This window comes from Streptomyces sp. NBC_00637, assembly GCF_045161545.1.
Classification (GTDB): domain Bacteria; phylum Actinomycetota; class Actinomycetes; order Streptomycetales; family Streptomycetaceae; genus Streptomyces.
Genome location: NZ_CP109046.1, coordinates 8,419,114 through 8,534,456, shown reverse-complemented (window position 1 = coordinate 8,534,456; position 115,343 = coordinate 8,419,114). Strand labels below are relative to the sequence as shown.

Below are 115,343 nucleotides of genomic sequence, written 5' to 3'. Positions count from 1 at the left end.
CATCACCATCCACCGTTTGGGCACCGCCTCCTGAGCCGGTCCCCACGCCGTCCGCCGGCCCGCCTTCGCCTCCGGGGGGCGGGGCGAGGGCGGGCCGGCGTGTCGGTGTGTCCGCGGCAGGGGGTCAGCTCGCGGAGCGGACCCGGTCGTGTGCCGCGGAGGTCATCCGGTAGTAGGTGGCGAGTTTGTAGTACTCCTCGCCGGGTGACAGCGCGCCCGCGTAGACGAGTACCCGCTCGCCCTCGTAGGCGTAGGGCGCGTTTCGGGCGAATTCCCCGAGCCTGGGCTCGATATGGGCGGGCAGGGCCTGGGGGTCCGTGGTCCTCGTGGAGAAGCTGATCCGCTCGATCTTCGAGGAGTCCCAGCCGAAGGTGGGGTACAGCGCCGACGAGGTAGCGATGAAGTCGAGCAGGTGTCCGCTCGGTTCCGGCAGCCCGAAGGCGTGCAGCATCGGCAGGACGGCCTCGCGCCGGACGGACTCGGCGGGCAGTCCGTTGAAGTACACGTTCCACGTCCGGTGCGCGTAGTCGATCGCGATGGCCGACACCTTGCCGTCCAGGCCGTGGTCGGTGAAGGAGTGCAGGTGTGCGGACAGGCCGGGCGGCATGGAGGGCAGGGCGGCGAGTTCGGCCAGAGAGCGCAGGTCGCCGAGCGGGAAGAAGGCGTAGGTCTTGTTGAAGCCGGCGCCGAGGCCGTAGTCGACGCCGTAGCCCTGGACGGGCAGCCGCGCGTGCAGGTCGGAGAAGAGGGTGCGCACGGGGTGGTCGGTTTCTTCGACGAGGCCGTGTGCCAGGGCGATCTCGTAGGGGTCGCCGGCGCTCGCGGGCAGGGTGAAGTCGAAGGAGAGGTCCGCGATCCGGCCGCCCTTGGTCACCATGTTGAAGACGACGGGGTCGGTGAGCACGTCCTGGAAGGCGGTCAGCACCGGCCGCATCCGGTCGCGGGAGCCGGCCATGTCCAGCAGCCCGGCCGCTTTCGCGGCGGCCGCGTACAGGCGTTCCGTATCAGCTTTTCCGGACATCGGTCCCCCAGGTGTCGATATGGCACGTCTGCTCGCCGCTCGTGGGGCAGAGCATGGGCCGGGGGGCTTGGCCGGGGCTGAACGGCGAGTTGGCGCCGACTTGGCGGCCTGCCGGGGCGGCGGGCGCGGGCCGGGTGGGACGGGGGGATCAGCTGCGCCGTTCGGCGGGGCCGGGGGTGGGTCGGGTGTTCCTCGTCTTCGGTCAGCCTGCTGCGGCAGCGGGGCCGGCCGAGGAGTCGGGCGGTGAGTCGGGCGGTGAGTCGGGCGGTGAGTCGGGCGGGTGCTGGGTGCCCGGGCCGGGCGGGGTGGGCAGTCGGTGGGCCATGAAGGGGCCGGTGGTGATGAACTCCCGGAATTTCAGGGCGGCTTCGGACAGGTAGGCGTCGCGGCGCCAGACGAGGGTGAGGATCCGGTGGCAGGCCGGGGCCTCCAGGTGCACCCAGGCCACCGGGACACGTGTCCCGGTGCCGGCCTCGCGGGACATCGCCGGGATCAGACCGATGCCGAGGCCGGCGCTGATCAGGATCTGGCTCGCGCCCGGCTCGTCGCCCTCGCAGGACAGCAGGGGGGTGAGTCCCTCGGCCGCGAACAGGCGGTCCAGGAGGGCGCGTTGCCAGTGGCCCTTGCGGGTGGTGACGAAGGGCTCGTCGGCGAGTTCGGGGATCGTCACGCTCTCGCGCCCGTCCAGGCGGTGGCCGCGCGGTACGGCGAGCAGCACCTCTTCGCGGACGAGTTCGGCCGATTCCAGGTGCGGGCCGCTCAGCGGCTGTGAGGCGACACAGAAGTCGACTTCGCCGACGCGCAGTTGGCGGTGCATCTCCTCGGCGTTGGACTGGTAGAGCCGTACGTCGGCGCGGGGTTGGACGGTGCGGAAGCCGCCCAGGACGGTGGTGATGGTCAGCAGGGTCTCGCAGGCGATGGCGAGCCGGCCGAGCCCCAGGTCGCCCGCCTCGCGTACGGATCTGATGCCGTCGTCCAGCTCGCTGAGGGTGCGGTCGACGTGGCGCAGGAACTTCGCCCCGTACTCGTTGAGTCTGATGCCGCGCCCGCGCCGCTCGAACAGGGGGGAGCCGAGTTCGGCCTCCAGGCGCGCGATGGTGCGGCTGAGCGAGGGCTGGGCGATGCCCAGTTCCTCCGCGGCGCGGCTGATGTGCTCGAAACGGGCGACGGTCTGGAAGTAACGCAACTGCAGCAGATCCACGCTCCACCTTCACTCATGCCCGGCGGGTCATCATCACATGGCAGAACCGGTCTTGGAACTGCATGAGTGTTTGTCTCTACGGTCTCGGTCAGGGGGTCACCGCACGGGTGGCGGGCCGTGGTGCCCGGTGTCCGTACGTGCGCAGCGGGGCTCCGCGTATCCGTCCTGCAAGGAAGGTCCCGCCGTGAGCGCTGTGGATCTGGCCCGGCTCCAGTTCGCGGCCACCACCGGTATCCACTGGCTGTTCGTGATCCTCACCATGGGGCTCGTGCCGCTCGTGGCGTTGCTGCACACCCGGGCCGCGTACACCCGCGACCCCGCCGAGAAGGTGGTGCGCGAGCGCGTGACCCGCTTCTGGGGTCAGCTGTACGTCATCAACTACGCGGTCGGCATCGTCACGGGTCTGGTCATGGAGTTCCAGTTCGGGCTCAGCTGGAGCGGGCTGAGCAGGTTCGCGGGCAACGTCTTCGGCGCCCCGCTGGCGCTGGAGACCCTCGTCGCCTTCTTCGCCGAGTCCACCTTTCTCGGCATGTGGATCTTCGGCTGGGGCCGGCTGCGCCGCGGTGTGCACGTCACGCTGATCTGGCTGGTCGCGCTGACCGCCTACGCCTCGGGTTACTGGATCCTCGTCGCCAACGGCTTCATGCAGCATCCCGTCGGCTACGAAGTCCGCGACGGGGTCGCCTACTTGACCGACTTCGGGGCGCTGCTGACCAATTCCGGCGCGCTGATGGCCTTCGCTCACCTCACGCTGGCCGCGCTCACCACCGGCGGTGTCTTCCTGCTCGGCGTCAGCGCGTGGCACCTGGCCCGGGGCACCGAGGAGAGCGCGCTGCTGCGCGGTTCGCTGCGGCTGGGCGCGTGGGTGGCGATGCTCTCCTCGTTCTTCGTCATCGTCGTCGGCGAGATGCAAAGGCCGGTCATCGAACGGACCCAGCCGATGAAGCACGCCGTGCTGGAGGGCTCCGGCGTCGCCGAGGCGCGGCGCCGGCTGGCCGAGCAGTACGGGCCCGGCGACTACGTGCCGCCCCAGGGGTGGATCCATCTGTCGATGAACGCGATGACGGTCATCGGCAACGCCGTCTCCACCCTCACCCTGGTCGCCGTCGTCCTGCTGTGGAAGGACCGGCTGGTGCGCCGGCGTGCGCCGGCCTATGTGATGACCGCGATGATCCCGTTCACCTTCGTCGCCTCCGTCGGCGGCTGGGTGGTGCGGGAGATGGGACGTCAGCCCTGGCTGGTGTACGGCGAGTTGACGGTCGAGGACGCCGTCTCACGGGTCGGCAGGACCTCGCTGGCCGTCTCGTGCGCCCTGTTCGTGACGATCCTGCTGGCCCTGGCGGTGACGAACTGGACCCTGATCGCGCGCTTCGCCGTGCGCGGCCCGCGGGCCGCGCAGCTCGGCGTGAGCGAGCCGCTGCCCGACGGCCCGCCGGAGGAGCCCGCGGGCGGCGCCGGCGACCGGCGGTCCGCCCCGGCCTACTGAACCGCTTTTCGAACGACGGGAGTTGATCGACGTGAGTCTGGAGACGGCCTGGCTGGCCCTGCTCGGTCTGCTGCTCGCCGGGTACTTCGTGCTCGGCGGTTACGACTACGGCGCGCAGATGCTGCACCCCTTCCTCGGCGGCCGCGAGGAGCGGGAGGCCGAACCCGGCGGCCGCGACGCCGCGCTGGAGGCCATCGCGCCGTTCTTCCTCGGCAACGAGGTCTGGCTGGTCGCCTTCGCGGGTGTGCTGTTCGGGGCCTTTCCGCATCTGGAGGGCACCCTGCTGCCCGGCCTGTACCCGCTGATCGTGGCGATCGTCGCCGCTGTGGTCCTGGGCAACGCCGCCGTGCAGCTGCGCCGGCGTGCCCGCGGCGGGCGCGGGCGGGCGGTGTGGGACGTGCTGATCGTGACCGGTGGCGCGGTGCCCGCCGTGGGCTGGGGGCTCGTGGTGGGCCTGCTGCTGCACGGGGTACCCCGCCGCGCCGACGGAAGCTTCCACATCGGTGCCGGCGAGGTGTTCGCGCCGTTCGTCCTGGCCTGCGGTGCCGCCACGGTGCTGCTGTTCGCGGCGCACGGCGCGGGTTTCGTCGCCCTGCGCAGCGCGCCCGGGCCGGCCGGGCGGGCGCGGCGGGCGGGCGCCACGCTGATCGCCGCGAGCGGGGCGGCCGCCGCGGTGGCGCTGGTGCTCACCCTGTCCGGCGCGGGCGCCTCGATGACCAACCGTGCGGCCGCGGCGGCCGTCGCCGTGGTACTGGCCGCCGCGTTCGGTGCCGCCTGGTGGTTCTTGCGCGCCGGGCACCACGCCCGGGCGTTCGCGGCCACCGGTGTGGCGAGCGCGCTGCCCGTGGCGCTGGTGGGCGCGGGCCACTACCCCTACCTGCTGATCAGCTCGGCGGGCCGCGGCCTGGACATCGAGCACGCCGCCGCGGACGACGCCACGCTGAGGATCCTCGGCGTGTTCGGCGTCCTCGTCGTCCCCACGATCCTCGCCTACCAGGCATGGAGCTGGTGGGCCTTCAGGGGGCGCACGGGACGCCGTCACACCGGCTACTTCTGAGCGGCGCGACCGCCGCCGCCGGCGCACTCGGCGTGCGGCGCGGCCCTCTTGCGCAGGGGGCGCACATGCGAAAGGACGGCCCTGGGGACCAGGGCCGTCGGTCGTGCGGGGGCGGGCGGTGGGTGGGGTGGACCGGTGGGTCAGGCGGTCTTCGTCGCGGACAGCACCGCCTCCACGGTGAGGGCGTGCGGGGGCAGATTGGCCGGGTCGTCGGTGATCGCCTTGGTGACCTGGAAGCCGGCTTCCTCGAGCCACTTCCGCCACGTCGAGAGCTTCTGCGGGCCGCCCTGTCCCATGGTGCAGCCGATGAAGAAGCTGGGGTAGAAGTCGACGGTGTAGTTGTCGGTGTCGGTGAGGTCCTCGGGGAACACCGGAACCAGCACGTGGACCTGTGCGCCGGCTTCGAGGGAGTCGTGGACGCCTTGGAGGATCCGCAGCACGTCGCTCTTGTCGAACATGGGCAGGAAGTGCTTGATCAGTACGACGTCGAAGCCCTTGGGGACTTCCTCGAAGACGTCACCGCCGATGAACGCGCACTGGTCCTGGACGCCGTGGGCGCGGAAGTTGTCCAGGCTCTCCTTCTCCTTCTCGGGCAGGTCGAAGTTGGTCACCCGCAGGCCGGGCGAGCCCTTCAGCCGGAGGGTGTTGACAGCTCCCAGGCCGGTGTTCCCGGCGAGGTCGAGGACGTTGGCGCCGGCCGGGATGTCGACGTTGGCGAAGAACCAGGGGTCGACGTGGGCGGTGACGGTGTTCATCAACGTGGCCCACGGCTTGCGCAGTTCGGGCAGCTCGCCCAGCGCGCCGTAGAGGTCACCGTCGTAGCCGTACAGTTCCTTCAGGCCGGCGACCGTGCCGGTGCGCACGCTCTCGGTGAGGTAGAACAGCTGCCGCAGCGTGACCGCCTTGATCATGTTCAGGTCGGCGAGCGCCTGCTCGAGCAGTGTGTCGGAGACGCCCGCGAGGCCGTCCAGGCGGTAGCCGCCGCCGGCCTCGTCGTGGGCGACGAAGCCCTCCTTGACCGGCAGCAGCAGGAGCTGTTCGACGGCGTCCGGCCTGACGCCGGCCCTCTCGCCCAGCTCGGCCGCCGTCAGGCCCGGCCTGTCGCGCAGCGCGTCGATGATGCCCAGCTCGAAGCACGACAGCAAGGTCATGAAGCGGGAGGGTCCGACCATGTAGTCGCGAAACCGGCGGAGTGTCGCTTCCGGTGTCATTGCAGCTGACCTCTTTTCCGTAGCGGGGGTGGCGCGGGTCGTGGCCGTGCCGCCGGGGGCGCCGGGGCAGGTGCGGGGGGCCGGGGTCCGGGGTCCGGGGGTCTGTGGTGTGCTCGTCACGCGTCTGCCGGGCGGAGCTCGATGCAGCGGGCCGCGTCGGCGCCGTACGTCCGGGCGATGCGGGCGGTCAGGTCCGCCGGGAGCAGCTGGTACTCCTGGGTGCCGACCGTCTCCAGCGCGGTGGCGGCCAGCGCGCAGCCCAGGCGGGCGGCCTGCTGCGGCGGCCACTGCCGGGCGAGGCCGGCGAGGAAACCGGACCGGAAGGCGTCGCCCGCGCCGGTGGGGTCGGCGATCTTGTCGGTGGGCACGGCCGGGACGGTCAGCCGGTCGGCGCCGCGGCGGGTCAGCACCACTCCGTCCGCGCCCCGCGTGGTGATCCAGGTGCCGACCCGGCCGAGGACTTCGTCCTCGCTCCAGCCGGTGCGCTTCATCAGCAGGGCGGCCTCGTACGCGTTGGTGAACAGCCACCTCGCCCCCTCGACCAGCCGGCGGGCCTGTGCGCGGCCGAGGCGGGCGAGTTGCTGGGAGGGGTCGGCCGCCACGGGGATGCCGAGGCGGTGGGCGGTGGCGGTGTGGCGCAGCATGGCCGCCGGGTCGTCGGCGCCGACCAGGACCAGGCGCAGGCCGCCGGTGCGGCCGGCGATCTCGGCCAGGTCGATGCGGGGGGCCTCGGCCATGGCGCCGGCGTAGAAGGTGGCGATCTGGTGGTGGTCCTGGTCGGTGGTGCAGACGAAACGCGCGGTGTGCAGGGTGTCGCTGACCCGCACCGCGGACGTGTCGACGCCGTTCGCCCGCAGCCAGGCGCCGTAGTCGGCGAAGTCCGCGCCCGCCGCGCCGACCAGGACCGGGTCGAGTCCCAGCAGGCCGAGGCCGAAGGCGATGTTGGCGGCGACGCCGCCGCGGCGCACTTCGAGCCGGTCGGTGAGGAAGGACAGGGAGATCCGCTCCAGCTGCCCGGCGATCAGCTGCTCGGCGAAGCGGCCGGGGAACACCATCAGATGGTCGGTGGCTATCGATCCGGTCACGGCGATACGCACGAGAAGTGCTCCTTGTGCCTGGGGTCGGGGCGGTCCGGGCGGCGGCCGGGGGAAGGGCCGGGGTGGCGGGAAGAGGGGGCGCCGCCGTGTCGGGGTTCTCGGCCGGTGGCGGTCAGTTCGCGCCGGCCGCCCTGCGCAGGGCGTCGACGCGGTCGGTGCGCTCCCAGGTGAAGTCGGGCAGCTCCCGGCCGAAGTGGCCGTAGGCGGCGGTCGGGGCGTAGATCGGGCGCAGCAGGTCGAGGTCGCGGATGATCGCGGCCGGGCGCAGGTCGAAGACGTCGGTGATGGCGGCTTCGATCCGCTCGACGGCGACGGTGTGGGTGGCGAAGGTCTCCACGAACAGGCCGACCGGTTCGGCCTTGCCGATCGCGTACGCCACCTGCACCTCGCAGCGGGAGGCGAGGCCGGCGGCGACGACGTTCTTGGCGACCCAGCGCATCGCGTAGGCCGCGCTGCGGTCGACCTTGGAGGGGTCCTTGCCGGAGAAGGCGCCGCCGCCGTGGCGGGCCATGCCGCCGTAGGTGTCGATGATGATCTTGCGGCCGGTCAGGCCGGCGTCACCCATCGGACCGCCGATCTCGAAGCGTCCGGTCGGGTTGACCAGGAGGCGGTGGTCCCCGGTCTCCAGTTTGATGCCGTCGTCGGCGAGCCGGTCGAGGACGGGTTCGACGACGTGGCGGCGGATGTCGGGGGTGAGCAGGGAGTCCAGGTCGATGTCGCTCGCGTGCTGCGAGGAGACGACGACCGTGTCGAGACGGACGGCCTTGTCGCCGTCGTACTCGATGGTGACCTGGGTCTTGCCGTCCGGGCGCAGGTAGGCGACCGTGCCGTCCTTGCGGACCTCGGTCAGGCGGCGCGCGAGGCGGTGGGCCACTTCGATCGGCAGCGGCATCAAGGTGGGCGTCTCGTCGCTCGCGTAGCCGAACATCAGGCCCTGGTCGCCCGCGCCCTGCCGGTCCAGTTCGTCCGCTGCCGCGGCTGCGGCCGGCCGGACGCGGGACTCGTAGGCGGTGTCGACGCCCTGGGCGATGTCGGGGGACTGCGCGCCGATGGACACCGAGACGCCGCAGGAGGCGCCGTCGAAGCCCTTGGCCGAGGAGTCGTAGCCGATCTCGAGGATCTTCTCCCGTACCAGCGAGGCGATGTCGGCGTAGGCGGAGGTGGTCACCTCGCCCGCGATGTGCACCTGACCGGTGGTGATGAGGGTTTCGACCGCGACGCGGGAGGCGGGGTCCTGGCGCAGCAGGGCGTCCAGGACGGTGTCGCTGATCTGGTCGGCGATCTTGTCGGGATGTCCCTCGGTCACGGACTCCGAGGTGAACAGGCGGCGGGACATGGCGCTCCAGGGGGCGGTGGGTGGGCGGACAGGGGCGGCGAACGCGGACGCGGCCGGCCGGGCGGCGGGCCGGCCCGGCTCGCCCCTCGCGGCCGGCCGAGGGGCGGCGCCCGGCCGGCCGCGTCCGCCAGGTCGTGTCCGCCGCGAGCCAGGCGGGACTTCGCGGAGACGGCCTAGGGGTTCGCCAGCCGGTCCTTGAGCCGGGCGGCGAGCGCGAGGCGCTGCACCTTCAGCGTGGCGGTGCGCGGCAGTTCGGCCTCGGGGATCTGGATGGGGTCGGCCAGCTGCGGGAAGCCGGCCACGGCGGCGCGCCAGCGGGCGGGGTCCAGCGGCTCGTCGCCGTGGGTGCAGACCACCGGGACCGCTTCGGCGTGGGGGCCCTGGACGACGACCAGCTCGCTCAGTTCGTGCAGTTCGGCCAGGACGGTGTCCTCGACCTCGAGGGAGCTGCGCACGCCGGGGATCATGTCGACCTCGCGGTCGAGCATGTGCAGGCAGCCGAACCTGGTGAAGTAGCCGACGTCGCCGGTACCCCACCACGGGCCGTCGCGGTTGTCGTCGTAGCGGTCCTGCTCGGCGAAGTAGGTCTTGGCCAGGCCCGGCCAGGCGACCTCGATGCGGCCGGGGTGGTGCGCGGTGGGCCGCTTGCCGTCGCGGCTGACGACGCGGACCTTCGCCGATCCCAGGGGCATCTGCCAGCCGACGCAGCGGCCGTTGGCCTTGTGGGCGGTGCGGGGGAAGTAGGCGCGTCCGACGGCGGGTCCGACCTCGCTCTGCCCGTAGATCTGGAAGAACAGCGCGCCGCGCCGCCGGGAGGACTTCAGCAGCCGGCTCATCGTCGCGGGGTGGATCGCGTCGAAGGTGCTGCTGAAGTACTTCACCGAGGCGAAGGGCCGGCGGGGGTCGTCGGCCAGTGTCTCCCACGCCATCAGCGCGTTGGGCAGCGCCTCGACGAGTCCGGGCCGGTTCTCGAGGAACACCTCGGCGACCGCGTCCGGGTCCGACTCGTTCACGAGCACCACCGGCATCTCCTTGAGGAGGGCCAGGGCCATCGCCGCGACGTTGCGGGAGTGCACGAAGGGGATGGCGATCGCGGCGGTCTCCTTCTTCCGCATGAGCGACAGCAGGCGCCACTGCGGCCTGAGGCGGATGCCCTGGGTGCGGGGGGTGTGCACGACCAGCTTGGGCAGTCCGGTGGTGCCGGAGGTGTGGGTGATCACGGCGGCCTCGTCGAGGGGCCGCACCACCGGCCGCACCCGCGGCGCGCCGGCGAGGGCGCCGAGCGACACCGCGTCCGCCCGCTCGCCGCAGACGATGAGCACCCGCCGGGTCAGTCGCGCGACCGGTACCTCGGCCAGCACGTCGAGCTTGTGTGTGTCGGTGAGCAGGTTGGGCCGGTCGATGCGTTCGAGCAGGGCGCCCACCGTCCTGGCGTCCAGGCCGGGCGAGAGCATCACCGGCACCGCGCCGATCCGGGAAGCGGCGCAGGCCAGCATCCACACATCGGCGTTGGCCCTCTTGTGGAGCACGATGTGCTCGTCGGGCCGTACACCCGCCGCCCACAGCCGGGCCGCGAGGTCGTCCACGAGGTCGGCGAGGTGGGCCGTCGTCAGGTGCCGGCCGGCTTCGGGCAGGACGTCCAGATCGTGGTCGAGGGTGATCGGCGTGGACGCGTTGACGGCCGCGGCCATGGCCGGCAGCAGGCCGATGTGAAGACCGCGCTTCTGTATCGATTGATAGGCCACAGAGCCCTTCATCGGGTCTGTCTCCTTTACGGTGGGCGATGGGTGTTCGGGCTGTTCGCCGGCTCGGTGCGGGATGCCGGGACGCGCACGGCGGACCCCGCCCGGGGGGCGGGTCGAGGTCCGTCTGTCGCGGGCCGAGGGGTTTGCGCACGCGGGCGGGTGCGGTGGCCGGCCGGTGGGGACGGTGCGGGCCGCGCGGCGTGTCGGTGGCGCGCGGGCACCGCGTCGGTGGCGCGCGGGCACCGCGCTCGTATCGTGCGCGGGCGCCGCGCTCGTGTCGTGCGGGGTGCGCTCGCTTTGGAGGGTTGTCAGGCCGCGCGGCCGGCTTTGAGCGCCGCCGCCGTCTCGGTGACACGGCGGGCCTGGTGGCGGGCCGCCTGGAGCACCGTCTCGGTGGGGCCGCCGGCGCTGCCGCCGACGCCGGTGACGTGCGAGGTGCCGTACGGGTTGCCCGTGCGGAACTGGACCGGGTCGGTGTAGCCCGGCGGGACGATGATGGCGCCCCAGTGGTAGAAGGTGTTGCTCAGCGCCAGGATGGTGGACTCCTGGCCGCCGTGGGCGGTGCCGGTGGCGGTGAACGCAGAGACGACCTTGTCGGCCAGGGCGCCGGCCTGCCACAGGCCGCCCGTGGTGTCGATGAAGGCCTTGAGCTGGCTGCACACGTTGCCGAAGCGGGTGGGGGTGCCGAACAGCAGCGCGTCCGCCCAGCTCAGGTCGTCCAGGGCGGCCTCCTCGATGTCGGCGGTGTCCTGGAGGTGGCGGGCCCAGGCCGGGACGGATTCGACCGCCTCCGGCGGGGCCAGCTCGCGGACCTTGCGCACGCGTACGCTCGCGCCGGCCCGGTGCGCGCCCTCGGCCGCGGCCAGCGCCATGGTGTGCAGGTTTCCGGTGGCGCTGTAGTAGATGACGCAGACGTTCACGGATGCCATGGGGGTTTCCTCGCTACCGGGCGACGACCAGGGTGGCGGGCTCGGCGGTGTGGAACGAGACGTCCTCGAAGCCGGCCTTGAGGAGCCAGTCGCGGTAGTCGCCGCGCCGCCAGGTGCTGCCCTGCCGGGTCTTGAGCAGCATCTCCGAGGCGAAGATGAGGGGGAAGGCCGGGCCGCCGCGGTCGTCGTCGACGACGTAGTCGTTGACGACCAGGGTGCCGCCGGGTTTGAGGGCCTGGCGCAGTCTGGTGAAGACCTCGATGTTGCTCTCCGGGCCCTCCTGGTGGGCGATGTGGGAGTAGACGGCGACGTCGTACCGCGCGGTGCCGAAGTCGGTGGTGTGGAAGTCGCCGTCGAGGGTGGTGAAGCGGTCTCCGACGCCGCGTTCGTCCAGCAGCCGGCGGGCGATCTCGTTGATGGGCGCCCAGTCGAGCTGCACGGCGCGGGCGGCGGGGTTGGCCTGAAGCCAGATGCCCGAGTAGATGCCCGAGCCGCCGCCCACGTCGAGGATGGAGATCTCGCCGGCGCCGGCGAGGCCGAGGACCTCGGCGGCGATCGAGGCGGCGGGCACCGACTGCGCGGCGATGGCCGTGACGATGCCTTCCCAGTGCGGGTTGTTGGCGACCTCGACCACCACGTCCTTGACCGGTCCGCCGACGCGGACCACTTCGGCCAGGTCGCTCAGGGCGCTCATGTGCGTGAGCTTGAGCCGGGCGAAGGGGGCCAGGGAGACGGGGGTGTCGTCGACCAGGTAGGCGGACGTCTCGGGGGTGTTGCGGTAGCGGCCCCCGTCGAGTTCGACCAGGCCGACGCTGACGAGCCCGTCGAGGAGGGTCTGGGCGCCCCGCTCGGAGATGGCGGCGCGCCCGGCGATCTCGGCGGCCGAGCCGGCGCCGTCGTCGAGGTGGGTGAAGAGCGAGTGGGTGGCGGCCGCGGCGAGGACCGCGGTGGCCCAGTAGCCGTTGATCAGCCGCATGATGCCGACGGGCGAGGGGCGGTCGTTCGTCATGCTGTTCCTCCGAGGACCCGGGTGGTGGCGTGGGTGCGTACCGCGCCGCGCAGGGCGTCCACGACCCGTTCGACCTGGTGCGGTGCGAGTTCCGCGTGCATGGGGACGGCGAGCTGGCGTGCGAAGAGGTCCGCCGAGACCGGGCACTTCTGCTGTGCCTCGAACACCGGCTGCACGTGGGCGGCGAACGTGCCGTGTCCGCAGCCGATGCCCTGGCCGCGCAGTTCGGCGGCGACCGCGGCGCGGTCCACGCCCGCGTCCAGCGTCACCATGTAGGTCTGCCAGGCGTGGGTGCGGTCCCGCGGGACGGACGGGACCGTCAGGAGCTCCTCGCCGGCCAGGAGTTCGCCGTACTGCGCGGCGATGGCGCTGCGGCGTTCGAGGAGTTCACCGATCCGGCCGAGCTGCACGCGCAGGATCGCCGCGGCGATGTCGGAGAGCTTGAAGTTGTAGCCGATGCCGGTGAACGTCGGGATGGGCAGGCCGACGACGTTGCCCATGTCGAAGATGCTGCCGATGCCGAAGGAGGAGCGCAGCCGCGCGTCCTTGCCGATGCGCGGGTCGCGGGCGAGGAGCGCGCCGCCCTCCCCGCTGGAGGCGCCCTTGCGTCCGTGGAAGGACAGACAGCCCACCTCGGCGAGCGCGCCGGCCTGGCGGCCCTGGTAGGTCGCGCCGACCGCGCAGGCGGCGTCCTCGACGAGGAACAGGCCGTGGCGGTCGGCGATCGCCTGCAGTTCGGTGTAGTCGGCGGGCATGCCGACCGTGTCCACCGCGACGATCCCGACGGTGCGCGCGGTGACCAGGTCGGCCACCGCCTGCGGGTCGATGGTGTAGGTGTCGGGGCGTACGTCGGCGAAGACGGGGGTGGCGCCGACGTAGAGCGCGGCCTGTGCGGGCGCGGGGAACCCGTAGTCGGCGACGATCACCTCGTCGCCCGGCCCGACGCCGAGCGCGAGCATGGCCAGGTGCAGCGCGGCGCCGCAGTTGCTGACCGCGACGGCGTCGCCGACGCCGTACCTCTCGGCCAGTTCGGTCTCCAGCGCCTTGCCCTGGGGGCCCTGGCCGGCGGGCCAGCCGGAGGCGAACACCTCGGCGACGGCGGCCAGTTCGCGTTCGCCCAGACTCGCGTGGACCAGCGATATCGGTTCCATCGAGGTCACCTCCCCCTCTGCTGCGCGTGTGTGTGCCGGCCGGCGGCGGGGACGGCGGTGGCGGGTGGTTCGTAGCGCAGCGGGGTGAGCTGGCTGACGTCGTAGCGCCGGCGCATCTCCGCCACGGCCGCGGGGTCCACCGCGCCGCCGCGCGACCAGATCTGCGCGATCTCCTCGAAGTAGTCCTCGTGATCGGGCGAGGGGAAGCTCTGGAAGAGCATCTTCACCGGCTTGTCCGTGGCGTTGCGGAACGCGTGCGGGGTGCCGGGCGGCACGAACATGCAGCTGCCCTCCCCCGCGCGGACGACGCGGTCGCCCGTGGCGGACTCCCAGTGGTGCCAGGTGTCCTTGGTGCGCTCGGTCGGCTCGAAGCACAGCAGGTCCAGCTCGCCTTCCAGGACGTAGAAGAACTCCTGGCCTCGTTCGTGCACATGGGCCCCGACATCGAAGCCGGGCGGGACGACCACCTCGAACACCGACAGGGCGGATCCCATCTCCTTCGTGGCCTTGAACGTCACCTCCTGCGCCGGGGTGATCAGCTTGCGCCCGGCACCCGCCGGGAGGATGAGGTCGGTCATGGGCTTCGCTTCCTTCGTCCGTGCACGGGGCTCAGGCCACGGTCTGGGGGACGTCGGCGGCCCAGGTGCCGAGCGCCATCTCGGCGGTGATGCCGGGGCCGAAACCCGCGATCAGACCGGTGGCGCCGGGGGTCGGGGTGTCCTCCTCGAACAGCCGGCGGGCGGCTTCGAGTACGACGGCGCTGGCGATGTTCCCGTACTCGCTCAGGGTCGACCAGCTGTGCCGGAACACGTCGCGGTCGACGTCGAGGAACTTGGCGAGGTCGTCGAGGATGCGCGGTCCGCCGGCGTGGATGATGTAGAAGTCGAGCTTGCCGGCGTCCCAGCTGTGGTCCTTGGCCAGCTCGCGCAGGACCGGGGCGAGCGGCTCCATCGTGCCGGGCACGCGGCGGTCCAGCTGGAAGTGGAAGCCCGTGTCCTTGACGGCGTAGGAGATCCAGTCCTCGGTGTCGGGGATGAGGTAGGAGGCGTTGCGCTCCAGCTCGATGCCGGTGCCGCCGGCGCCGCGTACGACGGCGGCGGCGACCGCGTCACCGAACAGGCCGTCGGACAGCAGCGAGCCGATGTCGTCGGCCTCGGGCTGGTAGCACAGGGAGCACAGCTCGCAGGAGACGATCAGGACGTTGCTGCCGGGGTGGGCCACGCAGAAGTCGTGGGCCCGGTTGATCGCCGCTCCGCCCGCCGCGCAGCCCAGCTGGGAGATGGGTATCTGCCGGGTGTCCGAGCGGAAGCCCATCTTGTTGATCAGCCAGGCCGTCAGCGACGGCATCAGGAAGCCGGTGCACGACACGTAGATGATCGCGTCGATGTAGGGGGCCGTCAGCTCGGCGTTGGCCAGGGCCTCCTCGATGACCTGGGGGGTGCGCTTCTTCGACTCGATCTCGTAGATGCGGTTGCGCTCTTCGAAGCCCGGGTGGCGGAGCGTCTGCTCGATGGGCTGGACGATGTGCCGCTTCTTCACGCCGGTGTTGCGGATCAGGCGGAGGGCCAAGGGAAGCTGCGGCTTGCCGGCATGCGCTTTTTCCGCAAATTCCAGAGTCTCTTCCACCGTGATGACATATTCCGGCGCGCTCATCGCCGGTTTGCATAGCCTGGGCATATCCGGAATCCACTTCTCTTGGAGTCTCGACAGCAAGGGCAGTAGGACGTCGAGCTGACGAAGGGTCACCATCGCTGGCCGGTCGGCGCGTTGACGCGCGGCCGGGGCGGGTGGCACCGGGCCGCGCCGCCCTCCTCGGCGGTACGGCCGGCTGGCGGGGCGGCCGGTTGGCGGGCTGCGGGGTCGGCCGGTTGCCGGTTGGCGGATCGGCACGGAAGGCGGCCGCGACGGCGGACGGCGTGACGGGCCCGGTGAATGGTCCGGGCCCGAGGACGGTCCGGCCCCCGGCTCCCACCGGGCTCCCCCGGCGGCGCCCTTGCGGGACTGCCGGGACGGCGAGGTACGCGGGGCCGGGCGGGGCCGGGCGGGGCCCGCGGTGAACCGTCGGACCGGCGGGTGGTGGGGCCGCCCGCACACACGGGCCGGCGAGGGCGGGGCTGTCCGCGTCTCACGGCCGGCCTCGGCAGCACCGCTCACGCCCCACGCGACGCACACACACGGCGCGTTCGCGCTCCACGTGGCCGGCGGCGGGTCCGTCACCCTGCCCGGCCCGGCCGGTCCGACGTACGCCGGGACCGTGCCGACGGCCTTCGGGCCGAAGGCGGCCGTTCGACGGGATCCGCCGGAAGCTGCCCGGATGTGCCGGGAGTTGACGGGGCCCGCCGGGGTTTCTCCGGCTTCACCGGATCCCAGAGCGCCCCGGTCTCGCCTGCGCGAACCGGCGGACAGCGCTCAACCCATGGCCTCGCGGCTGTTTTTGGGCAGGGGATAGATGCCGGAATCGTGACACAGGCAGCGGACCCCCGCCAAGCGCTTCCCCAAGTGACCCAAGTCACAGGCCTGGTGGGCCGTTTTCCGCCCGGCACGGCGAAGTACCCGGCGCACGCGGGCCGGGGCGCCCCGCCCGGGCGACCGCCCGCCAGGGGCCGGTCCGGACGCACGGCCCCGCCGGGCGCCCCGCACGCCCACCTGTGGTGCGAAGCCCCCAACCGGCCTGCTCCGGTGGCCTCTTCACCGGCGGGCGGGCGGCCGGGGGCGGGCACGGCCCTGGTAGCGTGCCGCGAGGCCTACCGTCTCGGCGCCGTGACGGTAGGCGCCGGCCGGCCGTTCACGGGGAGCCGGTCAGGACCCGGCCGCCCCGGGTCCGCCCTGCCGGGCGCGGCACCCGGGAAGGACGCCGGGCCCGCCCGGGCACGTCCCGTTGCCGGTCCCCCGTCTGTCACATTCGCCGGCTTTGGTCTGTCAGACACGCGAGGCACTGGTGGGAGGGTGTGACCCGATGAACGAGAACGAATGGCTGGCGGCTCGATTCGAGACCGACCGCCCCCGTCTGCGGGCGGTGGCATACCGGGTGCTCGGCTCGCTGACCGAGGCGGACGACGCCGTGCAGGAGGCCTGGCTGCGGGTCACCCGCTCCGACGCCGACGCGGTGGAGAACATGAGCGGCTGGCTCACCACCATCGTGGCCCGCGTGTCGCTGAACATGCTCCAGTCGCGCAAGTCGCGCCGCGAGGACCTGGTGGACGCCCCCGAGGACGACGGCTCGCACCGCCTGGGCACGGCCGCCGACCCGGAGCAGGAGGCGTTGCTCGCCGAGTCGGTCGGGGCCGCGATGTTCCTCATCCTCGACACGCTCACGCCCGCCGAGCGGCTGGCGTTCGTCCTGCACGACATGTTCGCGGTGCCCTTCGAGGAGATCGCGCCGATCGTGGACCGCACTCCGGCCGCGGCCCGGCAGCTGGCCAGCCGCGCCCGCCGGCGCTTCCAGCGGCAGGGCGTCGCCCCGCAGGATCGGGACACCGCCCCGCACTCTCCCGGCACCGGCCCGCGGGACGTTCCGGTCCAGGACGAGGGCGCCGACACCGCCCAGGCCGACAAGGCCGATTCCATCCGCGCCTTCCTCACCGCCTCGCGCCAGGGCGACTTCGAGGCGCTGCTGGCCGTGCTCGCCCCGGACATCGTGGTGCGCGCCGACCGGGCGGCCGTGCAGATGGGCCTGGCCACGGGCAGGGCCGTGCCCGCGGAGATCCGCGGCGCCGACGCCGTCAGCCGCGCCTTCACCAGCTTCACCCTGGCCCCGGTGCCCGCCCTCATCAACGGGTCCGCCGGGCTGGCCTACGTCCTGGACGGCGTGCCGCAGGGAGTGTTCCGCTTCCACGTCGCCGGCGGCCTGATCACCGGCATCGACCTGCAGGCCGACCTGACCGGACTGGACGTCATCGTCCTGTAGCCATCCTGGCCCGGCCCCGAAGGGCCGGGCTCGGAGGGCCGGACTCGGAGGGCCGGGCTCGGAGGGCCGGGCTCGGAGGGCCGGGCTCGGAGGTGGATCACACCGAACCGCCGGGGCAGGTACCCGGCAGCGCGTAGGGGGCGGTCCCGCACGGGACCGCCCCCTCCCTTTCCTCTTTCCCCTCCCCTCCCCTGCTCCTGCTCCTGCTCCTGTCCTGCCCTGGGTGGCGGCGTCGCCGCGCTCCGGTGCCGCCGCGCCCCTGAGGGTGGCTGGAGGATCGATGGGCGATGGCTCGGTCCCGCATGGTGGCCGCTTGGCCCGCGGTCCTTCGGCTCGTAGGGTCGCGCTCAGTGACTGAGGCACTGTCTGCCCGACGCCGTGCAGGAGATACCGGCGGGCGGTTCGAAAGAGTCGTCTCACCAGGGGCGTTCGGTGACCGGACACGGCCTGAACAAGGCCTCGGCAGGGCCGCAGCCCGGCAGTCGGCCGGGCGCCCGTCCGGTGCGGCCGGGCGACCACACCAGGCCATGACATGGGGAGTTCACGGATGGCGAACGAGCCCGGGTATCCGGATGCGTGGCGCATCGCGGAGTTGGAGCGCGAGGTGCGGGACCTGCGCCGCACCAACGAGGCACTGCGCGGATATGCGGCCAGAGAGCCCGAACTCCCGCGCGGCGTCACCGAGGACGTCCCGCACGGCGCCGGCCGCGTCACGGCCACGCCGGCCGGGCACGCGCAGGACGCCCGGTGGGCGCCGCAGCGGTCACCGCTGATCCCCGAAGCGGCCCGTCCCCTGGTCGGGTTCCGCGCGCTGGGCCCGATCGAGGCCGTCGTCGGCGGCCGCCGTGTCGACCTGGGAGCACCCAAGCAGCGCGCCCTGCTGGCGCTGCTGGTCAGCAGGGTGGGCGAGCCGGTGGCCGTGGACGTGATCGTCGAGGAGCTGTGGGCCGGGAAGCCGCCGCCGTCGGCGATCGCCTCGCTCCAGGCGTATGTCGCCAACCTGCGGCGGGTGTTGGAGCCCGGCCGCGCCCCCCGGACCCCGCCGGCGGTGCTGCGCACCTATGGACGCGGCTATCTGCTGGACAGCGGGGTCGTCGAGGTCGACGTGCACCGCTTCAGCGAGCGGGCGGTCGCCGGCTGGCAGGCGCTGGACTGGGGCGATCCGCAGTGCGCGGTCGAGGAGTTCGAGGCGGCGCTGGCGCTGTGGCGCGGGCAGGCCTACGCCGAGGTGGCCGACACCGGCTGTGTGCGGCCGGACGTGGCACGGCTGGAGGAGCTGCGGCTGTCCGTGGTCGAGGGGCGCTGCGCGGCCCTGCTCGCGGCCGGCGCCCACGAGATCGCGGTGGCCGAACTCGAGGCGTTCATCCAGGCCCACCCCTTGCGCGAATACGGCTGCGAGCTGCTGAGCCTGGCCCTCTACCGGGCGGGCCGGCAGGCCGGCGCGCTGGCGGTACTGCGCACGAACAAGAAGCGGCTGGCGGACGAGCTGGGGGTCGATCCGCGGCCGGCGCTGCAACTGCTGGAGCGCCGGATACTCAACCAGGCACCGTCACTGGACTGGCGGCCGCATCCCCGGACGGTCGCGAAGTCCGCCTGACGTCAGCCGAGTCGGCGAACAGGGGGCGGCGGCCCGTCCCTTGTCGGCGGAGCCCGCGCGTTCGCGGCCGGGCGGTGCACGGGGTGACGGCGCGGGGGCCGGGCTCGACCGGACCTCGAGTCTGTCGGCCGATACTCGGTCTCCGGGACGGCGCGGGCCCACGCAAGCCGGAACCTCGAAAAACGCCGAGTCGGCAAAGTGCCGCCCGGCCTTCGCAGGATCGTCCGGGCTGTGCGGAAACTCCCTGCTCGCGGGGCGAGGTCCGCTCCGTGCCGGGGTGGCGGGGCCACTGCCCGGGTGATGCCGAACAGCGCTTTGCGCTCCCGGAAGACACCGATCCCCATGCCGTTCCCCCGAAGTGTCAATCCGGGCCATCCACTTGGGCCGACCGTCCGGGCCGCTCGTGCGGCCCGAACACTTGGGGCTGGTGGGGCGGATGCCGCTATGCCGTTATGCCGCTGTCGATGACGACCAGGGAAGTTGACCTCATGACCAGCATCCGCACCCGCACCCGCATCAGTCCCGGGCAGGCCGTCGAGGAGGCGCTGCGCCGCTTCTTCGCCGAGCGCCGCACCGAGGCCGAGGGGATCGGCGCTCCTTGCGCCGACGTGGTCGACGACCTGGAGAACTACGTGCTGCGCGGCGGCAAACGCGTACGCCCCACCTTCGCCTGGCTGGGCTGGCTCGGCGCCGGCGGCGACGAGGACGGCCCCACCGCAGAAGCCGTGGTCCACATCGGGGCCGCACTGGAGCTGTTCCACGCGTACGGCCTCATCCACGACGACGTCATCGACGCGTCTCCGACGCGCCGGGGGGCGCCGGCCGCGCATGTGCTGTTCGCCGACCGTCACCGTGAACGGGGCTGGAACGGCGAGCCCGAGCTGTTCGGCACCGGCACCGCGATCCTGGCCGGCGACCTCGCCCAGGGCTGGGCCGACGACCTCGTACGCCGCTGCGGCCTGCCCGCCGCGGCCCACGCCCGCATCACCCCCGTCTGGTCCGCACTGCGCACCGAAGTCCTGTGCGGACAACTCCTCGACATCACCGCCGAAGCCGCCGGCGCCGAAGACCTCGACACCCCCCGACGCGTCAACCGGTACAAGACCGCCTCCTACACCGTCGAGCGGCCCCTGCACCTCGGCGCCGCGATCGCCGGCGCCGACGACAACCTCATCACCGCCTACCGCGCCTTCGGACGCGACATCGGCATCGCCTTCCAACTGCGCGACGACCTCCTCGGCGTCTTCGGCACCCCCGAGGAAACCGGCAAACCCTCCGGCGGCGACCTCGTCCAGGGCAAACGCACCGTCCTGCTCGCCGCCGCCCTCACCCACGCCGACACACACGACCCCCACACCGCCACCCTCCTGCGCGCCGGCATCGGCCACCCCCTCGACGACGACGAACTCACCACCCTGCGCACCCTCATCACCAGCACCGGAGCCGTCGACCACGTCGAAGCCGACATCACCCGCCGCACCCGACGCGCCCTGGCCACCCTGCACGCCAGCACCGCCACCGACCACGCCAAACAACAACTCACCACCATGGCCGTCCACGCCACCCAACGAACCTCATGAACCATGCGGTCGGCCCGGCGCCGGTCCCCGGCTCGGTGGAGTCGGGGCCGCCGCCCTCCTGCGGCGGTTGTCCCCCGCCCCCGGCCGCCGGGTTTCGGCGCGACGGGTCGTGGCCCGCACCCAGGCGTCAGCGCGTGGCACCCCGGCGCATGCCCAACACGGCTGTCTGACATGGCCGTTGAGCCGCGGTGAGGAGACGGGTGATGGTGGGTGCCGGCGTGCCGTGGTGACCGGCGCCGACGCCGGCGCGTCGCCGGCCGGCGTGGGCCAGGTCACCTGGCGGGGACCCTTGGCGCGGTGATGACGGCCGTGTCACACTGCGGGCACGCCTCCCCTGCCCACAATCGGCTGTACGCCGGCGGGAGGTGCGGGGGCCGCCGGTCCACCCGAGGAGCGCGGGATGCGCTCCGGCCCCCGACGCTCGTGCCGCTCTCGGCGCGGAACACCGCCCTACGCCGAACGAGCCGCCGTACGCCGCCTGTTCACGGCCGTCCGCGAGAGCGCCGACGCCCCGCCGTGCCGCTCGGGCGCAAACCACCGCATGCCGAATCGGCCGCCGTGGCGCGCCGTGACGCCGATCAGCCGCGCACGCGCCCGCGCCGCGCACCAGAGTCTCCGGCTCTTCTGGACACCGTTCGGCCCGCTCGCCGACGTCGTGCCCGGTGTCGTGCCCGGTGTCGTGCCCGGTGTCGGCGTGCTTCGAGGCTTTCCCCTCCGTGCGGGGAGTCCGCTGCTGCCCGCGCGGTCTGTGCCGGTGGCCCAATATCCCGTGTCCCGCTTGCCGCCGGCTTGGCGTCGGGTCGGCCCCGGCTTCGTGATCAGAGGAGTGACATGCTGAAAGGCCCAGAGCTGACGGACGAGGAATCCGACCGCCGCACGGCGGGCGGCGGGCCGGGGGTGTACGTGATTCCCGGGCGGCGGCCGGCGGGCGGTCCCGGTCAGGCGCGCCGTATCGCCGAGCTGGAGCGCGAAGTGCGGGAACTGCGGCGGGTGAACGAGACGCTGAAGAGGTATGTCGCGAAGGCTCTCGACCTCGACCTGCCGGTCTGCGGCGCGGTCCGCGAGGCGCAGGGCCACCGTGTGGGTGCTCAGGTCGATGCCGCTTCCCGGGGCGCGCCGCCCGACGCCCCGGGACGGGGTGGGGGGCGGCCGCCGGAGGCCGCGGGGGTGGCCGGGGCCGGGGTGGAGTTCCGGGTGCTGGGTCCGATGGAGGCGGCTGTCGGCGGGCGGGCGGTGGATCTGGGAGCGCCCAAGCAGCGTGCCGCGCTGGCGCTGCTGGTCAGCCAGGTGGGCCGGCCGGTGTCGGTCGATGTGATGCTGGAAGAGCTGTGGGAGGGGCGGCCGCCGCAGTCGGCGGTGACGTCGTTGCACGCGTACGTGGCCAATCTGCGCAGGGTGCTGGAGCCTGGGCGGGCACCGCGCAAGCCGGCGACGGTGCTGCGTACGCACGGCCGGGGGTATCTGCTGGACGGCCGTGTCGCGGAGGTCGACGCCCGCCGCTTCGGTGAGCGGGCGACCGCCGGGTGGCAGGCACTGGACGGGGGTGATCCGCGGCGGGCTCTGAGCGCGTTCGAGGCGGGGCTGGCGTTGTGGCGCGGGCAGGCCTACGCGGAGGTGGCCGATACCGCGCAGGTGGCTCCGGAGCGGGTCCGGCTGGAGGAGTTGCGGTTGTCGGCCACCGAGGGCCGCTGCGCGGCGCTGATCTCCGTGGGCGCGCATGAGGTCGCCGTGTCCGAGCTGGCGGCCTTCACGCGCGCCCATCCGCTGCGCGAATACGGTTGTGAGCTGCTGAGTCTGGCGTTGTACCGGGCCGGACGGCAGGCCGATGCCCTGGCGGTGCTGCGCACTCATCACCGGCGGATGGCGCAGGAGCTGGGCATCGACCCGAGTCCGGCGCTTCAGCACCTCGAGGGTGAGATCCTGCGCCAGGCCCCGGCGTTGGGCTGAGGCCGGGGCGGGGTCCGGGTGGTGTCGTCCTTGGCGGGGGGCCTGTCGGCGGATGCCGCAGGGCCCGCGTGCGGGGTGCTCACCTGCCGTCGAGCGCGGGTTCGAGGTCGGGTTCGGCGGCCGGTGTGGTGGGGGTGTCGTCGTGTCGTGCGAACAGTTTGCCGGGCCACCACATCCACCGGCCCAGGTCCAGGGTCAGTGCGGTGACCAGCACCGAGCGGACGATCAGGGTGTCCAGCAGCACGCCGAAGGCCACCGTGAAGCCGAGTTCGGCCGCGAACAGCAGCGGCAGCGAGGCCATCGCCGCGAAGGTGCCGGCCAGTACCAGGCCCGCCGAGGTGATCACGCCGCCGGTGGCGGACAGGCCCTCCAGGGCGCCGCGCCGGGTGCCGTGCTGTTCGGTGATCTCGCGTACCCGGGTGACCAGGAAGATGTTGTAGTCGACGCCCAGGGCGACGAGGAACACGAACGACAGCAGCGGGAAGGAGGCGTCCGCCCCGGCGAAGTGGAACACGTGGTTGAACACCAGGCTGCTCACGCCGAGGGCCGCGGCGAACGACAGCACCACGGTCGCCATCAGCAGCAGGGGGGCGACGACCGCCCGGAGCAGCAGCATGAGGATGAGGAAGACCACGAGGAGCACGATGGGGATGATCACCTTGGAGTCGCGGGTGGCCGCGTCCCGTGTGTCGAGAGTGATCGCCGCGTTGCCGCCGACCTGGGCGTGTGCCGCCTCGATGTCGTGGACGGCGGTTCTGGCCTGCTCGACGGTGTCCAGGGCGGCCGAGCTGCTGGGGGCGTCCTCGAGTTCTCCGGCCAGGAGGGCGTCGCCGCCCTTGATCACCGGTGGTGAGACGTCGGCGATCCCCGGAATGTCGGCCAGTGCCGCGCTCACCCGCTGGGCCGCGTCGGCGGTGGTGACGACGTAGATGGGGTCGCCCGAGCCGGCCGGGAAGTGCCTGGCCTGGATTTCCTGGCCGACGGCCATCTGCGGTTTGTCGGTGAACTGGTCCTTGCTGGAGAGCCCGTCGGCCTTGAGCCCGACCACGGCGACGGCCATGGCACCCAGAATGACCGCGGTCCCGATCCACACCGTGCGCGGCCGGCCGGAGATGGCGGTGCCGACCCGGGTCCAGATGCCTTCCGTGGCCGCCTGGGGCGCCGCGTAGGCCGGCTTGACGGGCCAGAAGATCCAGCGGCCGAAGATGACCAGGAGCGCGGGCATCAGGGTGATCATGGCGAGCAGTCCGACGACGATGCCGATGGCGCAGGCCGGTCCGAGCCCCTGGGTGGAGCGCAGGGTGGCGAGCATCAGCAGGGTCAGGCTGACCGCGACGGTCGCGGCGCTGGCGATGATCGCCGGGCTGCAGCGGCGCAGCGCCTGCGCCATCGCCTCGTGCCGGTCCTCGTGCAGCCGCAGTTCTTCTCGGTAGCGCGAGGTGAGCAGGAGCGCGTAGTCGGTGGCGGCGCCGAACACCAGGACGGTCAGGATGAAGCTGGTCTGCGAGTTGACGGTGAGTCCGGCGTTCTTCGCCAGGAGGTAGATCACCGCTTCCGAGGCGGACAGGGCGACGCCCGCGGTCAGCAGGGGCACCAGCGGCAGGGTCGGGCTGCGGTAGGTGAGCAGCAGGATGACGACCACGACCAGCGCGGTGATGGCCGTCAGGCTGCCTCCGCCGCCGAAGGCCTCGACCGAGTCGGAGGCGTGCCCGGCTGGGCCGGTGACGTGGAATCCGAGGCCGTCGGCGTTCTTCTCGCCGATGTCGGTCAGTGCGGTGACGACCTCGCTGATGCCGTTCCAGCCCGTCTTGTCCTTCTGTACCTGGACCACGGTCTGGATGGCCTTGCCGTCCTGGGACTTCACCGGGCCCTGTGGCCGGCCCGCGACGTTCTCGCTGTCCGCGAAGGCGTCGGCGTCCGCTCGGGCCTTGGCCATGTCGGCGGGGGTGATGCCTTCGGGCCGGTCGTAGATGACGATCGCGGGCATGGTGTCGGAGCGCTGGAACTTCTCGGACCGTTCGACGACCTTGGTCGACTCCGCGTTCGCGGGCAGCCAGGCCGAGCTGTCGTTCTTCTGGACGTCGCCGAGCTTGCCGGCGAGCATCAGGGCCGGGACCAGCAGGGCCACCCAGAGGGCGAGGACGACCCATTTCGCCACCCTGCCGCTGGGCAGGGAAGCCATGGTGCGGAACATGTGTCACTCCTGAGTGATCACTCGATGGGGGATGGCCGGTCGGGACGGGCGACGCTGCGGATCCCGCACCCCTGACGGCTGTCCGAGGTGAGGTGGATCGGCTGCGCGTGCGGTGGCCGGTTGCGGGCCGTCGACGACAGCGAGGTCTCCTCGCGCTTCGTCCTGGGCGTCGGTGACGTCGGCGAGCAGGGTGCGGACGGTGGACGAGAGCAGGTCGCGGTGGCCGGTGAACGTCGTCGTCGCAGCCCTTGCCGCGGATTCGACGCCGCCTCTCGGGGGCTGCCCCGGGGCGGGGCCGTCCTTGCCTGTGACGGGCGGTGGGACATCTGCGGGCCTCTCCTTTGCCGATGCGTGGCGAAGGGAGACCCGTCCGGAACCCGCAAATGTGACACCGATCCCGCCCGGTGTGGCGTACATCACCCCGAGCGGTCGGCCGTCAAGCCGGCGCCAACCAGCCGTACAGTCCCGGCCAAGGCGCAGGGGTGACGCTGTGGCTCCGCACCCGTGTGCGGCACCGCCGGAACACGGGCTGCCGGCCGGCGGTGGAGCGGCGCGTACCTCGCCCTGACCCGAGGGGCGCTGTTCCGGCCGGCGGCCGGCGGTGTTCTGCCGCCGCCGCGCGGGCCGGTGTCCGACGTGTACCGCGCCGCGCCCCGGGCCCGCCCCGCCCGGCCCTCCCGGCCGGTCCGGGTCGGCCGGGAGGGCGGTGGGGTGCGTCCGCGGCAGGCCGCGAGGGCCGCGCGGGAGGTCCCGGACGTGGGCGGGTGGCTGCCGGGAGGCGGTCTCCGGGCCGGCCGGCCGCCGCGGTCGGGCCGCACCCGCCGGGGCCGTGTCACATTCCGCTCGCCCCGTCTGTCTTACCAGGGACACCTCACGTCGGTCCGAGATGAGAAGGAGAAGACCGTGGCAGCACAGAGCGCAGCCTCCGCTACCGAGGCGGCCGGAACCGAGGGGAGGAATCCCCGGCGGTGGCTCATCCTCGCCGTCATCTGCGTCGCGCAGCTCATGGTCGTCCTCGACGGGACGGTGATGAACCTCGCGCTGCCGTCCGCGCAGGAGGACCTGGGGTTCACGAACGCCGACCGGCAGTGGGTCGTGACCGCGTACCTGCTGGCCTTCGGGAGCCTGCTGCTGTTCTGCGGGCGCCTGGTCGACCTGATCGGCCGTAAGAAGACCTTCCTCATCGGGCTGATCGGCTTCGCGGGCGCCTCCGCCGTCGGCGGCGCCGCGACCAACTTCGGGATGCTGGCGGCGTCGCGCGCCTGCCAGGGGTTCTTCGCCGCGCTGCTGGCGCCGGCCGCCCTGGCGCTGCTGGTCACGACGTTCACCGATCCGCAGGAACGCGGCAAGGCGTTCGGCGCCTTCAGCGCGGTCGCGGCCAGCGGCGGCGGCCTCGGCCTCATCCTCGGCGGTTCGCTGACCTCCTCGCTGTCCTGGCGCTGGTGCATGTACATCAACCTGGTGTTCGTCGTCATCGCGGTGGTCGGGAGCGCGCTGCTGATGGAGAAGCAGCCCAAGACGCCGGGCGCCCGCCTGGACGTTCCCGGCGTGGTCTTGGTGTCGAGCGGAATGTTCTGCCTGGTCTACGGCTTCTCCAACGCCTCCACGCACCGCTGGGGCACCCCCTCGACGTGGGGCTTCCTGATCGCCGGGGCCGTGCTGCTGGCCGTCTTCGCGGGCTGGCAGACCCGTGCCGCGCATCCGCTGCTGCCGCCGCGCATCGTCCTGGACCGCAACCGGGGCGCCGCGTACCTGACCATGCTGATCGTCGGCGCCGCGATGTACGGCATCTTCCTGTTCGTCATCTACTACATGCAGAGCACCCTGGGGTATTCGGCGATCCGCTCGGGTGTCGCCCTGCTGCCGATGGTGGCGGTCACCGCGGTGGGGGCCAACGTGGGCAACATCAAGCTGATGCCGCGGTTCGGGCCCAAGCCGCTGGTCACCGTCGGGCTGCTGCTCGGCGCGGCCGGCATGGTCTGGCTGACGGGGATCGACGTCGATTCCGGTTACGCGTCCGCCCTGCTGGGCCCGCTCATGATCGCCGGTGGCGGCATGGGCCTCATCTTCGCCTCGGCGTTCCGCACCGGCACCTCCGGGGTGGCGCCGTACGACGCGGGGATCGCCTCGGCGAGCATCCAGACCGGACAGCAGATCGGCGGCGCGATCGGTCTCGCGCTGCTCAACACGATGGCGACCAGCTCCACGACCCACTACGTCGAGGACCACGCCCAGGGCCGGCCGACGCTGCCGCTGATCCACCTCGCGACGGTCCACGGCTACACCACGGCGTTCTGGTGGTGCGCCGGCATCTTCACGGTCGGCGCCGTCGTCTGCGGCACGCTGATGCGCCGCGGCCCGCTGCAGGCGCCCGCCGCCGCGCCCGCCGGGAAACCGTCGGAGCCCGAGGCGGCCCGGGCCTGACCCCTACGCCGCCGGCCCGCCCGGCGAGCAGTCCCCGTCCCGTGCACCGGCGACAACGACTGGATCGCCGAGCCGCTGACCATGGAGCAGCTGACCCCCGTCGGCTCCTACCGGCTCTTCTGACCCGCCTTTTGCCGGCCGGCCGCCGGCGAAGGCGGCAACACACCCGACCGGGGCTCCGGTCGCGGACGGCGACCCGCCCCGGTCGTCGCCCGCGACCGGGGCCCCGGTCGTCTTCGTCCCGCGCCGCGGCGCCGGCCGCCGTGAGCGAAGCCCGGCAGCCGTACCCGCCGCCCCCTCCCCCGGCCGTGCCCTCCCCCTCACCCCAACCGCCTCGGCCTCCCCCGGACCGCGCCCTCCCCGGCCACTGCGGGCGTACGTCCCGTACGACGGCGTCTGCGCGTCGGTGCCCGCAAGGAGCGGGTCCTGCGGGCGGGGGCTGCCCGCGGTGCGACGCGTGGCGGGAGCCCGGGCCGGGGCGCGGCCACGCTCGGGGGGTCTGCTCCCGGGGGCCTGCTCCCGGCCTGGTCCCGGCCTGGTCCTGGGGCCCGCTCCTGGTAGTGCGCTCGGGGGCGCGCGCTCGGGGGGCTCGGGGGGGGGCGTCCGATGCGGGGTCGGCCGGGCGGCGTGGGTCCCCGTGGCCGTCCGGGCGGCGTCCGGGCCTGGACCAAGTCGCCGCCAAGCCGGTGCCCCTACGCTCTCGACGGTATCAACGGGGTCCGCGCAGGGCGTATGTCATGTGCCCGCACGCGGCCCCGCGGCGGCCGGGCGGTTCACCGGCACGATGCGCCAAGCCGGCGTGCCCCGGCCCGAGACATCCCCCCATGAAAGGAACAGCGCATGGTCAATCGGCGATCCTTCCTCGTCGGCGCGGGCGGGGCGGCGCTGGCCGTGGCCGGGGTCTCCGGCCCCGCGTTCGCCCGCTCCTCGCCCGGGAGCAAGTGGCACCGGCTGCGCCACCACCTGCGGGGGCGGCTGGTACTGCCGTCGAACGCGGCCTATCCGACCGCCAAGCAGCTGTACCTCGCCCAGTTCGACGACATCCACCCCCAGGCGATCGCCTACTGCACCTCGCCCGCCGACGTGGCGCTGTGCCTCGGTTTCGCCGAGCATCACGGCGTGCCCATCGCCGTGCGCAGCGGCGGCAACTGCGCGGGCGGCTACTCCACGAAGCCGGACGCTCTCGTCATCGACGTGTCCAAGATGAACGGCATCTCCCTCGGCCCCGAGTCCGCGAGGCTCGGCCCCGGGGCGCAACTCGTCGACATCACCGACCGGCTCGGCCGGGCCGGGCTGACGATCGCCGACGGCTACTGTCCGACCGTCGCGGCCGGCGGATTCCTCCAGGGCGGCGGCGCGGGCCCGTTCACCCGGGCCATGGGCATGGCCACGGACAGTGTGACCAAGGCACAGGTGGTGCTCGCCGACGGCAGGGTCGTCACCGCCTCGCCGCACGAGCACAGCGACCTCTACTGGGCCGTACGCGGTGGCGGCGGCGGCAACTTCGGTGTCGTGACCTCGTACACGATCACTCCGGAACCTCTCACCGACCTCGACACCTGCACCCTGCTGTGGCCCTACGACCAGGCGCTGGAGCTGTTCGACGGCTGGTCGAAGTGGCAGGCCGACGCGCCGTGGGCGATCGGCAGCGCGCTGCTCATCACGCTCATGGACGCAGCGCCCGGCAAGGTGCCGGTGGTGTCCGTCTTCATGGGCTCCGTGGACACCAGCGGCATCCTGGCCGGCGAGGTCGAGCGGCTCATCTCCCTGGTCGGCCGCCCCCCGGCGTCGCGCAAGCCGCTCAAGGCGCCGTATCAGCAGGTCATGATGGGCTTCTACCAGTGCGACGACAAGACGGTCGACGAGTGCCACCGCACGGGCACGGTGCCCGGCGGCCTGGTCCCCAGGATGGAGTACGGGATCTGGCGCAGCCGCCTGTTCAGCGAGCCGCTGCCGCACGAGGGATGGTCGAAGGTGCTCTCGGTCTTCGACAACGAACGGCATCCCGGGCAGATGCGCCAGTTGCAGCTCGTCACCATGGGCGGCAAGGCCAACACCGTGCCGCGCGACGCCACCGCGTTCGTGCACCGCGACACCATCTTCTCGATCGCCTTCCTCGCCGCGAACTACACGGGGCCCGTTCCCGAGGAGAGCGTGGCCTCCGCGGAACGGTTCGCCGACACCGGCTTCGAGGTGATCGACCCCTATTCCAACGGCGAGACCTATCTGAACTTCTACGACCCGCGCGACCCGAACTGGGAGAGGTCCTACTACGCCGAGAACTATCCCCGACTGATGCAGATCAAGGACAAGTACGACCCGCACAACCTGTTCAGCCACGCGCAGAGCGTGCGGTGATCCGCACGTAACAGGGCTGCGAGCAGGGCCTCCCGGAGCATGGCGGGACACCGAAGAATCCCCGCGTGCCCGGGAGGCCCGTGCCGTCGCCGGATCCGGCCTGAGCCATTCCCGACCCCTGGGGGCGAAATGAACGACATGACCAAGGCGCCTGTTCTCATAGCCGGCGCCGGGATCGGCGGACTGACGGCGGCGCTGAGCCTGCACGCCGCGGGCATCGACGCGGTCGTGCTGGAGAGCTCCCGCGACATCCGCCCGCTCGGCGTCGGGATGAACCTGCTGCCGCACGGGGTCCGCGAGCTGATCGAACTCGGCCTCGGCGACGACCTCGCCGCCCTCGGCGTGGCCACGGCCGAGCACGTGTTCTGCGACAGCGCGGGCGAGCGGCTCTTCACCGAGCCTCGGGGGAAGTCCGTGGGCTACCACTGGCCGCAGTACTCCATCCACCGCGGTGAGTTGCAGCAGCTGCTGCTCGAGCGGGTCCGCGAACGGCTCGGCCCCGACGCCGTGCGCACCGGCCTGCGGCTGCTGGACTTCACCGAGCACCCCGACGGCGTCCGCGTCCGTGTGCGGGACCGGGCCAGGGACACCGACGAGACGTTCGAGGGCGCCGCGCTGATCGGGGCGGACGGACTGCACTCGACGGTGCGCACCCGGCTCCACCCGAAGGAGGGGCCGCTGTCCTGGTCGGGCCAGCGGATGTGGCGGGGCGTCACGGTGATGGAGGAGCCCTTCCTGACCGGCCGGTCCATGGTGGTCGCCAGCGACGGCACCGCCTCGCTGGTCGCGTACCCGATCGGCCGCGACCGGGTCAACTGGGTGTGCCTGGTGCGGGTCGCCGAGCCCGGTCCCCTGCCCGAGGACGGTGCCGTGAACACGGTCGACGACCACCGCGCGGGCCGGCTGGAGGAGGCGCTGTCCCACTACGAGGGCTGGTCGCTGGGCATGCTCGATGTCCGTGAACTGCTCAAGCGCAGCGAGCACATCCTCGAATACCCCATGGTCGACCGCGAACCGCTGACCTCCTGGGGCCGCGGCCGGGTGACGCTGCTCGGCGACGCCGCCCACCCGATGTATCCCGCCGGGGCCAACGGCGCCTCCCAGGCCATCCTCGACGCGCGGGTCCTCGCCCACGAACTGGCGCGGGCGGGCGACGACGTGCCGGCGGGGCTCGCCGCGTACGAGAGCGCCCGCCTGGAGGCGACCGCGAACGTGGTCCACGCGGGCCGCGCGATGGAGCGCGCCGCCGGGCCCGCGATGCTGGACCGCGGCATGCTCGCCCAGATCATGGAGTTCTACCGCAAGATGGCCGACAGCGAGGTGGCCGAGCTCAACGCCCGGCCGTCGCTGACCCCGGCCGCCGCCGGCGGCCGCCACGGGACGCCGTGACGCCACCGCCCCCGCGCCCGGCCCCGTGACGCCCCGCCTGCGGGGACCGGGCCGGGCGCTGTCGGCGGAGCCGGGCCGGTGCTGCCGGCGAGGCCACGGCCGCGGTGGCGACGGCCACCCCGGCCCGCTCCGGACAGGGCGAGGCGTGCGCGCGCACCTGCGGGAGGCGCCTCACGGCCCGCCGGTCCCCGCCGGCCCTGGCGGCCGCTTGCCTCTCCCCCGCGCTTCGTCGGCGAGCGGATGTGCCCGCAGGGGAGCGGCGGACGGCGCGCCGGACCGCGGCGCCCAGGTGAGCGGCGGACCTGGGCGCCGCGCCGGTGCGCCGTGGGCGCGGCGTGCGACACGCCGCGCCGGCCGGGGAGAAGGGGTCGGGTCTCCCCCGGCCGCCGGTGCCTGCCGCCGGTGCCTGCGGCCGAACCGCTCGAGGGGCCGCGGAGGGAATCGTCCGCCGCCGGAAGCCGTCGCTGCGGCGGCGGTGCGTCGCGACGGCTGCGGCCGGGTCGTGATCAGGGGTGGGTGCCGACGACGGGAGCGCACATGTCCGCATCGCGCAGCGATGCGCCGGACGAGTCCGGGACAGCCGTGCCGGGCCGGGCCGACGGGCCCGGGCAGGCCCTGCTGCCGGCGTCCGCGCCGGCAGCGCTGTGGGCGGTGCGGCACGGGCAGAGCACCGCCAGCGTCGCCTTCGCCGAGGCCGGGCGGACCGGCTCGGCCGCTCTGCCGGTCACGGGACGCGACAGCGACGTCCCGCTGTCCGCGCTGGGGCGGGCCCAGGCTCGTACGCTGGCCGGCTGGCTCGCCGGCCACACCCGCGGCGCCGGGCCGGACCTGGTGGTCTGCTCCCCCTACGTGCGGGCCCGGCAGACCTGGCAGGCGATGGCCGCGGCGGCGCCGGACGTGCCGGTGCTGGTCGACGAGCGGCTGCGCGACCGTGAGACGGGCGTCTTCGAGCTGCACCCGCCGGCCGCGCTGGCGGCCCGGGCGCCGGCCGAGGCCGCGCGCCGGGCGAGGCCGCGCGCCGGGCGAGGCCGCGCGCCGGGCGAGGCCGCGCGCCGGGCGCTGCTGGGCGAGTGGTCGTACCGTCCGCCGGGCGGCGAGGCGCTCGCCGACGTCGCCCTGCGCGTACGGGACTTCACCTCCGAGCCGGCCGGCGCGTGCTGCTCGTCGCGCACGACGCGATCGTCATCGCCCCGCGCCATGTGCCGGCCGGTCTCGGCGCGCCGGTCCCGCACGCTCTGCCGCCGGTGCGCCACGCCTCCGTCACGCACTGGCGGGGCGACGGGCGCCGTCTGCGGCTCGCGCACTGGGGCCGCACCGCCCACCTCGCCGGCCTCGCCCAGCCGGAAGGGCCCGCGTGAGCGGCCCGCCGGCGGCGGGGATCCGGGCTCGCCGCAGGCCCGCCGACCGATGGCTGACGGGCCGTCATGAAGGGTGCGGGCGAAGCTACTCCGGGAGGTTGTCGAACGCCTTCACCAGCTTTCGCTGGTAGTCGCTGATCTGGTAGTAGGCGCCGAGCTTGTAGTACTCCTTCTCCGGCGACAGGGCGAGTCCGTAGACGAGCGCGCGCCGCTCGCCGACGTAGGCGTACGGGGCGGTGTTGGCGTACTGCGCCATCTGGCCGAGCTCGGGCTCCGACTTGGTGGGGGTCGTCTCGGGGTCGGTGGTGATCACGGCGAAGCAGATCCGCACGATCTTCGAGGAGTCCCAGTTGAGGGTCGGGTAGATGGCGAACGACTTCTTCGCGAACTCCACCCCCTGCTCGCCGGCTTCCTTCAGTCCCATCTCCCGCAGCATCGACTGGATGTAGTCCGACTCCAGAGGGGCCGTGGTGGCGCGGTCGCAGTAGAGGTTCAGCTCGTGGCGCTTGTAGTCGACGGAGACTCCCGTGACCCGGTCCAGGCCGTAGCGGGCGAACAGCTCGGCGTTCTCCGCCGCCGCACGCGGCATGGACGGCAGGTCGAAGAGCTTCTCCAGGTCATGCACGTCGTTGGAGGGGAAGGCCGCGTAGGCCTTCTTGAAGCCGCCGGCGACATCGACGTCGATGCCGTACATGCCGACGGGGAAGCGCTCCTGGAAGTCGGAGATGACGGAGCCGACGGGGTGGTCCGTGGGCTCGATCAGGCCTTCGGACAGCGCGAAGGAGTACGGGTCGACGTGATCGGCGGGGACGGTCATGCTGAGGTCGAGACCGCCGGAATGACTGCCGCTGGCGGTCATGGAGAAGACGATCACGGCCTCGTCCAGCAGGTCCTGATGCCCGGTCAGGACCGGTCGCACCTTGTCACCCGCGCATACGGTGCCGGCCAGGGCTGCCGCCTTCTCCACAGCCGCATACACACGGTCGACTTCAGTGGCTTTGGACATTGCTTCCTCCATGCCTCGAGCGCTTCCTGACGCTGCTGCACCTACATAGTTGCCGGTCGTCCCGGCCGGGCCGGCACGGCCGCTCGGTCCCGTCCCCGGCCTGCTCGCCGTGCCGTGGACGCCCGCTCACGCCGCTTCCTGGGGAAGCGGCGCCGCGCCCGGGACCCGGGAGCGGACGTGGCCGAAGGCGAGCAGCACGGGAGCCTGGGTCAGGACGGAGACGTAGTACGGGAAGGGGCGGGGACCGACCATGTCCGGCGGCCCGCTGTATCCGCCGTCCGCGTCCTGGTGGTCGAGCAGCCAGGACAGGGCGCGTCCGACGGGCCGGGCTTCGTCGCCGCCGCACAGTGTGATCAGCCCGTAGGCGGTGCTGATGGCGTCGCTGGCGTCGCCGGGCTGCATGCCCCAGCCGCCGTCGGCGTTCTGCGTGGCCCGCACCGACTGCTCCATGCGGCGGGCCACTTCGGCCATGCGGCGGTCGTCCGCGTCCGCGGTGCCCACGGCGAGGCGCGCGCGGAAGATCGTGTGCAGGCGGCTGCGGCTCCACCCGGGCTCGAACCCGCCGTCGGGCAGCTGGTTCTCGGCGAGGAAGTCCAGGGCCCGCTGCCGTGCGGCCACGGTGTCGGTGTGCGGGGCGAGCGCGTTGACCGCCGCGGCCGTCATGCACGGCTCGCCGCGGGCGCCGGCCACGTAGGTGGGGAAGCCGCCGTCCTCGCCCTGCACGGCGAGCAGCGCGTCCACCCCGCTGCGCACGGCGCCGTGGAAGCGGACCGGGGCGGTCTCCTGGATGAACTCCAGGGCGCACGAGGTGCAGTCGACGTCGTTCAGCGCCACGCCGGGGGACATCGACCAGCCGCCGGTGAGGGCGGCGCCGCGGGACAGGGAGGGCAGCGGGGCGCCGCCCTGGTGGTGGACGAGGGCGGCCGCCATCCGGCGCAGCAGCTCCGGCGGGGCGCCGGTGGCGGCGAGGCCGATGCCGGCGGTCGCGGTGCACCAGTGGTGCATCTCCGCGATGAACGGGAAGCCGCCGTCGTCGCGCTGGTGGCGCAGCACGCTGTCCAGTCCGCCGCGCACGGTCGCCTCCTGCCCGGGGACACCGGCCAGCGCGTGCAGGGTCAGCAGGTGCATCAGCACGTAGCCCTCCCACACCGTGGTCGCCGGGTCCGTGGCGGTCAGCGTGGTCAGGGCGGCTGCGGTCGCCGGGTTGTGCACCTTGGCGGCGTTGGCGAGGATCAGCGTGACGGCGGCCTGCTGGACGACGTTCCAGGAGTGCGTGGGGTCGGTGGGCGCCGCCTCGTCCGGCGCGGGCGCGACATCGGAGGGCAGGGGGCATCCGAGGACCGACAGCACGGCGTACAGCATTTTGCGGCGGCGGGCGGAGATGAACTCCGGTGCGCTGCCGAGCACAGCGTCGGTCAGTTTCGCGATGAGGTCGGTGTCGCCGTCGGGGGCCCGGTGGACCGCGGTGGAGACGGCGAGCGTGGCCAGGACACGGTCGAATTCCTGCGGGGAGTCCAGGCGCGCCTGCAGGAAGGCGAGCACGCGGTCCCGGGCGGGCGGGGCCGCGCCGATGCGTGCCATCAAGGTGAGCGCGAGCGCCGATTCCAGGACGCGGCTGTGGCATTCGCCGCGTATCGAGCCGTCGGCGTCGACCCTGTCGATGACGTGGTCCCGCAGTCGCGATACGGCTTGGTGCACGTGATCGGGATCGACGCCGGCCGGCCACGGCAACGGGGCCGGACGCGGTGCATTCAGTGGTCTCATGCCGTGCTCCTTTGACATGTCGTTGCGGCTCCCCCGCCGGGGCCACGGCAGGACGCGTTTCGGATTGCGGCCAAGAGTCGGTGACGGGACTTGGCTGGCGCTGTTCTGCGACTTGGCGCCTGCTTGGCAACCGGGGGCGGCCGTGCGGTGCGGGCGCCAGCCGGCCACGAAGGAGCGCGCGGCGACCAGGGCGGCCGGTGGCCGAGGAGAGGGCTGTCGCCCCGCGCCGGGCGGGGCACTACGGCGTGCTGGCTCACGGATACGGCGGTACGGGCTTCGGGGGGTGGCGGTACGGGCTTCGGGGGGGGTGGCGGGTCGTGTGCCGGTGGCGCCGTGCGGGCGGGCGTCGGTGTTGGTGCGGCGGCGCCAACCCGGCACCAAGCCGGGAGATAGTGCGGGCCAATCAGGCAGGCCGACGATGGGGGCCGCGGCGCCGCACGCATCGGATGTCGTCGCGGCGGGGTCACCGCCGCATGCCCGAACGGCTTCCCGGCCGAGCCGATGTCGCGTTCCGTCCGCCGCCGGCCGCGGTCGTTCGTGATCGTCCGACGCCCCGCACGGGGCCCTCACCTGATGGAAGGCCGAATATGGAGGAGACCGAGGTTCCGGTCCTGATCGTGGGCGGCGGTGGCTGCGGCCTGTCCGCCTCCGTCTTCCTCTCGGACCACGGTGTGGGGCACCTGCTCGTGGAACGGCACGCGGACACGTCGCTTCTGCCGAAGGCGCATTACGTCAACCAGCGCACGATGGAGATCTTCCGCCAGCACGGCGTCTACGACGCCGTCGTCGAACACGCCTCGACCACCGGGCAGTTCGGCCGGGTGCGCTGGCAGACCACGCTCACCGGCGACGGGCCCTTGGACGCGCGGGTGATCCACGAGATGGACGCGTTCGGCGGCGGGGAGCTGACCGCGCGCTACGCGGCGGACGGCCCCGTACTGCCCGTCAAGCTGCCCCAGCTGCGGCTGGAGCCGATCCTGCGCCGGCAGGCCGAGGAGCGCAATCCCGGCCGTGTGCTCTTCTCCCGCGAACTGATCCGTTTCACCGAGGAGGGCGAGCACGTCGTCGCCGAGATCCGCGACCGGGAGAGCGGCGAGGTCACCCGGGTCCGCGCGCGGTACGTCATCGCCGCCGACGGCGGCCGCACGCTCGGCCCCGCGCTCGGCGTGCGGATGCAGGGCGTGTTCGACATGGCCGACGTCACCACCGCCTACTTCTCGGCGGACCTGTCGCAGTGGTGGCACGAGGGTTCCCTCATCACCTGGTTCGTCAACCCCGACCGCCCCGACCTCAACAGCGCCCTGCTGGAGATGGGGCCGACCTGGGGCCGGCACTGCGAGGAGTGGGGGCTGACCTTCAGCCTGGGCGACGTGGACCGCGCCGACGAGGCGGCGATCGCCGACCGGATGCGTGCGGTCCTGGGCCTGCCCGGCCTCGATCTGACGGTGCACAAGGTGTCGCACTGGACGGTCGAGGGAGTCCTCGCCGACCGCTACCGGGCCGGCCGCGTCCTCATCGTCGGCGACGCCGCCCACCGCCAGCCGCCCACCACCGGGCTCGGTCTGAACGGCGGCATCCAGGACGTGCACAACCTCGCCTGGAAACTGGCCGCGGTACTCGGCGGCCGCGCCGACGACAGCCTGCTCGACACCTACGAGACGGAGCGGCGCGCGCTTGGCAGACACAACGTCGAGTGGGGCCTGGCCACCTGGTTCCACCACCGGGTCATGACCGAGGCCGCGCTCGGCCTGGGCCCGCACGTCCCGCCGCAGCGCCGCGCGTCCGCGTTCACCGCCTACTTCGCCCCCTCCCCCGTCGGCGCGGTCACCCGCGCCAGGGCGGCGGAGTTCTTCGGCACCCACCGCGCCGAGTGCCAGGCGCACGACCTGGAGATCGGCTTCGCCTACGAGGACGGCGCGCTCGTGCCCGACGGGAGCCAGGCGCCGCCCCGCTCGCCCATGGGCGGCGACTACCGTCCCACCACCCGCCCCGGGCACCGGCTGCCGCACGCGTGGACGACACGCGACGGGCGGCGCGTGTCCACCCACGACCTGGCCGGACCCCAGGGTGCTTTCGTCCTGATCACCGGCCCCGCGGACACGGCCTGGGACGCGGCGGCCCGGGAGGTCGCCGAGAAGTTCTCCGTCCCCCTCACCGTGGCCCGGATCGGGGCCGGCGCGCCCTACACGGACCCCGACGGCGACTGGGCGGCCGTACGCGAGATCGCGGACGACGGCGCCATCCTGGTACGCCCCGACAACCACGTGGCGTGGCGGTCCATGGGCGCGGCCGAGAACCCGGCGGACGTGCTGGCGCAGGCGATGTCCCGGATCCTGCACGGCAAGAGCGCCGAAGGACGCTAGGCCGAGTCCGGGAAGTCCCGCCCAGCCCACGGCAGGTGGCGGGCGGGACCCGGCGGGCGGGCGGTGTTTCGCGGCTGCGGCCCGGATGCGGGTGGTGGTGTGCCGCCGTCCGCGCCGGAGGCGGCACCGGGTGAGGCGCGGGTGGGGGCGGCGCCGGGTGGGGCGCCGGGTGAGGCGGCAGTGTGACGGGGCGGGGGGGAGGGCCGGGTGATGCCGGTCCTGCCGCCCGCCCCGTGCGGGGTCCGGCGGCCGGTTACCGGTTGCCGGTTACCGGTTGCCGGTTGCCGGTGCCGGCGCAGCTCACCCCGCTCCCCCGGCTCCCCCGCTCCCCCGGCCCGCCGCGCGGGCCGGGCCCGGCCGGGTCAGGTGGGGCGGGGGTGTCCAGTCGCGGTCCGCGCGGGCGGGGGTGTCCAGTCGCGGTCGGTGGGGGTGGGGTGTCTAGGCGTGGTCGGTGGGGGTGGGCGGGGGGCCGGGTGCGGTGAGGGCCCGGTCCACCAGCGGGCCGGCGGCGCCGGTGTAGTGGGCGGGGTCGAGCAGCGCGTGCGCCTCCTCGCGGCTCAGCACGCCGGCCAGGCGCGGGAGTTCGGCCAGTACGTCGGCCAGCGGCCGGCCGGTGCGGGAGGCGAGCAGCGAGGCCTGCGTCAGGAGTTCCTTGGCGGCCGTCCTGCCCAGGCGCGGGGCCAGGACGGCCGAGACGCGTTCGGAGACGAGCTGTCCGCCGGTGGCCTGGAGGTTGGCGCGCATCCGCTCGGGGTGGACGGTGAGTCCCCGGGTGAGTTCCACGGCCGTGTGGGCGGCGCCGCCGGTGAGCCGCAGGGCTTCGCGCAGGGGCTGCCACTCGGCGTGCCACACCCCTGCCGAGCGTTCGTCCTCGGCGGGCAGGCACTGCGTCAGCACGGTGCTCAGCGCGGGCACCTGGAGGGCCGCGGAGCGGATCAGGGTGGCGAGTACGGGGTTGCGTTTGTGCGGCATGGCCGAGGAGGCGCCGCGTCCGGCGGCCGCGGGCTCGGCGACTTCGCCGACCTCGGTGCGGGTGAGGACCAGCACGTCCGCGGCGATCTTGCCGAGGGCGCCGGCCGTGTGGGCGAGTGCGGCGCCCAGGTCGGCGACGGGGGTGCGCAGGGCGTGCCAGGGCAGCCGGGGTGCGGCCAGGCCCGTCTCGGCGGCGAAGGCGGCGCCCAGGTCGTCGAGCAGGGCGGCGGGGTCGGTGTCCGGCCCCGCGTACTGGAGGTAGCCGGCGAGGGTGCCGGCCGCGCCGCCGAGCGCCACCGGAAGTCCGCCGTGGGCGACCCGTTCGAGACGGTCGACGCAGTCCAGGACGAGCTGGCGCCAGCCGGCCGCCTTGAGGCCGAAGGTGGTGGGCACCGCGTGCAGGGCGAGGGTGCGGCCCGCCATCACGGTGTCGCGGTGCGCGGCCGCGAGGCCGGCCAGCGCGGCGGCCACGGTCCGCAGGTCCGCGACGATCAGGCGCAGCGCCCGCGCGGCCACCAGCATCGCGCCGGTGTCCAGGACGTCCTGGCTGGTCGAGCCGCGGTGCACGTATTCGGCGGCCTGCGCCGACTGCCGTGCGACGACCGCGGTCAGCGCCGTGACCAGGCCCACGACCGGGTTCGCGGTCTCCCGCGCGGCCAGCGCCAGTTCGCGCACGTCGAGCAGGTCGGCGCGGGCGGCGGCGGTGATGGCGTCGGCGGCGAACGCGGGCACGGTGCCGCAGCGGGCCTGGGCGCGGGCCAGGGCCGCCTCCGCGTCGAGCATCGCCTGGAGCCAGGCGTGGTCGCCCACGGCGGCCTCGACGGGGGTGCCCGCACGGACCGGTGACAGCAGCCCGGCGTCGAGATGGGCGGCGGTGGCCGCCGCCGGCGGGGATGCGGGCAAGGAGGTCATGCGCCTGCCTTCGGGCTCGGGGCCGGGCCGCCGGCCGCGTGGTGGGTGGCAACGGTGTCCGGTTCGCCCGGCGCAGGGCGCGGTCCGGGCCCGGCCGGGACGGCCGCCGCCATGGCGTCGCGGTCCTCGCGGTGAGCGGGCCGGCGCCGGGTGGGATGCCGGGTGATGCAGCGGGAGGGCGGGCCCGCGGAGAGCGGCTGCGCGCCCGGCGCCCGGAGTGCGTGCCGTGCCGGGGGGGGTGTCCTTCCCGCGCCATGTTCGCGCCAGGCGCTCGGATCCGGGTGGAACGCGGCTCGAAGGGCTGTGCGCGCGCGGGGCCCCGGCACGGCGCGAACGCGGCTGTATCGGCTCTCCAGCACCCGTCGCTACGTTCGACGGGTGCGAAAGGCCCCCAGGGCGGCCGCCTTCGCCGAACAGACGGGGCCGCCGGCCGGCAGGCCGGATCCGAACCCTTCGTCAGGGGATTCCTGACTCGAACTGTTCACAGCCACTGTCTCGAGCCGTGCGGCGGTACGGGCCGAGTCACCTCACGAAGGAGGATGTCGATGACGGCACAGCCGTGCCCCCGAGTCCATGCCCGCGAATGCCGCGCGGCCGACGGCTGCGTCCTGTGTGCCGGCTGCGTCGCTCAGGCCGAGCGCGACCTGCGCGCGCTTCCCGCTCTTCACCAGGAGTGCCTGCACCACGCGTCGCCGACGCCCCGGCGCAGCAACCCCACGAAAGTGTCGGGCAGTCGTGCCCGGGATCATCTGAACTTCTCGGTGCTCGACGCCCGTTACCGCCTGCTGAACGCCTTGCAGTCCTGGTCGGAGTATGTCGCCGCGCATCACCGGGTCGCCGTTCCGGGCCGCTCCGTCGTCCAGTTGGCCCGGTTTTTGGCCGGGCATCTGCCCTGGCTCGTGGCGCAGCCGTGTGCCGCCGAGTTCGCGGACGAGGTGGAGGGTCTGGCCGCCGAGTTGCGCGGCACGATCGACCCGGGGGCCGGTGAGCTGCGTACGGCGATCCGCACGTGTGTGGTGGAGCACTGTGCCGGGACGATCAGCACCTCGCTGAACGGCGGGGAGCGGGTGCGCGCCGGGCGTCTGGAGTGCTCCCTGGGCCATGGGTGGGACATGGGCGAGTGGCTGGCTCTGCGGCATCTGCTGGAGCAGCGGCGGGCGGGGGCCGGCGCATGACGAAGCCGCCACGTCACCGGCTCGTGCCCACGAATGTGGCGGCGCTGGCCGTCGGGGTGTCCGAGGCGACCATCCGCAAGTGGGTGAGCCGCGGGAAGATCACCCGCTACGGCGCGCCGAACTGCCGCTCGGCGTTCGACATCGACGAGCTCACGCAGATCGCCCTGCGGCGTTCTCCGCGTCCTTCAGGGCTCCCCCGCTGACCGGCACCGGCGGCGCCGGGCGCGTGTGCCCGCGCGTCCTGGTGCCGGGCGACCATGCCCGCGGGCCGAACGCGCGGCGGGCGAGAGGCTGTTGCATGGACACCCCACCCCTGTGTCGAGTGAGCCAGGTCACTTCGAGGTGTCCTTGGCGTGAGGGCACCCCCGTGTCACTATCGATGCACATTTTCCCTGCCCGAAAACTTCTTCGGGTCAGGCAGGCGGGTGCCGCGTCCCCGCTCGTCCCCCCTCAGTGCGAACCGCCGGTGCACGGCGCGGCTGTGCCCGCGTGCCCGGCGCCGCCCGAGAGCGGGGCTTCCCCTCCGGCCGCCGCCGCGGCGGCGGCCGGCGCGCCGGCGTCCCCCTGTCCCGGCCGGCCGGGATTGCGCGCCGCCCCCTTCGCAGTACCGCGCCGCCCTGCGCTGCGGTGCGGTGACGGGCGCCGAGGAACAACCGGCGGAAAACGGATAGTTCGATCTCACTGCAGGTAACGAGAAGGGGAGCTGAGTGCGTTGACTCTACCGACCTCTGTGGCGGGGGTTTCGGCACACCACCGGGCTCGCTCCGTCGGCATCGGTCGCGCTCACGCCAAGGCCATTTTGCTGGGGGAGCACGCGGTCGTGTACGGAACCGCGGCGCTCGCCGTGCCGATCCCGCAGCTGTCGGCCACGGCGAGCGCGGGATGGTCCGCCGACACCGCGGACGGCGCGGACGCCGGCGCGCAGGGCGACTTGTCCTTCGCCATGACCGGTTCGGTGTCGCGGGCGATGGTGACGCAGGCCTCCGACGGGCTGCGGCAGCTGGCCGCCGCGTTCCGGGCGCAGATGGGCGTGCCCGACGGTCCGCGTCTGGACGTGATCGTCGACGGCGCCGTCCCGCCCGGCCGCGGGCTCGGCTCCAGTGCCGCCACCTCGCGGGCGATCGTGCTGGCCCTGGCCAATCTCTTCGACCGTGAACTGAGCGAGGCCGCCACGTTCGACCTGGTGCAGACGGCCGAGAACATGGCGCACGGCCGGGCCAGCGGCATCGACGCCTGCGCCGTCGGCGCGACGGCGCCGCTGCGTTTCCAGGCCGGGCGGGCCGGCGAACTGGAGGTCGGCTGCGACACGTTGCTCGTCGTCGCCGACAGCGGCACCTCGGGCAGCACCAGGGAGGCGGTCGAGCTGCTGCGCGAGGGGTTTCGGCGCGAGGGCACCAAGGAGCGTTTCCTGCGCCGCGCGGACGAGCTCGTCGAGGCGGCCGTCGCGGCCCTCGCCGAGGGCCGGGCGGGCGACGTCGGCGCGCAGCTGAGCGGCTATCACCAGCTGCTGCGCACCGCCGGGCTCAGCACCGACCTGATCGACACCATGGTCGAGGCCGCGCTGGACGCGGGCAGCCTCGGGGCGAAGATCACCGGCGGCGGGCTGGGCGGCTGCATGATCGCGCTGACCCGGCCCGAGCACACCAGGAACGTGACCGTGCGACTGCACGAGGCCGGCGCCGCGCAGACGTGGGTCGTCCCGCTGAGGAGGCTCGCCGACCATGTCTGAGCAGCACACCCTCCGGGTGCGGCCGTCCCGGCGCGAGGGCGCGGCGGAGGCCGCCGCCGTCGCGCATCCGAACATCGCGCTGGTCAAGTACTGGGGCAAGCGCGACGAGGAACTCGTCCTGCCGCGCACCGACAGCCTGTCGATGACCCTGGACATCTTCCCCACGACCACGCGGGTCCGACTCGACGCCACGGCGCGGCGCGACGAGGTGAGGCTGGGCGGCGTGCCCGCGACGGGAGAGGCGCTGCGCCGCATCGTCGCCTTCCTCGACCTGGTCCGTGACCGGGCGGGGCTGTCCGTGCGGGCGGTCGTCGACTCCGAGAACACCGTCCCCACCGGGGCCGGCCTGGCGTCCTCCGCCAGCGGGTTCGCCGCCCTGGCGGCGGCCGCGGCGGCCGCCTACGGGCTGCGCCCGGACGCCACCGCCCTGTCGAGGCTGGCCCGGCGCGGATCGGGCTCGGCGTCGCGGTCGGTCTTCGCCGGCTTCGCCGTCTGGCACGCGGGCCCCGGCGCCGGCGCCGGCGCGGATCTCGGCTCCTACGCCGAGCCGGTGGCCGCCGGGCAGCTCGATCCCGCGCTGGTCATCGCCGTGGTCGACGCCGGGCCCAAGGCGCTCTCCAGCCGCGAGGCCATGCGCCGTACCGTCGCCACCTCGCCGCTGTACGGTCCGTGGGCGGCCTCCAGCAAGGACGACCTCCTCGCCATGCGGGCCGCGCTGCTGCGCGCCGACCTCGACACGGTCGGCGAGATCGCGGAGCGCAACGCGCTCGGCATGCACGCCACGATGCTGGCGGCGCGCCCCGCGGTGCGCTACCTGGCGCCGGCCACGCTGACGGTGCTGGACGGTGTGCTCCAGCTGCGCCGCGAGGGGGTGGCGGCCTACGCGACCATGGACGCCGGGCCGAACGTCAAGGTGCTGTGCCGGCGCGCGGACGCGGAGCGGGTGGCCGCCACCGTGCGCGGCGCCGCCCCGGGCGGCGCGGTGCACATCGCCCGGCCGGGGCCGGGTGTGCGTCTGCTGCACGCGGACGGGCGATGAGCGGCGGGCGCACGGCCGTACGGCGCGCTCCGGGCAAGCTGTTCGTCGCGGGCGAGTACGCGGTGGTGGAGCCCGGTGTCCCGGCGATCGTGACGGCGGTGGGCCGGTCGGTCACGGTCACCGTCGCGGCCGCGGACGGGCCCGGGGTCGTGATCGCCTCCGACCTCGCCGCGGGGCCGATGCGCTGGCGGTGGCAGGGCGACCGGCTCGAGGTGTGCCCCGGGCAGGACGAGCCGCGGGTGCGCCGCGCGGCGGCCCACGTGGTGTCGGCGATCGAGACCGTGGCCGGCCTGCTGGCCGAACAGGGCCGGCCCGCACCGCGGGTGAGTGTCTCGGTTCGCAGCGAACTGCACGAGAAGGGCACGAAGTTCGGTCTGGGTTCCAGCGGCGCGGTGACCGTGGCGAGCGTGGCGGCCCTGGCCGCCCACCACGGCCTGGAGCTGGAGGCGGCGAGCCGGTTTCGGCTGGCGCTGCTCGCCACCGCCCGGATCGACCCGCGTGCCTCCGGCGGTGACCTCGCCGCCAGCACCTGGGGCGGCTGGGTCGCCTACCGGGCCCCCGACCGTGACTTCGTGCTCGATCTGGCGCGGCGCGAAGGCGTCGGCCACGCGCTGCGCGCGCCGTGGCCGGGGTTCGCGGTGCGTGCGCTGCCGCCGCCGCGCGCCCTGCGCCTGGAGGTCGGCTGGACCGGGCGGCCTGCGTCCACCGCCTCGCTCGTCGCCGGCCTGCACCGGCGCACCTGGCGGGGCAGCGCCTCGCACCAGGCGTTCGTCAGGACCAGCACCGGCTTCGTCGACGCCGCGACCGACGCGCTCGAACGCGGTGACGAGGGGGAGCTGCTGCACCAGATCCGGTGCGCCCGCGAGGAGTTGGCCCGCCTGGACGGCGAGGCCCGCCTGGGCATCTTCACCCCCGAGCTGACGGCGCTGTGCGCGGCGGCCGAGGCCGTCGGCGGTGCGGCCAAGCCGTCGGGGGCGGGCGGCGGCGACTGCGGCATCGCGCTGCTGGACGCCGCGGCCGAGCACGACATCGCGCAGGTACGGCAGCGGTGGGCCGCGGCGGGCGTACAGCCCCTGTCCGTCGCCCGCCCCCCGGAAAGGAACGAGGAATGAGCAGCGCTCAACGCAAGGACGACCATGTCCGCCTGGCCATGGAGCAGCACCGTGCGCACAGTGGCCTCAACCAGTTCGACGAGGTGGCGTTCGTCCACCACGCCCTGGCGGGCATCGACCGGCCGGACGTCTCGGCGGCCACGTCCTTCGGCGGCATCCGGTGGCAGGCCCCGCTCTACATCAACGCCATGACCGGCGGCAGCGCCAAAACCGGTGCCATCAACCGGGATCTGGCCGCCGCCGCCCGCGAGAGCGGCGTGGCCATCGCGTCGGGTTCCATGAACGCCTACCTCAAGGATTCTTCCTGCGCCGACACCTTCCGGGTGCTGCGCACGCACAACCCCGACGGGTTCGTCATGGCCAACATCAACGCCACGACCTCGCTCGACGGCGCCCGGCGCGCCGTCGACCTGCTGGAGGCCGACGCCCTTCAGATCCACGTCAACACCGCGCAGGAAACCCCCATGCCCGAGGGCGACCGCTCGTTCTCGGCGTGGGCCGGGCAGATCGAGACGATCGCGGCCGGCGTCGGCGTCCCCGTGATCGTCAAGGAGGTCGGCAACGGCCTGAGCCGGCAGAGCGTCCTGCTGCTGAAGGAGCTGGGGGTGAGCGCGGCCGATGTCGCCGGGCGCGGCGGCACCGACTTCGCGCGCATCGAGAACGGGCGCCGGGAGCTGGCCGACTACGCCTACCTGCACGGCTGGGGCCAGTCCACCGCCGCCTGCCTGCTGGACAGTGCCGGCGCCGGCCTGCCCGTGCTCGCCTCCGGCGGGGTGCGCCATCCCCTCGACGTCGCCCGCGGCCTCGCGCTCGGCGCCCGCGCCGTCGGTGTGTCGGGCGGGTTCCTGCGCACCCTCCTGGACGGCGGCGTGGCCGCGCTCGTCACGCAGATCACGGCGTGGCTGGACCAGCTGGCGGCGCTGCAGACCATGCTCGGCGCGCGCACCCCGGCCGACCTGGGCCGCTGCGACGTGCTGATCCAGGGCTCCCTGCGTGACTTCTGCGCCGACCGGGGCATCGACACCGCCCGCCTCGCCCGGCGCTCCGCCACCACCGCGACCACCACCGCCTCCGCCACCACCGCCTCCATCGACGCCCTCCACGAGATGACGGGAAGCACACGATGACCGACACACACGCGATCGCCGGCGTACCGATGCAGTGGGTGGGGCCCGTGCGCATCTCGGGCAACGTCGCCACCACCGAGACCCAGGTGCCGCTGGCCACCTACGAGTCGCCGCTGTGGCCCTCGGTGGGCCGCGGCGCGAAGGTGTCCATGCTCGCCGAGCAGGGCATCGTCGCCACCCTCGTCGACGAGCGGATGACCCGCTCGGTCCTCGTGGAGGCCACCGACGCGCAGACCGCGTACACGGCCGCGCTGACCATCGAGGCGCGCGTCGACGAACTGCGCGCCGTGGTGCGCGGGTGCAGCAGGTTCGCCGAGCTGATCGGCATCCGCCACGAGATCAACGCCAACCTGCTGTTCCTGCGTTTCGAGTTCTCCACCGGCGACGCCTCCGGCCACAACATGGCCACCCTCGCCTCCGACGCGCTCCTGGGGCATCTGCTGGAGACCGTTCCCGGCATCTCCTACGGGTCGATCTCGGGGAACTACTGCACCGACAAGAAGGCCACCGCGGTCAACGGGATCCTGGGCCGCGGCAAGAACGTCGTCACCGAACTGCTCGTGCCGCGTGCGGTGGTCGAGGACGTGCTGCACACCACGGCCGCGAAGATAGCCGAGCTCAACCTGCGCAAGAACCTCCTGGGCACCCTCCTCGCCGGCGGGATCCGCTCGGCCAACGCGCACTTCGCGAACATGCTCCTGGGCTTCTACCTGGCCACCGGCCAGGACGCCGCGAACATCGTCGAGGGATCCCAGGGCGTGGTCATGGCCGAGGACCGCGACGGCGACCTGTACTTCGCCTGCACCCTGCCCAACCTGATCGTGGGCACCGTCGGCAACGGCAAGGGCCTCGCCTTCGTGGAGACGAACCTGACCCGGCTCGGCTGCCGGGCCGAGCGCACCACCGGGGACAACGCGCGCCGTCTGGCCGTCATCGCGGCGGCGACGGTGCTGTGCGGCGAACTCTCGCTGCTGGCGGCCCAGACCAACCCCGGCGAGCTGATGCGCGCGCACGTCCAGCTGGAACGCGACAACAAGACCGCAAAGGTTGGTGTCTAGGGCATGTCCCTCTCCATAGGAATCCACGACCTGTCGTTCTCGACGGGCGAGTTCGTTCTCGCCCACACACAGCTCGCCGCGCACAACGGCACCGACATCGGCAAGTACCACCTGGGCATCGGCCAGGAGTCGATGAGCGTGCCCGCCGCCGACGAGGACATCGTGACGCTGGGCGCGGCGGCCGCCGCCCCGGTCGTCGCCCGGCACGGCGCGAGCCGGATCCGCACCGTGATCTTCGCGACGGAGTCGTCGATCGACCAGGCCAAAGCGGCCGGCGTGTATGTGCACTCGCTGCTCGGACTGCCCTCGGCCACCCGCGTCGTCGAGCTCAAGCAGGCCTGCTACGGGGCCACGGCCGCCCTCCAGTTCGCCGTCGGCCTGGTGCGCCGCGACCCCGCCCAGCAGGTCCTCGTGATCGCCAGCGACGTCTCCAAGTACGAGCTGGACAGTCCCGGCGAGGCCACCCAGGGCGCGGCGGCGGTGGCCATGCTGGTGGGGGTGGACCCGGCCCTGGTGCGTATCGAGGACCCGTCGGGGGTGTTCACCGCCGACGTGATGGACTTCTGGCGGCCCAACTACCGTGACGCCGCCCTCGTCGACGGCCAGGAGTCCGTCAACGCCTACCTCCAGGCCGTCGAGGGCACCTGGAAGGACTACAGCGAGCAGGGCGGCCGCGCGCTGGAGGAGTTCGCCGCGTTCTGCTACCACCAGCCGTTCACGAAGATGGCCTACAAGGCCCACCGTCACCTGCTGAACACCACCGGCCACGACACCGACCCGGCCAGGGTCGCCCGCGACCTGGAGCTGACCACCGCCTACAACCGGGTGATCGGCAACAGCTACACCGCCTCGCTCTACCTGGGCCTGGCCGCCCTGCTGGACCAGGCCGACGACCTGGAGGGCCGGCCCGTCGCCTTCCTCAGCTACGGCTCGGGCAGCGTCGCGGAGTTCTTCGCCGGGAGCGTCGTCGCCGGCTACCGCGACCACCTGCGCACCAAGGAGCACCGTGCCGCCATCGAGCGGCGCACCCCGCTCGACTACGCCGGCTACCGGGAGCTGCACGAGCGGGCGCTGCCCGCCGACGGCGGCGACCACGCCACCCCCGCGCAGAGCACCGGCCCCTACCGGCTGGCCGGGATCAGCGGCCACAAGCGCGCCTACGAAACCCGCTAGCGGGCCGTCCGCGGCCGCCGCCCGTCCGTCCCGGGCGGGCGGCGGGCGCGGGCACCGCCAGTCCCATCTCACCCATGAGGTTCCATGACGACCCACTACGAGGGGAGGGCAGCCGCATGACCGACGTCAGGATCCTCGGTACGGGCGCCTGTCTGCCGGATCGCGTTGTCTGCAACGACGAGGCCGGTGCGGCGGCCGGGGTCGACGACGCCTGGATCACCGCCAAGACGCAGATCCGCGAGCGCCGCTGGGCCGCCGACGGCCAGGCCACCTCCGACCTGGCCGCGGCCGCGGGACGCGCCGCGCTTCAGTCGGCCGGCATCACCGCGGGCGAGCTGTCGGTGATCGTGGTCGCCACGTCCACCCCGGACCGGCCCCAGCCGCCCACCGCCGCCTACGTCCAGCACCACCTCGCGGCGAGCGGAGCGGCCGCCTTCGACGTCAACGCCGTCTGCTCCGGCGAGGTGTTCGCCCTCACCGCCGTCGAGGGCATCCTCGCCCGGCGCGGCGGCCACGCCCTCGTCATCGGCGCCGACGTCTACTCCCGCATCCTGGACCGCGCCGACCGCAGGACGGTCGTGCTGTTCGGGGACGGCGCCGGCGCGATGGTCTTGGGGCCGGCCGCGAGCGGTCCGCGCATCCGCCACCTGGACCTGCACACCTTCGGCGAGTTCTCCCAGCTGATCGAGGTGCCCGGCGGCGGCAGCCGGCTGCCCCTGGACCAGGAGGGTCTGCGGGCCGGCCGGCAGTACTTCACCATGGACGGCCGCGCGGTGCGCCGCTTCGTCGCGGACCATCTGCCGCGCCTGGTCAAGCAGTTCCTGCACGAGGCGGGCGTCGCCCCCGACGACATCGGCCACTTCGTCCCGCACCAGGCCAACGGCGTCATGCTCGACGCGCTCTTCACCGAACTGGCCCTGCCCCACGCCACCATGCACCGCACCCTGCACCGCTACGGCAACACCGGCGCCGCCTCCGTCCCCATCACCGTGGACCAGGCCGCCCGCGCGGGCGCCTTCCAGCCGGGCGAGCTGATCTTGCTGGCCGGTTTCGGCGGCGGCATGGCCGCCGGCTTCGCCCTGATCGAGTGGTGAGCACACCGGCGCGGCCCGCCGGCCGCCCCCGCCGAAAGAAAAAGGGGGGCCGGCCGGCGGGCCGCGGCGGGTGTCAGGAGGAGGAAGAGGAGGAGGGGATCCAGTCCCGGCGGATGTGCGGGGTGGGGATGCCGAGGGACTTCATGTGCTCGATGGGGTTGGTGTATTCGCGGCTGGCGGCGATCTGCCCGTCGCGCAGGGTGAAGCCGTGCACGAAGTGGTTGCGGTAGCGGCCCTGGGGATAGCCGGGGAAGCGGATGGTGCCCTCGCCCTCGCACTCGGCCCAGATGACGCACGGGTCCTGGGTCTCGTAGACGTTCAGGGCGTACCACTGCCAGTCGGGCAGCACCCGCAGCGACAGTTCGCCGTGCCGTTTGAGGTTCTCGCGGCCCGTGACGACGATGGGCCGGCCGATGTCGGTGTAGAAGAGGGCGGCGGTGCCGTCCTCGGTGTAGAGGGTGTAGCGGCTCAGCCGGGCTTCGGCGCCGGTGCGCAGATACTGGTCCACGGCCTGCCGGTTGCGTGCGCGCAGGTCGTGGTGGTCGGTGAACACCGGTGTGCCGGTGGCGGTCCGGGGGGTGCGGGGCGTGGTGATGGTCTCTCCCGAAGGGGTGCGCGGGGACGGTGGTCGCGGCGGTGCGGGCCGCGTGGTCAGGGCTGGAGCCGGCTGTGGCGCCAGGTCGCGCCGGTGCGCTCGTAGCGCAGCCGTTCGTGCAGGCGGTCGGTGCCGTTGGCCCAGAACTCCACGCCGGCCGGCTGCAGGCGGTAGCCCGCGAACCGGGCGGGCCGCGGCAGGGGCCGCTGCGGCTCGCCCAGGTGCTGGGCGCGGGCCCGCAGCCGGGCGACGTGGTCGAGGTCCTCCAGCGGGCGGCTCTGGCGCGAGGCGGTCGTCATGGCGTGGGTGAAGACGGGCCGCGCCTGCCACAGGGTCTGCGCCTCGGCGTCGGACAGCCGGGTGACCGGGCCCTCCAGCGTGATCTGCCGGCTGCTCTCGCGCCAGTACAGGACGCCGGAGGCCCAGGGGTTCTCGGCGAGGTCGCGGCCCTTGCGGCTGTCGGCGTGGGTGATGAACACGATGCCGTCCTCCCCCGCGGCGGTGAGGGCCACGATCCGCGAGGAGGTGCGGCCTTGCGCGTCGGCGGTGGCCAGGGCCAGGGCGCGCGGTTCGCGCACCTGGTGGGTTTCGGCGTCCTGGAGCCAGGCCGCCAGCAGGCCCATCGGTTCGGCCGGCGGCGTGCGGAACTCGGGGAAGGCCACGTCGACGGTGGCGGTCAGGGTCTCGGAACGGCCGGCGCCGGTCACCGCGGCGCCGCGGACCGGACCGGACCCGAACCCCGACCCGGCGGCTGACGCGGACGCGGTGGCGGTGGAGGTGGCGGTGGGGGTGGGGGTGGGGTCAGACATGGAGGACTCCTTCGATGGTGAGCACGCCGGGGCCCGCGACCTCGACGCGGGTGACGCTCTCGCCCTCGCCCTGCGCGCGGGCGCTCATGACGGAGGGGCGGCCGATCTCGACGCCCTGGGTGATCTCGATGCGCTGCCCGTGCCCGATCAGGCCGTGCCGGGCGAGATGGATGGCCAGGGGGCCCGCGGCGGAGCCGGTGGCGGCGTCCTCGACGACCCCGTACGCCGGGGAGAACATGCGGTTGCGCCAGCGGGTGCCCTGTCCGGCGAAGCAGTTGGTCGCCATGTCGGGGAAGCGGGCCAGGGCGCGGTGGTCGGGGTCCAGCTTCGACAGCGCCTCGACGTCGGCGAGGCCGACCAGGACGTGGCGCGGGCCGTTGCGGTAGATCTCCACCGGGAGCGTCGAGGCGTCGACGCCGAGTGCGTCGAGGAGTTCGCCGGTGCGTTCGAAGGGCTCCCACACGGGGATGGGCTGGCGCATGCTGGCCGAGACGGGCCTGCCGTGTTCGCGGTGCAGTTCGAAGGGGACGACGCCCATGGCGGTCTCGATGCGCAGCCGCCCGGCGCCGGTGCGGGCGCCCAGGGCCAGGGCGGTGCCGAGCAGGGGGTGGCCGGCGAAGGGCAGTTCGTTGACCGGTGTGAAGATCCGTACGTGGGCGTCGGTGCCGTCGCTGCGCGGGCGCAGCACGAACGTGGTCTCCGACAGGTTCATCTCCCGTGCGATGGCCTGCATCTGCCCGGCGCTCAGGTCGTCGGCTTCGAAGAAGACCGCCACCGGGTTGCCGGTGAGGGGCCGTTGCGCGAACGCGTCGACGACGACGTAGGGGTGCATCCGTTTTCTCTCCCACTCGTGTGAAGGCGCGGCGCGCGCCGCACGGGCGCAGCGGCCGGGCCGGGGGCGGCCCGGCGGGCCGCCGTGAGGGCCGGTGGCGGGGGGGGTCAGGGGCGGCCGGCGGGGGCCGGTGCGAGCAGCGCGGCCAGGCGGTCGCCCACGATGCGCGGCCCGTGCCGGGTCAGCACGGACTCCGGGTGGAACTGCACGGAGGCGAAATGCGGGCCGCTCAGGGCGTGCACCTCCCCCGTGGCGGGGTCCCTGCCGACGCGGACCTCGCCCACGCCGTCGGCGGTGAGGACGTCGTCGCCGGCGACGAGCGCGAACGTGTTGTAGAAGCCGACGCGTTCGGGGGCGCCGAACAGGTCGATCTGCTGTTGCACGCCCTGGTTGGGTTCGGGTCTGCGGCGCAGCGGCAGGCCCAGGCGCAGGCCGAGGATCTGGTGGCTCAGGCACACCGCGAGGAAGGGGCGCCGGGTGCGCAGCAGGGTGTCGAGTGCCTGGTGCAGGTGGCGCATGCGGGGGTGAGCGCGTTCCTGCGGGTCGCCCGGCCCGGGTCCCATCACCACCAGGTCGTGCTCGTCGAAGGCATACGGTTCGTCGAAGCGGCGCACGCTCACTTGCAGGTCCAGGGCGCGCAGTTGCTGCTCGAGCAGGGAGGTGAAGGTGTCCTCGGCGTCCACGACGAGGACGCTGCGCCCGGCCAGTTCGGGGCGGGGCGCGGTGCGTTGTGCGCTGTCGGCGAGCCAGAAGCCGGCGAGGGAGGTGTTGCGCTGTTCGAGGGCGCGGCGTACGGCGGGGTGGCCGGCGAAGCGCGGTGTCTGCTGTCCGCCGTCGAGGGCGGACACGAGTGCGGCGGCCTTGGCGCGGGTCTCCGCGGCCTCGGACGCCGGGTCGGAGTGGCGCACGATGGTGGCGCCGACGCCGATGCCCAGGTGTCCTCGCGTGCTGATGTCGGCGGTGCGGATGAGGATCGCGGAGTCCATGACGCGCGCGCCGTCGCCGTCGCGTCCGATCAGTGCCGCCGCCCCGCTGTAGTAGCCGCGTCCGCCGTGTTCGTACCGGCTGATGATGCGGCAGGCGCTTTCCAGCGGGCTGCCGGTGACCGTGGGCGCGAACATCGTCTCGCGCAGGATGTCGCGTACGTCGCGGTCGGTGCGTCCCTCGATGAAGTACTCGGTGTGGGCGACCTTGGCCATTTCCTTCAGGTAGGGGCCCACGACGCGGCCGCCGTCGGGGCAGATGCGGGCCATCATCTTGAGTTCCTCGTCGAGGACCATGTACAGCTCGTCGGTCTCCTTGCGGTCGTCGAGGAACTCCAGGACGCCGGCGAGGGCGGGGCCGCGGGCGGGGTAGCGGTAGGTGCCGCTGATGGGGTTCATGACCGCCGTGCCGTCCTGGTAGCTGACGTGCCGCTCGGGTGAGGCGCCGACCAGGGTGCGGGTGCCGGTGTGGATGAGGAACGTCCAGTGGGCGCCGGACTCGCTCTGCACGAGCCGGCGGAACAGGGCGGGGGCGCTGCGCGGCCCGTAGTCGGTGATGTCGGCGACGAAGGTGCGCCTGATGACGAAGTTCGCGCCCTCCCCGGTGCCGATCATCTCCTTGACGATGCGGCGCACCACGTCCTCGTAGGCCGTGTCGTCGACGTCGAAGCCGGCGCCGGTCAGCGGGGTGGGCACGTCGGGGATGCGGGCCAGGGCCTCGTGCAGCGGCAGCCGCTGCTGGCCGGTGACGGTCATCGCCACCAGCGCGGTGGCGTCGTCGGTGCAGGCGAAGCCCCGTTCGCGCAGCTGCCGGTAGGGCACGACGACGAGCATCTCGTGGTGGGCGCCGCCGGGGTGGGCGGGGCCGGCGGGCAGTTCGATGCCGGCCAGGGTGGCGGGCAGGCTGACCTGGCCGGTCAGCACCTCCACGCCGGGCGGGCCGGGCGTGGAGGGCCGGTGCAGCAGCGCGTAGGGCTGGTGCACGGGGCCGTTCAGTGCCTGTGCGAGGAGGTCGCCGGCGCCGGGGGGCGGGGTGTGCGTCATGCGAGGACCTCCTTGGCCGTGACGACGCGGGCGCAGCGCTCGGCGGCGTAGGTGAGGGCCGAGCAGTGGTAGGCGCGGGAGAAGTCGGCGGTGGCGTCCGCGACGAGGAAGGGCTGGATGTCGTGGCTGAAGGCGTCGACGGCGGTGGCCAGGACGCCGATGTGGGCGTAGACGCCGCACAGGACGAGCTGGTCGCGGCCCGCGGCCCGCATCCGTTCGAGCAGGTCGGTGCGGAAGAAGGCGCTGTAGCGCCATTTGGTGAGCAGCCAGTCGTGGGCGGCCGGTGCGAGGGCGTCGACGATGGTGCGGTCCTGGGGCGAGGTGCGCATGCCGGGGCCCCAGAAGTCCTTGAGCAGGCCGCGCCGGCGGTCGTCCATGCCGCCGGGCTGGGCGGTGTAGGCGACGGGGACGCCGGCGCGGGCGCAGCGTTCGCGCAGCTGGGCGGTGTTGCGGACCAGGTCGTGGCGCAGGGTGTCGGCGAGCGGCTCGAGGAAGTAGCGCTGCATGTCGTGGACGAGGAGGACCGAGCGGTCGGCGTCGGCCGTCCAGGACACGGCGGCCGGCGGCAGGTCGCCCTCGGCGGGAAGCGGGTAGGCGGAGATGGCGGGGATGCCGGTCATGGCTTCGGTTCCTGTTCCTGCTCGATGCGGGGGCGCTCAGGCGCTCCAGGACGAGATCACGGACATGGCCTGCCGCGGGGTGAGGCGGGGGTCGCACAGGGAGGTGTAGCGCTCGCCGACCCGGGCGAGGTCGGCCTCGGTGTCGGCGCACTCGGTGACGTCGTCGGGTGTGGTCTCCAGGTGCAGGCCGCCGGGGACGCCGCCGGCGTCGGTGACGGCGCGCACGAAGCGGGCGACCTCCAGCGCGGCGCTGTGCACGAGGCGGCTCTTGTGGCCGCTCGGCGCGGTGACGGTGTTGCCGTGCAGGGGGTCGGTGAGCCAGATCGCCGGGTGGCCCGCGGTGCGCAGGGCCTCGACCAGGCGCGGCAGGCGGCCGGCGACGGCGTCGGCTCCCATCCGCGCGATGAGGGTGAGTTTGCCCGGGTCGCGCCACGGGTCGAGGCGTTCGCACAGGGCCAGCAGCTCGTCGGGTTCCATGGTGGGTCCGACCTTGCACGCCACCGGGTTGGCCACCTGGGCGAGCAGGGCGACGTGGGCGCCGTCGACGTGGCGGGTGCGTTCGCCGATCCACGGCCAGTGGGCCGAGCCCAGATACAGCCGTCCCTGTTCGTCGGTGCGCAGCATGGGCACCTCGTAGTCCAGCAGCAGCGCCTCGTGGCTGGTCCACACCGGGGGGTTCACCACGTCGCGGCCGGCGGCGCGTTCGCGCCAGCCCAGGTGGCCGATGACGTCGTCGGCGGCCATGTAGGCGGTCAGCAGGCGCAGCGGGTCGGCCCGGCGGCTGTCGGCGTCGGGTTCGGGGCCGTTGACCATGTGTCCGCGGAAGACGGGCAGTTCGAGGCCGCCGACGATTTCGGTGGGCCGGGAGCGGGGCTTGGCGAACTGTCCCGCGATACGTCCGGCGCGCAGGACGGGCTTGCCGGTGATCAGGCCGAGGGTCCCGGCGAGCAGGTCGAGCACCGCCGTCTTGCGGGCGACGTCGTGGGCGCGGCATTGGCCGGGGTGCTCGGCGCAGTCCCCGGCCTGCACCACCAGGGCGCGGCCGTCGGCCACGGTGCCCAGCAGGGTCCGCAGGGTGGCCACGTCGTCGCTGTGCACGAGGGCGGGGCGCGCGGCGAGGGTCTCGCCCACCCGCCGCAGCTGGCGAAGATCGCTCCAGTCGGGCTGTTGCCGTGCCCCGCGGACCCGGATGTCGCGGATGACGTCCTTCATGCCGTACTCCGATCCAGCGGTGGCGTCGCTCGTGTCCGGCGACGGGTCAGGTGGGGATTCCCGTGCGTTTGATCTCGGGGACCGCGATGCCCAGGGCCCGCAGCTGCTGGAACGGATTCATGAACTCGCGCTGGAGTTTGATCTTCCCGTTCTCGAACTCGAAGGAGTGCAGGAAGTGGTTTTCGTAGTAGCCCTCCGGATAGTCCCCGAAGCGGATCTTTCCGCGGCCGTCGCACTCCACCCAGAAGTGGTCGGGGTCGTCCGTTGCGAAGATCCGCACGTTGTACCACTCCCAGTCCGGGAAGCACTTCAGCGACCAGACGGCGTGCTCGCCGAGCCGGTCGCGGCCGTGGGTGGCGACCGGGGAGCCGGTGTCGGTGGTCCACAGGCCGCCGACGCCGTCCTCGGTGAACAGTTCGTGGCGGCGCAGCCGGTCCGGGCCGCGGGTGTTCATGTACTGCTCGACGACGGCGCGGTTGGCGCGGCGCTGTTCCCCGTCGTCGGCGGATGCGCCAATTTCAACGGATGCGGACACGATGACCCCCTGGGTGTTCTCGGGAAACGGGAGGAACGGCGGGCTCGCCCGGCCCTCTCGGGCGCGGGCGCGACGGTGCGAAAGCCGCAGGACACGGGAGGCGGCACCCGGGACCGGAATGCGGGACGCGGGGTACGGGGCGTGGGGTACGGGATGCGGGGCGTGGGGTGCGGGATGCGGGGCGTGGGGTGCGGGTGGCCGGTTCACCGTGGCCGCCGCGCGCGCCGGTTCACCGGTGACGGCGATGGCGATGGCGCAGGACACAGGACGCAAGGGAAGAGGGGGCCGATGCCCGCGGGCGGCGACGCGGGCCGGCCCCTACGGGCCGGCGGACCCGGCGTCGGCCCGCTGCCGCACACACAGCCTGACGCGTGTTTCGGGCAGGGGACACGTGCCCCCATAGTGACACGCGGCAAACCCGCGGGCCAGCAGCCCCCGAGGTGACCTGCATCACCCCAACTGCCGTGCGTGTGGCGGGAGTTGGGCGCACCGCATGGTTCATGAGGTTCGTTGGGTGGCGTGGACGGCCATGGTGGTGAGTTGTTGTTTGGCGTGGTCGGTGGCGGTGCTGGCGTGCAGGGTGGCCAGGGCGCGTCGGGTGCGGCGGGTGATGTCGGCTTCGACGTGGTCGACGGCTCCGGTGCTGGTGATGAGGGTGCGCAGGGTGGTGAGTTCGTCGTCGTCGAGGGGGTGGCCGATGCCGGCGCGCAGGAGGGTGGCGGTGTGGGGGTCGTGTGTGTCGGCGTGGGTGAGGGCGGCGGCGAGCAGGACGGTGCGTTTGCCCTGGACGAGGTCGCCGCCGGAGGGTTTGCCGGTTTCCTCGGGGGTGCCGAAGACGCCGAGGAGGTCGTCGCGCAGTTGGAAGGCGATGCCGATGTCGCGTCCGAAGGCGCGGTAGGCGGTGATGAGGTTGTCGTCGGCGCCGGCGATCGCGGCGCCGAGGTGCAGGGGCCGCTCGACGGTGTAGGAGGCGGTCTTGTACCGGTTGACGCGTCGGGGGGTGTCGAGGTCTTCGGCGCCGGCGGCTTCGGCGGTGATGTCGAGGAGTTGTCCGCACAGGACTTCGGTGCGCAGTGCGGACCAGACGGGGGTGATGCGGGCGTGGGCCGCGGCGGGCAGGCCGCAGCGGCGTACGAGGTCGTCGGCCCAGCCCTGGGCGAGGTCGCCGGCCAGGATCGCGGTGCCGGTGCCGAACAGCTCGGGCTCGCCGTTCCAGCCCCGTTCACGGTGACGGTCGGCGAACAGCACATGCGCGGCCGGCGCCCCCCGACGCGTCGGAGACGCGTCGACGACATCGTCATGGATCAGGGCCGAGGCATGGAACAGCTCCAGTGCGGCACCGACGCGCACCACCCCTTCCATGACGGCACTGTCCTCGTCGCCGCCGGCGCCGAGCCAGCCCAGCCAGGCGAAGGTGGGCCGCACGCGTTTGCCGCCGCGCAGCACGTAGTTCTCCAGGTCGTCGACCACGTCGGCGCAGGCAGCGCCGATCCCCTCGGCCTCGGTGCGGCGCTCGGCGAAGAAGCGGCGCAGCGCCTCCTCGACGGCCTGCCCGGGACTGATGCGGGTACGGGTGCGGATGCTGGTCATGAGGTCAACTTCCCTGGTCGTCATCGACGTCGGACAGCGGCATAACGGCTAGCGGCATAGCGGCATCCGCCCCCTCGGCCCCAGGCGTTCGGCCCGAACGAGCGGCCCGGACGGTCGGCCCGAGCGGTCGGCCCGAGCGGTCGGCCCTGACGGGCGGTCCGGACGGCCGTCCGCCGTGGGACGGGAGCCTGTACTGCGTTTCACCGGCCGGCGCCGGACCGGCGCCGCGAAGGGCACCTGCCGTTCGCGGGACCAGCCGTTCGCGGGAGACCGGCCCGCCCGTCCCCCGCGGGGGGGGGTGTCCGCCGGGAGTCTCCCGGTCTTTCGCCGGGCCCGGCGAGGGGCGGCAGCGCCACCGCAGGGACGCCGCCACCGCCGGGCCGGCAGGTCCGTGCCCGTGCCTGCGCCAGGGCCGGTGGCCGTGCAGGGGCCTTCGGGTACGGGTCCGAGTATCGGCGAGGGGACTCGAGGTCCGGTCGAGTCCCCCGGCCCGCCGGCCGCGCCGCCCGCCGGTGCTGCAGGGGCGCTGTAGAGGCACTCGAAGCCGCGCCGCGGGCCGGGAAGTCGGGTACCGGCCGCTCCTAGGATGCGCCGTGGGCCGGCGCCGCCCCCCGGGGCGCTGCCGCTCGCCGTCATCCCCCTCGCCGGCCGGGCGCCCGGCCGGCGAGGGGTCCGGTGACGGCCGTTCGCTGTCCCCTGCCGAGGAGCCGGTGTGAGCAGAGCCGAGGAGTTCGCCAAGCTGCGGCCCCTGCTGTTCGCGATCGCCTACCGGATCGTGGGCGACACGCGGGCCGCCCGGTACGCGGTACAGGCCTGCCGGCTGCGGTGGATGGCCGCGCCGGCCCGGCCGGCGCCGGCCGAGGGGCATCTGGCGGGCGAGGTCGCCCGGATCGCGCTGCGGGCCCTGCACGCGGCGCGCCTCGCGCGCGGGCAGAGTGTGGGGCCGCTCCTCGCCACCGGGCCGGCAGGGGCCGACCGGCCGGCGGACCTGGCGGACGCGCTGTCGCTGGCGGCCCTGATGGTGCTGGAGCGGCTGTCCCCGCTCGAGCGCGCCGCGTTCGTGCTGCGCGAGGCGTTCGGGTGCGGCGACACGCAGATCGCGGCGGCCCTGGGCTGTTCGGTGCCGGCGTGCCGCCAGCTCCTCGCGGGCGTGGCGGTGCTCAGTGACGGCGGGCGCGAACCGCTGCCCTGGCCCACGTGCGTGTCGGGTGCCGGAAACGTCGCCGCGCTGATCGCGGCGATTGTCCCGCCGCTGGTGCGGGTCGGCGTCACGGTGGGGCGGTGCCAGGTCGCCGGCCGGCCCGGCTGGGTCCTGCGGGACCGCGGCGGCGCGATCCTGCATGCCCTGGCCCCCGACGTCCGCGACGGGCAGATCCACCGCCTGCACCTGGTCGTCCATCCCGGCGCGGCCGCACACGGCGATCCGGCGGCCCGGACCTGCGCCCTCCCGCACGGCGGCCCCTTCCATCTCTACTGACCCTCGCCCGCCGCCCCCTCCCCCGGCATCCCGCCACCCTCTCCCCCGGCATCCCGCGGGACGGCCCGGAGCGGCCCGGAGCGGCGAGGCGCAAGGGACGGTGACCGTGGCCGTGGTGGTGGGGGCCGTGGCCGTGGTGGTGGGGGCCGTGGCCACGGTGGTGGGGGCCGTGGTGGTGTCAGTCGATGCCGCGTACGACGTGGGGCTCGGCGAGGTCGTCCTCGTCGACGCCGGCGAGGCGCAGCGGCGGGACGGCGGCCGCGACGAAGTCCGTCGGCTTCGGGGCGGGTCTGCCGTTTTCCTGTGTGATGTCGTCCACCTGGTCCTCCCCCTGTCAGCGGGTCGGTGACGTGTAGCGGTGCGGTGCGAGGGCGGGCCGGGGGCGTTGCGCGTCCCGTACGGCGCGGTGGATCTCGGGCGCGGCCGCCGACCGGTTGAGGGTGATGTAGTGCAGTCCGGGGGCGCCTTCGCCGAGGAGGCGGCAGGCCATGGCGGTGGCGTACTCGACGCCGATGCGGTGTCCCTGGGCGGGGTCGTGGCGGGCGGCGTGCAGGCGGTGGGCCAGTTCCTCGGGGAAGGCGGCGCCGCTGAGTTCGGCGAAGCGGCCGATCTGGCGGGCGTCGGTGGCCGGCATGATCTCCGGGATGATCGGGATGTCGCAGCCGGCGGCGGCCACCCGGTCACGCAGCCGCAGATAGTCCTCGGCGTCGAAGAACATCTGGGTGATGGCGTAGTCGGCGCCGGCCCGGCACTTGGCGACGAAGTGCCTGATGTCGCTGTCCCAGTCCGGCGAGCGCGGATGACGCTCGGGGAACGCCGCGACCCCGATGCTGAAATCGCCCAGCTCCCTCACCAGGCGGACCAGTTCGTGGGCGTGGGTGAAACCGTCGGGATGCGCGCTCCACGGCGCGTTCGGGTCGCCGGGCGGGTCGCCGCGCAGGACGAGGACGTCGCGCACGCCGGCGTCGGCGTACTGGCCGATGATGCGGCGCAGCTGCGCCACCGAGTGGCCGACCGCGGTGAGATGGGCGACGGGACGCAGCGTCGTGTCGGCCACGATCCGTTTGGTCACCTCGACGGTGCGTTCCCTGGAGGAGCCGCCCGCGCCGTAGGTGACCGAGACGAAGTCCGGTGCCAGCCGCTCGACCTGGCGGATCGTCTGCCACAGGTTGCGCATCCCGGCGTCCGTCTTCGGCGGGAAGAACTCGAAGGAGAAGGTGGGGGCCTCCCGGGCGAGAGCCTCACGCAGCGCCGTCACAGCCGGCCTCCGGCACCGCCGCCGGCCCCACCGCGAGCAGCACGAGCGGGGCGAGCGGCCACAGCCGCCACCGCGGGGGCACGGCAGCCGTCCCGGCCGGTCGGGAACAGGCCGGGCGCGAGCAGGGCAGGCGGGAGCAGGGCAGGCGGGAGCAGGGCAGGCGGGAGCAGGGCAGGCGGGAGCAGGGCGGGCGGGACGTGGCCGGGCGTGCCGGGCGGCAGGCGCCGGGCGTACCGCCGGGGCAGGACCGGTAAAGGGCCGGTGGTGGTGGAGCCGGTCACCGCGATGCGCACAGGAACTCCTTCGGTCGCTCGGGCGCCCCCACCCTGCACGGCGCCGAACGAGCCGCGCTCGAAGCGCACCGGAACGGGCACGGAAGGACCGAGGCCGAGAAGGCCGGAAGCGGGAGCGGCGGGGGTCCAGGGCCTGGAGGCCAGGGGCCGGGGCGCCGGAGGCCAGGGGCCCGGGGGCGCGACGAAGACCGGGAAGCCTGGGGGCGACGGGAGACCGGGGGCTCGGGGGCGACGGGAGACCGGGGAGCCGGGGGCCGCGTCCTGGAGCGCCCGGAGGAGGCCGCGGGCCCGCGCGGGGTGCCGGATGGGGTGCGTTGCGCCGCCGGCCCGGTTCCCGCCGGTGCCGCACCCGCCGCCCGCCGCCCGCCGCCGCCGTGGGCCGTACGCCGCCGCCGTGGGCCGTCGGCCGCCGCGTGGGCCGTCGGCCGCCGCGTGGGCCGTCGGCCGTCCGCCGTACGCGGTACGCGCCGTCCGCCGGCCGCGTACGGCGGCGGCGGGCGGGCGTCCCGGGCCGGGCCGGGCCGTTCCGGTGCGGCCGGAGACGGTGCCTGGGGTGGGTCCGGGCCGGGTCTAGGCGGCGTAGCGGTCGAAGGTGGAGCCGCGGCGGGGGCCTGCCGCCACGTCGAGCGCCGGGTCGACGGCGAGCATCGCCTGGTGCATGCGCTGCAGTTGGGGCGAGGGTTCCACCCCGAGTTCCTCGACCAGGCGGGTGCGCACCCTGCGGTAGACGTCCAGGGCGCAGGCCTGCCGCCCGGAGCGGTACAGGGTGAGCATCGCCTGTGCGTGCAGTCCCTCGTGGTGGGGGTGACGGGCGATCAGGTCGGTGAGTTCGGCGAGGAGTTCGGTGTGCCGGCCGAGCCGCAGATCGGCGTCGATGCGCCGTTCGACGGTCACCAGGCGGGACTCCTGCAGCCGCATGGCCTCTATCTGCAGGACCGGTCCGAGTCGCACGTCCACCAGGGCGGGCCCCCGCCACAGGGCCAGTGCCTGCCGGAAGCAGCGGGCGGCGCGTTCGTCCTCGCCCCGGTCGAACGCCTGCTGTCCTTCGGCGACGAGCCGCTCGTAGACGTTGACGTCCACGGACTGCGGGGGGACCTGGAGCAGGTATCCGCCGTGTCCGGTGGCCAGGACGTCCTTCTCCGCGCCCGGCGCGGCGGGGCCCAGCGCGGCGCCGATGCGGCGGCGCAGCTGCATGATGTAGGTCTGCAGGGTGGTCATCGCGCTCTGCGGCAGCTCGGTCCTCCACACCTCTTCCATCAGCGTCGAGACCGGCGTGACGCGGCCGGGGTACAGCGCGAGGAGCGCGAACACCTGCCGGGGTTTTCCCGCGGTCGGGACGATCGTCTGCCCGTCCACTGTGGCGCTCAGCGGCCCCAGAACCTGGATCTCCATGACTTCCTCCGATCATCGCCGCCCCCGTTGGCGGAAATCGTCAGGGCAGTGGCACGCTAGCCACGCTTATGCGGAGGTGCAGGTTCCTTTAGTGGTATTCGAGCGGGGCTCAGCGGGGAGGCGGACATGAGTGGAGAAGAGCGGCGGTGAAGTAAAAGCGGGGGTGGATCCGCAGGTGTCCGGCGGGGGATGCGGAATCTTTTCGTCCCGGCTCGAGAACGGCTTCACCCGCGCTGGATCAGCGCTCGCGTCCCGCCGATACGCGGTGCGCGGGAAAACATTCCGGGAACAAAAGGAGACGCGGCGATATGCGGGGGTGCCGCATATCGCCGCGCCGGGGCGGGACGCCGGGTTCAGCTGCTGCGCACGAGGCGGGTGCGGCGGCCGTTCGCGGCGCGGGCGGGCCCGGTCTCGGGGCCGGCCATGAGGATCATCTGCTGTACGCGGCGCAGTCCGGCGGACGGTTCGAGTCCCAGTTCGCGCACGAGGGTGGCCCGGATGCGCCGGTAGGCCTCCAGGGCCTCGCCGCGCCGCCCGGAGCGGTGCAGGGCCAGCATGTACTGCCCGTGCAGGTTCTCGTGGGTGGGGTAGCGGTTGACCAGGACGGTGAGTTCGACGAGCAGGTCGCGGTGGCGGCCCAGCCGCAGTTCCGCCTCGATGCGCTGGTCGAGGGCGCACAGCCGCATCTCCTCCAGGCGCCTGGCCTCCATCTCGAGCTGCGGGCCGGCCTGCACGTCGGCGAAGGCGGGCCCGGTCCACAGGGCCAGCGCCTCGCCCAGGTGGCGGGCCGCGCCCTGGAAGTCGCCGTCGTGCATCGCCCGGTAGCCGACGCCGGTCAGGCGCTCCAGCTCCTGTACGTCGAGGGTGGCGCCGGCGTTGTCGAGCAGATAGCCGCCGGGCGCGGTGACCAGGACGTCCTTGGCGGTCCTGCCCGCCGCGTCGCCCTCCTGCCCCCTGCCCAGGGCCGCGGTGATGAGTTCGCGCAGCTGGAGTACGTACGTCTGGAGGATGGTGCGGGCGGTGCGCGGCGGGCGGTCGCCCCACAGTTCCTCGGTCAGTGACGCGACGGACACCACCCGCCCGGCGTGGAGCGCGAGCAGGGCGAGCAGCTGCCTCGGTTTCGGTGCGGTGGGCATCACGGCGGCACCGTTCAGTGTGATCTCGAAGGTGCCCATCAGCCGGATGTTCACGTGATCTCCCCCAGTCTCGTGCCCAAGTGCTCCGGATTTCTTGCGAGCATCGACAGACGGGCACCCCCGGGAAACGAACACCTCAAAAAAACAGGGCGACCGGTCTGTTGCTATTAAAGCACACACCTGTACCCATCGCTGATTGATTAATACACGCAATCTTATGAGCAGCAAAAATGCATTTTCCTGTGCGCTCGCGGCGGACCGGGAAGGTTTATCACGCAACATCCCGGGGTCCGGTGAGCGGAAAACCGCCACCGAACAGCGAGGATAAAGAAACCGTGTGGTCGGCTATGCGGGGAGAGCGGCCGGCGCGGGCGCGCGGGCCGCGGCAAAAAAAGGGGGCGCCGGGGAGAGGCGGCGGAGCCGCGAGACGGGGCTGTGAGACGGGGCTGTGTGAGACGGGGCTGCGAGGGGGCAGGGGCCGAGCCCTCCGGGTCCGGGGCCCGGCGCGGAGCAGGCGGGCGGGTGAGCGGGCGGGGCTGCGCCCGGCGCCCGGCGGCCTGCGCCCGGCGGCCGGGCTTTTGCGAGAACACCCGAGCGCGTGGCCGTCGGCAGGAGCAGCCCCCTCCGGGGCGGGGACGTTGTGTGCGGACATCGGCGCGGACGTTCTGCGCGGACAGCCGGGCGGGCAGCCGGCGGGCGTCGCCGCGGCTGCCGGGCGCGCCGCGCAGGTGGATGCTCTACGGCACCGCGGCACCGCGGCGCCCGGTCGCCGGAACCGCTTCGGCAAGTGCCCCTTCGAGGTGAGGGGAAGAGGGGGCGGGCGGGTGAGGGGAAGAGGGGGGCGGGCGGGTCCTCCCCCGCTATCTCCAGCTGCGCGGGGACCGGTAGGAGCGGGTCGCCTCCCAGCGTTCCCAGCGCCCGCGCTCGCGGCGCGCGGGGTGCGCGCCGTCGTGTTCCTTGCCGTCCGAGGGGTGTTCGCCCCTGCGTTCGGCGGCCAGGGCGACCAGGGTGACGGTCACCGCGGCGAGTTCCTCCGCGCTCGCGTGCCCCCGCTCGATCCTGAACAGGCCGGCCGCATCCTCGGTACCGCTCATCCACGCCTCCCGGGCCTCCCCTTCAGCGTCCGCCATCCGGCTCGAGAAAGGCTCGGGGGCCTCTCGACGCACGGCCACCGGACCGGAACGGGGCAGGGCGGGGCGGGGCGGGGGGCGTCCGCGCCGGTGTCACCTTGCGCGGGGCGCCGCCGTCGTGGAGGTGTGTCTGCCGCCGGCGCAGGGGACAACAGGGCGAGCATGGCGATCATCAACGAGCGTGCTGCCGGGCGGCGTTGTGTCCGTAGGCGAGCGGTGTCCACGCACAGACAGGACACCGACAGGGCACAGGCAGGACGACGATCATCGGCCGTGCCCGTCGTGGGCCGGGCGTCCGGCGGTCACCGGTGCGCCCTGTTGGCGTGGCACTCGGCAAGAGGTCCGTGAACACCACGGCGGGCGCAACGTGAGGGACGCTGGTGGCGCGGCGGGAGGTGGGACAGCATGCGGCGCATGGACTGGATGCCTCTGCTCTCCACGCTGACAGGTGCCGCCATCGGCATCGCTGCCACCCTCATCGCCGATCGCAGCAGGTGGCGGCGCGAGGAGGCGCGACACGCCCTGGAAGTGCGGCGCGCCGTGTATACCGCGTACGCCTGCGCCCTCAAGGACGCGGGGGAAGAGATACGGGCCGTCGCCCTGGGGGATCACCTGTCGGGGTCGGCGCGTGATGCGGCGGTGCGCGAAGCCTTCCGCGGAACCGGACTGCACACCGCCGGCGAGCAGCTCTGGCTGGTGGGCCCGCCGCTCGTCGTCGCGGCCGGCAACGAGGCGTTCCACAGCCTGCGCCGGATGCGTGACGCCTATGCCGGCGGGGTCGCGGTCGGCTCCGCCGAGGACAGGGCGTTCATCCGGCAGCGCCGCACGGCCATGGCCGAGATGCGCCGCCGTATGCGTGAGGATCTGGGCATCGGCCCCCTCGGGATCGAATGACCGCCGGGCCGTACAGACGCCGGACAGACGCCGGGTGCGAGGCAGTCGGGCGGTCGGGCGGTCGGGCGGTCGGGCGGCTGAACGGGTGGGCGGGCGTGGGGTGTTCACCGCCGGCGCCGGGCGGTGGGCGCCGCGGCCTGGCCGGCGGTGAGAGGAGCGGTCGCCGGAGGGTCGGGGGCGGCGGCGGGTGCCTGCGGTGCAGCGGCCGGTGGGTCGGGTGCGGTGGCGGGTGTGTTCGGTGGGTCGGGTGCGGCGGCCGGTGGGTTCGGTGGGTCGGGTGCGGCGGCGGGTGGGTTCGGTGGGTCGGGTGTGGTGGCGGGTGGGTTGGGTGTGGTGGGGCGGCGTTGTCGCGTGCGGGGGCCGTGGGTGAGGCTGGGCGGGGCCGAGGCGGGTTCGCGCGGGGTGCGTAGGGCGGCGCGCAGGGCGCCGGGGTGCCAGGCGGCGGGCGGGGTGGTGTTTTGGTGCTGCTGGAGCAGGAGTGTCGCCGCGTGGGGGTCGGTGGTCGCGGCGGCCGCGATCCGGGCCGCGTACCGTGTGCCGGTCCGGGCGCGCAGGCCGGGCGGGCGGGCGGGGCCGGGCTGGGTGGGGTGCGGGCCGCGGGTGCCGGCCTGCCAGGCCGGGGCGATGCGGTGGGCGAGGGCCCGGCGCAGCCGGTGGCCCAGGCCCACGGCGGTTCCGTGGGCGGTGAGCAGGTGGTCCAGGACGAGGGCGCACTGCACGGCGAGTGTCATGCCGTGGCCGCGGGCCGCGGTGAGGTCGGCGAGGGCGTCGCCGACGACGAGGAACTGGTCGGGCCAGCGGCGCAGTTTCTCGTAGTGGTGCCAGCGGTTGCCGGTGCGGGCGCAGCCGTAGACCGGGCCGAGGGGTGTGGCGGCCTCGATGAGGTCGTGCAGCAGGGGGTGGGGCAGGGCGGCCGCGGCGTGCAGCAGGCTTGCGTGGTCGGCGGGCGGCGCGCCGGCGTCGGCGCAGCGGAGCGAGACCGTCCAGCGGCCGCCTTCGAGGGGGTCGAGGCTGCCTTGGCGGGGGTTGCCGGGCGAGGCCATGATCAGCAGGCTCTTCCAGTCGGCGACGTGGCCGACGGGCGGCGTGAACACGGCGGTGGCGTAGGAGGCGGGGGCGGCGGCGAGGGTGTGCGGGGGCGGCGGGTAGCCGAGTTCGGCCAGCCAGCGCAGGGCGTGCGAGGGGTGTCCGGAGGCGTCCACGACGAAGTCGGCGGCCATCAGGCGCCGCTTTGTCCAGCCGCCGGGTGCCTGCCGGTCCCGGGTGCGTGCCCACACGCCGGTGACGGTGTCGTCGCGGCCCTGGGCCAGGGCGACGGCCTCGTGTCCGGGCAGGAAGGCGATCTTGGGGTCGGCGCGCAGCCGGTCGCGTAGGACCGAGTCGGTCAGGTCGCGGCCGGCGCTGAGTATCGACAGGCCCGAGTCGAAGCGGGGCAGCCAGCCGCCGGGGCCGTACACCAGCATGTCCTGGGGGATGCGCACGCGGACCGCTCCGGCGCGGGTGAGGTCGCCGACGATGCCGGGGAAGAGCTGCTCCAGGCCCTGCTGGGCGGTGGTGGTGAGGCTGTGGGTGTGGCGGGCCTGGGGCAGGCCCCGGCGCCGCCCGGGCCCGCGGGGCAGCCAGTCGCGTTCGATGACGGTGACCCGGTCCATGAAGTTGGCCAGGGCCCGTGCCGCGGTGAGCCCGGCGAGGCCGGACCCGATCACGACGGCATGGCCGTGACCGCTTGCGTCGAGGTGCGCGTGTGGACTCAACTCGGCCGCCCCCCTTATGGGTTGTGTGTGCATCATGCGGGGTGCGGCCGTCCACGGGCAGGGCGCGTTCCGGCCCTCGCGGGCCCCCGCAGCACGCCGGCGCCGCCCCCCTCCCGCACCGGGGCGGCCCGCCGGCACGAGAGCGGCACGCCCGGCCGGAACCGGACGGGCGGCACGGGAGCGGACGGGCGGCACGGGAGCGGCACGCCCGGCCGGATCCGGACGGGCGGCACCCCTGATGGAGCGGGCGGGCGGGGGCCGGCCGACGCGGATACGCCGCAACGGCAGACGGCGGCCGGGCGTGGGGTGGGGAGAGGGGCCGCGGGTTCGCGTCGGCGTCGAGGACGACGCGGCCTCGCGCCGGCGACACGCGGACGGCGGGAGGGGGGCGGAGGGACGGTGGCTGTCACCGGCCTGGCCGTGATCGCCGATCCACACCAACTGCCTGGTCTTCCGCGGTCTTCCGCGGGTTGTTGCCGACAGCCTCGGCGGGGTCCATGCCCGTGACGAGACGTCAGGAAGACAGTCCCGCTCACTCATTTCCCCACCGCCCTGATGAGCGGAACAGCGGGCGCGAGGATGCGAGGGTTGTCGAAACGACGGGGAGGCGCAGTGAGTCTGGGAACCGTGGCGGTAACAGGGGCGGCGGGCAATATCGGTTCTGTGGTGCGGAAGGCGCTGCGGCGCGAGGCGGCACGCTTGATCTTGCTCGACCGCGTGCCGCTCCACCCGGAGGCCGGGAACGAGGAGGTGCACACCGTGGATCTGCGGGACGCCGCCGCCGTGGAATCGGCCCTCGTGGGAGCCGACCGTGTGCTTCACCTGGGTGGCGTGCCGGACGAGGCTCCTCTTCCGGACCTGCTCGAAGCCAACGTGCTCGGCACACACCACGTCCTGGAAGCGGCGCGGCGCACGGGAATCGAGCGGGTGGTGATGGCGAGCAGCAACCGTGTGACGGGCTTCTACCCCGCCGGACATCTCACCGGTTCACACCATCCGGTACGTCCTGACGGCCTCTACGGGGTGAGTAAAGTGGCCGTGGAGGCCCTCGGGCGGCTGTATGCCGACAAGTTCGGTCTGTCCGTGATCTGCCTGCGCATCGGCAGTTTCGAGCAGGTGCCTGCCGAACCCCGGCATCTGGCGACCTGGCTGAGCCCGCGCGACGCCGTCGGCTACATCCGGGCCGCGCTGGCCGCACCGCGCTCCACCCGCTTCGCCACGACGTACGCCGTCTCCGCCAACACCCGCCGCTTCTGGGAACTCCCCGACCCGGCGGAACTGGCCTACGTCCCCGTCGACGACGCCGAACTCCACGCCGCGCACATTCTTGGGGCAGATCTCCCAGCCGATCCGACCGCACCCCAGGCCGGCCCTTACGCACAGCCCGAATTCACCCTCAAGCACCTTCGGCCCTGACGCACAGAGCCATCGCACAGCACGCGCACTTCGCAGCACCTTTTGCGTGAGGAGCGGCGAGGAGGAGTGGGGATTGTCAGAGATCGTCTCAGAGATCGCCCTCACCACCGGCGCCTCACCGACGAAAACGACACCCTGCCGGCGGCCGCCCCGCCGGAACACCCACCGGCGGGGCGTTGCCGTCACACTTCGCCGGCATCGCGAACGCCGCCTTCGTCGGCATTTTCCACGCCGGGCAACAGGCGGGGGCCGGGTACTTCGTAGCAGGGGGTGACGGTGTCCGCATGTCAGAGACGGCTGGGCTGTCTCGTCTCAGGTTGCGAGGACAGGTTCTGAGAAGAACCCGCCTCGACAACAGGGAGCCGGTCACGGGCGAGCGGACGGCACATCAGAAGGTCGCCCTGATCACCGGGGCGGACAAGGGGACCGGTCGTGGGGTTGCCGAGCAACTCGCTGCGCTGGGCAGGGCGGTCCTGATCGGCGCCAGAGACCTGCGGCGCGGCGGGGAATCGGCTGCGGCGGTGCGTGCCGCCGGCCGCGACGCGCACGCGGTCGTCCCGGACGTCACCGACCAGGGTCCGCAGCAGGGCGGGCCAAGCGCAGTCCCCCACCGGCGCCCCCTCCCCCTGCGTGTCCGTAGCCGCCCGGACCTGTGCCTGCGGCACGGGCACGGACTCGTACCCGTGTGCGTGTGCAGGCCCGTGCCCGTGTGCGTGTGCAGGCCCGTGCCCGTGTGCGTGTGCAGGCCCGTGCCCGTGTGCGTGTGCAGGCCCGTGTGCGGGGGCGTGGTGGGGTGGGTCAGTGGGCGGGCGTGAGTCCTTGTCGCGGGGTGGGGGCCGGGCCGCCGGGTGTGCCCGGGCCGGCGGCGCCGGTGCTCTGCCCCGGGACGGCGGCGGTGCTCTGCCCCGGGACGGTGGCGCCGGTCTCTGGGTCTGGGTCGGGGACGGTGGCGGTGGTGGGGGTGGTGGTGTGCAGTGCGGCGCGGGCGATGGCGTCGGAGTCGGTGAGGGTGACGGAGTTGACGCCGGGGCGGATGCCCGCGGCGGTCACCCAGTGCACCGATTCGGTGGGCACCCCGAAGGCGAACCGGCGCGGGTGCGGCCGGCCCAGGGCGTCGATCAGGTGGAAGGGGCGGGGGGTGACGGCCAGTGCGTCGGTGTCGTGGCTGCCCGTGGGGCGGGTGGGGATGCGGTAGGTGGTGCACTGGCCGGTTTCCAGCAGGTGGCGCAGGAGCGGGTCGGCGGTGCGGGTGAGGGTGATCTCGGGCAGGCGGGCCTCGACGAGGGCGTCCACGGTGACGGCCGAGCCGGGTACCAGAGGTGAGCTGACGGTGTATCCGGTGGGGGTGGCGTCGACCTGGACGGCCGGTCCGACGACGTGCAGGACGCCGGCCTCGATCAGCGCGATCATCTCCTCGACGCGCCGGGCCGGCGGGCCGATGGACAGGTAGGCGTTGAGGGGGGTGTACCAGTGGTCCAGGTCGGTGCGGTGGGAGTCGCCGTGCAGGCCGCCGTGGTCGACGGCCAGGCGGATCTCGTTGCGCAGGTCGCGCAGGACGTCCAGGGCCGCCTTGCGGGGACCGCTGACATTGCCGCAGCGGGCTTCGGCGACGTCCTCGCGCAGGTGGTCCAGGAGCCAGCCGGTGAAGTCGTGGGGGCCGGTGAACTCCCGGTCACGGTAGGGGCGGGCGATCAGTTCCCAGTCCCAGCGGTCCTTCTCACCGATGCCGTAGGCGGCGATGACGGCGTCGGTGTGCTGGGGCCGGTCTGGGGCGGCGAGGTAGTCGTCCTGGAAGCGGCGGGCCCGCAGGGCGTAGCCGCGGGAGCTGAGCAGGGTGCGGTAGTAGACGGCCTCGACCTCGCGGGAGATCAGCGGCCACAGCTGCTCCTTGAAGTCCAGACCGCTGCTTTCGTGGGTGCGGCGCAGCCCGGTGACGCGCTCGGCGGTGAGCAGCAGCGGGGTGTGGCGGCCGTGGGGGCCTTTCTCGTTCTCGCCGCGGGCCTGGTAGGGCACGCCGCGCCGGGACGCGGCGTGGATGCGCGGTTCACGGCCGCAGGGGTGGTAGACGAGGCGGTTGCCGGCCCGGGAGAAGGTGCCGCCGCGGCCGGCGGTGAGCTGGGCGAGGTAGTCGAAGAAGTTCAGGCCCAGACCGCGCAGCAGAACCGGCCTGCCCGGGGCGAGGACGTCCAGATCGACGTCGGCGGGATTGGCCGGCGCGATATGGCGCGGCGCGCCCCGGCGGGCCGCCCGGGCGGTGGCATCACCTCCGGCGGTCTCGCCACGGACCGGGAGGTGTCCCTGACACAGGATCACCGCGTCCAGCCCGGCCAGCACACCCCCGCCGGCAAGCGTCACCCGCTGCAAAACCCCCACCCCCGCGCCCACCCCCGGGCCCGGGCCGGCACCCGAACCAGACACCACACCGCGCGCGGAGGCGGAATCTGAGCCTGCGCCAGAGGCAGAGGCGAGGCCTGAGGCCGCACCGGGGGCGGGAGTTGAGGCCGCACCTTGGATGGGGGCGGGGGTTGAGGCCGCGCCGTGGGTGGCGGTGGGGGTGGGGTGGTGGGGGTCGTCGTCGAGGGCGACGGCGAGGTGGGGGTGGAAGGTGACGGTCACCGCGGCGGGGGCGCCGTCGGTGACGCGCCGGTAGGCCCAGCGCAGGTAGTGGCCGTAGAAGGCGCGGGTGGGGTAGGTGTCGGGGCCCAGCCGGCGTGCTTCGGCGAGAGTCGCGGCCGGGTGACCGTCGCCGTACTCGCCCGCGAGGAGAGCGAGGGCCCACTGATGCAGGCTCGGTCCGGGTTCCAGGGGACCGCGCAGGTCCACGCTGGCGTCGGTGAACACCGATATCTGTCCGGCCACGGTATTCATGAGCAGGTGACGGGACTGGTCGGTACGCCACACCTTCCCTGCGCCGGGCGGGTAGGGGTCGACGACATGGATATGGACGGTGCTGCCCTCGGGCTGCGAGCGGACGTTGGCGCACAGCCGCTCGAGAACCGACAGTCCGCGCGGGCCCGCGCCGATCACGCACACAGAACGATGTCTCGTTGTCATGTTTCCTGTTTCTGCCGGGGTCGAGCAACAGAGCGAGGCATGCCAGCCCACAGACCCACGCGGCCGTGACGCCGCAAGACCGCGAGACCGTGACGCCGTGAGGCCGTGACGCCGCGGGCCCGCGGGGGCGCAGGTCTGCGGGGGCGCAGGTCTGCGGGGGCGCAGGTCTGCGGGATCGTGAGGCCGCGAGGACGCGGAACCGTGGGGCCGCGAGGCCGCGAGACCGCGACGCCGCAAGACCGTGAGGCCGCAAGACCGTGAGGCCGCAAGACCGTGAGGCCGCAAGACCGCGGAACCGTGAGGCCGCGAGACCGCGGAACCGTGAGGCCGCGAGACCGCGGAACCGTGAGGCCGCGAGGACGCGGAACCGTGGGGCCGCGAGGACGCGGGCCTATGGGCCGCGAGGCCGTAGGAGCGCAGAGCTGCGGAGACGCGAGGCCGTGGGGCCATGGGGCTGCGGGGCCGAGAGGCCACGGGGCCGTGGGGCTGCGGAGACGTGGGGCTGCGGAGACGTGGGGCTGCGGAGACGTGAGGCCGCGGGGCCACGGCGCCTTGGGGGCGTGGGGCCTTGGGGGCGTGGGGCCTTGGGGCCTTGGGGCCTTGGGGCCTTGGGGCCTTGGGGCCTTGGGGCCTTGGGGCCTTGGGGGCGTGGGGCCTTGGGGGCGTGGGGCCTTGGGGCCTTGGGGCCTTGGGGCCTTGGGGCCTTGGGGCCTTGGGGCTGCAGGATCGTGCAACTCGTACTGGTCCGGCGGCGGTTCGTATCCGGGCAGGCCCTACCGCGCGAAGGATGCCCCGTCCTCGCCAGCCAGCCGCCCTCGCCCGGGCCGCGGCAGGTCGGCGGCTGCGCGCCACAACCGTCCGGGGTCAGGGGCCTGGGGTCCAGATCCGGGAGTCCGGGGCCCGGGTCCGGGGCCCGGGTCCAGTTCCGGAGGTCCGGGTCCGGGTCCGGTCCGGGGTCCGGGGATCTGAAGTCCGGGTCCGGCCCGGGGTCCGGGGGTCTGGGGTCCGGGTCCGGTCCGGTCCGGGTCCGGGTCCGGTCCGGGTCCGGGTCCGGTCCGGTCCGGGTCCGGGTCCGGTCCGGGTCCGGGTCCGGTCCGGGTCCGGGTCCGGTCCGGGTCCGGTCCGGGTCCGGGTCCGGTCCGGGTCCGGTCCGGGTCCGGGTCCGGTCCGGGTCCGGTCCGGGTCCGGGTCCGGTCCGGGTCCGGGGATCTGGAGTCCGGGTCCGGTCCGGGGTCCGGGGGTCCGGGTCCGGTCCGGTCCGGGGGTCCGGGGGTCCGGGTTCCGGGCGGTGGGTTTGGCAGGGGTGCGCAGCGCGGAAGCGCGGTGAACGCGGGTGCCGGGCACAGGAGTTGACGCTCCGGACAGTGCCGGGCCGGTGTGCGGGCCGGGGGCGGGTGCCGGGGCGGAGCGGGGCGTCGTTGTGGTGGTGTGCGTGAAGTCCGCGACCACACGGCCCGGTTGCGCCCCGTCGTGGCCGGCGCCGCAGGTCGGCTGCCGGTCTGCCGGCCGGGTGCCCGCCGGGCGGTATGCGGGCGCGGCGGAAAACATTGGGAAACGCGGCACTGTGGGGTGCTGGAGTGGGTCTCGCCGGCGAGAAGGCGGCGGACGCGGTACCCGGCCGGCCGCACGCGAGCGGCTTTCGGGCAGGGGCAGCGCCCGGGAATAGTGACACGGGCGGCGACCCCACGCCAAGAGCCCCCCGAAGTGACGCAGGTCACCCGAGGGTATTCACGGGGTGCCGCGAAGCGGCACCGTGTGCCGCACGCCGCAGCCGGGTTCGGCACCGAACGGCTGCTGAGCGGCGGTGAATCGGCCGGCGCCCACCTCGGGGCCGTGACGCAGCTGCGCCTGCGCGACCGGCACCGCAAAACCGGCGCGTTCCGGACGGCCCACCTATCTCTTCGGCCCCTACGACCTGTCGATGACGGCGAGCCGGCGACCGTTCGCCTCCAAGCGGCTGCTGAACAACACCGACTCGTTTGAGCAACACCGACTCGTCGCGGCACGCCTATGAGCCGTTCACACCGGGCAGGGGCGGAGCAGCGCCGTGATCGTGAGGTCTCACCGCTGTTCGCCGGCCTCGCCGGTCTCCCGCCGGCCCGGATCGTCGTGGGGAGCGAGGATCCGCCAGGTGCCGTAGGCGGTGGACTTCCGCGACGGCTGGTCCATCGACGTCACCGACGGTGCCGCAGCCTTCGCCCGCGCCTTCCGCCGAGGGCCGCTGGGAGCACAAGATCCTGGACCACGCGGTGTCGCTGAGGGACGACGCCCTGTTCCTGGCCGGGCGGTGGCAGGCGGCAGACGCGCCCGTTCAGCTCGGTGTCGCCGCCGGGGCCGTGCATGGCTTCACGCTGTCCGCGCCGACCGTCACCGAGCGCGAACAGCGGCGCGAGCGGGACTTCCCCGTTCACCGCGCGACGGCAGCGTCGCCGGCGTGAACCGCACGGCCCGGCTGTACGCGCTGGCCGACGTTGCGCCCGGCCGGCGCCACGATGGCTGACGGTCGCGGCGCCGGCCGGGCGATTCGAGGTCGGCACGCGCACGGTGCAGCGCGACCCCCAGGTGCCGATGCAGACCGGCGCCCCCGCCCGGTCCGGACCGCCAGGATGGCGCCGCCCCGGTACACACCCCACCCGGGCGGAGCGGGGGCTGCTCGATCGACCCGGAGACGGCCCTGTCCCCATCCACCTTCACCGCCGATGAAGCCCCGGCGCCGGCCGCCCCCGCCGCCCCCGCCGCCGCCTGCACCCCGTACACCGGCGCGGCCCGCACGCCAGCCCAGAAGATCACCGCCTCGAAGACCGGCCCCGCCACCGCGGCGGCGCAGAAACCCGCCCCACGGACCGTCACACTGTCCCCGCCGGCCCCCACCCCGGCCCGCGCCGCAGTGGAACAAACCCTCACCACCCACACGGTGCTACGGCTGCCCCATCACGACGCGGCAGGACGCGAAAGCGACCGCGCGGCACAACCGCCCCCCACCGCTCGACACCGACGGCCAGCGCTACCTCATCGCCTGGTGCCGCACCCGACAGGCCGGCCGGGACTTGCGGCTGGACCACATCACAGCAGCGGCTCCCACCACCGGACAAACTCAGCCCCACAACCTGACTCGAACTGCTACGCGGCCCGGCCGCAACCGGCGCCGTGCTGCTACACGGCCCGGCCACAGCCGACGCCGTCCAACCCACCACGCTCGCCTCACTCCCCCGCCTTCAGCAAACAAACCGAAGCCACCACCCCGGTGAACCTCCACGCTCACGGCACCACGGCCTGTCCGCAAAACAGCGCCGACCGCCCCGAGGCCAGGGCCCGCGGCACCACGGCGTGTCCGCAAAACAGCGCCGGCCACCCGAGGCCAGGGCCCGCGGCGTCCGGTGCGTGTGACCGCAAGGCGCAGGGCCGCCCACGTACCGGGTGTCCGCGAGTGATCCCGACAACGCGGGTCTGGGCTACCCCCCTGGGGGAGCGCGTGCCGGGCGTCGCGAGCCAGGCGGGACATCGCGGACACGATCCCAACGGCCGCCGGCCGACGGCCGGCCGGCGGGCGGGTGGCGGGCGGCGGGTCAGTGGGCGGCGGCCGACGGGCGGCGGCCGGCGGGCGGGCGGCCGGCGGGCGGGCGGCCGGCGGGCGGGTGGCGGGCGGGTGGCGGACGGGCGGGCGGGTGGGCGGCGGGTCAGCGGGCGGGCGGCCAGCGGGCGGCGGGTGGCGGGCGGCGGGTCAGTGGGTCAGTGGGTCAGTGGGTCAGTGGGCGGCGGGGCAGCGGGCGGCGGGCCAACGGCCGGCGGGCGGCGGGGCGGCGGGGCGGCGGGGCGGCGGGGCGGCGGGGCGGCGGGTGGCAGGTGGCAGGTGGCAGGTGGCAGGTGGCGGACCAACGGCCGGCGGGTCAGCGGGCGGCGGGTGGCGGGTCAGCGGCCGGCGGGTCAGCGGGCGGCGGGTGGCGGGTCAGCGGCCGGCGGGCGGCGGGCGGGCGGCGGGTCAGTGGGCGGCGGCCGGCGGGCGGGTGGCGGGCGGCGGGTGGCGGGTCAGTGGGTGCGGGCGACCAGCCGGCGCTCACCCGCGACGGATACACCCGCCACCCCCGCGCCCGCGCCCGCGCCCGCGCCCGCGCCCGCTGCCGCCGGCGCCGCTGCCGTGGGCAGGGGTGTTTCGGCGCGGGCCATCAGGATCGAACGCTGAAGACGGCTCAGCGCCGCCGACGGCTCCAAACCCAGCTCCGACACCAGCGTCGTCCGCAGCCTGCGGTACACCTCCAGCGCCTCACTGCGCCGCCCCGAGCGGTGCAACGCCAGCATGAACTGACCGTGCACACTCTCATGCATCCGGTACCGGTTGACCATCACCGTCAGCTCCGGCAGCAACTCACGATGGCGCCCCAGCCGCAGATCCGCCTCGATCCGCTGGTCCAGCGCGCACAACCGGGCCTCCTCCAGCCGCCGCACCTCCATCTCGATACGCGCACCCGCCTGCACATCCGCCAGCGCCGACCCCTTCCACAACGACAACGCATCCGCCAGCAACCGCGCCGCACCCGCGAAATCCTCCGCGTCCACCGCCCGATACCCCGCACCCGCACGCCGCCCGAACTCCCGGAAATCCACCCTCCCCGACCCCACCACCAACCGGTAACCCCCCGGAACCGTCACCAGAACATCCTTCGCCGTACCAGCCATACCGGCCGTACCGGCCGTGTACCGCTCCTGCCCGCCCCGCGCCAACGCCGCCCCGATCAACTCACGCAACTGCAGCACATACGTCTGCAACGTCGTACGCGCACTCCGCGGCGGCACCACCCCCCACAACTCCTCCACCAACGCCGCCACCGGCACCGTCTGACCGGCATTCAACGCCAACAACGCCAACACCTGCCGCGGCTTCGGAGCCGTCGGCACCACCGACACCCCACCCACCCACACCGACAACGCACCCAGCACTTCGATGTCCACAAACTCCCCCATGAGTCCAGGCCACAGACCGCAACTCCCGGGCAACTACCACCACCCAGGCGCCCGGTGCTCTGTTTGTCACTCGAACCCCCCGATAAAAAAACAGCACAGTCGGTCTGTCAATCCCGGCCCGCCCCCACCCCACCACGACCACACAAACCAGCCACCCCCACCCCCACCCACCCCCCACCCCACCCCACCCCCGCCAGGACAAACCCCCAACCCCACACCAACCCCCACCCCCCACCCCCCACAGAACAGCCAAAACAAACACCCACCCAAAGTCCGAAAACACACGGCCAAAAAACAACCCACCCCCACCCCCACCCACCCCCAAACCACACCACCCCACCCAAAACCAGCCACCCCACCGGTCCACCAACCCACCACCACCCGACAACCACAACAGCAAAAACGGCGCCAACACACGACCACCCCAACCCAAACCGCCACAACCGCCTACGACCGCCACGCTTGATCTTGATGACTTGGCTTCCCTGGCACTTCAACTCCACTGCCTGGGACGCCCACTTGGTACTCTTTTCGATCATGCGAGCCCTCTTCCCAGGGTCCTTCGACCCGGTCACTCAAGGGCACCAGGACGCCCTCCGGCGCGCTGCCCTCTGCCCGGGCGGGGCTCTCCGAGCGCTACGACACGCAATCGGCGGGGGGCATCTCGCAGCCTGATGCACGAGGGTGAACTCGACCATGAGGAGCCGGGGTCGACATTCGCAGCGAACTGGAACCTGGACGACAGGTACCCGGGCCGAGCTGCCGGGCCGGGAGTTCTTCATGGACCTTCAGGGACCGACGGCAGGCTCTCCCGGGAACCGATGCCGCGGCGCGGCGGCGTCGGCGCGTGCGCGCCTCAACCCTCTCCGCCCTTCCCATCACGTCCCATCACTCCGCCCGGAACATCACTCAAGAATGGCTCTGAAATCGCTTGAGCTACGGCACGGAATGCCCCTCCCGCATCACGGCCGGCGGTCGTCGGCCCCCGGCCGGACCGTCCGTACGGTCCCCAAGACCCGCAGCTCCAGCGTCCCTCGTGGTTCAACGGATGATCACTTGAAAATCCTGGAGTACATCACTCCCTTTACCGTGCGAGCGGAGCTGCACCTTCCCGGTGGAAAGTAAACCGGCTGGTATGTATCTTCGGTTTCCGAGGGGGCTGCCCCTCGTTTTTCACGGCCGAGGCGGCTCAGGGGGAGCTATGTCTGCGAGCGCGTTCCGTATACACCGTGCGATATCCGGCGAAGTACAAGTACACACACAGGCCGGCGCGGTAGCGCCGCGGGGGTCCGGGGACGACGCCCTCCCGCCGAGCCTGACCACCACCGTGCCCAAGGAGTTCGTCCACCGCGCCAGCGTCGCCGAGGTCCTGCTCACCGACTGGGCGCGGGTGGAGGAGTCCCGCTTCACCGTCGCCGCCCAGTGGCCCCGCGGCCACAGCTTCTTCTCCGCCGTGGACGGTTGCCACGATCCGCTGATCGCCGCCGAGACGATCCGGCAGACCGGAATCCTGCTCGCACACGCCGAGTTCGGCGTGCCGCTGGGCCACCACCTGCTGGTGGAGGACCTGGACGTGCAGGTTCGGCCCCGTCACGTCCGGGTTGGCCTGGTACCGGCCTCCCTCGAGATCGACGTCCGCTGCTCGCAGGTCAGACGGCGCCGCGGCGGCGCCCTGACCGGCTGCCGCATCGCGGTGGAGATCTACCGTGAGGGCCACCTCGCCGCGACCGGGGGCGGCTCGTTCACCTGCATCGCGCCGGCCGTCTACCAGCGGCTCCGCGCCGCCCGGCTGACCGAGAACGCACAGTCCCGGACGCCGACCCTGAGCACCGCGCAGCCCCCGCAGAGCGTGGGGCGGACCTCGCCGGCGGACGTCGTGCTGTCACCGACCGGCCTGCCCGGCCGCTGGCAGCTGCGGGTCGACACCCGCCACCCCGTGCTCTTCGACCACCCCGTCGACCACGTGCCCGGCATGGTGCTCCTCGAAGCCGCCCGCCAGGCCACAGCCGCCACCCTTGGACGAGCCTGCCTGCCGCTCAGCATCACCAGCCAATTCCTGCGCTACACCGAACTCGACACACCCTGCACCATCGAAGCGCACCGCACCGCACCGCCGAACCCCGAAGACGGGGATACCGTCGAGGTCACCGCCGAACAGGACGGCGCCGCAGTATTCCGCTCCACCGTGACCATGGCCCCTCCCACCGAATAACCCCGTCGTCCCGCGTCCTGTGCTGCGGCCGGGTGCCGCGCCACGCGGGGCCGGGGCCGCGCCACCCCACGCCGGAACTGCCCGGCGCGCACCGCACGGGCGAGGCCCTCCGCACCAGGCGGGGCAGGCACGGCACACCCCTGCCCGGGCGAGCCAGGCGGGCGGACAGGCGGACAGGCGGACAGGCATGCGGCTACCCCGGGGCAGCTACCCGGGCGGGGCGAACGCCCCCAAATGATCTTCGGCCCACTGCGCGAAGGAACGCGCCGGACGGCCCGTCACCTCACGGACCGTGTCCTCGACCCCGGCCTTCGCACCCGCAAGCTGCCGCCCGGCACTGTGCAGGAGGGCCTCGGCGACCGGTGCCGGATAGCGCTCGGCCCAGGCTGCGAAGGCCTCCTCCGGGGTCAGTTCCACCAGACGCAGCCGGACCCCCAGGAGACGGCCCAGCTCCTCGCTCTGCTCGGCCGCGGTAAGCGCCTGCGGCCCCGTCAGGGTGTAGGCGCGCCCGGCGTGTCCTTCCTCGGTCAGCACCCGTACGGCGACCTCCGCGACATCGCGGGGATCCACACAGGCGTTGGGCGAGGCGGGGTACAGGGCGCGCACCGTGCGCTCGCCGCGCACCGAGGCCATCCATCCCAGCGCGTTGGACATGAACGCGCGCGGACGTAGCAGGGTCCACTGCAGACCGCAGCCGCGCACCTGTTCCTCGGCCTCCCGCTGCCAGCGGGTGAGGAAATCGTCGGCACCGGCGTCCAGGACCGCCGCCGCGGAAAGCTTCACCAGCCGCCGCACACCCGCCCGGCGCGCCGCGGCCGCGAACGTCGCGTCGTCGCCGCCCCCGGCACGATTGGTCACCACCAAGGCGGTGTGCACCCCCGCGAGCGCCCGGTTCAGCGACTGCGGGTCCTCGTAGTCGCCGGCCACGGTCTCGGCCGTCGGTGGCGCGCCCGTCACCCTCGCCGGATCCCTGGCCATGATCCGCAACCGCACCCCGGCCGGAAGCCGGCGCACCACTTCCCCGCCCACGGTTCCCGTGGCCCCCGTCACCAAAATCACGCCCACCACCCCACACCCACAGCCCACCCCGCGCGCGCACGGCCACCCGTAATCACCGTCCGCCTTCGCCCCGCGGCGCGCCCTGTCCCCCTTGAGCGCGACACCCCCCGCGCCCGTGCCCCGTCGCCGTGCATGACCGTCCCTCCCGCTCCCGCCGCGGCTTCCCGCGGTCTCCTTGAATCCGATACATCCGGGGATGCTGTATGAAAGACACCCCCTGTAATGTACGAACTGGACGGTTTTTTTACTGGGTCTCCGGGCTCACCGACAAGAAAGAGGCCGGGAATTGGTGAAGCAGGACCGGGCTATCCGTACCCGGCAGACGATCCTGACGGCGGCCGCCAAGGTCTTCGAGGAGCGCGGCTACCAGGCCGCCACGATCAGCGAGATCCTCACCACCGCCGGAGTGACCAAAGGCGCCCTGTACTTCCACTTCCCCTCCAAGGAAGACCTGGCCGAAGGCGTCATCCACGAACAGGACCACGACCTGCCCATCCCCCCACGCGCCTGCAGGATCCAGCAACTCGTCGACACCGTCGTCCTGCACGCCCACCGTCTGCGCACCGACCCTCTGGTCCGCGCCGGCGTCCGCCTCGCCCTCGACCAGCAGGCCCAGGGACTCGACCGCAGCGCCCCCTTCCACCGCTGGAGCAACGTCGGCACCACCCTCCTGCAACAGGCACAGGCGCAAGGCGAACTGATGCCGCACATCGTCCCCGCCGAAACCGCCGACGTCCTCGTGGGCTCCTTCGCCGGCATCCAGGCCATGTCCCAAGCCCTCACCAACTACCAAGACCTCCCTCACCGCGTCACCACCCTCCTGCGTCACACCCTCCCCAGCATCGTCGTCCCTTCCGTCCTCGCCGCCGTCGATATCACCGAATCCAGAGGCCCCCACGTCCACAACGAACTCCAGAACCAGCCCGCACCCACCCACTAACGCCCCGCGCTCCTCACCCCTCACCCCACCACCAAGACAGGCCCACCCTCCCGCCATCAGTCCGCCACCGCCACCGACTCCCCCGCCACCACACCAGACGTCAGCTCCCCCGCCGCCTCGACGCGTTCACCAGGGCCCAGGTACGCCTGCAGGGCGGCGTCCAGTTCGCCGCCCTCCGCCGCCCAGCCCGCGTACCCGTCCGGGCGTATCAGCAGCGCCTCGCAGTCGAGTTCGGCCACCGGCTCGGCCCGCACCACCCGGATCAGCCCGGACCACGCCCGCACCTGCGCCGCGTAACGGCCCGCCCGCTCCCCGAAGAGCAGCAGCAGCGGCCGCCCCTCGCCCAGCAGACCGGCGACATCGGTACGGTCCTGCCCCGCACTCAGCACCACATTGGGCACGAACCGTCCCTCCCACGGCGAGGCGTCGGCACCGCGCGCGGGCAGCACCGTGTCCTGGGCACTGACCATCGACGCCAGGACCGCGCCCTCCGCCCCGCCCCGCGCCATCAACTCCCCGAACAGGTTCCGCAACGGGTCCAGCTCCGGGTCCGGACGCATCAGCGCCAGCTGTGCGCGCGTGTGATCGATGACCCGTCGCGCGGCCGGCCGGCGCTCCGCGCCATAGCTGTCCAGCAGGCCCTCGCCCGCGGCTCCCCGCACGGTGAAGGCCAGTTTCCAGGCCAGGCCGACCGCGTCCAGCAAGCCTGTACTCAACCCCTGCCCCCCGATGGGGAAATGCACATGCGCCGCATCCCCCACCAGCAGAACCCGCCCCTTCCGGTAGGACGAGGCCAGTCGGGAGAAGTCGCTGAACCGGCTCAGCCACCGCGGTCCGCCCATCGCGATGTCCCGCCCCGCGAGGAAGGACACCTCCGCGCGCAGCTCTTCCAGGCCCAGCGGCGCGTGCCGGTCCGGATGCGCACCTGAACAGTTCAGCGTCCGCAGACGCGTCACACCGTCGCCGGCGTCCTTGGCCAGGATCCAGCCCCGCGCCGTGCGGTGCCAGCCCGGCCGCAACGCGTCCACCCGCTCCAGCCGCACATCCCCCGCCAGCGCCGACACCGTCGCCGGCCACGTCCGCGAAGCGAAACCGGCCAGCTCGCGCACCACACTGCGCGCACCGTCCGCCCCCACCACGAAATCGGCATCGAAGGCCATCAGCCCGTCCGGCCCCGCGGCCTCGACCCGCACGCCGTCCGGCCCTTCCTCCACCCCGTGCACCCGGTGCCCCCGCCGAACGTCGACACCCGCACCCCTGGCGCGTACCTCCAACAACCGTTCCAGATCCGCCTGAACACACTTCACGACCGCAACCGGCTCCCCCGCCGGTACCTCGATCTCCAACCCCGCCATCCCCGCGAAATGAAATGCGCTTCCCCCCGACACCCCACCCGCACGCGGGAGTTGCCCCGCTCCGGCACCCAGTCCCGCGCCGGTGCTCCGCCCGGCATCGGGTCCCGCGTCCGCGAGGACACCGAGATAGCCGCGCCGGGACAGGCACTGGACCGTCCGCGCATGCAGCGTCGTCGCCCTCGGCTGTCCACTCACCTCCTCACGCGCCTCGAGCACCACCGTCTCCACCCCGAACGCAGCCAGCTCACACGCCAACAGCAACCCCACTGGTCCCCCACCCACCACCACGACCCGCGCCCGCACAACCCCCGTCATCACCCGAAACCCCCTCGTCCTCGCCCTCTGCCGGCACCACCCGACAGGCGGCGCCCCCGCCCCGCGGCACACGCACGCGCGCACGCGACGTTCGAACAGCGGAAAATATACCGGACAGACGGTTCCTCGCCGGGGCGCACAATCGCGCCCAGCCGACCCCACGCGTTCCGCCCGGTGATCCCGGTCGACATGGCGGCGTGAAACCTCCCGGCGTCTGTGGTGACTTCGGGCGAGCAGGCCCGCGAGGACGTGGCCGGTGCCGCGTTCCTTGGGCGTTCCCGATCCTGCCCGCGGTGTTGGTGTACCGCCGCTGGACTCCCACGGTGTCGGTGCCTTTCTTCACGTCGCCGGTCTCGTCGACCACCAGCACCGTCGGCGTCATCGTGCAGATGCTCCACCACGTGGACACCCACCTCGTCGCGGACCTGGTCGGCATCCCACTTCGCCCTCCCGACCAGCAGGCAGGGTCTACGCTGTGACCTGCGGCCACCGCATGATCGTTCGTCTTCGCACACCGATGATCAACGGTGGCCACACCCGTCTCCACACCGCGTCAGGTCGCGCAGCGTCTGCCTGCCGTCCTGTGTATCGGAGGGCTTGTGCAACGTGGCGAAGTCTGGTGGGTCCAGTTCGACGAGCGCAGGTTGGTCGTAGTGCTGTCAGGAGACGACGCGTCCGGGTTCCAGGTGATGCAGGTCGTCGCTCCGGCGGGCTTCGACATCAGCGATCTGGGCATCGAAGTGCCGGTCGGCGCCGGTGAAGGGCTGCCGCTCGAAGGTGTGTTGCGGCTGGCGTTTCCGCGTCCGGGCTTCACCCCGTGCACGTGGCTGACCACCGTGTCCCGGGACGACCTCATGGAGCGGGCGACCGTCCTGTCCTCCAGGAAGCTCAGCGAGATCGACGATGCCCTCCGACTCGCGGAACAAGCACAGGAGCCGACCCCGGCAACGACCGCGAAGCTCAGCGAGATGAGGGACGCCCTCCGTCGCGGTGAACTCGGGTAGACGGAGGAGGAGCCGACCCGCGACGGCATGGGCGATCCCGGACGAGATGATCCCCGCTGGACACCTGCCGCCTCGGCGACCTCACCATCGAGACCACGCCGATCGAGTACAGGTCGAACGCGCTGCGCGCCATCAGGGGACCTCGGGGCCCTGGTACTCGCTCATCGCGTCGATGAGCCAGCGGGCCAGGTAGTCGGCGAACGAGGACCGCGGGAACAGCCGGTACGTGGGCGTGTCGTCGACCTGCCAGAGCAGCACCGCCACGGGGCCCACCGTCGTCGACACCGCCCGGCCCGGTGCGAAGGACCGGGGATGCAAGTCCAGCGGGCAGCCCTTCTCCAGCACCTGCCGGGCGGCCGGGCCGCTCAGCTCCAGCGTGGTGCGGTTCGCCGAGACGTGCACGACGGAGCCCGGGTCCGTGCCGAGGGCCTCCCGCAACTCGGCGGTCACAGCGCCGGCTTCGGTCTGGGACAGCACGAGCCACTCGTCGGGGCCGAGCCAGGCGACCGTGCAGGAGCCGGTCGTCGTGGTCTGGCCGCACTCGCTGGGGAGGGGCGCGCCCCAGGTCTTCCCGATGCGGTCGGCCGCTTCGGAAGCGGGGGCGACCCGCAGGTTCACCATGGTGACGAACGGCCACTCGGTCAGCGTGACGCCGCGGTCACCGGTGACCGTGGCGGCGCGCATCCTGCCCGCCAGGTGCGCCAGCGGGCTCACCCGTGCGTCGATCGTCGGCTCAGCCATCTCGCTTGGTCCCTTCGGGGTCGTACAGGACGAAGTCGGTCACCTCGACGGGCACCAGGGTCTCCCCCACCGGGGCGAGCAGGATCTGGCCTTTCCTCGCCTGCCCGTCGGCGACGAGGGCGAGGGCGAAGGGGCGGCCGAGGGCCGGGCTGTGGTAGCTGGAGGTGACGTGGCCGAGCATCGGCACCGGCCCGGCCTCGGGGGTGATCGGCACGTCCTCTGCGACGAGTTGGGTTCCCTCGGGCAGCCGGGTCGTGCGGTCCGTCGGCAGCAGGCCGACCAGCTGCTTGCGGTCGGTGCGTGAGGTGTCGGCGCGTGAGTACGACCGCTTGCCGACGAAGTCCTTCTGCCGCGAGACGACCCAGCTCATGCCCGCGTCCTGCGGGGTGACCGTGCCGTCGGTGTCCTGACCGACGATGATGTAGCCCTTTTCGGCGCGCAGGACGTGCATGGTCTCGGTGCCGTACGGGGTGATGCCGTACCGCCGGCCCGCCTCGTGGACCTGCTCCCAGACGGCCAGGCCGTACCAGGCGGAGACGTTGATCTCGTAGGCGAGTTCACCGGAGAAGGAGATCCGGCAGATGCGGGCGGGGATCCCGGAGGCCAGGGTGGTCTCGCGGAAGGCCATGAAGGGGAACGCCTCGGCGGACAGGTCCACGTCCGGCGCCAGTCGGGACACGACCTGGCGCGACTGCGGGCCGACGACCGCGATGGTCGACCACTGTTCGGTCACCGATGTGCAGTGGACGTCGAGTTCGGGCCACTCGGTCTGGAGCCACTCCTCCAGCCAGTCGAGGACGCCGGCGGCGCCGCCGGTCGTGGTGGTCATGAAGTACCGGTTGTCGTCGAGTCGCAGCGTCACGCCGTCGTCGAAGATCATGCCGTCGGGCTTGCACATCACGCCGTACCGGGCGAGGCCGGGCTTGAGCTTCTTGAAGGCGTTGGTGTAGACGCGGTTGAGGAACTCGCCCGCGTCCGCGCCCCAGATCTCGATCTTGCCGAGAGTGGAGGCGTCCATGAAGGCCACCCCTTCACGGGCCGCCCGGCACTCCCGGGCCACGGCCGTGTCCATGTCCTCACCGGGCAGGGGGAAGTACCGGGGGCGCTTCCACTGGCCGACGTCCTCGAACTGCGCGCCGTGCGCGACGTGCCAGCCGTGGAGAGAGGTGGTGCGCTCCGGGTCGAACAGCTCGCCGCGCTCCCGGCCGGCGAGGGCGGCGAAGGCGATCGGCGTGTACGGCGCCCGGTAGGCCGTGGTGCCGATCTCTCCCAGTGAGCCGCCGAGGGCCTCCGCTATCACACCGATCGCGTTGACACCGGAGGTCTTGCCCTGGTCGCCCGCCGTGCCGAGCGAGGTGTAGCGCTTGACGTGCTCCACGCCGCGCATGCCCGCGTTGGTGGACCGCCAGACGTCGGCGACGGTGACGTCACGCTGGAGGTCGACGAAGTGGGTGTCCCAGGTGCCGGGTTCGCCGTCGGGGGCGGGCACCAGCCACAGGGCGCGGGTCGGGCCTGCGGACCGCGCGTGGGCGGGTGCCGGTACGGCGACCGGGAACCCGGCCTCCGTCGCCGCCAGCGCACCGGCTCGCGCCCCTTCGGCCAGACAGCCGTCGAGGTCGTACGTGCCGCGTGCCGCACCCACGACCTGCTGGTCCCGTACGGTCCCGTCGGGGACGAAGGCGACCAGGTCCTCGTCCCAGCGGAGCCGGCCCTGGCGCTGGCTGTGCAGGTGCACCACCGGGCTCCAGCCGCCCGAGACGGCGAGCAGGTCGCAGTCGAACGTGTGCTGTCCACCCGCGAGTCGGCCGTCCTCGTCGAGGGCCTGGACGGTGACGCCGGTGAGCCGGCCGCTGCCCCTCGTGTCGACCACGGCGCTGCCCGTCAGCACGCGGGCCCCGGTCGCCACGGTGACCTCGGCGGCGCGGTGGGACAGTTCGGGGCGTGCGTCGACGACGGCGGCGATGGCGATGCCGGCGGCGTGGAGGTCGGCGACCGTGTCGTAGGCGCTGTCGTTGTTCGTGCTGACCACGGCGCGCGAACCCGGGGCCACGGCGTACCGGTTGAGGTACGAGCGGACGGCCGCGGCCAGCATCACCCCGGGCCGGTCGTTGCCCGCGAAGACCAACGGGCGCTCGTGCGCGCCGGTCGCCAGGATCACCTGGCGGGCCCGGATGTGCCACAGCCGCTGGCGCGAGACACCGGTGGACGGCTCGGGGGCGTCGGCTCCGAGGTGGTCTGTGCGCCGCTGGAGGGCGAGTACGTAGTTGTCGTCGTACGAGCCGAACGCCGTGGTGCGCTGGAGGACGACGACCTCGGGGGCGGCGTCGAGTGCCGCGCGGACCTCGGCGACCCAGGCGAGGGCGGTCTGGGCGCCGACGGTCTCGGTGCACCCGGAGAGCAGCGAACCGCCGGGCTCGGGCTGGTCGTCGAGGAGGATCACGCGGGCGCCGGAACCGGCGGCAGCCGCGGCGGCGGTGAGCCCGGCCGGTCCGGCGCCGACGACCAGGACGTCGGTGTGGACGTACTTCTTGTCGTAGAGGGCGGGGTCCGGGTTCGGGTCGAGCCGGCCCATCCCGGACAGCGTCGTGGCCGACAGTCCGTCGTGCAGCTCCACGGCCGTCGCCGGCACCATGCCCTCCGAGCACGAACCGCCCAGCTGCAGCAGGGCGTTGGGCTCCTCGACACCTGCGGCGACGAGACCGCGCGGGCGGCCGCGGTAGATCGACGGGGCGACTTCGACGAGTCCGTTCGCCAGCATGGCCGAGGCGACGGTGTCGCCGGGGTGCCCGGTCAGTTCCCGCCCGTCGACGGTGAACCGCAGCGTGGTGCCACGGTCGACGCGGCCTCCTTGCCGGAGCCGGAATCGCTGGTCGGTCATCGGTTCCCTCCGGCCTGGGGCAGTGCGGGGCGGGGCTCGTCGAGCCGGTAGGCGGCGAGCACCTCGTAGGTGGCGGTGTCGCGCAGGACGTTGAACCAGCGGCGGCAGCCGGTGCTGTGCATCCACCGTTCGGCGAAGGGGCCCTTGGGGCTGTCGCGGTAGAAGACGTACTCGGCCCACTGCTCGTCGGTGAGGTCGGCGGGATTCTCGGGGTAGGGGACGTGGGCCTGTCCGCCGTAGTGGTACTCGGTCTCGTTGCGCGGACCGCACCATGGGCAGGTGATCAGCAGCATGGTGTCCTCCTCAGTGGGCCACGGCCGCTGCGCCGTGTTCGTCGATCAGGGCGCCCGTGGTGAAGCGTTCGAGGGCGAAGGGGGCGTTGAGCGGGTGCGGTTCGCCCGTGGCGATGGTGTGCGCGAAGGTCCAGCCGGCGGCCGGGGTGGCCTTGAACCCGCCGGTGCCCCAGCCGCAGTTGACGTAGAGGTTCTCGACGGGGGTGGCGCCGATGATCGGGGAGGCGTCCGGGCTGACGTCGACGATGCCGCCCCAGGTCCGCAGCACATGGGCGCGGGCGAAAATCGGGAACAGTTCGACGGCGGCCGCCATCTGGTGTTCGATCACGTGGAAGGAGCCGCGCTGTCCGTAGCCGGTGTACGAGTCGACGCCCGCGCCCATCACCAGTTCGCCCTTGTGGGCCTGGGAGACGTAGACGTGCACGTGGTTCGACATCACCACGGTGGGGTGCACCGGCTCGTGCAGCTCGGAGACCAGCGCCTGGAGCGGGTGGGACTGCACGGGCAGCCGGAAGCCGGCCCGTTCGGCCAGCACGCCGCTGTGTCCGGCGGCCGCGAGGCCGACCCGTCCGGCGTGGATGCGGCCGCGGTCGGTCTCGACACCGACGATCCGGTCGCCGTCCTTGAGGAAGCCGGTGACCTCGCAGCCCTGGATCAGCTCCACGCCCAGCTCGTCGGCGCGGCGGGCCAGCGCCCAGGCGACGTGGTCGTGCTTGGCGATGCCGGCGCGGGGCTGGAAGGTGCCGCCGAGCACCGGGTAGCGGGTGTGGGGCGAGATGTTGACGATCGGGCAGACCTCGGCGACCTCGTCCGGTGCGAGCCACTCGGCGTCGACGCCGTTGAGGCGGTTGGCGTTGACGCGCCGCATGCCCTCGCGGACGTCCCCGAGGGTGTGGGCGAGGTTGAGGACGCCGCGCTGGCTGAACAGGAAGTCGTAGCCCAGCTCCTCGGGGAGTCCCTCCCACAGCTTCAGCGCGTACTCGTAGATCGCCGCGCTCTCGTCCCACAGGTAGTTCGAGCGGATGATCGTGGTGTTGCGGGCCATGTTGCCGCCGGCCAGCCAGCCCTTCTCCAGTACGGCGACGTTGGTGATGCCGTGGTTCTTGGCCAGGTAGTAGGCGGTGGCCAGGCCGTGGCCGCCGGCGCCGATGATGACGACGTCGTACGAGGAGCGCGGTTCGGGGTTGCGCCAAAGGAAGTCCGGGTGCTCCGGCAGCGGCGTGCTGGTCATGCCGCGCCTCCGTTCAGGTGGGGCAGGTGGGGATAGAGGGGGAAGGCGGCGGCGAGTTTGGCGACCCGGTCGCTCAGCAGGGCAGCGCGCTCGTCGCCGAGCTGCTCGTCCGTGAGTGCCCGGGCGATGATGTCGGCGACCTCGCGGAACTCCGCCTTGCCGAAGCCCCGGGTGGCCAGGGCGGGGGTACCGATCCGCAGGCCGGAGGAGATCATCGGCGGGCGGGGGTCGAACGGCACGGCGTTGCGGTTGACGGTGATGCCGATGCGGTGCAGGCGGTCCTCGGCCTGCTTCCCGTCGAGCGCGGAGTTCCGCAGGTCGACGAGGACCAGATGGACTTCGGTGCCGCCGGTCAGCACCGTGATGCCGGCCTCGGCCACGTCGTCGGCCAGCAGCCGGCCGGCGAGGATGCGGGCGCCGTCCAGGGTGCGCTGCTGACGCTCCTTGAACTCCGTACTCGCCGCCGCTTTGAAGGCCACCGCCTTCGCGGCGATGACGTGCTCCAGCGGGCCGCCCTGCTGGCCCGGGAAGACCGCGGAGTTGATCTTCTTGGCCAGGGCTGCACGGCTGAGGACGACCCCGCCGCGCGGGCCGCCGAGGGTCTTGTGGGTGGTGGTCGTCACGACGTCGGCGTAGGGCACCGGGTTGGGATGAAGACCCGCCGCCACCAGACCGGCGAAGTGCGCCATGTCCACCATCAGATAGGCGCCCACTTCGTCGGCGATGCGCCGGAACGCGGCGAAGTCCAGCTGCCGGGGGTAGGCGGACCAGCCGGCGACGATCATCTTGGGCCGGTGCTCGCGTGCGAGTTTCTCGACCTCGTCCATGTCGATGCGCAGATCGGATTCGCGCACGTGGTACGGCACGACGTCGTACAGCTTGCCCGAGTAGTTGATGCGCATGCCGTGGGTGAGGTGGCCGCCGTGCGCCAGGTCGAGGCCGAGGATCGTGTCGCCGGGGTCGAGGAGCGCGAACATCGCGGCCGCGTTGGCCTGTGCGCCGGAGTGCGGCTGCACATTCGCGGCCTCGGCGCCGAACAGCTCCTTGACCCGGTCGATGGCCAACTGCTCGACGACGTCCACGTGTTCACAGCCGCCGTAGTAGCGGCGACCCGGGTAGCCCTCGGCGTACTTGTTGGTCAGGACAGAACCCTGGGCCTCCATGACGGCGACCGGAGCGAAGTTCTCCGAGGCGATCATCTCGAGGGTCGACTGCTGACGGTGCAGCTCGGCGTCCACAGCCGCGGCGACCTCCGGGTCGAACTCGCCGAGCGGGAGGGAGAGGGGGGAGGTGACCGCGGTGGTCGACGGGCTCGTTGCCATCTGTGCACCCTCCTGAGAGCCAACTAATGAATTCTTGATATATCAGCTTGCACGGTAAGGTATGGGAGCTCGTAGGTCAGGTCAAGGGGGTTCTTCATGCAGTACGTGGCGACCGCGCCCGAAGGCGAGGAGCTGTCCCTCGCCGAACGCGCCTACCGCGTCGTCCGCGACCGGCTGGTGATGCTCGAGATCCGTCCGGGCGCGCCGATCAACGAGGACCAGCTGGCACAGTCGCTCGGCGTCGGACGCACCCCGGTGCGCGAGGCGCTCAAGCGACTCCAGTACGAACGCCTCATCACGACATACCCCCGGCGCGGCACCTTCGCCACCGACGTCCACATCACCGACCTGGCCCACATCTCCGAGGTGCGCCAGGAGCTGGAGCCCCTGGCCGCCGCACAGGCCGCGCGGCGCGCCACGGCCACCGACCGCGCGACCCTGACCGCCCTGCGGCAGCGGCTGGAGAGCGTGGACGCCGGTCGGCACGACTCCGCCGCGCTCATGCGCCTGGACCTTCAGGTCCACCGCGCCATCTACGCCGCCACGCACAACCCGTATCTGGAGGACACCCTCGTCCGCCACGACAACCTGGCCACCCGTATCTGGTGCCTGTTCGTCGACCGGCTGTCCGACATGGCGGGTCACGTCGAGGAGCACGGACCGCTGATCGAGGCGATCGTCGCCGGGGACCCCGACAAGGCGGCGCAGCTCGCCCGCAGCCACGTCGAGGGCTTCGAGCGGGCCATTCGCGACGCCATCTGAGACGGGGCGGTCCTGAGACCGGGTTCAGGTGATGGCGGCCATCGACGTATGTCCTCACAGTGCCGGCCGATCCGCTCCCACGTCGGCGGCGAGCCCACCGTCCGGCCCGGTGGAGGAAGCCGTACATCTAGTTTCGGCCGTGATCTATGCCCGTGGCTGGTTTGTGGTGCATGGTGAGGTGCGGGTCCCGCCACCCCCCGGGCGAGGATCCCTTGCTGGACCCTGCCGTCCGCTGCGGACGGCAGGGCCCGCCGCGCCTCCCGGCTCCCCACGGGAGGCATGCGGCTGCCCTGGCCCGGGCTCCACGGGGTCCGGCATCGGTCGCGTACGCCGCCACCTCAGCGGTCGGCGTGCGGAGCCGTCGCCGGTAGTTCGACGGTGACGCGGGTCCCGCCGGCGGACCGCGGGGTGAGGGTGAGCGTCCCGTCGTGTGCGTCGGTGATGGTCTTGACGATCGCCAGACCGAGGCCGACGCCCGCGTGGTCGGAGTGCAGACGTTCGGTGCCGCGCCGGAAGGGCTCGGCGAGAGTCGAGACCGGCTGCGGGGCGAGCTGCTCGCCGGTGTTCTCGACGGTGAGCACCACGGTCCCGGGGCGGACGGCGGTGGTGACCCACACGGTGCCCTGTCCGGGCAGATTGTGGACGATCGCGTTGTGCACGAGGTTCGTGGTCAGCTGGAGCAGGAGCGCCGGCGAGCCGAGCGTGGGCGTGATGTCACCCGAGGTCTCGATGGTGACACCGCGCTTCTCGGCGAGCGGGAGCAGCGTCTCGGCGGCCTCTTCCGCGAGGAGGGACAGGTCGACCGTTACCCGGGTGAAGGACCGCTGGCCGGCGCGGCTCAGCAGGAGCAGTGCCTCGGTGAGATCGATCGCCCGGGTGTTGACCGCGTACAGGCGGTCCAGGAGTGGGCCCGTGTCCTGAGGGGGATCGGCGCGGGCCACGTCCAGAAGCGTCTTCGAGATCGCCAGCGGGGTGCGCAGCTCGTGAGAGGCGTTGGCCGCGAATCTGCGCTGTTCGGCAACGTGTGATTCGAGCCGCGCGAGCATCGCGTCGAAGGCGTCGGCGAGCTCTCGGAACTCGTCCTTGCGTCCCGGCAGCCGGATCCTGTGGGAGAGCGATCCGTTCGTGGCCCTGCGGGTGGCGTCCGTGATGCGGGTCAGCGGAGTGAGCATGCGCCCGGCGAGGAACCATCCCCCCGTGAGACCGAAGACCAGCAGGAACGCCATCACGGCGGTGGCCAGCGGCGCGAAGCCACGGACCAGGGCGGAGCGGTCCAGCACTCCCCCGATGATGATGGTCACGTCGGGCAGGGAGTTCACCAGGTACAGCCACATCGCCGCGAGCAGCAGGACACCGGCGAGCATGAGGAAGCCGGCGTAGCTGAGGGTGAGTTTGAGGCGAACGCTCAGCCCCGGGGCCCTATCCACGGTCCGCTTCCTCCGGTCCGGCGTCCGGTTGCCTGTCGATGCGGTAGCCGACGCCCGGCACGGTGGTGATGATCCAGGGTTCGCCGAGCCGCTTGCGCAGTGCCGAGACGGTGATGCGCACGGCGTTCGTGAACGGGTCGGCGTTCTCGTCCCACGCGCGTTCCAACAGTTCCTCGGCACTGACGACACCGCCCTCGGCGGCGACGAGGACTTCCAGCACGGCGAACTGCTTCCTGGTCAGCGCGACGTAGCGGCCGTCCCGGTAGACCTCCCTGCGGAACGGATCCACCCGCAGCCCCGCGATCTCCCGCACGGGGGGTCTGTGGTGGGCGCGTCGGCGGTCGAGTGCTCTGAGCCTGAGCACGAGTTCCCGGAGGTCGAAGGGTTTCGTGAGGTAGTCGTCGGCACCGAGCTCGAACCCGGACGCCTTGTCGTCGAGACGGTCGGCCGCGGTGAGCATGAGGATCGGCATGCCGCTGCCGGAGGCCACGATGCGCTCGGCGATCTCGTCGCCGGACGGCCCCGGGATGTCCCGGTCGAGTACGGCGATGTCGTAGGCGTTGGTGCCCAGCAGTTCCAGAGCGGTGTCGCCGTCACCTGCGATGTCGGCCGCGATCGCCTCCAGGCGCAGGCCGTCGCGGACGGCTTCTGCGAGAAGGGGTTCGTCCTCGACGATCAACACACGCATGCGCTCGATGCTACGAGCCGGCCCCTATCGCCGGTGTATCGAAAACCGCATACGCGCCGGCAACGCGGCGGCGCCTTGACTGGCGGGATGCATCGAATCCCCATGCGGCAGTGCACGGCAGTGAGCGAGGACGGACGATGACGCAGGTGGGCATGCCGGAGACCGACCGGGGCGACGCCGACCGCCGGAACACCGGCACCGGCACCGGCACCGGCACCTGGCGTACGGGCGTCCGCCGGGCGATCCGCATCGGCTCCCGGCCGGAGCCGTGGAAGCGCGGCCTGGTGCTCGCGGTATCGGCGCTGCTGCTGGCCCTGCTCATGCTGCTGCACGCGAAGATCACGGACCGCGCGGGCCTCGGCAGCCTGGTGGAGACCTTCCTGCCCTGGTTCGGCCTGCCGATCCCGGTACTGCTGGCCGGCGCGCTCTGGCGCCGTTCCGCCTCCGCGGTGGTCGCGCTGCTGCTGCCCGTCACCGTGTGGCTGAACCTCTTCGGCGGGCTGCTCGGCGACAGGTCCCACGGGGGCGGCGACCTCACCGTGGTCAGCCACAACGTCGACGCCGGCAACCCCGACCCGGCCGGCACCGCCCGCGACCTCGCCGCCTCCGGGGCGGACGTCCTGGCGCTGGAGGAGATCACCCCTCGGGCGAAGCCGCTGTACGAGAAGGGCCTGGGCAAGGCGTACCCGTACCACACCGTGCAGGGCACGGTCGGGCTGTGGAGCAAGCTGCCGCTGTCGGACACCCGCGCGATCGACACCGCGATGGACTACGGACCGCTGGCGGACACCAAGCCGGCGGACGTCAAGATGGCCTACAACCGGGCACTGCGCACCACGGTGGCCACGGACCACAGCCCGCTCGCGGTGTATGTGGCCCACCTGGGGTCCGTCCGCGTGCTCCCGAGGAAGGGCTTCTGGACGGACAGCCGCGATCGCAACGCGAAGGCGCTCGCCGAGGCCCTCGCCGCCGAGCGCAACGAGCGGGTGGTGCTCCTCGGCGACCTGAACGGCACCGTGGACGACGGCGCGTTCGACGCCATCACCTCACGGATGCGTTCGGCACAGGAGGTGGCCGGGGACGGCTTCGGCTTCAGCTGGCCGGCGAAGTTCCCGGTGGCACGGATCGACCAGATCCTGGTCCGCGGCGTCGAGCCGACGAGCTCCTGGATGCTGCCGGCGACCGGCAGCGACCACCTGCCGACGGCGGCCCGCATCGACTGGTGACCGCACCGCTCTGCCGGCCGGGGGCTTCCCCCCCAACTGAAACACGGCGGGCTCCCGGCATCCCCGGGCGCCGACGGCAAGCCGGCCGAGCCCTGCTTCACTTCACGGCGCGCTCGTTCATCGCAGGGTGATCCGGGCGGCGACCGGCAGATGGTCGCTGCCGGTGGCGGGCAGGGTGCGGATGTGGGCGACGGTGGCCGAGCGGGCCATGACCTGGTCGATCCGGGCCAGCGGGAAGGCGGCGGGGAAGCTGAAGGCGAAACCCCGCTCCGCCACGTTCATCCGTGAGGTCAGCGGCGCCAGCCCGCGGTCGTCGACCGTGCCGTTGAGGTCGCCCAGCAAGACCACCGTTTTCAGCCCCTCGGCAGCGACGGCCCTGCCCAGCAGGCCGGCACTCTCGTCGCGCCAGGAGGAAGCGAGGCCGCTCGCCCGGACGCGGACCGAGGGCAGGTGCGCGACGTACGCCGCGATCTCGCCGTGCGGCGTGTGGACCACGGCCCGCAGCCCCCGACTCCAGGGCCCCGTGATTCCCTGCGGTTTGATGTCCAGCAGCCCGGCATCGGTGAGCGGATACTTCGACCACAGTCCGACGGTGCCCCTCACCGCGTGGTAGGGGTAGTCCGGGGCGAGAGTCCTCTCGTAGACCGGCAGCGCCGGGGGCACCAGCTCCTGCAGCGCGATGAGATCGGCCCCGGCGTCGGCCAGGGCGCGGGCCGTGCCCGCCGGGTCGGTGTTCTCGTCGCCGACGTTGTGCTGCACCACGGCCAGGTCGTGCGGACCCGACTTGGCCCCGGGCAGGAGCAGTCCGCCGAAGAGGTACGTCCAGGCCGCCACCGGCAGGAGCAGGGCCACCAGGGCGGTGGCTGAACGGCGCAGCAGGGTCGGACCGAGCAGGACCGGGACCACCAGGCCGAGCCACGGCAGGAACGCTTCCAGCAAACTGCCCAGGCGGCCCGGGGAGTTGGGCACCGCCCGGTGGAGCGCCAGCAACCCGGCCGTCAGCACCGCGAACGATGCGGGCACCCGCCCCCGCGTCCAGACCCACCGGCGCCGGGTATCCCCCTTTCCGCCCTCCCCCGGAACCCGCGGCACTGCCCGGCGCCGTCCCCACCGGCGCACCGCTGCCTTTGCCGTCGACGTCACACCGCTGTCCGCTCGCTGCACCTGGTTCCCATCCGCTCGGCTCCTTACCCAAGACGAATGGCCGGGTGAATCAGTTTCCGCCTCTCCGCAGGCGCGTGCCGCGTCCTCCTCCCGCGCGGAGAGGAGGCTGTCCCGGCGCGGCCATCACGCCGGCCGCGGCCGCTCGGGAGCGACCGGAGCGTCCGCGGCCGGCGTGATGGTCCGCTGACGTTCACGGGCCCTTGACGGGCGTGGGGCCCGTGAACGTCAGCGGGCCGTGCCGAAGTCCTGCGTCCAGTAGTTGCCGGGCTGCGCCAAGCCCACGCCGATCTCCTTGAAGCCGCAGTCCAGGATGTTGCGCTTGTGACCGGCGCTGGCCATCCAGCCCGCCATCACCTGCTCGGGCGTGGAGTACCCGTACGCGACGTTCTCGCCGTAGGTGCTCCAGAGGTAACCCGCGCTCGTGATCCGCTGTCCCGGGTCGGAACCGTCGGAGCCGGTGTGGGACATGGTGTTGTGTCCGGCCATGTCCGCGCTGTGGGCCTGGGCGGCCTGCGAGAGCTTCGCGTTCAGGGTGACCGGGGAGCAACCGACCTTGGCACGCTCGCTGTTGACAAGGGCGACCACGCGGGTGACGGTGGCGGAGGCGGTCGCCGTGCCGGCGGCGGGGGCCGTGGTGGCGGGCGCCTTCGGGGCGGCGGTCGTCGTCGAGGGGGGCGCGACGGTCGGCTTCGGTGCGGCGGTGGTCTTCGTGGGGGCGGGCGGGGTGGTCACCTTCGAGATGGGTGCCTTGGGCTTCTTCGGGGCGGGCGCCGCGGTTGCTGGAGGGGTCGAGGGCGAAGCCGTCGCCGTGGGCGTCGCGGTCCGGGCGTCCCGCGCCCGGTACCCGTCCCAGGACGTCTCCCGGCTGTCCGTCCGGTGTCCGTCCCACGACGTCTTCTTCCCGTCCGTCCAGAATCCACTGGACGTGGCGGTGACGGCCTCGGATCCTGCGTCGGTTATGCACGCCATGGCGGCCGACGGCACTGCCACCGCGCCCATCGCCAGTACGGCGACGACCATGGGCCGGCGGCGCGTCTTCCTGCGGTGCTTCCGGTGATTGCTCATGCGGGCCTCGTTCGGTCGACTCTCCTTGCGCCTCCAGCGGGCTCGGTTTCGCACAGACACTGCGCTTGACCTGCGGGGACGCCTTGCGGAGCCGTCATTGTCAAAGCCGCGTGAGGACACGGCAACGGGTGCTTCCACTACCTCGCCTAGTAGGCGGGGGCGCCCTTGAATCCGGCCCGGGATTGTGCCGGGGCGCCGCGCCGGACACCGGACGGCGCCTCACACTCCGTCAGAAGGACGGCAGAGGCGGTCCGGCGGCTCGCGGCCGGTGACCGTCGCCGGTGGCCACGGCCGAGGTGCCGCGTATGCCTGCTTCGGTATGCCAGATCCGCCTATGTCGGCCACACGCCACGTACTATCGCGGCACGTTGATGCCGACCGGGCACGTGAGGCATGTCACCGATTTTCCCCGCAACCGTTTCGGTGCCCGGCGTGCGGGACGATCGGTCAGGCATCGGGGACCGTGCGCGGGAGCGCGTCGAAGCCGTCGGTGTCGATGCCGTGGACGAGGGTGACGGCCTCCTCGGAAGACCGCGCTCCGTCAGCCGCCCCGGAGGCCGACCGCCATCGTCAGTTCCAGGACCCGCTGCGGCGACCCGAGATCCGGAAACAGCTCCCGCAGCTGCGTCATCCGGTACCGGACGGTCTGGGGATGGACGAACAACGCCGCCGCCACCTCGTCCCGCCTGCCATGGTGCAGCAGCCACGCCCGCAACGTCTCCTCCAGCCGCCGCGCGGTCGCGGCGGGCAAGGTCCGCAGCGGTGCGAGGGCTCGGGCCCGCAGGTCCGCGAACGCGTCCACGTCGGCGCTCAGCACCAGCTCGGGCAGGTGGTCCTCGGTGTCGCGAATGTCAGGGGAGAGGGACCGCGCGCGTACGGCGCGTGCGTACGAGGCGGACGCACGCGTCCACGGCCGGGCCGGGCCGACCACGGCGGTGCGGTCGGTCAGCTGCCTCAAGAGATGTGATCGGTCGGCATCGGGGACGAGCAGCACGCCGAGGGCGTCCGGCAGATCGTCGAGGACGAGCGTGCTCGGGTCGAGCACGCGGTGGGCCGGCCGGGCCTGCGCGGCGGGCAGCAGGACGGCGGTCAGCGAGACCGGAGGCTGCCATCCGGCCCGTTGAGCGGCGGCCAGCAGCACGTCCGGGCTCGCGCCGGCGAGGAGGTCGCGGACCAGTTGTTCCAGGTGGCGCTCATGAGCCCGGCCCCGGGCGGCCAGTTCGTCGGCGTGGCCCGCGGCGCTCGCGGCGGAGAGCTCGTCGATGTAGGCGAAGGTCAGCTCGGCGAACTTGGCGACCTCGGCGGCGGGCAGACCCGCGGGTACGGCGCCCGCGGCCAGGCACCGCCAGGCCACCCGGGCGCCGACGCGGTAGGCGCCGAGCAGGGCGTCCATCGAACGGCCGTCGCGCACCTCGCCTCGGCCCAGCTCGTAGGCCGCGTCACCGGCGTCGCCGCCCGTGGCGTTCCCGCTCGCGAGGTCCAGGTAGTGGCCCAGGGCGGTGCGGACGGCTCGGCGGATGGTGCCGCCCATGTGTCCCGAAAGGGCGTTGGCGTAGGGAGGGACCTCGTCGATGATCGCCTGGACGACCTCGTCGGCGGTGGTCGTCAGCTCGGCCCGAAGTGCGGTGACCGTCGTCTCATCCAGGGCCAGCTCGGTGGCCCTCCGGAGTGCATGGCTCATTTTTTGTTCCCTGCGAACAATTCAGCCGACCAGATTTACGTCTTACGGACAGGACTTTACGCCCTGCGGCGCATCAAGCTGGAGTCATGACGAGTGCAGCCCTCCGCAGTGGGGCGTGGAAACTGCTGGAGATGGTCACGACGCCGCTGCTGCCGTCGGATTACCTCGACCTGGTCAGCCCGCTGCGTGCGGGCGCCGACCTGCGTGGGCGTATCGAGGCCGTGCACCCCGAGACGGGTGACGCCGCGACCATCGTGATCAGGCCGGGACGGGGCTGGCGCGGCCACAGAGCCGGTCAGTACGTGCGGATCGGGGTCGACGTCGACGGGGTGCGCCTGTGGCGTGCCTACTCGGTCACCTCGCCGACGAACCGCGAGGACGGCCGCGTCACGATCACCGTGAAGGCGATCCCGGACGGCAAGGTCAGCAATCACCTGGTCCGCAGGGCGAGACCGGGCACGCTGATCCAGCTCGACCAGGCGACCGGTGACTTCGTGCTGCCGGAGGCCAAGCCCGCCAAGGTGCTCTACCTGACGGCCGGCAGCGGCATCACGCCGGTGATGGGCATGCTGCGCGACAGCGAGTTCGACGACGTCGTCATGGTCCACTCCGCGCCACGGCCGCAGGACGTGATCTTCCGCAACGATCTGCACGCCCTGGTCGCGGACAAGAAGCTGCGTCTCACCGAGCTGCACACCGACACGGACGGCATGCTCGACATCGCCCGTCTCGACGAACTCGTGCCCGACTGGGCCGAGCGCGAGACCTGGGCCTGCGGGCCCGCGGGCCTGCTCGACGCCGCCGAAAGGCACTGGACCGAGCACGGCGTCCCGGAGCGCCTGCACACCGAACGCTTCCGCCCCGGCATCGTCGTGGCCGGCGACGGTGGCGAAGTCACGTTCAGCACCACCGGCAGGACCGTCGACGCGGACGGCGCCACGCCGCTGCTGGACGTCGGCGAGGAGGCCGGGGTGCTCATGCCGTCCGGGTGCCGCATGGGCATCTGCTTCGGCTGCGTCACACCGCTCAAGGCGGGCGCCGTCCGCGACCTGCGCACCGGCGAGATCACCGAGGCCGAGCCGGGCGTCCTCATCCAGACCTGCGTGTCCGCCGCGGCGGGCCCTTGCGACATCGAACGGTAGGAGCATCTTGACCGCCATCGACCCCACCGCCCACCTGACCGCGGAGCAGATCGAGGAGCTCGGCCGCGAGCTGGACGCGATCCGCGACGAGGTGATCGCCGGCCGCGGCGAGAAGGACGCCGCCTACATCCGCAAGGTCATCTCGGCGCAGCGCAAGCTCGAGCTGGCCAGCAGGGGCGTGCTGCTGTTCTCGTTCTTCCCGCCCGCGTGGGTGATCGGCACCGCCGGTCTGTCCGTGGCGAAGATCATGGACAACATGGAGATCGGTCACAACATCCTGCACGGCCAGTGGGACTGGATGCGGGACCCGAAGATCCACTCCACCACCTGGGACTGGGATCACGTCTCGCCGGCCGACCAGTGGAAGCACTCGCACAACGAGCTGCACCACACGTACACGAACGTGATCGGCAAGGACAACGACCTCGGCTACGGCATCATGCGCGTCGACGAGGACCAGAAGTGGCACCCGTTCCACCTCGGCCAGCCGCTGTGGAACTTCATCAACGCCTGCTTCTTCGAGTACGGCATCGCGGCGTACGACCTGGAGCTCGGCAAGAACCTGAACAAGCGCCGCCGCAAGGACCCGGAGTTCCGGGCGCAGGCCAGGGCCGTGGGCCGCAAGATCCGCAAGCAGGTGCTCAAGGACTACGTGATCCACCCGCTGCTGTCGGGCCCGTCGTTCCTCACCACGCTCGCCGCCACGTTCACCGCGAACCTGGTCCGCAACCTCTGGACCCACTCGGTGATCATGTGCGGGCACTTCCCCGAGGGCGTGCAGGTCTTCGAGCGCCGGTCGATCAGGGGCGAGACGCGGGGCCAGTGGTACCTGCGCCAGATGATGGGCTCGGCGAACATCAGCGGCAGCAAGGCCATGCACTTCATGACCGGCAACCTGTCGCACCAGATCGAGCACCACCTGTTCCCGGACCTGCCGAGCAACCGGTACGCCGAGGTCGCGGTGAAGGTGCGCGCGTTGTTCGAGAAGTACGAGCTGGACTACGTCACCGGGCCGCTGCCCAAGCAGGTGTTCTCCGCGTGGCACAAGGTCTTCCGGCTCTCGCTGCCGAACAAGAAGGCCAAGGTCGAGACGCCGGACCGCGAGCAGGAGCTCGTCGCGGCCTGATTCCCGGTGTGGGTCCGGATCCCTCGGCCGTACTGGTGGCCCAGTCCGCCGAGGGCAAGGGGCACCTCGGTATTCCTCCATACGCGCCGTGAGCACGGCCCGCAGTTCGGCACGGAAGTCCCCCACGTCCGGAACGGACAAGGGACCGACCCGCCACTCGGCGGCGGCGATGACGAGATCCTGCTTGGTCGGCCAACGCCGGTACATCGACGGCTTGCTGACCCCCGCGCGGGCGGCCACCGCATCCATCGTGACCGCACCCATGCCCTGCTCGGCCACCAGCGCGACGACAGCATCCAGCACCGCGTGCGTGACCCGCTCCTCCCGAGGCCGCCCGGGACCCCGCCCGCCGCCCCGCCCCGCCTGCTCGTCGACCATGCCCCGACCCTACGGGCGACGACGATGATCACCCAATTCGCCCGCGCGGCCCGACGGCCCGGTGCGCCCGCGTCCGGCGTGAGGCCTGAACGCCGGCCGCTCAGGCCTCACGCCGATGCCGGAACGCCCGGCGCTCGCCCGCGGTCATCGCGCCCCACACGCCGTCATACTCATCGCTGCGCAAAGCCCAGTCCCCGCAGGCTGTGACGACCGGGCACCCGTGGCAGACGGCGCGGGCCTGCTCGATCTGCCGGAGTGACGGCCCGTCCTCACCGATCGGGAAGAAGAGCTCGGGGTCTTCGAAGCGGCACGCCGCCAAGTCCCGCCAGTTCACGCGCGGCCTCCCCAGAGGCCCGTCACCTGGACGACGTCACAGGAATGCGAGAAGAAGCGACTGCAAGCAGGAGAAGACATCAGCACCTCCGGGGGTCACGTCAGCCACCGCTTTCGGGCAGCGCTGTCGGAGCGGCGCTTTCGCACCGCACCATCCGGCAGAGGTAAGCAGCAATATAGGACTAATCAGCTGATTGGTACATATCTGCATGATTCAGTCGGGTGGAGGCCTCTGACTGTGATGCCCCAGGGGTCGCACCGCGCGTTGCACGGAGCCCCCGCACACCGCCGTGCACGGGGGCTCCGGAGCATGCCGCCTTCCCGTATCCCTCGCGCAGGCGGCCGCTCGGGCGGTCCTCGTCTCCGAGTCCCGCTCCCGGGTAATCCGGAACAGCTCGATGGGCGGATTGGTGATGAGGGGTGATGCTCGGCAACTGCACCCCGAGGCGATCCGACGGCCGTCCACTCGGTGGGGCGGTCCCCCGGTGGAGCCCCTTGCCGGGTCCTGCCGCCCCGCTGCGGACGGCGCCACCCGCCGCGCCTCCCGGCATCCCGGCTCCCCAGTTTCCCGGCTCCCGGCTACCCGCTCCCGGCACCCCAGAGAGGCATACGCCGGATCCTCTGAGAAGGTGCGTGCGGCCGTCTCGCGTCAGTTCCGTCCCCGTCGGGCCAGGCCCCGCAGGAGGGCGGTGCGGCCCTGGTCGGGGACGGTCCACAGGGTCTGGCCGCGTACTCCCCAGCGCTCCAGAAGGGCGTTGGCGGCCAGGAAACCGCTCGTCGCCGCCCGTTCCATCAGGGCGACGGGGAGACCGGTCCGGACCAGGTCGCCCGCCACCACCAAGCCCGGGTCGCTGGTGCGGACCGCGGGACGGTCGGGGTATCCGCCCACCGGGAAGAGCGGGCAGTCGGCCCGCCACTCATGCCGCTCGTCCACGACGCTCGCCGCGCGCGTCTCCGGGTATACCGCGTGCAGCTGCTCGATCAGGCGCTTCTCCTCGAGGCCGCGGTCGGCGCCGTCCGGCAGGGCGTAGGCGTGCAGTTCGACGACGGATCCCCCGTGGCGTGCCGACCAGCGGGCGGCCTGGCCCTCCCATCGTTCCAGCACGCTGACGTTGTCGAGGGTGCCGTAACCGCTGGTGCCGAGGAATCCGGGCCGGTCGCCTGCGACGGGCCTGTCCAGCCAGAGGCGGGAGACGAGGAACGGCGGCGCGTTGCGCAGGCGGGCCACCCGGTCGCGCCATGAGGTGTCGGCCAGGCCCGGAGAGCGGGCGACCACCGACCGCAGGCCATCCGCGTCCAGGGCCAGGACCGCGGTGTCGTGGCGCGTCTCGCCGTCACGGGTGGCGATGCGGAAGCCGCCGTCCGCGGTGGAGGCGATCTGCTCGACGGGCGTGGAGGCGCGGATGTCGACGCCGTGGCCTTGCAGATAGCCGGCGAGGGGTTCCCAGAGGGCCTCGGGGAACGGCTCGTCGGGCACGTCGAAGAGCAGTCCTTCGGCGGATCCGAGGAAGTAGATGTGGAACATCAGCACCATCTCCGCGGCCGACAGCTGCCTGGGGTCGGCGAAGAAGCTGCGGGAGAAGACCTCGAACGCGAGATGGTGGGCGGCCTCGGGAAAACGGATGCTCGCGAGGAAGTCGTAGGCGCTGACGGTGTCGAGCTGTTCGTACACCTCGGGGACCCGGACGTCGAGCAGCGGCAGGGCGGCGACCGGGTTCATGCGGATCAGGTCCCGGGCTGTGAAGGTCGGACTCAGCGCGGCGAAGCCCAGCGCGCTCCAGGGCGGGGTGCGCGGGACCCGTCGGAAGCTGTCCTGGAGTCCCCCGCTGTGGCGCAGCGGGTAGTCGGGGAGGCGCGTCAGGCGCTCCAGGCCGGGGTCGGTGCGCCGCAGTAGTCCGCGCAGGTTGTAGTACTGGCGGAAGAAGGCGTGGAAGCCGCGGCTCATCGTCACCGTGGTGCCGTCGCGCAGGTCCACCGGCCAGCCTGCCAGGCGCCCGCCGAGCACCGGTTCACGCTCGTAGAGCGTGACCCGCACCCCGCGTTCGGCGAGGGCGGTCGCGGCGGCCAGGCCGGCGATGCCTCCGCCCACGACGGCGGTCGTCGGTCGGCTGCCTCCGGAGATCCGCGGCGTTCCGGGCCGGGGGTGCAGTGTGCGGGCACGCCGGTCCCTGCCACGACGGGCGGCGGTTCGCCGCTCGAGGGCGTTCACCGTGCCGCGGCCGGGTCGAGAACCGCGCGCCGGCCCACGATCGTGTGGGTGATGCCGGTCTGCCAGCCGGGCAGCGGCAGTACGCGTACGCGCTCGAAGCGGGCCGAGCGGACGCGGGCGGCGAACTGGTCGGCTGTGTCGAAGTCGAGGACGCTGCGCCGCAGATGGCGGTAGAGGTCGCCGTCGCCGAGGAGGGTGGCGACGGGGAGGACGAGGCCGCCGCTGACCGCGGTCCAGACGGCGCGGTGTGCCGCACGGCCGCTGAGGGTGTATTCGTGCACGGCGAGCCGGCCGTGCGGGGCCAGCAGATCGCGCACGGTGGCGAGGACGGCGTCGGGGTCCGCCACGTTGCGGAACAGGTAGGCGGCGAACACCGCGTCGTACGGTCCCGCGACGCCCGCCTGCGTGAGCCGTTCCGCCGGGGCGTGCACGAAGCGGACGTGGGGCGGCCAGCGCTTCGCCGCCGCCCGTTCCAGCATCCCGGCGGACGCGTCCACGGCCACGATCTCGGCGTCGGGCAGCACGGCGGCCAGGGCGGCGGTGGAGGCACCGGTGCCGCAGCCGAGATCCAGCACGCGCATGCCGCGCCCGCCGTCGGCCAGGCCGAGGCGGCGCGCGGAGCGGCGCAGATGGGCGTGGTAGCCCGGATTGGCGCTCACCAGCGTGTCGTAACTGCGGGCGGCGTGGTCGAACGCGGCGGCCAGATCCGCGTCGCGCAGCAGGTTCATGCGTTCTCCTTGTACGGGGAGCCGGGGTCCGGTCCGCGGGGCACGCGCACGGTCAGGACCCGGGAAAGGGACGGCGGGGCAGGTGGGAGAGGTCGGCGGCCGACCGGAGCATGGGCAGCACGGGGGCGTGGATTCCGACGGCGAGGTCTTCCAGCAGATGGGTGCGGCCGTCGAGGAAGCGCAGTAGCCGTTCCATCGGTACCCGTGAGAAGAGGCGCGTGAAGAAGGCGGCGCCGTCGACCCGCCCGCTGTCCAGGGCGCGCAGCATCACGGCGTCCATGGCGCGCGAACGTGCGGAGTGGGCGGGCGGCGGCAGCGGGTGGTGTCCCGCCGCGAGGGCCGCGGCGACGGCCCGTGTCTGGCGTTGCACGGCGGCGAAGGTGTAGCCCGTCGACGGCCGGGTCGCGCCTCCCGCGGCGCCGATGCGGAAGACGGACGGCGCGGCCTGCCGCGTGAACCGGGCGTCGGTCATGGGGATCACGCCGGTCTCCGCGGCGACGACCTCGAGTCCGCGCAGGCCGAGGACGTTCTCGGTGTAGTGACACAGCGCCCTCTCGTAGTCTTCGCGGGTCAGGGTGGCCGGGGAGAATTCGGTGTACTCGACGAGAGCCTCGTGGCGCCCGGTGGGCAGGACGTAGCCGAAGGACAGGCCTCGTGGCGGCTGCGGGGTGCGGAAGTCCATGAGCTCGACCGTGCCGGGGTCGAAGACCGGCCGGTCGGAGCGGACGAACCAGCCGTGGAAGTGCTGGAGCAGTGTCGTGCGGGCTGCCGGAAGGCTGTCGAGCGGGCGGGAGTCGAAGACCCAGCGCGCTCGCACGGTCAGCGGGCGTCCGTCGACGCCGTGCGCGTGGACGCGGGCGCCGTCCGTGACGGGCTCGACCGCTTCGACGGTCGCCTCCAGCCGCTGGACCCGGCCGCTCCGTTCGAGGTCGTGCCCGATCAGGTCGGCGAAGTCGTCCGAGCGGATCATCTTGTACCGCAGGGGCGCGATGTCGTCCTGGATGACCCGGCCGGCCGGGGTGCGCACCCGCAGCTGCTGCCAGGCCGCGGCGACCACGGCGTCGTAGCGGCCGTCGCCTTGTTCCCAGAAGCACCAGGTACGCCGGGGCGGACGCAGGGGGCCGGGCGGCGCCTCCACCACGAGCACCGACGGCCGCCGTTTCCCGGGCGCGGGGAAGGCCAGTCGATGGGCCAGCGACAGTCCCGCCGCCCCCGCACCGACGATGCCCACGTCGGCGTCCGCCTCGCTCACGGCCGGTCCTTCCTGCTGCGCGGGTGACGCCGGCCGGGCCGCTGGCGACTCGTCCACGCGTGCGCTGTCCCACAGCATTCCAACTGACACGCTCTTCCGGATGCAGGGCACGCTGAGACCGGCCGGACGATGGTCCGCGCCCCGGCACGCGGGCACGGCCGGAACGGCACGGCGCGGTGTGCGCACGTCAGGGGTGACGACGGTCCCGTCACCCCTGGCGCGTGACGGCGGTCCCGCCGACGGCCCTGCGGATGCTCATGAACAGGGTGAATTCCCCACATACTTGCCGCCTGCGGGAAAGTGTCGCCCACCATCCCCCGCATGGCGCATCCACAGCCGCCTTTCGCGCGGAATGCGTCTAGAGAGGCCAGCTCCGATCACAGCGAGAGGAACCGGATGCGCCCCAGCGAGAAGAGGGACCCCCGTACGGCAGGGCCACCCTCCGGCTCACCTCGCACGTCCCCTGCGGCACGCCTGCCCACGGAGCACCCACCTGGTGCGGCGCCCTCTTCCTGCGAACGCGGTCGGCCCGAGGAGGCCGGCCGTCGGGTCCTTCCTCATGCCGACGTCGACCTCCGCGCTGTCGACGACGACGTCCCGGCGGCGGTCGGAAGCCTCCTCGATCACCTGTTGACCGAACGCACCGCGCAGGCCACCGCACTCGACCCGGTGTTCGCCGGCGACGTCGCGGAGCGGGTCGCCCGCTTCACCATGGAAGGCGGCAAGCGCAACCGCTCCCAGTTCCTGTGGTGGGCGTACCGCGCCTGCGGCGGCGGACCCGCCGACGCGCAGGCTGCCCTGCGCGTCGGCGCGGCCCTGGAGCTCATCCAGACCTGCGCCCTGGTCCACGACGACGTGATGGACGGCTCGCAGGTCCGTCGTGGACGACCGGCCCTCCACGTGGACGTCGAGGCCCGGTACGCCCCCGCGGCACGCCCTCCGCGCGGTCCGCGTTTCGGGGAGGCCGCGGCGATCCTGGCGGGCGACCTGGCACTGGCCTGGGCGGACGACGTGCTCGCGGACACGGAGCTCGCCCTGGAACCCGCGCGCCGGGTGCGCGCGCTGTGGAGCTCCATGCGCACGGAGATGGTGGCGGGCCAGTACCTGGACATCCAGGGCCAGGCCACGTCGTCGCGGTCCATGGCGCGCGCGATCCGCATCGCGTGCCTCAAGAGCGCCCTGTACTCGGTGGAGCGCCCCCTGGCGCTCGGCGCCACCCTGGCGGGCGCGGACGCCGCCACGACCGAGGCCCTGTGCTCGGCCGGCCGCTGCGTCGGCATCGCCTTCCAGATCCGCGACGACCTCCACGACGTCTTCGGCGGACCCGCCCCGACCGGCGGCAAGCCCACCGGCGGCGACCTCCGCTCCGGCAAGCCCACCTATCTCGTCGCGGTCGCCCGGGCCCGGGCCGAGGCGGCCGGGGACCGCCGGGCCCTCGCCGTGCTGGAAGGCTCCATCGGCCGCGCCGATCTGTCCGAGGCTGACCTCGACGAAGTACGGAACGTCCTCGTCACCACCGGTGCGCGCGAGACGGTCGAGGCCAAGATCGACCGCCTGGTGGCACAAGGCATGCGCCATCTCGAGACCGCGCACCTCCAACCGGCCGGCCACCGCCGCCTCCATGAACTGCTGCACGCCGCCGCGGGGGCACCGCCCTCCGACGGCCCGCCGCCCGATGGCGGCGGACGGGCGGAGGTCGGCCCGCGGCCCGGTCGCGGCGGCCCGCCGGAGGGCGGCCCGCCGTTGTCCCTGCTGTTCGCCATCGCCACCGCCACCGCCACGGAAGGTCCCCGATGACCAGGAGCATTCCCGGACGCACCGACCACGTCGTCGTCGTGGGTGCCGGGCTGGCGGGGCTGTCGGCGGCCCTGCATCTGCTCGGGGCGGGGCGCCGTGTCACCGTCGTCGAACGTGACGAGTTGCCGGGCGGCCGCGCCGGACGCCTGGAGCGCGGCGGCTACCACATCGACACCGGCCCCACCGTGCTGACGATGCCCGAGCTCGCCGACGAGGCCTTCGCCGCCGTCGGCGGCAGTCTGCGCGAGCGTGTCGATCTCGTCCCCCTCCATCCGGCCTATCGGGCCCGCTTCGCCGACGGCAGCGGTCTCGACGTGCACACCGGCGCCGACGCCATGGAGGCGGAGGTCGAACGTTTCGCCGGCCCCGAGGAGGCCGCGGGCTACCGGCGGCTGCGCAACTGGCTCGCCGGCCTGTACCGGGCCCAGCTGCGCCACTTCATCGACGCCAACTTCGACTCGCCCCTCCAGTTGCTGACCCCCGATCTGGCCCGCCTCGCGGCCCTCGGCGGCTTCGGCCGACTGGACGCGCGCATCGGCCGTTTCCTCAAGGACGAGCGCCTGCGCCGCGTCTTCTCCTTCCAGTCCCTGTACGCGGGTGTCCCGCCGGAGCGGGCGCTGGCCGCCTACGCCGTCATCGCCTACATGGACACCGTGGCCGGCGTGTACTTCCCCCGCGGCGGTATGCACGCACTGCCCCGGGCCATGGCCGACGCCGCCGCCGAAGCAGGGGCCGACCTGCGCTTCGGGCAGGACGTCCGCCGGCTGGAACGCTCCGGCGACCGCGTGACGGCCGTCGTGACCGACACCGACCGCATCCCGTGCGACGCCGTGGTCCTCACTCCGGACCTCCCTCTCGCCTACCGTCTCCTCGGCCGGACGCCCCGTCGGCCCCAGCGGATCAGTCACTCGCCGTCAGCCGTCGTCCTGCACGCGGGAACCGACAGGACCTGGCCCTGGCTCGCCCACCACACGATCTCCTTCGGCCGAGCATGGCGGAGCACGTTCCACCAGTTGACCCGCACCGGTGAACTGATGAGCGACCCCTCCCTGCTCATCACCCGCCCGACGGCAACCGACCCGGGCCTGGCCCCGCCGGGACACCACCTGCACTACATCCTGGCGCCCTGCCCGAACACGGACATCGGGCCGAGCGCCGCCGAGTGGGGCGACCTGGCACCGCGCTACCGGGACAGCCTGCTCAGGGAACTGGAGGCGCGCGGCCTCGACGGTCTCGGCGCGGCCATCGAACAGCAGTGCCTGGTCACACCGGCCGACTGGCACGCCCAGGGGCACGCGGCGGGCACCCCCTTCTCTGCGGCCCACACCTTCGCGCAGACCGGCCCCTTCCGCCCCCGCAACCTCGTCCGGGGTACCGAGAACGCCGTCCTCGCGGGCTGCGGCACCACCCCGGGCGTGGGTGTGCCGACGGTGCTGCTGTCCGGCAAGCTCGCCGCGGCCCGGATCACCGGACGCGACCGCACACCCCGGGCCTCGCGCCCGGCCCGCGTCCCCTCGGAAGGAACGGCCTCATGACCGACCGTGAACTCGACGCGGCGGGCATCACCGACCCGGCGCTGCGCGACGCGTACACCCGCTGCCGGCAGCTCAACGCCCGGCACGGCAAGACGTACTTCCTCGCCACCCGACTGCTGCCGGCCGACCGTCGGCCGGCCGTCCACGCGCTCTACGGATTCGCCCGCTGGGCCGACGACATCGTCGACTCACTGGACGCCCGGCTCACGAATGAGCGACGCCTCACGGAACTCACCCGGCTCCAGGCGGACATGGAGCGGGGACTGCGGGACGGTGGCAGCACCGAGCCGGTGGTGCTCGCGCTCGCCGACACGGCCCGCCGATACGGCATCGACCACCAGCACTTCAGCGACTTCATGGCCTCCATGCGCAGCGACCTCTGTGTCACGGACTACCCGACCTACGACGACCTCCGGCAGTACATGCACGGATCCGCCGCCGTCATCGGTCTCCAGATGCTGCCGGTCCTGGGCACGGTGACACCACGGGAGAGCGCGGCGCCGCACGCCGCCGCCCTGGGCGTCGCCTTCCAGCTGACCAACTTCCTGCGGGACGTGGGCGAGGACCTGGACCGCGGCCGGGTCTATCTGCCCGTCGACCTCTTGGCCGCGCACGGGGTCGACCGGCACCTTCTGACCTGGAGCAGACGCAGCGGCCGACGTGACCGGCGCATCACGCAGGCCCTGCGGACCGCCGCGGCCCTCACCCGCGGCGTGTACCGCGAGGCGGCCCCGGGGCTCGCGATGCTCGACCCGGTCTCCCGCCCCTGCGTCCGGACGGCGTTCGTGCTGTACGGGGGCATCCTGGAGGCCATCGCCGACGACGGCTACGCGGTGGTGCACCGCCGCGCCGTCGTCCCCCGTCGACGGCGTGTCGCGGTGGCCCTGAACGGTCTGCTGTCCGTGACGGCCGCCCGAGCGCGTTCGCGCGCCCAAGCGCGGAGGTCCGCGCTTCCGGACCTGCGGGCCGGGCAGGACCCTAGAACCCTGCCGGAACCGCCCGAACCGCAGGAACCGCCGGATCTGCGGGCCGCCAGGTCGGCGTCCGAGTCGGCCCATCAGGAGGTCACGTGAGTCCCGACCGTTCCGTCCCCCGCCGGCGCCTGCCGTTGTCGCTGCGCAGGCGGCCGGTGTCCTGGGAACACCAGCGGCCGACCTGGCGGGAGGCACGGCCCGCCGTGATCGCGCAGGCATTGAAGCGGTCCCAGGCGCTCCCGGCGGGGAACTGGTACGTCATCGGCGCCAGCCGGGACGTCCCCGCCGACCGCCCTCTCGGCCGGACCGTCGCCGGGCAGGAGGTGGTCGTCTGGCGCGATGCCGAGAACCGCCTGGTCGCCGGGCCCGGCATCTGCCCGCACCTCGGAGCCCCCCTGCGGGACAGCCCGGTGCGCTGTGGCACGCTCGTGTGCCACTGGCACGGACTCGCTCTCGACGGCACGGCGTTCGCCGGATGGGGTCCCCTGCCCGTGCACGACGACGGACTGCTGGTGTGGGTGCGACTGGACGAACTCGGCGGCGAACAGCCGCTGGACGCACCGGTGGTGCCGACCAGGCCCGCCCTCGCCGACGCGGTGTCGGCCGTCTACCAGGGGGCCGGTACATGCGAAACGGAGGACGTCGTCGCCAACCGGCTCGACCCGTGGCACGGGGCCTGGTTCCACCCGTACTCCTTCGTCGACCTCACCGTCGTCCACGCGCCGACGGACGGGGACCCCGGCGACGGTTTCGCCGTCGACGTCTCCTTCAAGTTGGCCGGCCGGCTCGTCGTGCCGGTACGCGCGGTGTTCACCGCCCCGGAACCGCGCACGGTGGTCATGCACATCACGGAGGGCGAGGGGGCGGGGTCCGTCGTCGAGACGCACGCCACCCCGCTGGGTCCCGACGACAAGGGCCGACCCCGCACGGCCGTCATCGAAGCGATCGTGGCGGCCTCCGACCGTCGCGGCTTCGCGGCCGCTCGCGGGATCGCCCCGGTACTGCGCCCGGTCATGCGAGCCGCCGCCGGACGCTTGTGGCGCGACGACCTGGCCTACGCCGAGCGCCGCTGGGAACTACGTTCCACCGGCCGCTTTCCCGGCTGAGCGCGCTGTTGCGCGTCCGCCCGGGCGACCACCACCACTGCCTCCGCGCAGCTCATCTTCCGGGAGCTCCTCGTGCCGTCCTCGTACCCTTCCCTGACGCACGCCTTGGCCGAGGCTTTGGTCGATGTCCTGTGGTTTGTCGACGGCAGCGAAGACGAGCAGATGGATCCGGACGACGCGGTCAGGGTCCTGGAGGGCGTCGCCCGCTTGGTCGGCACGCTGTCGAATGATCAGCGACACGAGCTGATCGCCCTGCTCGGGGAGATGGCAGCCGCCGAGACCAACCCAGCTCGCCGCGAGTTCCTGGAAGAGTTCCCGGAGGGCTTCGGGCTCATCGACGATGCGTCCTGAACGATTCAGCTTGCCGTACAAGACGGGCGCCAAACCGCGTAGCGGCGGTTGAACCTCCACCCAGACTCATCACCATGAACCCGACGATGTTGGATAGCGGCATGGTGAGACGCAAGAAGGAGATGAAGCGGTCCGCCTGGGGCATTCCGAAGGGGATCGTCCTGTTGGCGACGCCGGAGGGCTGGCGCACCAGCGTCCTCACCGATGACGGAATGCTCTGCGGACGGCTGGACGTGCCGATCAACACCGACCCACAAGACGCGCGGGCCGCTGCGGCGGTGATGGTGACGGACCTCGCGCGCGACTTCCACGACACCGACGTCGAGGTGCGCTGGGAGCCGCCCCAGGAGCCTTGGTCATGGACCGGCCTAATCACCCTCTCTGCCGAAAACGACTCCCCTTGGCCGGACACCGAAGGTTGAACGGCAGAGAGTGGTGGCGACGTACTGGTTCGACGACAGCTCGAACACCCGTACTCGCCGACGGGAGGTCGGATTGACCGTCTCTCGGACCGGATGCATTCCCAGTTTGGTCATGATCCGTTCGGAGGCGTCGTTGCCCACTTGAGCGATGCTGACGATCCGCTCCAGCCCTCGCTCTTCGAACCCGAACCGAACGGCGGCCGCAGCGGCCTCGGTGGCCAAGCCCCGCCCCCAGTGGGAACGTCCCAGCCGCCAGCCGACCTCGACCGCCGGCAGTATCTCCGGCAAGAACTCGGGCACCGAAAGGCCGGTGAACCCGGCCAGCTCGCCAGTGGACCGGATCTCCACGGCGAACAGGCCGAAGCCCTGTGACTCCCATTCGCTCTCCCATGCCTGGATCCCGACGCGAGTCTGCTGTTCGTCACGGACGCTGCCGTCACGGATCCACCGCATGACCTCGGGGTCGGCGTTGACGGCAGCCATGGGCGCGATGTCTTCTTCGCGCCAGCGACGCAGGATCAAGCGGGGAGTCTCAAGCGTGGCCACCCGATCATTCTGGATCACCATTGGGCTCTCCGTCATCCCCACCAGGCACCGCTGCGAGGCGCTGGGGCCGTTGTAGTCGTCCACGATCTTCGCGTCGAAGCCGAGGCTGCGATGGAAGGCGATCTAGCAGGTGTTCTCGATTGACGTGATCGCCTTCGACTGCTGTGCACCGTGATGTTCTGCCGCTTCCGCGAACGCCGTGTACAGACGACGCCCGAGTCCCGTACCACGACCCATGTAAGAGGCCCCGCCGCGGCGGACACCCCGGCCCGGCAGATGGCGTCACCCGTAAGAGCGCGGACAGCCGCCCCCAGCTTGCGTCACCGCCGTCGCAGCCGCAGTGTCGTGGAAGCCGCTCAGAGGTGGCCGTCCAGCAACTCCCGTACCTCGGTGATGGTCATAGGCCCCGTGCCGTGCGCCACCGCCTGTCTCTCCTTCAGCAGGACGCAGGACGGAGCCCCGGTGATCCCATATCGCTCGGTTGCTGCGGGACAGCGCGTGATGTCGGTGCGGACGACCGTCAGGCGGCCCGAGTAGTCGTCGGCGATGTCAGCCACGACGAGGTCCATCATTCGGCAGGGCTCGATTGCCTTGGGCCATGTCCCGGTGAAGTACGCAAGGACCGGCACTCCGCTCATCCCGAGGATGAAATCGAACTCCGCGTCCTCACGGGGTTGGTGAACCCGCTTCGCCATGGAGGCTCCTGACCTCGCGTTCCGTCATTCCCTCCCCATCATCCCCCGCGCGGTACGACAGGCCGGCCGGGCAGTCGTCCGGCTGACCTGTCGGAAGGGAGGAGACGGGGCCCCTCGTGGATCCCGGAAACCGATTTCACGCGGCTCACACAGAAGGGAGCGTTGTGGCACACCGTCTCCTCGCCTCCTGCGAACGGCGGGTAAGCGGTCGCATCGTGCAGTGGGCGCAGCAGCTGCGCCGCAGCGGTGATCTGGGCGGACGACCAGTCACATGCTCGGAAGTCAGTCCGGTGCTCACCGTGAGGGGAGCTGAGTTGGCCCCCGGGAGGGTGATACGGCGGACCTGGCCGTGACCGTGAGGGCGGGGCGCCGGGTTGGTCGGGCATGACTCGACTGATCACCGCCTGCGTGCTCGCGGCCGCCCTCATCGGTCCGGGCGCTGCCTGGCCGTCCGCTGCGGCCGTACCCGCCCGACCGGCCGCAACGTCTACCCCCTGCACGACGGTGTGGGAGGTCACCGGGAAGAAGGTGGCGGTGCGCCGCCCGGCCTGGAACGAGGGACCGGTCGCGAAGCCGGACAGCCCCGTCGACCACTCTCTGCGCCGGGGGCAACGAGTGACGTCCTGCATCGTCGCCATCGCCCGCACCGAGCGCGGACCCGCCTACCGCGCATGCGGCCGCCACGGCAGCACATGGCGCGTGGTGCCGGGCGGGCAGATCCCGCAGACGTGCCTGAAGAAGGTTGGCGGCCGGTGATGCGTACGGTCAAGACGACCACCCTGGGGGCGGCGCTGGCCCTGGCGCTCGTCGTCCCGAGCGCGGCGCCGGCCGCCGCCGACAGCAGCGCGTGCACGCACCACTTCAGCGGCCCGCAGGTCTGTGTCCGGCTGGAGGGTCGCAACGGGTGGAACTCGGTGACGGCGATTTGGACGAACCCGCCGCAGGGAGTCAGGAAACGGGGAGTGCGGCTGACCCTGAACGGCCATCAACTGGGGAGCGTGCAGACGGCCCGCCGGGTCGGCCGGACCCTCAGCTTCACGTGGTCGGCCATGGACACCGAGACCGACACGAAAGTGTGCGTGAGGTTCGCCAGGATCGACCGGGTCGCCTGCGACAAGACGAAGTACATCGGCGACCGGACCTCACCGTAGCCCCCCCCCGGCGGTTACCGCGGGCGGCGACCGCCATGGTGGAGGGCACAGGTCATGACCTGGACGCTGCCGGAACCGATGCTCGCCGCCCCGCGACCGATCCCGTTGTCCTGCCGGGACGGGTTTGGGCACGTTCCGGTCGTACGCATGCCGGTGCGAGACCCGTTCCAGCTTTGAGCGATTGGTCCGTTGCGCCGGGTGCCGTCCTTGGCGACGTAGGCCAGGCGGAACAGTCACGGGCCGGCAGCTCGGCTGATCGGACGGTTCGGAACCTCGATGATCTCGCTCGGCTGCATGGTTCGGTTCCTCCTTCTCACCGCAGTTGCTCGGCCAGTCCGACGAGGATGCCCTCCGGGCCGCGGACGTAGCAGAGCAGATAGCTGTCCTCGAACCGGGCGATCTCGCCGACGAGCTCGGCGCCGTGAGGGCGCAGACGGGCAACGGTGTCCTCGATGTCGTCGACGGCGAACATGACGCGGTGCGTGCCCAGAACGTTGTGCGGCCGGTTGCGCGGCCCGGTGCTGATCACCGCTGGGCTGCGGTATTTCGCCAGCTCGAGCCGGCTGTGACCGTCCGGGGTCCGGACCATCGCGATGTCACAGTGGACTCCGTCGAGTCCGGTGCACTGGTCGGCGACGGGGCCCTTGACCTCCGCCCTGCCCTCCAGCTCCATACCGAGTTCCACGAAGAACGCGATGGCGGCGTCCATGTCCTCGACGACGATGCCGACGTTGTCCATCCGTTGAATCGCCATGCTGGATTCTCCTACTTCCTCGTGCGGCCGGTGGTGGCCGCTGATATCCCTGGGACGGAGCCGGTGGCACGTTCTCGACATCCCCGGACAGCCGGCCTCCGAAAAATCTGGATCACGCCTCGGCACCGCGTCAGCAGACCCGCGAGCCAGGTGCCACCACCGGGGGTGAGTGCGGAGCAGGTGGCCGCGCTCTCGTGGAGGCGACCCACCGCAGCATGGCATCTTCGCCTTGCCATGCTGCCTGGACGATGCGCAACGTGTGCGCATCGAGCAGCGCGTTCTCCCCATCACTTCACACGGCCGAGTCACCCTGGCGAGTGATGTTCCCCGTGCCGCTCGCCCTCGCCGCACCCGTCCAGGCCCCTCCGCCCGGCGCGAGCGTGGGCCCCGTTGTCCGCCGGCGGGCACGAGCGTCCGTGACGGGAATGCAGATCAGCGCTGGACGGGGCTCTGGGCACGAGCTCCGATATGTCACCGTCCAGCCGAACCTCGTCGCGTAGGTACGCGCCGACTCGACGGTGGACCGCGGATCACCACCGCTAGCAGGTGCACCACCTGCATATTCGGGATGTGCTCACTCACTCCTGGCGAGATCGCGGGGCGGAATGACCCATGCGTCGGCGCCTGATATCTCATGACCATCAGGCCGTCTGAGGGGCGACGCCCGATGCTGCGGATGGACGACGGTCCCCGTGGACGCCGGACGCGTGGTGCTGCGCTCCCGCGTGGGAGCTGACCGCGTCCTGTCCTCCCCCGAAATGTGCTCTGACGTCGCCCGGCCGCCGCAGGCCACGGTCTTGGACGGGGTTACGTGACCTGCCCGCGCGCAGCCGGGAGCCGCGATTGGCCCGGCCCCGGATGCGGCGGCCGTGGCCAGACGCGAAGGTGGCCACATGGCAATCGTCGTACTGCGCGAGCTGCGCGAAGACATGTCGGAGGAGTTCGGCCCGGGCGACCCGCTCGCACGGATCGAGAAGGTGCACGCGGCACCGGCCGACCCGAGCGTCCCGGAATTCCCCGACGACCGGACGTTCTGCGGCAAGCCAAGCCTGGACATGGAGCGGCTCAATTACCAGCCGTCGGGACCGGACGCATCGTGGCTACCGCCCGACATGAGTCCCTGGGAGTGCCCCCACTGCGCCGAGGCGCTCCGGTCGCTGTAGCCCTCCAGCCCGGGTGATGCGGAGGGTCGTGGCCGGCCTGCCCATTTCGGCCCGGGATGGCATGACCTGACCTGGCCGCAGCTCTCGGTCATGGGTGCCCTTCCACCGGTGGATGGGAACTGTGCTTCGGTGCGGACGACTCGGGAGATTCCCGACATCAGTCCGAGGCTGACAGGGCCGACGGGGCCGGCAGGATCCGGTCAGGTAGGTCGGCGGCTCGGGCCTCGCGCGTCGCGTACACCCGCAGGGTCTCGCCCTCCAGGACCACCTGGGGATCGGTCCACGTCTCGTGGGGCTCCGGGACCAACGTTCGGGTGGAACCGACCACGGCATCGTGAATCAGCACGGAAACGATCGTGGTGACCAGTATCCCCGGCCCGTACGACTGCCGGGGATGGCCGTCCGGCCCCTCCGCCTGCACCACCAGGAACCTGCCGTCGAGCCAGTGCCCGTAGGAGTCCAAGCCACCCCCGACGCCGACCGGGACACCGTCCACCCACAGCCGCACGGCCGACGCCGCCGTGTGATGCCAGAACACCGCGCGATGCCGGTCGCCGCCACCGCTGAACCGTACGTGGACCTCGAAGTCGTCCCGGAAACCGTGGAATCCGCCGCAGGCACCCGGAACCGGACCCTCACGCTCGCCACGCGGCACCCCTTCAGCGGCCGACGGCACAGCGGGATCCAGACGGCAGACCGACGGCTCGCGGCAGACTCGATCAATGCGCCGCGTACAGCCGAACCCCGCAGCCGCGCAGTCGCGCGCGGACGCGACGGACAGCAGGGCGACCAGCCGCTCCCGGTAGGCGTCCCG

General features: G+C 72.9%; 94 protein-coding genes and 4 pseudogenes (2 of these 98 only partly in view). 43 read left to right on the top strand and 55 right to left on the bottom strand.

Annotated features, from left to right (window positions below; translation table 11 throughout):
* Positions 1-34, top strand: partial view of a hypothetical protein gene (locus OG440_RS37735; RefSeq protein WP_406004745.1) — the final stretch only. Its footprint begins 1,991 nt before the window's first position; the window shows 34 of its 2,025 coding nt (coding positions 1,992-2,025); its start codon lies off the left edge, out of view; its stop codon occupies positions 32-34.
* A gap of 90 nt (positions 35-124) precedes the next feature.
* Here the strand turns inward: OG440_RS37735 and OG440_RS37730 are convergent, their stop codons facing one another.
* Together OG440_RS37730 and OG440_RS37725 are read right to left on the bottom strand one after the other, a co-directional pair.
* The gene (locus OG440_RS37730) at positions 125-1,021 is read right to left on the bottom strand and encodes an aromatic prenyltransferase (protein WP_406004746.1); all 897 of its coding nucleotides are present in this window, start codon (positions 1,019-1,021) and stop codon (positions 125-127) included.
* 202 nt (positions 1,022-1,223) lie between these two features.
* Complete coding sequence (locus OG440_RS37725) at positions 1,224-2,222, bottom strand: LysR family transcriptional regulator (RefSeq protein WP_406004747.1); 999 nt, start codon at positions 2,220-2,222, stop codon at positions 1,224-1,226.
* A 184-nt stretch (positions 2,223-2,406) separates the two neighbouring features.
* Here OG440_RS37725 and OG440_RS37720 point away from each other — a divergent pair, with 184 nt between their 5' ends.
* Positions 2,407-3,708 (top strand): cytochrome ubiquinol oxidase subunit I, encoded by a 1,302-nt coding sequence (locus OG440_RS37720; RefSeq protein ID WP_406004748.1) that lies wholly within the window; start codon positions 2,407-2,409, stop codon positions 3,706-3,708.
* A gap of 31 nt (positions 3,709-3,739) precedes the next feature.
* Positions 3,740-4,765, top strand: coding sequence for a cytochrome d ubiquinol oxidase subunit II (locus OG440_RS37715; RefSeq protein ID WP_406004749.1), 1,026 nt, complete (start codon positions 3,740-3,742; stop codon positions 4,763-4,765).
* Between the two features lie 140 nt (positions 4,766-4,905).
* Here the strand turns inward: OG440_RS37715 and OG440_RS37710 are convergent, their stop codons facing one another.
* From OG440_RS37710 to OG440_RS37670, 9 genes are all read right to left on the bottom strand, one after another.
* Positions 4,906-5,916, bottom strand: coding sequence for a methyltransferase (locus OG440_RS37710; RefSeq protein ID WP_406004750.1), 1,011 nt, complete (start codon positions 5,914-5,916; stop codon positions 4,906-4,908).
* A gap of 176 nt (positions 5,917-6,092) precedes the next feature.
* Positions 6,093-7,073, bottom strand: coding sequence for a carbohydrate kinase family protein (locus OG440_RS37705; protein WP_406004751.1), 981 nt, complete (start codon positions 7,071-7,073; stop codon positions 6,093-6,095).
* Between the two features lie 112 nt (positions 7,074-7,185).
* Positions 7,186-8,409, bottom strand: coding sequence for a methionine adenosyltransferase (gene metK / locus OG440_RS37700; RefSeq protein WP_406004752.1), 1,224 nt, complete (start codon positions 8,407-8,409; stop codon positions 7,186-7,188).
* 173 nt (positions 8,410-8,582) lie between these two features.
* Entirely contained in the window at positions 8,583-10,166 is a 1,584-nt protein-coding gene (locus OG440_RS37695; protein WP_406004753.1) for a class I adenylate-forming enzyme family protein, read from the bottom strand.
* Between the two features lie 296 nt (positions 10,167-10,462).
* Positions 10,463-11,083: an NAD(P)H:quinone oxidoreductase gene (gene wrbA / locus OG440_RS37690; protein WP_406004754.1), complete on the bottom strand. Its 621-nt coding sequence runs from the start codon at positions 11,081-11,083 to the stop codon at positions 10,463-10,465.
* A gap of 13 nt (positions 11,084-11,096) precedes the next feature.
* Complete coding sequence (locus tag OG440_RS37685) at positions 11,097-12,092, bottom strand: methyltransferase dimerization domain-containing protein (RefSeq protein ID WP_406004755.1); 996 nt, start codon at positions 12,090-12,092, stop codon at positions 11,097-11,099.
* Positions 12,089-13,243, bottom strand: a complete 1,155-nt coding sequence (locus OG440_RS37680) for a DegT/DnrJ/EryC1/StrS family aminotransferase (protein WP_406004756.1) — start codon at positions 13,241-13,243, stop codon at positions 12,089-12,091. The genes OG440_RS37685 and OG440_RS37680 overlap by 4 nt, the downstream gene beginning before the upstream one ends.
* Positions 13,244-13,248: 5 nt before the next feature.
* Positions 13,249-13,821 (bottom strand): cupin domain-containing protein, encoded by a 573-nt coding sequence (locus tag OG440_RS37675; RefSeq protein ID WP_406004757.1) that lies wholly within the window; start codon positions 13,819-13,821, stop codon positions 13,249-13,251.
* A gap of 31 nt (positions 13,822-13,852) precedes the next feature.
* Positions 13,853-14,920 (bottom strand): type III polyketide synthase, encoded by a 1,068-nt coding sequence (locus OG440_RS37670; protein ID WP_406004758.1) that lies wholly within the window; start codon positions 14,918-14,920, stop codon positions 13,853-13,855.
* Positions 14,921-16,199: 1,279 nt separating this feature from the next.
* Here OG440_RS37670 and OG440_RS37665 point away from each other — a divergent pair.
* The 4 genes from OG440_RS37665 to OG440_RS37650 all read left to right on the top strand — a co-directional run bounded on the left by OG440_RS37665 (position 16,200) and on the right by OG440_RS37650 (position 22,274).
* Positions 16,200-17,150, top strand: coding sequence for a sigma-70 family RNA polymerase sigma factor (locus OG440_RS37665; RefSeq protein WP_406004759.1), 951 nt, complete (start codon positions 16,200-16,202; stop codon positions 17,148-17,150).
* Positions 17,151-17,697: 547 nt separating this feature from the next.
* Positions 17,698-18,747, top strand: a complete 1,050-nt coding sequence (locus tag OG440_RS37660; RefSeq protein ID WP_406004760.1) for a BTAD domain-containing putative transcriptional regulator — start codon at positions 17,698-17,700, stop codon at positions 18,745-18,747.
* A 488-nt stretch (positions 18,748-19,235) separates the two neighbouring features.
* Positions 19,236-20,327, top strand: a complete 1,092-nt coding sequence (locus OG440_RS37655) for a polyprenyl synthetase family protein (protein ID WP_406004761.1) — start codon at positions 19,236-19,238, stop codon at positions 20,325-20,327.
* An 831-nt stretch (positions 20,328-21,158) separates the two neighbouring features.
* Positions 21,159-22,274, top strand: coding sequence for a BTAD domain-containing putative transcriptional regulator (locus OG440_RS37650; protein WP_406004762.1), 1,116 nt, complete (start codon positions 21,159-21,161; stop codon positions 22,272-22,274).
* 79 nt (positions 22,275-22,353) lie between these two features.
* Here the strand turns inward: OG440_RS37650 and OG440_RS37645 are convergent, their stop codons facing one another.
* Positions 22,354-24,468, bottom strand: coding sequence for an MMPL family transporter (locus OG440_RS37645; RefSeq protein WP_406004763.1), 2,115 nt, complete (start codon positions 24,466-24,468; stop codon positions 22,354-22,356).
* 903 nt (positions 24,469-25,371) lie between these two features.
* Here OG440_RS37645 and OG440_RS37640 point away from each other — a divergent pair.
* The 4 genes and pseudogenes from OG440_RS37640 to OG440_RS37625 all read left to right on the top strand — a co-directional run bounded on the left by OG440_RS37640 (position 25,372) and on the right by OG440_RS37625 (position 31,997).
* A complete protein-coding gene (locus tag OG440_RS37640; protein WP_406004764.1) occupies positions 25,372-26,892 on the top strand; it encodes an MFS transporter in 1,521 nt (506 codons plus the stop codon).
* Between the two features lie 840 nt (positions 26,893-27,732).
* The gene (locus OG440_RS37635) at positions 27,733-29,250 is read left to right on the top strand and encodes an FAD-binding oxidoreductase (protein WP_406004765.1); all 1,518 of its coding nucleotides are present in this window, start codon (positions 27,733-27,735) and stop codon (positions 29,248-29,250) included.
* Between the two features lie 129 nt (positions 29,251-29,379).
* Positions 29,380-30,639, top strand: a complete 1,260-nt coding sequence (locus OG440_RS37630) for an FAD-dependent monooxygenase (RefSeq protein WP_406004766.1) — start codon at positions 29,380-29,382, stop codon at positions 30,637-30,639.
* 537 nt (positions 30,640-31,176) lie between these two features.
* Positions 31,177-31,997: pseudogene (locus tag OG440_RS37625) on the top strand (histidine phosphatase family protein).
* Between the two features lie 85 nt (positions 31,998-32,082).
* On the opposite strand, the gene OG440_RS37620 reads toward OG440_RS37625, so the two are convergent.
* On the bottom strand, positions 32,083-33,003 hold the full coding sequence (locus tag OG440_RS37620; protein ID WP_406004767.1) for an aromatic prenyltransferase: 921 nt from the start codon (positions 33,001-33,003) through the stop codon (positions 32,083-32,085).
* A 126-nt stretch (positions 33,004-33,129) separates the two neighbouring features.
* A complete protein-coding gene (locus OG440_RS37615; protein ID WP_406004768.1) occupies positions 33,130-34,767 on the bottom strand; it encodes a prenyltransferase/squalene oxidase repeat-containing protein in 1,638 nt (545 codons plus the stop codon).
* Positions 34,768-35,354: 587 nt separating this feature from the next.
* Here OG440_RS37615 and OG440_RS37610 point away from each other — a divergent pair.
* Positions 35,355-37,130, top strand: coding sequence for an FAD-dependent monooxygenase (locus OG440_RS37610; protein WP_406004769.1), 1,776 nt, complete (start codon positions 35,355-35,357; stop codon positions 37,128-37,130).
* 438 nt (positions 37,131-37,568) lie between these two features.
* On the opposite strand, the gene pcaB is transcribed toward OG440_RS37610, so the two are convergent.
* Positions 37,569-39,014, bottom strand: coding sequence for a 3-carboxy-cis,cis-muconate cycloisomerase (gene pcaB, locus OG440_RS37605; protein ID WP_406004770.1), 1,446 nt, complete (start codon positions 39,012-39,014; stop codon positions 37,569-37,571).
* 545 nt (positions 39,015-39,559) lie between these two features.
* On the opposite strand from pcaB, the gene OG440_RS37600 reads away from it, so the two are divergent.
* From OG440_RS37600 to OG440_RS37560, 9 genes are all read left to right on the top strand, one after another.
* Positions 39,560-40,189, top strand: a complete 630-nt coding sequence (locus OG440_RS37600; RefSeq protein WP_406004771.1) for a hypothetical protein — start codon at positions 39,560-39,562, stop codon at positions 40,187-40,189.
* Positions 40,186-40,392, top strand: a complete 207-nt coding sequence (locus OG440_RS37595; protein WP_406004772.1) for a hypothetical protein — start codon at positions 40,186-40,188, stop codon at positions 40,390-40,392. The genes OG440_RS37600 and OG440_RS37595 overlap by 4 nt, the downstream gene beginning before the upstream one ends.
* Before the next feature lie 527 nt (positions 40,393-40,919).
* Entirely contained in the window at positions 40,920-41,918 is a 999-nt protein-coding gene (gene mvk / locus OG440_RS37590; protein WP_406011204.1) for a mevalonate kinase, read from the top strand.
* Entirely contained in the window at positions 41,911-42,957 is a 1,047-nt protein-coding gene (mvaD, locus tag OG440_RS37585; RefSeq protein WP_406004773.1) for a diphosphomevalonate decarboxylase, read from the top strand. Before mvk ends, mvaD begins: the two co-directional genes overlap by 8 nt.
* Positions 42,954-44,069 carry a phosphomevalonate kinase gene (locus OG440_RS37580; protein ID WP_406004774.1) on the top strand — a complete coding sequence of 372 codons (1,116 nt, stop codon included), beginning with the start codon at positions 42,954-42,956 and terminating at the stop codon, positions 44,067-44,069. Before mvaD ends, OG440_RS37580 begins: the two co-directional genes overlap by 4 nt.
* The gene (fni, locus tag OG440_RS37575; protein WP_406004775.1) at positions 44,066-45,196 is read left to right on the top strand and encodes a type 2 isopentenyl-diphosphate Delta-isomerase; all 1,131 of its coding nucleotides are present in this window, start codon (positions 44,066-44,068) and stop codon (positions 45,194-45,196) included. The genes OG440_RS37580 and fni overlap by 4 nt, the downstream gene beginning before the upstream one ends.
* On the top strand, positions 45,193-46,254 hold the full coding sequence (locus OG440_RS37570; RefSeq protein WP_406004776.1) for a hydroxymethylglutaryl-CoA reductase: 1,062 nt from the start codon (positions 45,193-45,195) through the stop codon (positions 46,252-46,254). Before fni ends, OG440_RS37570 begins: the two co-directional genes overlap by 4 nt.
* Positions 46,255-46,257: 3 nt before the next feature.
* Positions 46,258-47,427: a hydroxymethylglutaryl-CoA synthase gene (locus OG440_RS37565; RefSeq protein ID WP_406004777.1), complete on the top strand. Its 1,170-nt coding sequence runs from the start codon at positions 46,258-46,260 to the stop codon at positions 47,425-47,427.
* 116 nt (positions 47,428-47,543) lie between these two features.
* Positions 47,544-48,521, top strand: a complete 978-nt coding sequence (locus OG440_RS37560) for a 3-oxoacyl-ACP synthase III family protein (protein WP_406004778.1) — start codon at positions 47,544-47,546, stop codon at positions 48,519-48,521.
* Positions 48,522-48,594: 73 nt separating this feature from the next.
* On the opposite strand, the gene OG440_RS37555 is transcribed toward OG440_RS37560, so the two are convergent.
* The 8 genes from OG440_RS37555 to OG440_RS37520 all read right to left on the bottom strand — a co-directional run bounded on the left by OG440_RS37555 (position 48,595) and on the right by OG440_RS37520 (position 56,741).
* Positions 48,595-49,074, bottom strand: a complete 480-nt coding sequence (locus OG440_RS37555; protein WP_406004779.1) for a PhzA/PhzB family protein — start codon at positions 49,072-49,074, stop codon at positions 48,595-48,597.
* 98 nt (positions 49,075-49,172) lie between these two features.
* Positions 49,173-49,925 carry a phenazine biosynthesis FMN-dependent oxidase PhzG gene (phzG, locus tag OG440_RS37550; protein ID WP_406004780.1) on the bottom strand — a complete coding sequence of 251 codons (753 nt, stop codon included), beginning with the start codon at positions 49,923-49,925 and terminating at the stop codon, positions 49,173-49,175.
* The gene (locus OG440_RS37545; protein ID WP_406004781.1) at positions 49,918-50,757 is read right to left on the bottom strand and encodes a PhzF family phenazine biosynthesis protein; all 840 of its coding nucleotides are present in this window, start codon (positions 50,755-50,757) and stop codon (positions 49,918-49,920) included. Before OG440_RS37545 ends, phzG begins: the two co-directional genes overlap by 8 nt.
* A gap of 107 nt (positions 50,758-50,864) precedes the next feature.
* Positions 50,865-52,784 carry an anthranilate synthase family protein gene (locus OG440_RS37540; protein ID WP_406004782.1) on the bottom strand — a complete coding sequence of 640 codons (1,920 nt, stop codon included), beginning with the start codon at positions 52,782-52,784 and terminating at the stop codon, positions 50,865-50,867.
* Entirely contained in the window at positions 52,781-53,404 is a 624-nt protein-coding gene (locus OG440_RS37535) for an isochorismatase family protein (protein WP_406004783.1), read from the bottom strand. Before OG440_RS37535 ends, OG440_RS37540 begins: the two co-directional genes overlap by 4 nt.
* Positions 53,405-53,440: 36 nt before the next feature.
* Positions 53,441-54,616 carry a 3-deoxy-7-phosphoheptulonate synthase gene (locus tag OG440_RS37530; protein WP_406004784.1) on the bottom strand — a complete coding sequence of 392 codons (1,176 nt, stop codon included), beginning with the start codon at positions 54,614-54,616 and terminating at the stop codon, positions 53,441-53,443.
* 46 nt (positions 54,617-54,662) lie between these two features.
* Positions 54,663-55,151: a PhzA/PhzB family protein gene (locus tag OG440_RS37525; RefSeq protein WP_406004785.1), complete on the bottom strand. Its 489-nt coding sequence runs from the start codon at positions 55,149-55,151 to the stop codon at positions 54,663-54,665.
* A 498-nt stretch (positions 55,152-55,649) separates the two neighbouring features.
* Positions 55,650-56,741: a polyprenyl synthetase family protein gene (locus tag OG440_RS37520; protein ID WP_406004786.1), complete on the bottom strand. Its 1,092-nt coding sequence runs from the start codon at positions 56,739-56,741 to the stop codon at positions 55,650-55,652.
* Positions 56,742-57,453: 712 nt separating this feature from the next.
* Between OG440_RS37520 and OG440_RS37515 the strand changes: the two genes are divergently transcribed.
* Entirely contained in the window at positions 57,454-58,218 is a 765-nt protein-coding gene (locus tag OG440_RS37515; protein ID WP_406004787.1) for a sigma factor-like helix-turn-helix DNA-binding protein, read from the top strand.
* A gap of 178 nt (positions 58,219-58,396) precedes the next feature.
* Here the strand turns inward: OG440_RS37515 and OG440_RS37510 are convergent, their stop codons facing one another.
* The 6 genes from OG440_RS37510 to OG440_RS37485 form a co-directional block, all read right to left on the bottom strand.
* Entirely contained in the window at positions 58,397-58,537 is a 141-nt protein-coding gene (locus tag OG440_RS37510) for a hypothetical protein (protein ID WP_406004788.1), read from the bottom strand.
* A gap of 15 nt (positions 58,538-58,552) precedes the next feature.
* Entirely contained in the window at positions 58,553-59,476 is a 924-nt protein-coding gene (gene metF / locus OG440_RS37505) for a methylenetetrahydrofolate reductase [NAD(P)H] (RefSeq protein WP_406004789.1), read from the bottom strand.
* Positions 59,473-59,769, bottom strand: coding sequence for a hypothetical protein (locus tag OG440_RS37500; RefSeq protein WP_406004790.1), 297 nt, complete (start codon positions 59,767-59,769; stop codon positions 59,473-59,475). The genes metF and OG440_RS37500 overlap by 4 nt, the downstream gene beginning before the upstream one ends.
* Before the next feature lie 570 nt (positions 59,770-60,339).
* Positions 60,340-61,161, bottom strand: coding sequence for a BTAD domain-containing putative transcriptional regulator (locus OG440_RS37495; protein WP_406004791.1), 822 nt, complete (start codon positions 61,159-61,161; stop codon positions 60,340-60,342).
* A 353-nt stretch (positions 61,162-61,514) separates the two neighbouring features.
* Positions 61,515-62,351: a BTAD domain-containing putative transcriptional regulator gene (locus tag OG440_RS37490; RefSeq protein ID WP_406004792.1), complete on the bottom strand. Its 837-nt coding sequence runs from the start codon at positions 62,349-62,351 to the stop codon at positions 61,515-61,517.
* 806 nt (positions 62,352-63,157) lie between these two features.
* On the bottom strand, positions 63,158-63,391 hold the full coding sequence (locus OG440_RS37485) for an acyl-CoA carboxylase subunit epsilon (protein ID WP_406004793.1): 234 nt from the start codon (positions 63,389-63,391) through the stop codon (positions 63,158-63,160).
* Between the two features lie 450 nt (positions 63,392-63,841).
* On the opposite strand from OG440_RS37485, the gene OG440_RS37480 reads away from it, so the two are divergent.
* Positions 63,842-64,321, top strand: coding sequence for a hypothetical protein (locus tag OG440_RS37480; protein ID WP_406004794.1), 480 nt, complete (start codon positions 63,842-63,844; stop codon positions 64,319-64,321).
* Between the two features lie 104 nt (positions 64,322-64,425).
* Here the strand turns inward: OG440_RS37480 and OG440_RS37475 are convergent, their stop codons facing one another.
* Positions 64,426-66,075 (bottom strand): FAD-dependent oxidoreductase, encoded by a 1,650-nt coding sequence (locus OG440_RS37475; protein WP_406004795.1) that lies wholly within the window; start codon positions 66,073-66,075, stop codon positions 64,426-64,428.
* A 555-nt stretch (positions 66,076-66,630) separates the two neighbouring features.
* Between OG440_RS37475 and OG440_RS37470 the strand changes: the two genes are divergently transcribed.
* Both OG440_RS37470 and OG440_RS37465 read left to right on the top strand, forming a co-directional pair.
* Complete coding sequence (locus OG440_RS37470) at positions 66,631-67,491, top strand: NAD-dependent epimerase/dehydratase family protein (RefSeq protein WP_406011203.1); 861 nt, start codon at positions 66,631-66,633, stop codon at positions 67,489-67,491.
* Positions 67,492-67,775: 284 nt separating this feature from the next.
* Positions 67,776-68,306 (top strand): SDR family NAD(P)-dependent oxidoreductase, encoded by a 531-nt coding sequence (locus OG440_RS37465; protein ID WP_406004797.1) that lies wholly within the window; start codon positions 67,776-67,778, stop codon positions 68,304-68,306.
* Here OG440_RS37465 and OG440_RS37460 read toward each other — a convergent pair.
* Complete coding sequence (locus OG440_RS37460) at positions 68,290-70,545, bottom strand: FAD/NAD(P)-binding protein (protein ID WP_406004798.1); 2,256 nt, start codon at positions 70,543-70,545, stop codon at positions 68,290-68,292. The genes OG440_RS37465 and OG440_RS37460 overlap by 17 nt on opposite strands.
* A gap of 2,183 nt (positions 70,546-72,728) precedes the next feature.
* Here OG440_RS37460 and OG440_RS37455 point away from each other — a divergent pair.
* Positions 72,729-72,983: a hypothetical protein gene (locus OG440_RS37455; RefSeq protein ID WP_406004799.1), complete on the top strand. Its 255-nt coding sequence runs from the start codon at positions 72,729-72,731 to the stop codon at positions 72,981-72,983.
* Between the two features lie 1,588 nt (positions 72,984-74,571).
* Here the strand turns inward: OG440_RS37455 and OG440_RS37450 are convergent.
* Positions 74,572-75,492 (bottom strand): BTAD domain-containing putative transcriptional regulator, encoded by a 921-nt coding sequence (locus OG440_RS37450; protein WP_406011202.1) that lies wholly within the window; start codon positions 75,490-75,492, stop codon positions 74,572-74,574.
* A gap of 1,339 nt (positions 75,493-76,831) precedes the next feature.
* Between OG440_RS37450 and OG440_RS37445 the strand changes: the two genes are divergently transcribed.
* A complete protein-coding gene (locus tag OG440_RS37445; RefSeq protein WP_406011201.1) occupies positions 76,832-77,716 on the top strand; it encodes a ScbA/BarX family gamma-butyrolactone biosynthesis protein in 885 nt (294 codons plus the stop codon).
* A gap of 207 nt (positions 77,717-77,923) precedes the next feature.
* Here OG440_RS37445 and OG440_RS37440 read toward each other — a convergent pair whose 3' ends face one another.
* On the bottom strand, positions 77,924-78,775 hold the full coding sequence (locus tag OG440_RS37440; RefSeq protein ID WP_406011200.1) for an NAD(P)H-binding protein: 852 nt from the start codon (positions 78,773-78,775) through the stop codon (positions 77,924-77,926).
* A 286-nt stretch (positions 78,776-79,061) separates the two neighbouring features.
* Between OG440_RS37440 and OG440_RS37435 the strand changes: the two genes are divergently transcribed.
* Positions 79,062-79,715, top strand: coding sequence for a ScbR family autoregulator-binding transcription factor (locus tag OG440_RS37435; protein WP_406011199.1), 654 nt, complete (start codon positions 79,062-79,064; stop codon positions 79,713-79,715).
* Between the two features lie 56 nt (positions 79,716-79,771).
* Here the strand turns inward: OG440_RS37435 and OG440_RS37430 are convergent, their stop codons facing one another.
* Positions 79,772-81,385 carry an FAD-dependent monooxygenase gene (locus OG440_RS37430; protein ID WP_406011198.1) on the bottom strand — a complete coding sequence of 538 codons (1,614 nt, stop codon included), beginning with the start codon at positions 81,383-81,385 and terminating at the stop codon, positions 79,772-79,774.
* Positions 81,386-81,653: 268 nt separating this feature from the next.
* A pseudogene (locus OG440_RS37425) lies at positions 81,654-81,843 on the bottom strand (transposase); the annotation flags it as partial.
* A 141-nt stretch (positions 81,844-81,984) separates the two neighbouring features.
* On the opposite strand from OG440_RS37425, the gene OG440_RS37420 reads away from it, so the two are divergent.
* Positions 81,985-82,389: a type II toxin-antitoxin system PemK/MazF family toxin gene (locus OG440_RS37420; protein WP_406011571.1), complete on the top strand. Its 405-nt coding sequence runs from the start codon at positions 81,985-81,987 to the stop codon at positions 82,387-82,389.
* 132 nt (positions 82,390-82,521) lie between these two features.
* Here OG440_RS37420 and OG440_RS37415 read toward each other — a convergent pair whose 3' ends face one another.
* The 5 genes from OG440_RS37415 to glyA are packed head-to-tail and all read right to left on the bottom strand — an operon-like array spanning position 82,522 to position 88,854.
* Positions 82,522-83,130 carry a sarcosine oxidase subunit gamma gene (locus tag OG440_RS37415; RefSeq protein WP_406011197.1) on the bottom strand — a complete coding sequence of 203 codons (609 nt, stop codon included), beginning with the start codon at positions 83,128-83,130 and terminating at the stop codon, positions 82,522-82,524.
* Positions 83,123-86,008, bottom strand: coding sequence for a sarcosine oxidase subunit alpha family protein (locus OG440_RS37410; protein ID WP_406011196.1), 2,886 nt, complete (start codon positions 86,006-86,008; stop codon positions 83,123-83,125). Before OG440_RS37410 ends, OG440_RS37415 begins: the two co-directional genes overlap by 8 nt.
* Positions 86,005-86,301 carry a sarcosine oxidase subunit delta gene (locus OG440_RS37405; protein WP_406011195.1) on the bottom strand — a complete coding sequence of 99 codons (297 nt, stop codon included), beginning with the start codon at positions 86,299-86,301 and terminating at the stop codon, positions 86,005-86,007. Before OG440_RS37405 ends, OG440_RS37410 begins: the two co-directional genes overlap by 4 nt.
* A 10-nt stretch (positions 86,302-86,311) precedes the next feature.
* Positions 86,312-87,532, bottom strand: a complete 1,221-nt coding sequence (locus OG440_RS37400) for a sarcosine oxidase subunit beta family protein (RefSeq protein ID WP_406011194.1) — start codon at positions 87,530-87,532, stop codon at positions 86,312-86,314.
* Positions 87,529-88,854, bottom strand: a complete 1,326-nt coding sequence (gene glyA, locus OG440_RS37395; RefSeq protein ID WP_406011193.1) for a serine hydroxymethyltransferase — start codon at positions 88,852-88,854, stop codon at positions 87,529-87,531. The genes OG440_RS37400 and glyA overlap by 4 nt, the downstream gene beginning before the upstream one ends.
* A gap of 96 nt (positions 88,855-88,950) precedes the next feature.
* On the opposite strand from glyA, the gene OG440_RS37390 reads away from it, so the two are divergent.
* The gene (locus OG440_RS37390) at positions 88,951-89,616 is read left to right on the top strand and encodes a GntR family transcriptional regulator (RefSeq protein WP_406011192.1); all 666 of its coding nucleotides are present in this window, start codon (positions 88,951-88,953) and stop codon (positions 89,614-89,616) included.
* A gap of 338 nt (positions 89,617-89,954) precedes the next feature.
* On the opposite strand, the gene OG440_RS37385 is transcribed toward OG440_RS37390, so the two are convergent.
* Positions 89,955-91,043 carry a sensor histidine kinase gene (locus OG440_RS37385; RefSeq protein ID WP_406011191.1) on the bottom strand — a complete coding sequence of 363 codons (1,089 nt, stop codon included), beginning with the start codon at positions 91,041-91,043 and terminating at the stop codon, positions 89,955-89,957.
* A complete protein-coding gene (locus OG440_RS37380; RefSeq protein ID WP_406011190.1) occupies positions 91,036-91,731 on the bottom strand; it encodes a response regulator transcription factor in 696 nt (231 codons plus the stop codon). Before OG440_RS37380 ends, OG440_RS37385 begins: the two co-directional genes overlap by 8 nt.
* A gap of 137 nt (positions 91,732-91,868) precedes the next feature.
* Between OG440_RS37380 and OG440_RS37375 the strand changes: the two genes are divergently transcribed.
* Positions 91,869-92,957 carry an endonuclease/exonuclease/phosphatase family protein gene (locus OG440_RS37375; protein WP_406011189.1) on the top strand — a complete coding sequence of 363 codons (1,089 nt, stop codon included), beginning with the start codon at positions 91,869-91,871 and terminating at the stop codon, positions 92,955-92,957.
* Between the two features lie 117 nt (positions 92,958-93,074).
* Here the strand turns inward: OG440_RS37375 and OG440_RS37370 are convergent, their stop codons facing one another.
* Together OG440_RS37370 and OG440_RS37365 are read right to left on the bottom strand one after the other, a co-directional pair.
* The gene (locus OG440_RS37370; RefSeq protein ID WP_406011188.1) at positions 93,075-94,049 is read right to left on the bottom strand and encodes an endonuclease/exonuclease/phosphatase family protein; all 975 of its coding nucleotides are present in this window, start codon (positions 94,047-94,049) and stop codon (positions 93,075-93,077) included.
* A 297-nt stretch (positions 94,050-94,346) separates the two neighbouring features.
* Positions 94,347-94,706 carry a CAP domain-containing protein gene (locus OG440_RS37365; RefSeq protein ID WP_406011187.1) on the bottom strand — a complete coding sequence of 120 codons (360 nt, stop codon included), beginning with the start codon at positions 94,704-94,706 and terminating at the stop codon, positions 94,347-94,349.
* Positions 94,707-94,710: 4 nt separating this feature from the next.
* Between OG440_RS37365 and OG440_RS37360 the strand changes: the two genes are divergently transcribed.
* On the top strand, positions 94,711-95,178 hold the full coding sequence (locus OG440_RS37360; protein ID WP_406011186.1) for a hypothetical protein: 468 nt from the start codon (positions 94,711-94,713) through the stop codon (positions 95,176-95,178).
* A 549-nt stretch (positions 95,179-95,727) separates the two neighbouring features.
* Here the strand turns inward: OG440_RS37360 and OG440_RS37355 are convergent.
* Complete coding sequence (locus OG440_RS37355; protein WP_406011185.1) at positions 95,728-96,867, bottom strand: PucR family transcriptional regulator; 1,140 nt, start codon at positions 96,865-96,867, stop codon at positions 95,728-95,730.
* Positions 96,868-96,953: 86 nt separating this feature from the next.
* Here OG440_RS37355 and OG440_RS37350 point away from each other — a divergent pair, with 86 nt between their 5' ends.
* Together OG440_RS37350 and OG440_RS37345 are read left to right on the top strand one after the other, a co-directional pair.
* Entirely contained in the window at positions 96,954-98,009 is a 1,056-nt protein-coding gene (locus tag OG440_RS37350; protein ID WP_406011184.1) for a ferredoxin reductase, read from the top strand.
* Between the two features lie 7 nt (positions 98,010-98,016).
* Positions 98,017-99,135: a fatty acid desaturase family protein gene (locus tag OG440_RS37345; RefSeq protein WP_406011183.1), complete on the top strand. Its 1,119-nt coding sequence runs from the start codon at positions 98,017-98,019 to the stop codon at positions 99,133-99,135.
* Between the two features lie 174 nt (positions 99,136-99,309).
* Here the strand turns inward: OG440_RS37345 and OG440_RS37340 are convergent.
* The 5 genes and pseudogenes from OG440_RS37340 to OG440_RS37320 form a co-directional block, all read right to left on the bottom strand.
* Positions 99,310-99,513 (bottom strand): annotated as a pseudogene (locus OG440_RS37340) (helix-turn-helix domain-containing protein); the annotation flags it as partial.
* Positions 99,514-99,613: 100 nt separating this feature from the next.
* Positions 99,614-99,847: a WhiB family transcriptional regulator gene (locus OG440_RS37335; RefSeq protein WP_406011182.1), complete on the bottom strand. Its 234-nt coding sequence runs from the start codon at positions 99,845-99,847 to the stop codon at positions 99,614-99,616.
* A gap of 648 nt (positions 99,848-100,495) precedes the next feature.
* A complete protein-coding gene (locus OG440_RS37330; protein ID WP_406011181.1) occupies positions 100,496-102,055 on the bottom strand; it encodes an FAD-dependent oxidoreductase in 1,560 nt (519 codons plus the stop codon).
* Positions 102,052-102,783 carry a methyltransferase domain-containing protein gene (locus OG440_RS37325; RefSeq protein ID WP_406011180.1) on the bottom strand — a complete coding sequence of 244 codons (732 nt, stop codon included), beginning with the start codon at positions 102,781-102,783 and terminating at the stop codon, positions 102,052-102,054. The genes OG440_RS37330 and OG440_RS37325 overlap by 4 nt, the downstream gene beginning before the upstream one ends.
* Positions 102,784-102,835: 52 nt before the next feature.
* A complete protein-coding gene (locus tag OG440_RS37320) occupies positions 102,836-104,035 on the bottom strand; it encodes a lycopene cyclase family protein (protein ID WP_406011179.1) in 1,200 nt (399 codons plus the stop codon).
* Between the two features lie 630 nt (positions 104,036-104,665).
* Here OG440_RS37320 and OG440_RS37315 point away from each other — a divergent pair.
* The 6 genes from OG440_RS37315 to OG440_RS37290 all read left to right on the top strand — a co-directional run bounded on the left by OG440_RS37315 (position 104,666) and on the right by OG440_RS37290 (position 110,220).
* On the top strand, positions 104,666-105,832 hold the full coding sequence (locus tag OG440_RS37315; protein WP_406011178.1) for a polyprenyl synthetase family protein: 1,167 nt from the start codon (positions 104,666-104,668) through the stop codon (positions 105,830-105,832).
* Positions 105,829-107,367, top strand: a complete 1,539-nt coding sequence (locus tag OG440_RS37310; RefSeq protein WP_406011177.1) for a phytoene desaturase — start codon at positions 105,829-105,831, stop codon at positions 107,365-107,367. Before OG440_RS37315 ends, OG440_RS37310 begins: the two co-directional genes overlap by 4 nt.
* Positions 107,364-108,440: a phytoene/squalene synthase family protein gene (locus tag OG440_RS37305; RefSeq protein WP_406011176.1), complete on the top strand. Its 1,077-nt coding sequence runs from the start codon at positions 107,364-107,366 to the stop codon at positions 108,438-108,440. The genes OG440_RS37310 and OG440_RS37305 overlap by 4 nt, the downstream gene beginning before the upstream one ends.
* Entirely contained in the window at positions 108,437-109,447 is a 1,011-nt protein-coding gene (locus tag OG440_RS37300; protein WP_406011175.1) for a DUF5914 domain-containing protein, read from the top strand. Before OG440_RS37305 ends, OG440_RS37300 begins: the two co-directional genes overlap by 4 nt.
* A 72-nt stretch (positions 109,448-109,519) precedes the next feature.
* A complete protein-coding gene (locus OG440_RS37295; protein WP_406011174.1) occupies positions 109,520-109,798 on the top strand; it encodes a hypothetical protein in 279 nt (92 codons plus the stop codon).
* A 74-nt stretch (positions 109,799-109,872) separates the two neighbouring features.
* Entirely contained in the window at positions 109,873-110,220 is a 348-nt protein-coding gene (locus OG440_RS37290; RefSeq protein ID WP_406011173.1) for a hypothetical protein, read from the top strand.
* Here OG440_RS37290 and OG440_RS37285 read toward each other — a convergent pair.
* The 3 genes and pseudogenes from OG440_RS37285 to OG440_RS37275 all read right to left on the bottom strand — a co-directional run bounded on the left by OG440_RS37285 (position 110,167) and on the right by OG440_RS37275 (position 111,461).
* Positions 110,167-110,766 carry a GNAT family N-acetyltransferase gene (locus OG440_RS37285; protein WP_406011570.1) on the bottom strand — a complete coding sequence of 200 codons (600 nt, stop codon included), beginning with the start codon at positions 110,764-110,766 and terminating at the stop codon, positions 110,167-110,169. The genes OG440_RS37290 and OG440_RS37285 overlap by 54 nt on opposite strands.
* A 63-nt stretch (positions 110,767-110,829) precedes the next feature.
* A pseudogene (locus tag OG440_RS37280) lies at positions 110,830-110,997 on the bottom strand (GNAT family N-acetyltransferase); the annotation flags it as partial.
* 125 nt (positions 110,998-111,122) lie between these two features.
* Positions 111,123-111,461 carry a thioredoxin family protein gene (locus OG440_RS37275; protein WP_406011172.1) on the bottom strand — a complete coding sequence of 113 codons (339 nt, stop codon included), beginning with the start codon at positions 111,459-111,461 and terminating at the stop codon, positions 111,123-111,125.
* A gap of 384 nt (positions 111,462-111,845) precedes the next feature.
* Between OG440_RS37275 and OG440_RS37270 the strand changes: the two genes are divergently transcribed.
* Both OG440_RS37270 and OG440_RS37265 read left to right on the top strand, forming a co-directional pair.
* Complete coding sequence (locus OG440_RS37270) at positions 111,846-112,217, top strand: hypothetical protein (RefSeq protein WP_406011171.1); 372 nt, start codon at positions 111,846-111,848, stop codon at positions 112,215-112,217.
* Positions 112,217-112,612 carry a hypothetical protein gene (locus tag OG440_RS37265; protein WP_406011170.1) on the top strand — a complete coding sequence of 132 codons (396 nt, stop codon included), beginning with the start codon at positions 112,217-112,219 and terminating at the stop codon, positions 112,610-112,612. The genes OG440_RS37270 and OG440_RS37265 overlap by 1 nt, the downstream gene beginning before the upstream one ends.
* A gap of 313 nt (positions 112,613-112,925) precedes the next feature.
* Here OG440_RS37265 and OG440_RS37260 read toward each other — a convergent pair whose 3' ends face one another.
* Positions 112,926-113,366 carry a VOC family protein gene (locus tag OG440_RS37260; RefSeq protein ID WP_406011169.1) on the bottom strand — a complete coding sequence of 147 codons (441 nt, stop codon included), beginning with the start codon at positions 113,364-113,366 and terminating at the stop codon, positions 112,926-112,928.
* A gap of 893 nt (positions 113,367-114,259) precedes the next feature.
* Between OG440_RS37260 and OG440_RS37255 the strand changes: the two genes are divergently transcribed.
* Positions 114,260-114,529, top strand: coding sequence for a hypothetical protein (locus tag OG440_RS37255; RefSeq protein WP_406011168.1), 270 nt, complete (start codon positions 114,260-114,262; stop codon positions 114,527-114,529).
* A gap of 157 nt (positions 114,530-114,686) precedes the next feature.
* Here the strand turns inward: OG440_RS37255 and OG440_RS37250 are convergent, their stop codons facing one another.
* Positions 114,687-115,343, bottom strand: the 3' portion of a protein-coding gene (locus OG440_RS37250) for a hypothetical protein (protein WP_406011167.1). Its footprint extends 102 nt past the window's final position; 657 of the gene's 759 nt are visible here — the last part of the coding sequence; its start codon lies off the right edge, out of view — the gene reads right to left on this strand; the stop codon is at positions 114,687-114,689.

Bases quoted from the DNA above. Each gene is read 5' to 3' on its own strand.
- OG440_RS37290 (WP_406011173.1), top strand. From the start codon at position 109,873: ATGAACCCGACGATGTTGGATAGCGGCATGGTGAGACGCAAGAAGGAG.
- OG440_RS37600 (WP_406004771.1), top strand. From the start codon at position 39,560: ATGACGGCACAGCCGTGCCCCCGAGTCCATGCCCGCGAATGCCGCGCG.
- OG440_RS37470 (WP_406011203.1), top strand. From the start codon at position 66,631: ATGAGCGGAACAGCGGGCGCGAGGATGCGAGGGTTGTCGAAACGACGG.
- OG440_RS37650 (WP_406004762.1), top strand. From the start codon at position 21,159: ATGCTGAAAGGCCCAGAGCTGACGGACGAGGAATCCGACCGCCGCACG.
- OG440_RS37675 (WP_406004757.1), bottom strand. From the start codon at position 13,821: ATGACCGACCTCATCCTCCCGGCGGGTGCCGGGCGCAAGCTGATCACC.
- OG440_RS37670 (WP_406004758.1), bottom strand. From the start codon at position 14,920: ATGCCCAGGCTATGCAAACCGGCGATGAGCGCGCCGGAATATGTCATC.
- pcaB (WP_406004770.1), bottom strand. From the start codon at position 39,014: ATGACCTCCTTGCCCGCATCCCCGCCGGCGGCGGCCACCGCCGCCCAT.
- OG440_RS37325 (WP_406011180.1), bottom strand. From the start codon at position 102,783: ATGAACCTGCTGCGCGACGCGGATCTGGCCGCCGCGTTCGACCACGCC.
- OG440_RS37465 (WP_406004797.1), top strand. From the start codon at position 67,776: ATGTCAGAGACGGCTGGGCTGTCTCGTCTCAGGTTGCGAGGACAGGTT.
- OG440_RS37355 (WP_406011185.1), bottom strand. From the start codon at position 96,867: ATGAGCCATGCACTCCGGAGGGCCACCGAGCTGGCCCTGGATGAGACG.
- metK (WP_406004752.1), bottom strand. From the start codon at position 8,409: ATGTCCCGCCGCCTGTTCACCTCGGAGTCCGTGACCGAGGGACATCCC.
- OG440_RS37265 (WP_406011170.1), top strand. From the start codon at position 112,217: ATGCGTACGGTCAAGACGACCACCCTGGGGGCGGCGCTGGCCCTGGCG.
- OG440_RS37350 (WP_406011184.1), top strand. From the start codon at position 96,954: ATGACGAGTGCAGCCCTCCGCAGTGGGGCGTGGAAACTGCTGGAGATG.
- mvaD (WP_406004773.1), top strand. From the start codon at position 41,911: ATGTCTGAGCAGCACACCCTCCGGGTGCGGCCGTCCCGGCGCGAGGGC.
- wrbA (WP_406004754.1), bottom strand. From the start codon at position 11,083: ATGGCATCCGTGAACGTCTGCGTCATCTACTACAGCGCCACCGGAAAC.
- OG440_RS37260 (WP_406011169.1), bottom strand. From the start codon at position 113,366: ATGGCGATTCAACGGATGGACAACGTCGGCATCGTCGTCGAGGACATG.
- OG440_RS37580 (WP_406004774.1), top strand. From the start codon at position 42,954: ATGAGCGGCGGGCGCACGGCCGTACGGCGCGCTCCGGGCAAGCTGTTC.
- OG440_RS37390 (WP_406011192.1), top strand. From the start codon at position 88,951: ATGCAGTACGTGGCGACCGCGCCCGAAGGCGAGGAGCTGTCCCTCGCC.
- OG440_RS37685 (WP_406004755.1), bottom strand. From the start codon at position 12,092: ATGACGAACGACCGCCCCTCGCCCGTCGGCATCATGCGGCTGATCAAC.
- OG440_RS37565 (WP_406004777.1), top strand. From the start codon at position 46,258: ATGTCCCTCTCCATAGGAATCCACGACCTGTCGTTCTCGACGGGCGAG.
- fni (WP_406004775.1), top strand. From the start codon at position 44,066: ATGAGCAGCGCTCAACGCAAGGACGACCATGTCCGCCTGGCCATGGAG.
- phzG (WP_406004780.1), bottom strand. From the start codon at position 49,925: ATGTCTGACCCCACCCCCACCCCCACCGCCACCTCCACCGCCACCGCG.
- OG440_RS37615 (WP_406004768.1), bottom strand. From the start codon at position 34,767: ATGAGACCACTGAATGCACCGCGTCCGGCCCCGTTGCCGTGGCCGGCC.
- OG440_RS37530 (WP_406004784.1), bottom strand. From the start codon at position 54,616: ATGAAGGACGTCATCCGCGACATCCGGGTCCGCGGGGCACGGCAACAG.
- OG440_RS37660 (WP_406004760.1), top strand. From the start codon at position 17,698: ATGGCGAACGAGCCCGGGTATCCGGATGCGTGGCGCATCGCGGAGTTG.
- OG440_RS37410 (WP_406011196.1), bottom strand. From the start codon at position 86,008: ATGACCGACCAGCGATTCCGGCTCCGGCAAGGAGGCCGCGTCGACCGT.
- OG440_RS37405 (WP_406011195.1), bottom strand. From the start codon at position 86,301: ATGCTGCTGATCACCTGCCCATGGTGCGGTCCGCGCAACGAGACCGAG.
- glyA (WP_406011193.1), bottom strand. From the start codon at position 88,854: ATGGCAACGAGCCCGTCGACCACCGCGGTCACCTCCCCCCTCTCCCTC.
- OG440_RS37635 (WP_406004765.1), top strand. From the start codon at position 27,733: ATGGTCAATCGGCGATCCTTCCTCGTCGGCGCGGGCGGGGCGGCGCTG.
- OG440_RS37400 (WP_406011194.1), bottom strand. From the start codon at position 87,532: ATGACCAGCACGCCGCTGCCGGAGCACCCGGACTTCCTTTGGCGCAAC.
- OG440_RS37595 (WP_406004772.1), top strand. From the start codon at position 40,186: ATGACGAAGCCGCCACGTCACCGGCTCGTGCCCACGAATGTGGCGGCG.
- OG440_RS37540 (WP_406004782.1), bottom strand. From the start codon at position 52,784: ATGACGCACACCCCGCCCCCCGGCGCCGGCGACCTCCTCGCACAGGCA.
- OG440_RS37655 (WP_406004761.1), top strand. From the start codon at position 19,236: ATGACCAGCATCCGCACCCGCACCCGCATCAGTCCCGGGCAGGCCGTC.
- OG440_RS37545 (WP_406004781.1), bottom strand. From the start codon at position 50,757: ATGCACCCCTACGTCGTCGTCGACGCGTTCGCGCAACGGCCCCTCACC.
- OG440_RS37630 (WP_406004766.1), top strand. From the start codon at position 29,380: ATGAACGACATGACCAAGGCGCCTGTTCTCATAGCCGGCGCCGGGATC.
- OG440_RS37495 (WP_406004791.1), bottom strand. From the start codon at position 61,161: ATGGAGATCCAGGTTCTGGGGCCGCTGAGCGCCACAGTGGACGGGCAG.
- OG440_RS37480 (WP_406004794.1), top strand. From the start codon at position 63,842: ATGGACTGGATGCCTCTGCTCTCCACGCTGACAGGTGCCGCCATCGGC.
- OG440_RS37645 (WP_406004763.1), bottom strand. From the start codon at position 24,468: ATGTTCCGCACCATGGCTTCCCTGCCCAGCGGCAGGGTGGCGAAATGG.
- OG440_RS37255 (WP_406011168.1), top strand. From the start codon at position 114,260: ATGGCAATCGTCGTACTGCGCGAGCTGCGCGAAGACATGTCGGAGGAG.
- OG440_RS37730 (WP_406004746.1), bottom strand. From the start codon at position 1,021: ATGTCCGGAAAAGCTGATACGGAACGCCTGTACGCGGCCGCCGCGAAA.
- OG440_RS37610 (WP_406004769.1), top strand. From the start codon at position 35,355: ATGGAGGAGACCGAGGTTCCGGTCCTGATCGTGGGCGGCGGTGGCTGC.
- OG440_RS37535 (WP_406004783.1), bottom strand. From the start codon at position 53,404: ATGACCGGCATCCCCGCCATCTCCGCCTACCCGCTTCCCGCCGAGGGC.
- OG440_RS37305 (WP_406011176.1), top strand. From the start codon at position 107,364: ATGACCGACCGTGAACTCGACGCGGCGGGCATCACCGACCCGGCGCTG.
- OG440_RS37380 (WP_406011190.1), bottom strand. From the start codon at position 91,731: ATGCGTGTGTTGATCGTCGAGGACGAACCCCTTCTCGCAGAAGCCGTC.
- OG440_RS37680 (WP_406004756.1), bottom strand. From the start codon at position 13,243: ATGGAACCGATATCGCTGGTCCACGCGAGTCTGGGCGAACGCGAACTG.
- OG440_RS37695 (WP_406004753.1), bottom strand. From the start codon at position 10,166: ATGAAGGGCTCTGTGGCCTATCAATCGATACAGAAGCGCGGTCTTCAC.
- OG440_RS37430 (WP_406011198.1), bottom strand. From the start codon at position 81,385: ATGACGGGGGTTGTGCGGGCGCGGGTCGTGGTGGTGGGTGGGGGACCA.
- OG440_RS37620 (WP_406004767.1), bottom strand. From the start codon at position 33,003: ATGTCCAAAGCCACTGAAGTCGACCGTGTGTATGCGGCTGTGGAGAAG.
- OG440_RS37485 (WP_406004793.1), bottom strand. From the start codon at position 63,391: ATGAGCGGTACCGAGGATGCGGCCGGCCTGTTCAGGATCGAGCGGGGG.
- OG440_RS37415 (WP_406011197.1), bottom strand. From the start codon at position 83,130: ATGGCTGAGCCGACGATCGACGCACGGGTGAGCCCGCTGGCGCACCTG.
- OG440_RS37560 (WP_406004778.1), top strand. From the start codon at position 47,544: ATGACCGACGTCAGGATCCTCGGTACGGGCGCCTGTCTGCCGGATCGC.
- OG440_RS37270 (WP_406011171.1), top strand. From the start codon at position 111,846: ATGACTCGACTGATCACCGCCTGCGTGCTCGCGGCCGCCCTCATCGGT.
- OG440_RS37375 (WP_406011189.1), top strand. From the start codon at position 91,869: ATGACGCAGGTGGGCATGCCGGAGACCGACCGGGGCGACGCCGACCGC.
- OG440_RS37665 (WP_406004759.1), top strand. From the start codon at position 16,200: ATGAACGAGAACGAATGGCTGGCGGCTCGATTCGAGACCGACCGCCCC.
- OG440_RS37310 (WP_406011177.1), top strand. From the start codon at position 105,829: ATGACCAGGAGCATTCCCGGACGCACCGACCACGTCGTCGTCGTGGGT.
- OG440_RS37710 (WP_406004750.1), bottom strand. From the start codon at position 5,916: ATGACCTTGCTGTCGTGCTTCGAGCTGGGCATCATCGACGCGCTGCGC.
- OG440_RS37570 (WP_406004776.1), top strand. From the start codon at position 45,193: ATGACCGACACACACGCGATCGCCGGCGTACCGATGCAGTGGGTGGGG.
- OG440_RS37460 (WP_406004798.1), bottom strand. From the start codon at position 70,545: ATGACAACGAGACATCGTTCTGTGTGCGTGATCGGCGCGGGCCCGCGC.
- OG440_RS37275 (WP_406011172.1), bottom strand. From the start codon at position 111,461: ATGGCGAAGCGGGTTCACCAACCCCGTGAGGACGCGGAGTTCGATTTC.
- OG440_RS37520 (WP_406004786.1), bottom strand. From the start codon at position 56,741: ATGACCAGCATCCGCACCCGTACCCGCATCAGTCCCGGGCAGGCCGTC.